At 44.8% G+C, this 114,421-nt stretch carries 117 protein-coding genes, 3 pseudogenes and 4 riboswitches (1 of these 124 cut by a window edge); of the genes and pseudogenes, 93 read left to right on the forward strand and 27 right to left on the reverse strand.

Annotated features, from left to right (window positions below):
* Positions 1-158 precede the first annotated feature (158 nt).
* Positions 159-1,157 carry an LLM class flavin-dependent oxidoreductase gene (locus B0H94_RS08720; protein ID WP_106588874.1) on the reverse strand — a complete coding sequence of 333 codons (999 nt, stop codon included), beginning with the start codon at positions 1,155-1,157 and terminating at the stop codon, positions 159-161.
* Between the two features lie 297 nt (positions 1,158-1,454).
* Here B0H94_RS08720 and B0H94_RS08725 point away from each other — a divergent pair, with 297 nt between their 5' ends.
* The 7 genes from B0H94_RS08725 (at position 1,455) to crcB (ending at position 8,070) form a co-directional block, all read left to right on the forward strand.
* On the forward strand, positions 1,455-3,146 hold the full coding sequence (locus B0H94_RS08725; protein WP_146139941.1) for a methyl-accepting chemotaxis protein: 1,692 nt from the start codon (positions 1,455-1,457) through the stop codon (positions 3,144-3,146).
* An 839-nt stretch (positions 3,147-3,985) separates the two neighbouring features.
* A riboswitch (purine riboswitch) is annotated at positions 3,986-4,083 on the forward strand.
* A 31-nt stretch (positions 4,084-4,114) separates the two neighbouring features.
* Positions 4,115-5,407: an NCS2 family permease gene (locus B0H94_RS08735; RefSeq protein WP_106589045.1), complete on the forward strand. Its 1,293-nt coding sequence runs from the start codon at positions 4,115-4,117 to the stop codon at positions 5,405-5,407.
* A gap of 112 nt (positions 5,408-5,519) precedes the next feature.
* Positions 5,520-6,167 carry an ABC transporter ATP-binding protein gene (locus B0H94_RS08740; RefSeq protein ID WP_106588877.1) on the forward strand — a complete coding sequence of 216 codons (648 nt, stop codon included), beginning with the start codon at positions 5,520-5,522 and terminating at the stop codon, positions 6,165-6,167.
* Positions 6,160-6,972: an ABC transporter permease gene (locus tag B0H94_RS08745; protein ID WP_106588878.1), complete on the forward strand. Its 813-nt coding sequence runs from the start codon at positions 6,160-6,162 to the stop codon at positions 6,970-6,972. Before B0H94_RS08740 ends, B0H94_RS08745 begins: the two co-directional genes overlap by 8 nt.
* Positions 6,969-7,277, forward strand: coding sequence for a Dabb family protein (locus tag B0H94_RS08750; protein ID WP_106588879.1), 309 nt, complete (start codon positions 6,969-6,971; stop codon positions 7,275-7,277). Before B0H94_RS08745 ends, B0H94_RS08750 begins: the two co-directional genes overlap by 4 nt.
* A gap of 17 nt (positions 7,278-7,294) precedes the next feature.
* On the forward strand, positions 7,295-7,696 hold the full coding sequence (locus tag B0H94_RS08755; RefSeq protein ID WP_181315332.1) for a fluoride efflux transporter FluC: 402 nt from the start codon (positions 7,295-7,297) through the stop codon (positions 7,694-7,696).
* Positions 7,693-8,070 (forward strand): fluoride efflux transporter CrcB, encoded by a 378-nt coding sequence (crcB, locus tag B0H94_RS08760; protein ID WP_106588881.1) that lies wholly within the window; start codon positions 7,693-7,695, stop codon positions 8,068-8,070. Before B0H94_RS08755 ends, crcB begins: the two co-directional genes overlap by 4 nt.
* Positions 8,071-8,594: 524 nt before the next feature.
* On the opposite strand, the gene mgtE is transcribed toward crcB, so the two are convergent.
* The gene (mgtE, locus tag B0H94_RS08765; protein WP_106588882.1) at positions 8,595-9,956 is read right to left on the reverse strand and encodes a magnesium transporter; all 1,362 of its coding nucleotides are present in this window, start codon (positions 9,954-9,956) and stop codon (positions 8,595-8,597) included.
* Positions 9,957-10,130: 174 nt separating this feature from the next.
* A riboswitch (M-box (ykoK) riboswitch) is annotated at positions 10,131-10,296 on the reverse strand.
* A gap of 83 nt (positions 10,297-10,379) precedes the next feature.
* Between mgtE and B0H94_RS08770 the strand changes: the two genes are divergently transcribed.
* From B0H94_RS08770 to B0H94_RS08780, 3 genes are all read left to right on the forward strand, one after another.
* Positions 10,380-10,925, forward strand: coding sequence for a TraR/DksA C4-type zinc finger protein (locus B0H94_RS08770; RefSeq protein ID WP_106588883.1), 546 nt, complete (start codon positions 10,380-10,382; stop codon positions 10,923-10,925).
* Between the two features lie 279 nt (positions 10,926-11,204).
* Positions 11,205-13,376, forward strand: a complete 2,172-nt coding sequence (locus B0H94_RS08775; RefSeq protein ID WP_106588884.1) for a methyl-accepting chemotaxis protein — start codon at positions 11,205-11,207, stop codon at positions 13,374-13,376.
* A 639-nt stretch (positions 13,377-14,015) separates the two neighbouring features.
* Positions 14,016-16,163 carry a YhgE/Pip domain-containing protein gene (locus tag B0H94_RS08780; RefSeq protein ID WP_106588885.1) on the forward strand — a complete coding sequence of 716 codons (2,148 nt, stop codon included), beginning with the start codon at positions 14,016-14,018 and terminating at the stop codon, positions 16,161-16,163.
* Between the two features lie 33 nt (positions 16,164-16,196).
* On the opposite strand, the gene B0H94_RS08785 is transcribed toward B0H94_RS08780, so the two are convergent.
* Positions 16,197-16,883: a lytic transglycosylase domain-containing protein gene (locus B0H94_RS08785; RefSeq protein WP_245893943.1), complete on the reverse strand. Its 687-nt coding sequence runs from the start codon at positions 16,881-16,883 to the stop codon at positions 16,197-16,199.
* 130 nt (positions 16,884-17,013) lie between these two features.
* Here B0H94_RS08785 and B0H94_RS08790 point away from each other — a divergent pair, with 130 nt between their 5' ends.
* The 3 genes from B0H94_RS08790 (at position 17,014) to B0H94_RS08800 (ending at position 20,381) form a co-directional block, all read left to right on the forward strand.
* On the forward strand, positions 17,014-17,460 hold the full coding sequence (locus tag B0H94_RS08790; protein ID WP_106588886.1) for an OsmC family protein: 447 nt from the start codon (positions 17,014-17,016) through the stop codon (positions 17,458-17,460).
* A 191-nt stretch (positions 17,461-17,651) separates the two neighbouring features.
* A complete protein-coding gene (locus B0H94_RS08795; protein ID WP_106588887.1) occupies positions 17,652-17,933 on the forward strand; it encodes a metal-sensitive transcriptional regulator in 282 nt (93 codons plus the stop codon).
* 15 nt (positions 17,934-17,948) lie between these two features.
* Positions 17,949-20,381, forward strand: a complete 2,433-nt coding sequence (locus tag B0H94_RS08800) for a heavy metal translocating P-type ATPase (protein WP_282432538.1) — start codon at positions 17,949-17,951, stop codon at positions 20,379-20,381.
* Between the two features lie 136 nt (positions 20,382-20,517).
* On the opposite strand, the gene B0H94_RS08805 is transcribed toward B0H94_RS08800, so the two are convergent.
* Entirely contained in the window at positions 20,518-20,703 is a 186-nt protein-coding gene (locus B0H94_RS08805) for a hypothetical protein (RefSeq protein WP_106588888.1), read from the reverse strand.
* Between the two features lie 310 nt (positions 20,704-21,013).
* Here B0H94_RS08805 and B0H94_RS08810 point away from each other — a divergent pair, with 310 nt between their 5' ends.
* The 7 genes from B0H94_RS08810 (at position 21,014) to B0H94_RS08840 (ending at position 24,157) form a co-directional block, all read left to right on the forward strand.
* The gene (locus B0H94_RS08810) at positions 21,014-21,235 is read left to right on the forward strand and encodes a hypothetical protein (protein WP_106588889.1); all 222 of its coding nucleotides are present in this window, start codon (positions 21,014-21,016) and stop codon (positions 21,233-21,235) included.
* Between the two features lie 138 nt (positions 21,236-21,373).
* Entirely contained in the window at positions 21,374-21,562 is a 189-nt protein-coding gene (locus tag B0H94_RS08815; RefSeq protein ID WP_106588890.1) for a hypothetical protein, read from the forward strand.
* Positions 21,563-21,800: 238 nt separating this feature from the next.
* On the forward strand, positions 21,801-22,106 hold the full coding sequence (locus B0H94_RS08820; RefSeq protein WP_106588891.1) for an antibiotic biosynthesis monooxygenase family protein: 306 nt from the start codon (positions 21,801-21,803) through the stop codon (positions 22,104-22,106).
* Entirely contained in the window at positions 22,106-22,447 is a 342-nt protein-coding gene (locus B0H94_RS08825) for a hypothetical protein (RefSeq protein ID WP_106588892.1), read from the forward strand. Before B0H94_RS08820 ends, B0H94_RS08825 begins: the two co-directional genes overlap by 1 nt.
* A 31-nt stretch (positions 22,448-22,478) precedes the next feature.
* Positions 22,479-23,123 (forward strand): cobalamin B12-binding domain-containing protein, encoded by a 645-nt coding sequence (locus B0H94_RS08830; protein ID WP_106588893.1) that lies wholly within the window; start codon positions 22,479-22,481, stop codon positions 23,121-23,123.
* Positions 23,110-23,916: an STAS domain-containing protein gene (locus B0H94_RS08835; RefSeq protein WP_106588894.1), complete on the forward strand. Its 807-nt coding sequence runs from the start codon at positions 23,110-23,112 to the stop codon at positions 23,914-23,916. The genes B0H94_RS08830 and B0H94_RS08835 overlap by 14 nt, the downstream gene beginning before the upstream one ends.
* Positions 23,909-24,157 carry a YusU family protein gene (locus B0H94_RS08840; RefSeq protein WP_106588895.1) on the forward strand — a complete coding sequence of 83 codons (249 nt, stop codon included), beginning with the start codon at positions 23,909-23,911 and terminating at the stop codon, positions 24,155-24,157. The genes B0H94_RS08835 and B0H94_RS08840 overlap by 8 nt, the downstream gene beginning before the upstream one ends.
* An 836-nt stretch (positions 24,158-24,993) precedes the next feature.
* On the opposite strand, the gene B0H94_RS08845 is transcribed toward B0H94_RS08840, so the two are convergent.
* Both B0H94_RS08845 and B0H94_RS08850 read right to left on the reverse strand, forming a co-directional pair.
* Entirely contained in the window at positions 24,994-25,320 is a 327-nt protein-coding gene (locus tag B0H94_RS08845; protein WP_106588896.1) for a spore coat protein, read from the reverse strand.
* Between the two features lie 13 nt (positions 25,321-25,333).
* A complete protein-coding gene (locus tag B0H94_RS08850; RefSeq protein ID WP_106588897.1) occupies positions 25,334-25,597 on the reverse strand; it encodes a spore coat protein in 264 nt (87 codons plus the stop codon).
* Positions 25,598-25,872: 275 nt separating this feature from the next.
* Here B0H94_RS08850 and B0H94_RS08855 point away from each other — a divergent pair, with 275 nt between their 5' ends.
* The 24 genes from B0H94_RS08855 to B0H94_RS08970 all read left to right on the forward strand — a co-directional run bounded on the left by B0H94_RS08855 (position 25,873) and on the right by B0H94_RS08970 (position 52,725).
* Complete coding sequence (locus B0H94_RS08855) at positions 25,873-28,263, forward strand: 3-hydroxyacyl-CoA dehydrogenase/enoyl-CoA hydratase family protein (protein WP_106588898.1); 2,391 nt, start codon at positions 25,873-25,875, stop codon at positions 28,261-28,263.
* A gap of 29 nt (positions 28,264-28,292) precedes the next feature.
* Positions 28,293-29,471, forward strand: a complete 1,179-nt coding sequence (locus B0H94_RS08860; RefSeq protein WP_106588899.1) for an acetyl-CoA C-acetyltransferase — start codon at positions 28,293-28,295, stop codon at positions 29,469-29,471.
* 27 nt (positions 29,472-29,498) lie between these two features.
* On the forward strand, positions 29,499-31,283 hold the full coding sequence (locus B0H94_RS08865; RefSeq protein WP_106588900.1) for an acyl-CoA dehydrogenase family protein: 1,785 nt from the start codon (positions 29,499-29,501) through the stop codon (positions 31,281-31,283).
* 175 nt (positions 31,284-31,458) lie between these two features.
* Entirely contained in the window at positions 31,459-31,818 is a 360-nt protein-coding gene (locus tag B0H94_RS08870) for an arsenate reductase family protein (protein WP_106588901.1), read from the forward strand.
* Between the two features lie 33 nt (positions 31,819-31,851).
* A complete protein-coding gene (gene gcvH / locus B0H94_RS08875) occupies positions 31,852-32,235 on the forward strand; it encodes a glycine cleavage system protein GcvH (RefSeq protein ID WP_106588902.1) in 384 nt (127 codons plus the stop codon).
* A 150-nt stretch (positions 32,236-32,385) separates the two neighbouring features.
* On the forward strand, positions 32,386-33,627 hold the full coding sequence (locus B0H94_RS08880; protein WP_106588903.1) for an MFS transporter: 1,242 nt from the start codon (positions 32,386-32,388) through the stop codon (positions 33,625-33,627).
* A gap of 562 nt (positions 33,628-34,189) precedes the next feature.
* A riboswitch (SAM riboswitch) is annotated at positions 34,190-34,298 on the forward strand.
* Positions 34,299-34,447: 149 nt separating this feature from the next.
* Positions 34,448-35,470 carry a methionine ABC transporter ATP-binding protein gene (locus B0H94_RS08885; RefSeq protein WP_106588904.1) on the forward strand — a complete coding sequence of 341 codons (1,023 nt, stop codon included), beginning with the start codon at positions 34,448-34,450 and terminating at the stop codon, positions 35,468-35,470.
* On the forward strand, positions 35,463-36,131 hold the full coding sequence (locus tag B0H94_RS08890) for a methionine ABC transporter permease (RefSeq protein ID WP_106588905.1): 669 nt from the start codon (positions 35,463-35,465) through the stop codon (positions 36,129-36,131). Before B0H94_RS08885 ends, B0H94_RS08890 begins: the two co-directional genes overlap by 8 nt.
* A gap of 23 nt (positions 36,132-36,154) precedes the next feature.
* Complete coding sequence (locus B0H94_RS08895) at positions 36,155-37,063, forward strand: MetQ/NlpA family ABC transporter substrate-binding protein (protein WP_106588906.1); 909 nt, start codon at positions 36,155-36,157, stop codon at positions 37,061-37,063.
* A 744-nt stretch (positions 37,064-37,807) separates the two neighbouring features.
* The gene (locus tag B0H94_RS08900; protein WP_245893944.1) at positions 37,808-38,176 is read left to right on the forward strand and encodes a carboxymuconolactone decarboxylase family protein; all 369 of its coding nucleotides are present in this window, start codon (positions 37,808-37,810) and stop codon (positions 38,174-38,176) included.
* 211 nt (positions 38,177-38,387) lie between these two features.
* A complete protein-coding gene (locus B0H94_RS15180; protein WP_181315333.1) occupies positions 38,388-38,534 on the forward strand; it encodes a YuzK family famiily protein in 147 nt (48 codons plus the stop codon).
* A 292-nt stretch (positions 38,535-38,826) separates the two neighbouring features.
* Positions 38,827-39,624, forward strand: a complete 798-nt coding sequence (gene sufC / locus B0H94_RS08910; protein WP_106588908.1) for a Fe-S cluster assembly ATPase SufC — start codon at positions 38,827-38,829, stop codon at positions 39,622-39,624.
* A gap of 22 nt (positions 39,625-39,646) precedes the next feature.
* Positions 39,647-40,954 (forward strand): Fe-S cluster assembly protein SufD, encoded by a 1,308-nt coding sequence (gene sufD / locus B0H94_RS08915; protein ID WP_106588909.1) that lies wholly within the window; start codon positions 39,647-39,649, stop codon positions 40,952-40,954.
* On the forward strand, positions 40,954-42,174 hold the full coding sequence (locus tag B0H94_RS08920) for a cysteine desulfurase (RefSeq protein ID WP_106588910.1): 1,221 nt from the start codon (positions 40,954-40,956) through the stop codon (positions 42,172-42,174). The genes sufD and B0H94_RS08920 overlap by 1 nt, the downstream gene beginning before the upstream one ends.
* On the forward strand, positions 42,161-42,631 hold the full coding sequence (gene sufU, locus B0H94_RS08925) for a Fe-S cluster assembly sulfur transfer protein SufU (protein WP_106588911.1): 471 nt from the start codon (positions 42,161-42,163) through the stop codon (positions 42,629-42,631). The genes B0H94_RS08920 and sufU overlap by 14 nt, the downstream gene beginning before the upstream one ends.
* A gap of 53 nt (positions 42,632-42,684) precedes the next feature.
* The gene (gene sufB / locus B0H94_RS08930) at positions 42,685-44,082 is read left to right on the forward strand and encodes a Fe-S cluster assembly protein SufB (RefSeq protein ID WP_106588912.1); all 1,398 of its coding nucleotides are present in this window, start codon (positions 42,685-42,687) and stop codon (positions 44,080-44,082) included.
* Positions 44,083-44,232: 150 nt separating this feature from the next.
* Positions 44,233-45,117: a DUF72 domain-containing protein gene (locus tag B0H94_RS08935; protein ID WP_106588913.1), complete on the forward strand. Its 885-nt coding sequence runs from the start codon at positions 44,233-44,235 to the stop codon at positions 45,115-45,117.
* Complete coding sequence (locus tag B0H94_RS08940; protein ID WP_106588914.1) at positions 45,117-45,941, forward strand: sulfite exporter TauE/SafE family protein; 825 nt, start codon at positions 45,117-45,119, stop codon at positions 45,939-45,941. Before B0H94_RS08935 ends, B0H94_RS08940 begins: the two co-directional genes overlap by 1 nt.
* 24 nt (positions 45,942-45,965) lie before the next feature.
* A complete protein-coding gene (locus B0H94_RS08945; protein ID WP_106588915.1) occupies positions 45,966-47,372 on the forward strand; it encodes a bifunctional metallophosphatase/5'-nucleotidase in 1,407 nt (468 codons plus the stop codon).
* A gap of 122 nt (positions 47,373-47,494) precedes the next feature.
* Positions 47,495-48,595, forward strand: a complete 1,101-nt coding sequence (locus B0H94_RS08950) for an HD-GYP domain-containing protein (RefSeq protein WP_106588916.1) — start codon at positions 47,495-47,497, stop codon at positions 48,593-48,595.
* A gap of 29 nt (positions 48,596-48,624) precedes the next feature.
* The gene (locus B0H94_RS08955; RefSeq protein ID WP_106588917.1) at positions 48,625-49,419 is read left to right on the forward strand and encodes a thymidylate synthase; all 795 of its coding nucleotides are present in this window, start codon (positions 48,625-48,627) and stop codon (positions 49,417-49,419) included.
* Positions 49,416-49,898: a dihydrofolate reductase gene (locus B0H94_RS08960; protein WP_106588918.1), complete on the forward strand. Its 483-nt coding sequence runs from the start codon at positions 49,416-49,418 to the stop codon at positions 49,896-49,898. Before B0H94_RS08955 ends, B0H94_RS08960 begins: the two co-directional genes overlap by 4 nt.
* 62 nt (positions 49,899-49,960) lie before the next feature.
* Positions 49,961-50,752 (forward strand): sporulation protein YunB, encoded by a 792-nt coding sequence (gene yunB / locus B0H94_RS08965; protein ID WP_245893945.1) that lies wholly within the window; start codon positions 49,961-49,963, stop codon positions 50,750-50,752.
* 632 nt (positions 50,753-51,384) lie between these two features.
* Positions 51,385-52,725 (forward strand): sodium-dependent transporter, encoded by a 1,341-nt coding sequence (locus B0H94_RS08970; protein ID WP_106588919.1) that lies wholly within the window; start codon positions 51,385-51,387, stop codon positions 52,723-52,725.
* A gap of 39 nt (positions 52,726-52,764) precedes the next feature.
* Here B0H94_RS08970 and B0H94_RS08975 read toward each other — a convergent pair whose 3' ends face one another.
* On the reverse strand, positions 52,765-53,709 hold the full coding sequence (locus tag B0H94_RS08975) for a M23 family metallopeptidase (RefSeq protein WP_106588920.1): 945 nt from the start codon (positions 53,707-53,709) through the stop codon (positions 52,765-52,767).
* Between the two features lie 170 nt (positions 53,710-53,879).
* Between B0H94_RS08975 and lipA the strand changes: the two genes are divergently transcribed.
* The 4 genes from lipA to B0H94_RS08995 all read left to right on the forward strand — a co-directional run bounded on the left by lipA (position 53,880) and on the right by B0H94_RS08995 (position 56,851).
* A complete protein-coding gene (gene lipA, locus B0H94_RS08980; RefSeq protein WP_106588921.1) occupies positions 53,880-54,803 on the forward strand; it encodes a lipoyl synthase in 924 nt (307 codons plus the stop codon).
* Between the two features lie 71 nt (positions 54,804-54,874).
* Positions 54,875-55,195 carry a YutD family protein gene (locus B0H94_RS08985; protein ID WP_106588922.1) on the forward strand — a complete coding sequence of 107 codons (321 nt, stop codon included), beginning with the start codon at positions 54,875-54,877 and terminating at the stop codon, positions 55,193-55,195.
* Positions 55,196-55,369: 174 nt separating this feature from the next.
* Positions 55,370-56,344 carry an arsenic resistance protein gene (locus tag B0H94_RS08990; RefSeq protein ID WP_345789040.1) on the forward strand — a complete coding sequence of 325 codons (975 nt, stop codon included), beginning with the start codon at positions 55,370-55,372 and terminating at the stop codon, positions 56,342-56,344.
* 75 nt (positions 56,345-56,419) lie between these two features.
* The gene (locus B0H94_RS08995) at positions 56,420-56,851 is read left to right on the forward strand and encodes an OsmC family protein (RefSeq protein ID WP_106588923.1); all 432 of its coding nucleotides are present in this window, start codon (positions 56,420-56,422) and stop codon (positions 56,849-56,851) included.
* Between the two features lie 650 nt (positions 56,852-57,501).
* Here B0H94_RS08995 and glpX read toward each other — a convergent pair.
* Positions 57,502-58,473 carry a class II fructose-bisphosphatase gene (glpX, locus tag B0H94_RS09000; protein WP_106588924.1) on the reverse strand — a complete coding sequence of 324 codons (972 nt, stop codon included), beginning with the start codon at positions 58,471-58,473 and terminating at the stop codon, positions 57,502-57,504.
* Positions 58,474-58,603: 130 nt separating this feature from the next.
* Here glpX and hepT point away from each other — a divergent pair, with 130 nt between their 5' ends.
* On the forward strand, positions 58,604-59,062 hold the full coding sequence (gene hepT / locus B0H94_RS09005) for a type VII toxin-antitoxin system HepT family RNase toxin (RefSeq protein WP_106588925.1): 459 nt from the start codon (positions 58,604-58,606) through the stop codon (positions 59,060-59,062).
* Positions 59,063-59,065: 3 nt separating this feature from the next.
* A complete protein-coding gene (locus B0H94_RS09010) occupies positions 59,066-59,833 on the forward strand; it encodes a TIGR01457 family HAD-type hydrolase (protein ID WP_106588926.1) in 768 nt (255 codons plus the stop codon).
* Here the strand turns inward: B0H94_RS09010 and B0H94_RS09015 are convergent.
* Positions 59,830-60,330, reverse strand: a complete 501-nt coding sequence (locus tag B0H94_RS09015) for a phosphatidylglycerophosphatase A family protein (protein ID WP_106588927.1) — start codon at positions 60,328-60,330, stop codon at positions 59,830-59,832. The genes B0H94_RS09010 and B0H94_RS09015 overlap by 4 nt on opposite strands.
* A gap of 112 nt (positions 60,331-60,442) precedes the next feature.
* On the opposite strand from B0H94_RS09015, the gene B0H94_RS09020 reads away from it, so the two are divergent.
* The 4 genes from B0H94_RS09020 to thrB all read left to right on the forward strand — a co-directional run bounded on the left by B0H94_RS09020 (position 60,443) and on the right by thrB (position 64,875).
* Positions 60,443-61,432: a protein kinase family protein gene (locus B0H94_RS09020; RefSeq protein WP_106588928.1), complete on the forward strand. Its 990-nt coding sequence runs from the start codon at positions 60,443-60,445 to the stop codon at positions 61,430-61,432.
* Positions 61,433-61,580: 148 nt separating this feature from the next.
* Positions 61,581-62,888, forward strand: a complete 1,308-nt coding sequence (locus B0H94_RS09025; RefSeq protein WP_106588929.1) for a homoserine dehydrogenase — start codon at positions 61,581-61,583, stop codon at positions 62,886-62,888.
* Positions 62,885-63,949 (forward strand): threonine synthase, encoded by a 1,065-nt coding sequence (gene thrC, locus B0H94_RS09030; protein WP_106588930.1) that lies wholly within the window; start codon positions 62,885-62,887, stop codon positions 63,947-63,949. The genes B0H94_RS09025 and thrC overlap by 4 nt, the downstream gene beginning before the upstream one ends.
* Entirely contained in the window at positions 63,946-64,875 is a 930-nt protein-coding gene (gene thrB / locus B0H94_RS09035; protein WP_106588931.1) for a homoserine kinase, read from the forward strand. Before thrC ends, thrB begins: the two co-directional genes overlap by 4 nt.
* 114 nt (positions 64,876-64,989) lie before the next feature.
* On the opposite strand, the pseudogene B0H94_RS09040 reads toward thrB, so the two are convergent.
* Positions 64,990-65,287: pseudogene (locus B0H94_RS09040) on the reverse strand (NifU family protein).
* Positions 65,288-65,381: 94 nt separating this feature from the next.
* Here B0H94_RS09040 and B0H94_RS09045 point away from each other — a divergent pair.
* Complete coding sequence (locus B0H94_RS09045) at positions 65,382-65,693, forward strand: DUF1462 family protein (RefSeq protein WP_106588933.1); 312 nt, start codon at positions 65,382-65,384, stop codon at positions 65,691-65,693.
* A gap of 30 nt (positions 65,694-65,723) precedes the next feature.
* Here B0H94_RS09045 and B0H94_RS09050 read toward each other — a convergent pair whose 3' ends face one another.
* Both B0H94_RS09050 and B0H94_RS15520 read right to left on the reverse strand, forming a co-directional pair.
* Positions 65,724-66,797: an NAD(P)/FAD-dependent oxidoreductase gene (locus tag B0H94_RS09050; protein ID WP_427909944.1), complete on the reverse strand. Its 1,074-nt coding sequence runs from the start codon at positions 66,795-66,797 to the stop codon at positions 65,724-65,726.
* Positions 66,798-67,184: 387 nt separating this feature from the next.
* A pseudogene (locus B0H94_RS15520) lies at positions 67,185-67,358 on the reverse strand (TetR/AcrR family transcriptional regulator); the annotation flags it as partial.
* Between the two features lie 193 nt (positions 67,359-67,551).
* Between B0H94_RS15520 and B0H94_RS09055 the strand changes: the two are divergent.
* From B0H94_RS09055 to B0H94_RS09075, 5 genes are all read left to right on the forward strand, one after another.
* Positions 67,552-67,788, forward strand: a complete 237-nt coding sequence (locus B0H94_RS09055) for a YuzB family protein (RefSeq protein WP_106588935.1) — start codon at positions 67,552-67,554, stop codon at positions 67,786-67,788.
* Positions 67,789-67,859: 71 nt separating this feature from the next.
* Positions 67,860-68,099 carry a hypothetical protein gene (locus B0H94_RS09060; protein ID WP_106588936.1) on the forward strand — a complete coding sequence of 80 codons (240 nt, stop codon included), beginning with the start codon at positions 67,860-67,862 and terminating at the stop codon, positions 68,097-68,099.
* A gap of 9 nt (positions 68,100-68,108) precedes the next feature.
* On the forward strand, positions 68,109-68,966 hold the full coding sequence (gene dapF / locus B0H94_RS09065; RefSeq protein WP_106588937.1) for a diaminopimelate epimerase: 858 nt from the start codon (positions 68,109-68,111) through the stop codon (positions 68,964-68,966).
* 128 nt (positions 68,967-69,094) lie between these two features.
* The gene (locus tag B0H94_RS09070; protein WP_106588938.1) at positions 69,095-69,298 is read left to right on the forward strand and encodes an aspartyl-phosphate phosphatase Spo0E family protein; all 204 of its coding nucleotides are present in this window, start codon (positions 69,095-69,097) and stop codon (positions 69,296-69,298) included.
* 77 nt (positions 69,299-69,375) lie between these two features.
* A complete protein-coding gene (locus tag B0H94_RS09075; RefSeq protein ID WP_106588939.1) occupies positions 69,376-69,726 on the forward strand; it encodes a HesB/IscA family protein in 351 nt (116 codons plus the stop codon).
* A gap of 39 nt (positions 69,727-69,765) precedes the next feature.
* Here B0H94_RS09075 and B0H94_RS09080 read toward each other — a convergent pair whose 3' ends face one another.
* Entirely contained in the window at positions 69,766-70,752 is a 987-nt protein-coding gene (locus tag B0H94_RS09080) for an NAD(P)/FAD-dependent oxidoreductase (protein ID WP_106588940.1), read from the reverse strand.
* Between the two features lie 390 nt (positions 70,753-71,142).
* On the opposite strand from B0H94_RS09080, the gene B0H94_RS09085 reads away from it, so the two are divergent.
* The 4 genes from B0H94_RS09085 (at position 71,143) to B0H94_RS09095 (ending at position 73,494) form a co-directional block, all read left to right on the forward strand.
* Positions 71,143-72,348 carry an NAD(P)/FAD-dependent oxidoreductase gene (locus B0H94_RS09085; protein WP_282432539.1) on the forward strand — a complete coding sequence of 402 codons (1,206 nt, stop codon included), beginning with the start codon at positions 71,143-71,145 and terminating at the stop codon, positions 72,346-72,348.
* A 241-nt stretch (positions 72,349-72,589) separates the two neighbouring features.
* Positions 72,590-72,742 carry a YuiA family protein gene (locus B0H94_RS15185; protein WP_181315335.1) on the forward strand — a complete coding sequence of 51 codons (153 nt, stop codon included), beginning with the start codon at positions 72,590-72,592 and terminating at the stop codon, positions 72,740-72,742.
* A 151-nt stretch (positions 72,743-72,893) separates the two neighbouring features.
* Complete coding sequence (locus B0H94_RS09090) at positions 72,894-73,217, forward strand: YuiB family protein (protein WP_106588942.1); 324 nt, start codon at positions 72,894-72,896, stop codon at positions 73,215-73,217.
* Between the two features lie 73 nt (positions 73,218-73,290).
* Positions 73,291-73,494 carry a hypothetical protein gene (locus tag B0H94_RS09095; RefSeq protein ID WP_106588943.1) on the forward strand — a complete coding sequence of 68 codons (204 nt, stop codon included), beginning with the start codon at positions 73,291-73,293 and terminating at the stop codon, positions 73,492-73,494.
* A 4-nt stretch (positions 73,495-73,498) separates the two neighbouring features.
* Here the strand turns inward: B0H94_RS09095 and B0H94_RS09100 are convergent, their stop codons facing one another.
* The gene (locus tag B0H94_RS09100) at positions 73,499-74,305 is read right to left on the reverse strand and encodes a cobalamin-binding protein (RefSeq protein ID WP_106588944.1); all 807 of its coding nucleotides are present in this window, start codon (positions 74,303-74,305) and stop codon (positions 73,499-73,501) included.
* A gap of 22 nt (positions 74,306-74,327) precedes the next feature.
* Complete coding sequence (locus B0H94_RS09105; RefSeq protein WP_106588945.1) at positions 74,328-74,807, reverse strand: divergent PAP2 family protein; 480 nt, start codon at positions 74,805-74,807, stop codon at positions 74,328-74,330.
* Between the two features lie 410 nt (positions 74,808-75,217).
* Here B0H94_RS09105 and B0H94_RS09110 point away from each other — a divergent pair, with 410 nt between their 5' ends.
* From B0H94_RS09110 to B0H94_RS09130, 5 genes are all read left to right on the forward strand, one after another.
* A complete protein-coding gene (locus B0H94_RS09110) occupies positions 75,218-75,733 on the forward strand; it encodes a TRAP transporter small permease (RefSeq protein WP_181315336.1) in 516 nt (171 codons plus the stop codon).
* Positions 75,734-75,773: 40 nt separating this feature from the next.
* Positions 75,774-77,051, forward strand: a complete 1,278-nt coding sequence (locus B0H94_RS09115; RefSeq protein WP_106588946.1) for a TRAP transporter large permease — start codon at positions 75,774-75,776, stop codon at positions 77,049-77,051.
* Between the two features lie 60 nt (positions 77,052-77,111).
* Positions 77,112-78,188 (forward strand): TRAP transporter substrate-binding protein DctP, encoded by a 1,077-nt coding sequence (gene dctP, locus B0H94_RS09120; RefSeq protein ID WP_106588947.1) that lies wholly within the window; start codon positions 77,112-77,114, stop codon positions 78,186-78,188.
* Positions 78,189-78,357: 169 nt separating this feature from the next.
* Positions 78,358-78,756, forward strand: coding sequence for a hypothetical protein (locus B0H94_RS09125; RefSeq protein WP_106588948.1), 399 nt, complete (start codon positions 78,358-78,360; stop codon positions 78,754-78,756).
* A gap of 34 nt (positions 78,757-78,790) precedes the next feature.
* Positions 78,791-79,387 carry a TetR/AcrR family transcriptional regulator gene (locus B0H94_RS09130; RefSeq protein WP_106588949.1) on the forward strand — a complete coding sequence of 199 codons (597 nt, stop codon included), beginning with the start codon at positions 78,791-78,793 and terminating at the stop codon, positions 79,385-79,387.
* Positions 79,388-79,766: 379 nt separating this feature from the next.
* Here B0H94_RS09130 and B0H94_RS09135 read toward each other — a convergent pair whose 3' ends face one another.
* Entirely contained in the window at positions 79,767-80,978 is a 1,212-nt protein-coding gene (locus B0H94_RS09135; protein WP_245893946.1) for an MFS transporter, read from the reverse strand.
* Positions 80,979-81,207: 229 nt separating this feature from the next.
* On the opposite strand from B0H94_RS09135, the gene B0H94_RS09140 reads away from it, so the two are divergent.
* Entirely contained in the window at positions 81,208-81,954 is a 747-nt protein-coding gene (locus tag B0H94_RS09140; protein ID WP_181315337.1) for a glycerophosphodiester phosphodiesterase, read from the forward strand.
* Positions 81,955-81,995: 41 nt separating this feature from the next.
* Positions 81,996-82,466 carry an S-ribosylhomocysteine lyase gene (locus tag B0H94_RS09145; protein WP_106588951.1) on the forward strand — a complete coding sequence of 157 codons (471 nt, stop codon included), beginning with the start codon at positions 81,996-81,998 and terminating at the stop codon, positions 82,464-82,466.
* A gap of 129 nt (positions 82,467-82,595) precedes the next feature.
* On the opposite strand, the gene B0H94_RS09150 is transcribed toward B0H94_RS09145, so the two are convergent.
* The gene (locus B0H94_RS09150) at positions 82,596-83,213 is read right to left on the reverse strand and encodes a cysteine hydrolase family protein (RefSeq protein WP_106588952.1); all 618 of its coding nucleotides are present in this window, start codon (positions 83,211-83,213) and stop codon (positions 82,596-82,598) included.
* 164 nt (positions 83,214-83,377) lie between these two features.
* Here B0H94_RS09150 and B0H94_RS09155 point away from each other — a divergent pair, with 164 nt between their 5' ends.
* From B0H94_RS09155 to B0H94_RS09165, 3 genes are all read left to right on the forward strand, one after another.
* Positions 83,378-83,872 (forward strand): Lrp/AsnC family transcriptional regulator, encoded by a 495-nt coding sequence (locus B0H94_RS09155; protein ID WP_106588953.1) that lies wholly within the window; start codon positions 83,378-83,380, stop codon positions 83,870-83,872.
* Positions 83,869-85,038: an aminotransferase gene (locus tag B0H94_RS09160; RefSeq protein ID WP_106588954.1), complete on the forward strand. Its 1,170-nt coding sequence runs from the start codon at positions 83,869-83,871 to the stop codon at positions 85,036-85,038. Before B0H94_RS09155 ends, B0H94_RS09160 begins: the two co-directional genes overlap by 4 nt.
* Before the next feature lie 179 nt (positions 85,039-85,217).
* On the forward strand, positions 85,218-85,562 hold the full coding sequence (locus B0H94_RS09165) for a hypothetical protein (RefSeq protein ID WP_106588955.1): 345 nt from the start codon (positions 85,218-85,220) through the stop codon (positions 85,560-85,562).
* 100 nt (positions 85,563-85,662) lie between these two features.
* On the opposite strand, the gene B0H94_RS09170 is transcribed toward B0H94_RS09165, so the two are convergent.
* Positions 85,663-87,027: a sodium-dependent transporter gene (locus tag B0H94_RS09170; protein WP_106588956.1), complete on the reverse strand. Its 1,365-nt coding sequence runs from the start codon at positions 87,025-87,027 to the stop codon at positions 85,663-85,665.
* 168 nt (positions 87,028-87,195) lie between these two features.
* Between B0H94_RS09170 and yugI the strand changes: the two genes are divergently transcribed.
* Complete coding sequence (yugI, locus tag B0H94_RS09175) at positions 87,196-87,615, forward strand: S1 domain-containing post-transcriptional regulator GSP13 (protein WP_106588957.1); 420 nt, start codon at positions 87,196-87,198, stop codon at positions 87,613-87,615.
* 239 nt (positions 87,616-87,854) lie between these two features.
* Here yugI and B0H94_RS09180 read toward each other — a convergent pair whose 3' ends face one another.
* Positions 87,855-88,085 (reverse strand): DUF378 domain-containing protein, encoded by a 231-nt coding sequence (locus B0H94_RS09180; RefSeq protein ID WP_106588958.1) that lies wholly within the window; start codon positions 88,083-88,085, stop codon positions 87,855-87,857.
* Positions 88,086-88,341: 256 nt separating this feature from the next.
* On the opposite strand from B0H94_RS09180, the gene B0H94_RS09185 reads away from it, so the two are divergent.
* A complete protein-coding gene (locus tag B0H94_RS09185; protein ID WP_106588959.1) occupies positions 88,342-89,697 on the forward strand; it encodes a glucose-6-phosphate isomerase in 1,356 nt (451 codons plus the stop codon).
* Between the two features lie 655 nt (positions 89,698-90,352).
* Positions 90,353-90,751, forward strand: a complete 399-nt coding sequence (locus B0H94_RS09190; RefSeq protein WP_106588960.1) for a YugN family protein — start codon at positions 90,353-90,355, stop codon at positions 90,749-90,751.
* On the opposite strand, the gene B0H94_RS09195 is transcribed toward B0H94_RS09190, so the two are convergent.
* Positions 90,748-91,752 (reverse strand): potassium channel family protein, encoded by a 1,005-nt coding sequence (locus B0H94_RS09195; protein ID WP_106588961.1) that lies wholly within the window; start codon positions 91,750-91,752, stop codon positions 90,748-90,750. The genes B0H94_RS09190 and B0H94_RS09195 overlap by 4 nt on opposite strands.
* A 99-nt stretch (positions 91,753-91,851) precedes the next feature.
* On the opposite strand from B0H94_RS09195, the gene B0H94_RS15190 reads away from it, so the two are divergent.
* The 3 genes from B0H94_RS15190 to B0H94_RS09205 all read left to right on the forward strand — a co-directional run bounded on the left by B0H94_RS15190 (position 91,852) and on the right by B0H94_RS09205 (position 94,508).
* Positions 91,852-92,019, forward strand: a complete 168-nt coding sequence (locus B0H94_RS15190) for a hypothetical protein (RefSeq protein ID WP_181315338.1) — start codon at positions 91,852-91,854, stop codon at positions 92,017-92,019.
* Between the two features lie 763 nt (positions 92,020-92,782).
* Entirely contained in the window at positions 92,783-93,955 is a 1,173-nt protein-coding gene (locus B0H94_RS09200) for a MalY/PatB family protein (protein WP_106588962.1), read from the forward strand.
* A 37-nt stretch (positions 93,956-93,992) separates the two neighbouring features.
* Complete coding sequence (locus B0H94_RS09205) at positions 93,993-94,508, forward strand: YwpF family protein (RefSeq protein ID WP_106588963.1); 516 nt, start codon at positions 93,993-93,995, stop codon at positions 94,506-94,508.
* Between the two features lie 82 nt (positions 94,509-94,590).
* Here the strand turns inward: B0H94_RS09205 and B0H94_RS09210 are convergent, their stop codons facing one another.
* Positions 94,591-95,235 carry a stage II sporulation protein M gene (locus B0H94_RS09210; RefSeq protein ID WP_106588964.1) on the reverse strand — a complete coding sequence of 215 codons (645 nt, stop codon included), beginning with the start codon at positions 95,233-95,235 and terminating at the stop codon, positions 94,591-94,593.
* A gap of 138 nt (positions 95,236-95,373) precedes the next feature.
* Between B0H94_RS09210 and ytkD the strand changes: the two genes are divergently transcribed.
* Positions 95,374-95,862, forward strand: a complete 489-nt coding sequence (ytkD, locus tag B0H94_RS09215; protein WP_106588965.1) for an RNA deprotection pyrophosphohydrolase — start codon at positions 95,374-95,376, stop codon at positions 95,860-95,862.
* 53 nt (positions 95,863-95,915) lie between these two features.
* Here ytkD and pckA read toward each other — a convergent pair whose 3' ends face one another.
* Positions 95,916-97,511: a phosphoenolpyruvate carboxykinase (ATP) gene (gene pckA / locus B0H94_RS09220; RefSeq protein WP_106588966.1), complete on the reverse strand. Its 1,596-nt coding sequence runs from the start codon at positions 97,509-97,511 to the stop codon at positions 95,916-95,918.
* Positions 97,512-97,932: 421 nt separating this feature from the next.
* Here pckA and B0H94_RS09225 point away from each other — a divergent pair, with 421 nt between their 5' ends.
* Together B0H94_RS09225 and metK are read left to right on the forward strand one after the other, a co-directional pair.
* Entirely contained in the window at positions 97,933-98,334 is a 402-nt protein-coding gene (locus B0H94_RS09225) for a thiol-disulfide oxidoreductase DCC family protein (RefSeq protein WP_106588967.1), read from the forward strand.
* Positions 98,335-98,375: 41 nt separating this feature from the next.
* Positions 98,376-98,490: riboswitch (SAM riboswitch) on the forward strand.
* A gap of 153 nt (positions 98,491-98,643) precedes the next feature.
* Positions 98,644-99,846, forward strand: a complete 1,203-nt coding sequence (gene metK / locus B0H94_RS09230; protein WP_106588968.1) for a methionine adenosyltransferase — start codon at positions 98,644-98,646, stop codon at positions 99,844-99,846.
* A 56-nt stretch (positions 99,847-99,902) separates the two neighbouring features.
* Here the strand turns inward: metK and B0H94_RS09235 are convergent, their stop codons facing one another.
* The gene (locus tag B0H94_RS09235) at positions 99,903-100,433 is read right to left on the reverse strand and encodes a gamma carbonic anhydrase (RefSeq protein WP_106588969.1); all 531 of its coding nucleotides are present in this window, start codon (positions 100,431-100,433) and stop codon (positions 99,903-99,905) included.
* Positions 100,434-100,524: 91 nt separating this feature from the next.
* On the opposite strand from B0H94_RS09235, the gene B0H94_RS09240 reads away from it, so the two are divergent.
* From B0H94_RS09240 to B0H94_RS09265, 6 genes are all read left to right on the forward strand, one after another.
* On the forward strand, positions 100,525-101,346 hold the full coding sequence (locus B0H94_RS09240; protein WP_106588970.1) for an alpha/beta hydrolase: 822 nt from the start codon (positions 100,525-100,527) through the stop codon (positions 101,344-101,346).
* 40 nt (positions 101,347-101,386) lie between these two features.
* Positions 101,387-102,460: a tetraprenyl-beta-curcumene synthase family protein gene (locus B0H94_RS09245; protein ID WP_106588971.1), complete on the forward strand. Its 1,074-nt coding sequence runs from the start codon at positions 101,387-101,389 to the stop codon at positions 102,458-102,460.
* Positions 102,461-102,665: 205 nt separating this feature from the next.
* Complete coding sequence (locus B0H94_RS09250; protein WP_106588972.1) at positions 102,666-103,568, forward strand: diacylglycerol kinase; 903 nt, start codon at positions 102,666-102,668, stop codon at positions 103,566-103,568.
* A gap of 265 nt (positions 103,569-103,833) precedes the next feature.
* Entirely contained in the window at positions 103,834-105,228 is a 1,395-nt protein-coding gene (rlmD, locus tag B0H94_RS09255; protein WP_106588973.1) for a 23S rRNA (uracil(1939)-C(5))-methyltransferase RlmD, read from the forward strand.
* A gap of 161 nt (positions 105,229-105,389) precedes the next feature.
* Positions 105,390-105,827: a GNAT family N-acetyltransferase gene (locus B0H94_RS09260; protein ID WP_106588974.1), complete on the forward strand. Its 438-nt coding sequence runs from the start codon at positions 105,390-105,392 to the stop codon at positions 105,825-105,827.
* A gap of 372 nt (positions 105,828-106,199) precedes the next feature.
* Positions 106,200-106,904 (forward strand): YusW family protein, encoded by a 705-nt coding sequence (locus tag B0H94_RS09265; RefSeq protein ID WP_106588975.1) that lies wholly within the window; start codon positions 106,200-106,202, stop codon positions 106,902-106,904.
* Between the two features lie 64 nt (positions 106,905-106,968).
* On the opposite strand, the gene B0H94_RS09270 is transcribed toward B0H94_RS09265, so the two are convergent.
* On the reverse strand, positions 106,969-107,715 hold the full coding sequence (locus tag B0H94_RS09270; protein ID WP_106588976.1) for a MurR/RpiR family transcriptional regulator: 747 nt from the start codon (positions 107,713-107,715) through the stop codon (positions 106,969-106,971).
* Positions 107,716-107,920: 205 nt separating this feature from the next.
* Between B0H94_RS09270 and B0H94_RS09275 the strand changes: the two genes are divergently transcribed.
* From B0H94_RS09275 to B0H94_RS15530, 4 genes and pseudogenes are all read left to right on the forward strand, one after another.
* Positions 107,921-109,501, forward strand: coding sequence for an alpha-glucoside-specific PTS transporter subunit IIBC (locus B0H94_RS09275; RefSeq protein ID WP_106588977.1), 1,581 nt, complete (start codon positions 107,921-107,923; stop codon positions 109,499-109,501).
* Positions 109,502-109,523: 22 nt separating this feature from the next.
* Entirely contained in the window at positions 109,524-110,849 is a 1,326-nt protein-coding gene (locus tag B0H94_RS09280) for a 6-phospho-alpha-glucosidase (RefSeq protein ID WP_106588978.1), read from the forward strand.
* A gap of 367 nt (positions 110,850-111,216) precedes the next feature.
* Positions 111,217-111,747 (forward strand): annotated as a pseudogene (locus B0H94_RS15525) (protoglobin domain-containing protein); the annotation flags it as partial.
* Positions 111,748-111,903: 156 nt separating this feature from the next.
* Positions 111,904-112,527 carry a methyl-accepting chemotaxis protein gene (locus tag B0H94_RS15530; RefSeq protein ID WP_427909945.1) on the forward strand — a complete coding sequence of 208 codons (624 nt, stop codon included), beginning with the start codon at positions 111,904-111,906 and terminating at the stop codon, positions 112,525-112,527.
* 44 nt (positions 112,528-112,571) lie between these two features.
* Here the strand turns inward: B0H94_RS15530 and B0H94_RS09290 are convergent, their stop codons facing one another.
* The 3 genes from B0H94_RS09290 to mnmM form a co-directional block, all read right to left on the reverse strand.
* Entirely contained in the window at positions 112,572-113,132 is a 561-nt protein-coding gene (locus B0H94_RS09290) for a beta-class carbonic anhydrase (protein ID WP_106588980.1), read from the reverse strand.
* Positions 113,133-113,211: 79 nt separating this feature from the next.
* Positions 113,212-113,886 (reverse strand): YczE/YyaS/YitT family protein, encoded by a 675-nt coding sequence (locus B0H94_RS09295; RefSeq protein WP_106588981.1) that lies wholly within the window; start codon positions 113,884-113,886, stop codon positions 113,212-113,214.
* Positions 113,887-114,170: 284 nt separating this feature from the next.
* Positions 114,171-114,421, reverse strand: partial view of a tRNA 5-(aminomethyl)-2-thiouridylate-methyltransferase MnmM gene (gene mnmM, locus B0H94_RS09300; RefSeq protein ID WP_106588982.1) — the 3' portion only. 322 nt of this gene lie beyond the right edge of the window; 251 of the gene's 573 nt are visible here — the last part of the coding sequence; the start codon falls outside the window, past its right edge; it ends in the stop codon at positions 114,171-114,173.

Consider the following 114,421-nt stretch of genomic DNA (forward strand, 5'->3'; position numbering starts at 1 on the left):
GAGAGCCCCGTTTTTTGAGAAAATTAAGCAGCAGATTGCAATTATAAATGTGCCAATCTGTGGCATATAGTGTCCACTTTATTGACAGGAGTCCATTAAGTGTAACTTGATATAGAAAGAGCCGGGATGTTGAGCGCATCCCGGCTTTTCTTATATCATTATTGATCATGTGTTAAAGCGGCGGTAATTTCAAAGGAGCGTTTCGTCGCTTCGTGGTCATAAGCTTCGGTTGAGATCATAACTTCGTTTACTTTCGTTGTTTCAATAAAGTTCTCAAGTTGTTGTTTAATACGCGCTGCGTCACCAATATAGCTGTATTTCAACATTTCCTGTACAGCCATCTTTTCGCGGTCATGCCAGATGCCTTCCATTGTTTCGACCGGCGGCTGGGTGCGAAGTGATTGATTGCGCATTAAGTTTACAAACTTTTGATAAAGTGATGTGGCCAAGTATTCTGCTTCTTCGTTCGTATCAGCAGCGAGCACATTAATTGCTGCCATGGCATAAGGTTCATCTAAATGAGCAGAAGGCTGGAAGTTTTCGTGATACACTTTTAAAGCTTCCATCATCTGTGCCGGAGCAAAGTGTGCAGCAAAAGCGAACGGTCGGCCAAGCCGTCCGGCAAGTCTTGCACTGAAGCTGCTTGAACCAAGTAGCCAGACGGGTACATTGACACCGCGACCTGGGTAAGCTTCCACCCGCTGTGGCGCGTCAGCTTCGAAGTAGTTGATAAGCTCATTCAGCATCTCTGGAAACTGTTCAGCACCCCCGCCGCTCTGCCGAAGTGCGCGGGCGGTCAGTTGATCCGTGCCTGGTGCCCGTCCGATGCCAAGGTCAATACGATCGGGGTGCAGCGTTCCTAAGGTGCCGAATTGTTCAGCAATTGTTAGTGGGGCATGATTTGGCAGCATAATGCCGCCGGCACCGATACGGATCGATGAGGTGTGCTCGGCAACGTGGTTCATTAAAACCGAAGTGGCCGCACTTGCAATACCATCCATGTTATGGTGTTCTGCCAGCCAGAAGCGCTGGTAGCCAAGAGATTCAGTATGCTGGGCAAGGTCTGTGCTTTTATTCATTGCGTCGCGCATCGTATCGTCATGGGCGACAGGGGCTAAATTCAGTACAGAAAGTGGCGTTTGATTCAATTTATTCATGAAGAGCCTCCTTCACAAGGTTGGAAATTTTCTTTTCCCGCATTCGATTGTAGAGGTTTTATCGAATGAAGCCAAAAAAACTGCTTACCTAATAAATTTTTTTATTGTTTCGAATGTTTTCCTGTGATAAAGTGCAATGGTTCATGGTGTTACATAAATTTAACAAACCTACTTTTAAAAGCAATAGTTAATGGACGCAGGCACTATGAATCACTCGTTGCGGTTTTATAAATCAACGTGGTTCGGGCGTGAATAACCGGAAAAACATCATAAGAAGGAGGATGAAAGTTGAAAAGTATGATTCGAAAGTGGGGGATCGGCACGAAGCTGAACGTTGCCGTTTTATCCCTCATCGTTTTACTAGCCCTTGTTATTGCAGTTGTTACGCAGCAGCAAGTTGTCGGAGGTGTAGAAGAGGCGGCTGGAGAAAAGGCGGAAAGCGACCTGGAGCTTGCCAATTCGATGCTTGAAAATGTGGATGGTGGCGCTTGGGAAATTGATGACGGTGAATTGTATAAGGGTGATACTTTAATTGAAGAAAACGAAGATGTTGTAGATGAGATTGGTGACACTTCAGGCAGTCTAGTAACGATTTTTCGTGAACGGGAGCCGGTTACCACAACATTACTCATTGATGGCGAGCGCGCTTTAGACGCGCCGGCTGAAGGTAGAGCGGTTGAGGTGGTTTTAGAAGAAGGCAACCGTTTGTATGGGCAGGAAGATATTCTCGGTACAGATATGCAAACGGCTCATCTGCCGCTAATGAATGAAGACGATGACATTGTCGGAATGTTGTTTGTCGGTACATCTCAAGAGTATATTAATGATACCGTCAATTCGATTATGGGTGCTGTTTTTATTGCTTTATTTGTAGGAATTGCTGTCATTGGCGGGATCATTTTTTGGATGACAAGGCGCATGGGGGCGCGCTTGAATCATATGAGTCAAGCCTTGCAGCACGCCGGCGATGGGGATTTCACAACTGAAATTGATGATCGCTCTCATGATGAGATTGGTCAGTTGGCAGGTGCATATCATAATATGAAGACCAATTTAAAGTCACTTGTGCAACAAGTTACTGAAACGTCTGATCAAGTTTCTGCAGCCTCAGAGGAATTGACCGCAAGTGCCAGCGAGACGAGCAAAGCAACAGAAGGGATTGCAACTTCCACCCAGGAACTTTCAAATACATCGGAAAAGCAGGCGGCGCAATCTCACCAAGTGAAAGAGACAACTGCGGAAATTTCAGCCGGGATGGAAAAGATCTCAACGCATATTTCATCTGTGAACACAGCTTCGATGCAGTCTGCTGATAAAGCGGAAAAAGGAGAGCAAGTTGTGGCTGAAACGGTCAAGCAAATGGATGAAATTAAACAAAAGACCGATGAAAGCTCGCAAGTTGTCCGAAGCCTTGGGGAAAAATCAACGCAAATCACGCAGGTTATCCAGTTAATTACGGATATCTCAGAACAAACGAACCTACTGGCCTTAAACGCCGCGATTGAAGCAGCTCGTGCCGGCGAGCATGGGAAAGGATTTGCTGTGGTCGCTGATGAAGTTCGTAAGCTTGCTGAGCAGTCCGGGCAGTCGGCCGAGCAGATCCATAAAATGGTTCAAGACATCCAAAAAGACATTGATGTTTCAGTGTCATCCATTTCAGCCGGGCACGAAGCGGTTGAAACAGGTAAAGCTTACGTGGATGAAGCCGGAGAAGCTTTTAACGAAATCACAGCAGCGATTCAAAATGTAAGTGAACAGGTGAATGAAGTAACCTCCTTAGTGCAACATGTAACAGGTTATTCAGATACCATGGTGACAAACGCTGAAGAAACGGCAGAAATGGTTGAGCGTTCTGCTGAATATACAGAAAACATTGCAGCCTCTGCCGAAGAACAGCATGCTACCATGGAAGAAATCACATCAGCTGCAGACACACTCGCTCAAATGGCAGAGAGCTTACAGCAGTCTGTCCGTAAATTTAAAATTTAGTTTTAGTAAAATCCGGCCAGTGTAAGGTTTCAGACTGTCGAAAAAGAACAAAACCTAAAATTCACGGACAACTTACTGCTCCGATCTTCGCGGACGAACTTATTAAGAAGATAAAATCCGAAAAATGAACGTAACCTTCACCTCAGACGGACGTTTTCCCGAGGGCTTGCCTTCAGCTAACTTGTTCGAATGGAAATCATTCGAACAAGTGGATCTTCAGGCTGCGCTTGATCCTCTGGGAGTCGCCGTCTTTCGTTTCGGTTACTTTTAAATTTTGCGGATCATCAATCATCTCCAATGTATATGGTTCGTTTTACCTTTCAAGAAACGTCATGATGAAGTTGACTCATGTAGCTATTGCTTGATCAAAATTAATTCTACCTTTTATGACTATCGAATGACGCAAAGCTAACCATCATCGGCGATGCCTTCGCACAACAACGAGTGCGAAAATTCCGCAGGCAGAAAAGCGATGCCAGCCTTCGCTTTCTTAAAAGTTTGTCTACAAGTTGACCCGGCCGCCGCCGGGTTTTATTTTTAAAATGTTCTGTGAGAGGACATTCGCTAAATGAAGCGGTAAAATAACGTAAGGATCGAAAGGAGGAAGATGATGGTCAGTTGGTTGTACCCGGTTGTGCTAATGCTACTCGCAGCGAATGCTTTTCGCTATGTGATGCCTTTACTCGACGGAGAGGACATAGCTTCCTCGCTCATTATGCTAGGCCTCTCATTTGCTGTAGCTGTATTTGTAGTCGATAGCTGGATCAGGAATAAAAAGCGAACGAAAAAAGGTTGACGCAAAACTATCATTCGTTTTATGATAATTCCGGATGATAAATACATAATTTCCTTTGATCGTTCGTATATTCTTGATAATCGGATCGAGAGTTTCTACCGGGCGCCGTAACGCCTGACTACGTGCGGTATGCTTTTTTGTAGCCGCAGGTCAAGGTGTAACGGAGGGGTTTATCGTGAAGGAATGGTTTAAGCTAGAGGAGCGGAAGACGAACGTAAAAACCGAAACGCTTGCAGGTTTTACAACGTTTTTAACGATGGTTTACATCGTCGTTGTAAATCCGGCCATTTTATCGAGTGCAGGTGTTCCATTTGATCAAGTGTTCATGGCGACAATCATATCAGCGGTCATTGGTACACTGTTGATGGCATTTTGGGCGAATTACCCAATAGCGATTGCACCAGGTATGGGGATGAACGCGTATTTTGCCAGTGTTGTTGCAACTGAAGGATTAAGCTATGAAGTGATCTTTGGCACGGTAGTGATCGCCGGTTTGATCTTTTTTGTTTTAACACTCACCCGTGTGCGAGAGCAGCTCGTCCAAGCGATCCCTGATGCCTTGAAATACGGAATTACAGGTGGCATTGGTTTATTTATTGCATTTTTAGGTTTACAAATGTCCGGTTTAGTTGTACCTGACGAAGAGACTTTCGTGACGCTTGGAGATTTGCAGGCACCTATGGTTGTGCTTACGCTGCTTGGTTTATTTGTCACTTTGTTGCTTATGGCACGCGGGGTGAAAGGAGCTTTATTTCTCGGCATGCTTGTGACAGCCGGTGTTGGTTATGCGTTTGGCATGCTTTCTTTTACCGGTGTTGTGAGTGCGCCACCGGCCTTTACACTCATGGCTGCAGACGTAGCTGGTGTATTTACACATGGCTTGTACATGGTCGTGCTTGCTTTTCTACTTGTGACTATATTTGATACGACCGGGACAACGATTGGTGTTGCTGAACAAGCCGGTTTAATGAAAGAAGGTAAGCTCGACAAGGCAAAGCCGGCGCTTGGGGCTGATGCGGCAGCTACAACCGTTGGCGGTATGCTTGGTACCAGTCCGACAACAGCTTACATTGAATCATCCGCTGGAGTTGCCTCCGGTGGCCGGAGCGGACTAACCGGTTTAGTAGCTGCGGTGCTCTTATTATTGACCGTTTTTTTCTCACCGCTTGTTTCAGCCATCGCAGACTTGCCTGCCATTACGGCTCCGGTATTAATTATCGTCGGTTCTTTAATGATGGAAGGACTTTCACGAATTGATTGGAAAACGTTTGATGAAGCATTTCCGGCATTTTTAATCATCTTAATGATGCCATTAACATCAAGTATCGCAACAGGGATTGCCGCAGGTTTTATCGCTTACCCGGCAATGAAACTTGTAAGTGGAAAAGGGAAACAAGTACCAGTGATCCTTTATGTGTTAGCACTCATCTTTGCTGTACAAATGGTATTCTTCCCGGCGCATTAAATTGAAGCGTTGGATTTCATAGTGAAAATCCGGTAAAATTAAATGGCTGATATCAATTCGCAAAAACCTGCTCAAGCAGCAGGTTTTTTATGTTGCGCTTTACGATGGAGGGATGAAGGTGTTTACGTTTGAACAAGTGCTCGTTAACGGAATTATTAAGATTGATGATGCGCAAATTGAAGCTGGGAAAATCACATGTATTACCGGCCCGAGCGGCAGCGGTAAATCGACCTTATTAAAGGTGATGAACCGACTGCGAACGCCGGACCATGGCCGTATTTATTATAAAAATCAACCGATGGAAGAAATAGATCCAATTCAGTTGCGGCGTGAAGTTGTGATGCTTGCTCAAGATCCAGTGTTATTCGGTGATACGGTACGTGAGAATGCTGAGGCTGGTCGTGCTTTTGCTGAACTTGAAGAGGCAGATGAAGGCGAAATAAAGCGTCAGCTTGAAGCGTTTAGTTTGCGTCATAGTCTGGAGCAGGAAGCCAACCGGTTGTCAGGGGGAGAGAAGCAGCGGCTTGCCCTGGCACGGATGATGTTGATGAAACCGGAAGTTTACTTGCTTGATGAGCCAACATCAGCACTTGATGAGAAGCTTGAGTTCGATATTATGGGGCAGGTCGTGTCACAAGTGCAGCGTCAAGAAGGAACGATGGTGTTTATTACGCACAATCAACAAGTGGCAGAAACATTTGCTGATACCATTTTTGATGTAACCCCTTTTACGCTTCAAGGAAGTGATATCAATGAATGATGGCATTATCGATTTAACGCTTTGGCAGCTCGCTGCAGCTTACGGATTTGTCTTAATTTTACTTGCAATTGTAAAAGTACGCCGGATTCCACGGCAGAGAGAAATTTTAATTTCAACGATTCGGATGACGCTGCAGCTCCTTCTTGTGGGCTATATCTTAATGTATGTGTTTGAAAACCCAAATCCGTTCATCACGACAGCCATTGTACTAGTCATGGTCACCTTTGCCATTTATAATATATTTAAGCGCGTCCGGGGAGAGTTGTCTAAGCGGTTAAAATGGATGGTGGCGTATTCGATGCTCGGAGGGACAATTTTCAGCCTGCTTTATTTCAATTTTATCGTGATCCAGTTCTCGCCGTGGTATGATCCACGTTATTTTATCCCGATTGCCGGAATGATTATCGGGAATTCGATGACCGGGGTTACTTTGGGCGTGCAGACGCTGCTTGATGGTATGAAAGACCAGCGTCACCGGGTGGAAGCTGCTTTAATGCTTGGTGCGACGCCGAAAGAAGCGACAAGAAAGATTGTGAACCAGTCATTTGATTCAGCGATTTTACCGACGATCAATGCGATGGTCGGTACAGGGATTGTCTTCTTACCGGGTATGATGACGGGACAAATCCTTGCAGGTGTAGACCCGGTCATTGCGATTGAATATCAAATTGCGATTTTACTTGGTGTTTCTGGGGCTGTCGCATTAACGGTGATTATGTTTGTACAAAACGCTTATAAGGTATTCTTTAATGAGGCCTCGCAGCTTAAAAACGCAGATGATGAAATAGGAGGAGATTCAAAATGATCGAACACATCGTAATTATGAAGTTTAATGAAGCAACGACACTTGAGCAAATGCAAGAAGGGGCACGCCGTTTAGAGCAGTTAAAAGATGAAATTCCAGGGATTCTTGAAATGAAAGCAGGTATTAATTTTTCTGAGCGTAGCCAAGGTTTTGAGTTTGCGTTAACATCACGTTTTGAATCCAAAGAGGCGTTAGAGGCGTACGGACCCCATCCAAAACACGAAGAAGTCGTTGAATACTTAAATTCAATCGGCTTATCAGACAAACTAGCTGTAGACTTTGAGCATATCGATCCAGTGGTATAAGGAGAACGATCCGCATTATGTTCAAAAATGTTACCGCAATTGCACTAGGTGCCGCAGCAGGAACTTTGCTGCGGTACATTTTAAACTTATGGACGCTAGAGACGGGCTATCCGCTTGGGACGTTACTTGAGAATACAATGGGAAGTTTGGTGCTTGGTGCGCTTACAGGTTACTTTTTCGTGAAAGTTCCGGCAGAATGGTTGAAGCTTGGTTTAGGTGTAGGGTTGTGCGGCGGTTTTACAACCTTTTCTACATATGCTTCAGATACATTTTATTTAGCTTTTGAACAATCAATCTCTGCTGTAATGATCTATAATGGGATCACTTTGATCGGCGGCATCAGTTGTGCGCTGCTTGGAATGATTTTAGGGCACAAGCTTGCAAGCCGCGGGCACGTAAAGCGGGGTGAGCGTGCATGAACTTAATATTGTTGCTTGTTGGTGGTGCGTTAGGTGGTGTGGCACGGTACCTTGCCGGACGCTGGATCGGAGATCGTACTTGGCATGCGCCGTTTCCGCTCCCGATGCTTCTTGTCAATTTAGCCGGCGCTTTCGGGTTAGGGTTGTTTTTAGGTGGGATGTATGAAGGTGTTCCTTTAGGTGCCTATGAAGACCCGCTATTTTTATTTGTAGTCATTGGCTTTTTCGGGGCCTTTACGACTTATTCAACATTTAGTGTGGAGTCGGTTAAGTTATTAGAAGAGAAAAAATACGGGGCGCTTGCCTCCTATGTCCTGCTTTCAATGGCAGGGTCACTTCTGTTATTTGGTATAGGGTTCGTTCTCTTACTGTAATTGCTCGGGATCTGATTGTTAAACGCTTAAATTTAAAAAACTGCTTGCAAACGACAAAGTACAAAATCTAATATTCACGAACAGCTTAATGCTCCGAACCGCGGGCTGCCCTATAAAACCGAATCATGAACGTAACCTTCACGCCAGACGGACGCTTTCCCGAGGGCTTGGCTTCAGCTAACTTTTTCGATTTAATTGCAATCGAAAAAGTGGATCTTCAGCCTGCGCTTGATCCTCTGGGAGTCGCCGTCTTTTGTTTCGGTTACTTTTCAATTTAAAGATTACAAGCATTTTCAATGTATATGGTTTGCTTGATCGTTCATGAAGCATCGTCATGAAATGGATTCATGCAGCTATTGCTTGATCAAAAAACCTCTATCATCCATGATGCAAGGCTGACGAGTACCGGCGGCGACGCCAATAAAGCAGCGTGAGCCGAAAAGCAATTTCAGCCTCTGCTTTTCTTAAAAATTTGTCTACATACACTAAAGCCTGCCCGCAATAAGCGGACAGGCTTTTTTGAATTACAAGTATTGAATGAGCGACGTAGCAATTGAGAAGTAGATCAACAAGCCGATAACATCATTTAATGTCGTGATAAACGGACCTGAAGCAATTGCCGGGTCGAGCTTAAGTTTGTTAATAATAAGCGGAAAGATTGTACCTACGACTGTGGCAATACTTAATGAAATAAAGATTGATGTTGCAACGACGACTGCAAGCATTGGATTGCCATACAAAAATGAGACAAGAATAATAAGAGCAATTGCTGAAGCGACCCCGATCATCATGCCGGTTTGAAACTCACGGAAGATCGTCTTGCCGACACCTTTTTTATCGAGGACACCTGTTGCAAGGCTCCGGACAACAACGGCCAAAGACTGCGTACCCGTATTGCCGGCTGAGTCCATAATAAGTGGAATAAAGGCTGCTAAAATCGCAATTTCTTCAAGTGTGCCTTCAAACTGTTCAATGACGCCGGCAGTAATCATGCCAAAAACCATGAGCATAACAATCCAAGGTGAGCGTTTTTTCGCGGCTTGAAATGCAGTCACATTTTCGTCTGTAGCACCGCGGGCGGCAGAAATTTCACCAATATCTTCAGTAAGCTCTTCTTGAATAACATCAATGACGTCATCGACGGTAATGATACCAACAAGCTTACGCGTTTCTGTAACGACAGGGGCTGCAAGCAAATCGTATTTTTCAATCAGCTTCGCAACTTCTTCTTGATCATCAGTAACGTTTGCTGCAATCACGCGGGTGCTCATTAAATTTTCGATAAGCTCGTCGTGTGAATTAATGATTAAATCGCGAAGGGAGAGTACCCCCACGAGCGCTTCTTCATCATTGATCACGTACAAATAATAAATGGTTTCTGCTTCCGGTCCTTCCTTCTGCAGAAAAGCCATGACATCTCTCACTGTGTCTGTTGCTTTAATGCTTAAGAACTCTTTCGTCATAAGGGCACCGGCAGTTTCATCCGGATAGCTCATAAGTTCTTCAACTTCAGAAGCCTCTTCATCGTCCATCGTTTCAAGGACTTGATCCCGCATATTCTCCGGGAGCTGACCAATAAAGTCTGCTGCATCATCGGCGTACATCTCATTTGTGATGCCGGCTAAATATTCTTCATCAAGTTCTTTTGAAATTTCAAGCTGTTGCTCGTACTCCATTTCCTGGAATATATCAGCGAATTCTTTTGGCGTTAAAAACGTATAAATCTGCTTACGGTCAGAAGCGTTAAGTGTATCAAAAATGCCGAGTTGATCAATGGCGTGCAGATCTAAAAAACTTTCGCGAAACCCTTCTTGGTCGCCGGCTCGGAGTTTTTCAATGACATCATTTGCGTATTCTTCTCTCGTGCGTTCATCGAGCTTCTTCATGTGCTCACCCCTGTTCCTTCTTGTCTTCGTTCATGACGAGCTCTTACATTAGGATACCTACAATCACACCGGCCGAAACGTGATTTCGTAAATAAAAAGCACCGCCTCTCGAATAGAGTGGCGGTGCTTGTGCGCACATCAAAACAAACATGGGCTGTAAAACCCACGTGTGACGGTACCCTCCATTCGTAGAGCTTTGACACTGTGCGGATAGGATCGAATCCAACTGCGTTAGATGCCACCTTATCTCGATGACCTCTGTTAAACCCATTGGCGTCTTTGGACATTTCTGGGCAGCAGCATATCTCCTACACAGGAGCCTCACCTAACGAAGGCGTATGAATTTTTATGAAGTACATGGCTTATCATAAAGACTAGACACGCAGGATGTCAACAACTTTTTCAAAAAAAGGATGAAAGCTCATGAATGATCAAGATCTCGCGGCGTTAAAGGAGCGCTTAGAAGCAGTTACAGCTGGTGATGAAGAAAAGGACCGGAATTTTAAAGAAGAGACAACGAGTGAATTATCTGTCGTTGATAATCATCCAGGGGACACAGGTACAGAGTTGTTTGAGCGTGAAAAAGATACAGCGCTGCATGAACACCGTAAGCTTGCAAGACAAGATGCTGAAGCGGCCCTTGCTCGTATAGAAGCAGGAACGTACGGATACTGCACGGTGTGTGGTGAAGAAATCAAAAAAGAGCGGTTATTTGCCAACCCAAGTGCAAGTGAATGTATCGAACACGCCGGGCGCGGTGAAGATTGGATGCATCGTCCGGTTGAAGAAGAGGTGCAGCGGCCGTTTTCGGCAACAGGGTTTATTGATGAAGCAGAAGATCATACGTATTTTGATGCTGAAGATACGTGGAATACTGTAGCACGCTACGGCGCCTCTGATGACGGACAGCCATGGACAAAATCGCGTGGTGAAGAAGACAGTGAGAACATGGATGGACGTTTGTTTTGAGAGTTCAACAATAATATCTGCCGGTCGGTATGTTGAAAGACATCCGGCCGGTTGTAAATTCACATACTTTATACGTGATTTTAAATACTTATTTTTACAATAAGATAAGTCTATTTAACTGTGACTAATGTTTAAAATCTACGACTATGGTTGAATGTTCAAATCGTTCAATATATAATGATTGAGTATGTATTCAATAGTTAAAATTCGACAACTTTTTACACTGCTGATAAACAATGTCATCGGTTACCTAGATCAATACTTAAAGGAGTTTTAATAGTGAAGTCAATCCAGGCACGAATTTTATGGATTTTACTGCCGATTGTGTTACTTATTTTCATTGGAACTGTAGGATATGTCATGTGGAGTACTTATGGACAAGCTGAACAGCAGGCGGAAAATTATGCTGAAGCTCAAGCCGAACGTTTTAGTGAGATGACTCTTAATGAGATCGGCAGCGGCTTGGAGCTTGCCGAAAATCTGGCATATACGTTTGAAACGGTTAGAGAAAATGAAGAAGAACCAGACCGGGAACTTTTAATTAACATCTTAGGTGATACCTTAGAGGAACACGAAGATATGCTCGGAATCTGGACGGTTTGGGAGCCTGATGCACTTGATGGAAACGATGAAGCATTTACAGATGCAGAGGGGCATAACGATGACGGCAGATTTGCACCTTACTGGAACCGCGGGGCCGAGGGGGAAGATGCTGCTTTAGAAGCCACAAATACGACTTATCAAGATCCTGAAATGGAGAACAGTGCCTGGTACTTTGAACCGTTGGAGACTGGTGAACCACAGATTATTGAGCCGACGGTTTACGAGGTGCAAGGAGAAGATATCATGCTCGTTTCTGTTACGTACCCAATTATCGTAGATGGGGAAACTCTGGGCGTGATGGGTGTCGACTTCTCGATGGATAATTTGCAGGATATGGTTGCCGATATTGAATTATATGACTCCGGTTACGGGATGCTCGTTACAAATGAAGGTATGGTGTCTGCTCATCCGGATGAGGAGGTTTTAGGGGCAGCGCTTTCGGATACGGTGGACTCGGCAGCGTGGGAAGCGGCAGTAGAAAATGGAGAATCAACATCGTTTTTAGCAGAATCAGGATTGCTTAATGCAGAGAGTTTGTACAACTTTATTCCTGTAAATGTTGAAGGGGTGAGTGATCCATGGACGTTTGCTACCGTCGTCCCTACAAATGAAATCACCCAGGAGGCAGATGAAACAGCGGTTGAAGTGGCAATCATTGCTTTTGTGCTGCTGCTCATCTTAATTGGTGCAATTATTTTACTTGCTCGTTCAATTTCCAAGCCGGTTCAAGCGGTGTCGACACAGCTAGATCAGCTGGGATCGCTTGATTTACGCCAAGGGGAGGAGAACGTTTATAACAAGTATGGGGCACGCAGTGATGAGGTTGGTGTGATGGTTCGTTCAGCAGAGCGACTTCGCCACAGCTTTACCCAGGTGCTGCGACGCATGGGTCAAACGTCAGAGCAGGTCGCTTCGTCTTCTGAAGAATTAAGTGCTGTCAGCCAGCAATCCTCAACAGCAGCAGAAGAAGTAGCAAATACGATTGAAGATATTTCAAAGCGGGCCACAGAACAATCGGATGCTACTGAGCGAGGGAGCAGTGAGATGCAGCTTCTTGGTGAGCACATTGATGAAAGTATTAGTGGTGTGCAGCAGCTTCAAGAAGCTGCCGAACGCATTACAGCTGCAAAAGATCAAGGTTCAACGGCGATTGGTCATTTAACAACAGCGGCTGCAACGAGTGATCAAGCAGCAGGAGAAGCTGAAACTGTAATGAAAGAGACGGAAGCTTATGCTGCTCAAATTTCTAAAGCAACAGATGTGATTCAAGAAATTGCTGAACAAACGAACCTTTTAGCATTGAACGCTTCTATTGAAGCGGCACGCGCAGGTGAGGCCGGCTCCGGCTTCGCGGTGGTAGCTGATGAGATTCGCAAGCTGGCAGAGCAGTCCCGGAATTCAACCGAAGAGATTAATGGAGTCGTTCAATCACTGAATACACAAATGCAGTCAGCTGTAGCTTCGATGAATGAGACGAAAGCGGCTTCTGCCGAACAGTCTGAGCAGGTGAGTGAAACGGAAGAAGCTTTCCGTGAAGTGGCAGAGGCGATTCGAGAAATGGAAGATACCGTTGGGTCGCTTGAATCTTCAAGCAGTGGCGTCATCGATAAAAAAGAAGAGATTGTCGCCTTAATGAACAAGCTTTCATCGATGGCGCAGGAAAATGCAGCCGGAACAGAAGAAGCCTCCGCCTCCATTGAAGAACAGACTGCCTCGATGGAAGAGATCGCTTCTTCTAGTGAGTCGCTTGCAACACTTGCAGAAGATATGCAGAACAGCGTGGAGCAATTCAGCTATGATGAAGAAGCTGCACGTACTGATGAAAGCACAACTGAAAAACATGAATAACCGAACAACAGCCTCGGCCGGTACCTTTTGATAGGTGCCGGCTTTTGTTTAGTGAAAAAGTACAAAAATTAAAACTCATGCACAGATTACTACTCCGAGCTCCGCGGGCTGCCCTATGAAGAGGGTGAAAACTGAATCATGAACGTAACCTTCACTTCAGACGGGCGCTTTCCCGAGGGCTTGGCTTCAGCTAACTTGTTCGATTAAAAACCAATCGAGCAAGTGGATCTTCAGCCTGCGCTTTTCCCTCTGGGAGTCGCCGTCTTTCGTTTCGGTCACTTTTCAATTTACAGATGATAATCATTTCCAGTGGATATGGTTCGATATAAAATTAATTCATATAGATATTGCTTGATCAAAAGGGTCTCTACAATTCATGACTATCAAATGACGCAAGGGTGACGAGCATCGGCGGCGACGCCTATACAGAACAACGAGTGAGAAATCCCCGACGAAAAGCAAAGTCAGCCTTTGCTTTTTTTAAGTTTGTCTATATGCTGCAGCCGGTACCTTTTGATAGGTGCCGGCTTTTTGAATAAGTAATGACACTTTGACTATTTTATTGAATTGGTCAAAACCTTGTTATATAGTGTTCTTATAACGTGACCATATTTAAATTGTAGTCAAAGAGGTGGAAGGATGCATGGGATTTTAAAAGAATGGCAGGGGATCTTTCAGCAGAAAAAGCTGCTTATCTCTCTGTTAGGGATTCTGCTCATGCCGTTATTGTACGGCGGCGTCTTACTTTGGTCCTTTTGGGATCCGTACGGGCAGGTTGATGAACTTCCAGTTGCCTTAGTAAACGATGATGAAGGTGCCGTTGTAGAGGATGAAAAGGTAAATGTAGGTGAGGAATTTGTGGATGAGGCGCTCACATCGGATGAGATTACGTTTGAAGTTGTATCGTTAAATGAAGCAGCTGCCGGGCTTGAACAATTAACGTACTATTTTTACGTACGTATCCCGCCTTCCTTCTCAGAAAACGTTACAGACATTGATCAAGAACTGCCGGAAGCGGCACAGTTAGAATATCACATTAACGAAGAAGTAAACTTTGTTTCCTCGCAGGTAGCCGAGAATGCATTAACGGAGATGGAAGAATCCTTAAATGAAGAACTAACCCGTGTGTATGTTGAAGCAGCAGATGAACGTATTAAAGATTTAAATGATGCAGTAGCCGCAATTAATGAAGCTGCCGGTGATGCGGCTGATGGAGGTCGTGAAGCTTATCAAGAAACCTCTGAATTATCTGCTGGTTTAAACCGTTTAAACGAAGGTACAGATGACCTTTATCAAGGGATGACAGAACTTCAAGAAGCGGCTTCAACAGCGGTTGATCAAGTGGAAGCAAGCGGACATGAGCAAGCGCTCGAACGTACAGGTGAGGCGTTGAGCAAGGCGCGTGATGAAATGGAAAGAATTAAAGCTGCAGAGCCTGAAACGGAGGCAGCGGCAGTTTTAGAAAATACGGCAGATAGCTTAAGTGAGGTTTCAATTGAGCTTACTGAAGGTGCAGAAATGACCGGAAGCTTGAAGCAAAACGTTAATGAAACAGTTCATGGTGTGACAGATGCCTTCGAAACAGCTGAATCAAGTGCTGCTGCGTATCGTGAAAGTTTAAGTGGAATTGAAGCAGATGAAGAACAGCCATGGTCATCTGCACTAATGGCATCGGAAGAAGCAGCAGGTGAGTTTCAAGCGCGTGCTGCAAGTGCAGAAGAGAATGCATCGGCTTGGAGTGGTGACATCACTGACCGGCTTTCAGCCGCAGAAAGCAGTATGCATGAAGCAGCAGGTGAGATTCAAGAAGTTGAAACGATGCTGCGTCAAGTAGAGGTAGCGCCTCGCGGTGAGCAAGCTGTCGATGAAGCTGAAGCGCAGCTTAAAAATGCGGAAGAAGCGCATGCAAACGCAGAAGGACTGGCAGCTGGAGTTGAAGAAGCTGTAGAAGAGCTGCATGTTGCAACAATTGAATTAACTGAAGGCGCCGGTTCAATTAGAGAAGGAACGCAGGAAGCAGCCGCGGGGAGTTCAGAGCTCGCAGCAGGGTTGGATGAGCTTTCTAAAGGGCAGAAGCAGCTGAGTGAAAATACGCAAACGTTACAAGAAACCATTCAGGACGCAAACTTAAGCGAAGCTCAGCAGTTGCAGGTTGCAGCGCCAGTAGAAGCAGCTAATCGCGGAGTATCACAGGATTTAACATATGGTGAAGGGCTTGCGCCGTATTTTATATCTATTGGACTGTATGTAGGAGCGTTGACGATGACAATCGTTTATCCATTGCGCGAGCCGGCAGGGCAAGCCAATACGTGGTTTGAACATTACAGTGGCAAGGTAGGAACAGCGCTCTTGATTAGTGTGCTGCAAACCTCGTTTTTGCTTTTGTTTATGCTTAAGGTGTTAGAGATACATGTGATGCACCTAGGTTGGTTTATCGCTATGACTTACCTCATTAGTGCATCATTTATGGGGTTAATCTTTTTTCTCGTGAGTGCACTAGATAATCCGGGGCGGTTTATTGCGATCCTTTTATTAATTGTACAACTCGGCGGTAGTTCCGGAAGTTTTCCGGTAGAGATGGTCGCCTCTCCGCTTGAAACGATACATGGGTGGCTTCCGATGACATATGCGGTGATGGGACTGCGGGCTGTGTTGTTTATGGAGGTGCCGACTCTTTTGAGCGGGAGTGCTGTCGTTTTAATCGGAATTGGGCTCGCTTCGTTTTTCATGGCGCTATGGTTTTATCGAAAAAAGGATAAAGTATGGCGTGTTGAAGGCACACATTAAGAAAAACCGGTGCCCCAAGCGGGCACCGGTTTTTTAAGGAAGTTGTTCGGCTGACACGAGCTCAGCATCTTCAGCTTCTTCACTGTAGACTTCGGCATAATGAAGGACATCTTCAACGTACCAGTCGGCTTGGTTATACACAAATAACGCTTCTTCTTCGGCGCCATCAGCCATGCCGTTCGCAGCAAGGTAGTAAGCGGCTGAATGAACCGCATCTTCGATATCAAATGGATCGGCTTTACCGTTGCCGGAAGCATCTACTCCGTAACCGCCATAAGTTGCAATGGCTTCAGGGTCGGTCTGCACATCTTCTGGAATATCTCCTTCGCCAAGATTTTCGCAGGATGGGTGGCTCCAGCCTGTCCATGTACAAGGCATAAACTGCATATGACCAACAGCCCCAGCTTCGCTCACCATGGGATCAGCATTTGAAAAAGACGTCTCAACCCGGTGGATAGCAGCGAGCATTTCCCATGGGACGTCATAAGCTTCGGCAGCTTCCGTATAAACTGGCATAAACTCGTCAGGAATCGGTTCAACAGCTGGAACTTCGGGAGTGCTCTCTTCGACCGTTGGCGATTCGGTTTGTGCAGCGATCAGCGTTAAGCTGACAGTGAAAAGTGTGATCAGCATCAAGAAAAACATAACGCCTGCCGGGACAGCCAAAGACCGGGCTGCACCGTTTTCGCTCTGCATCGTATATTTGAAAAAGTTTATCAAAAGCTTGTTCGCTCCTTTCCAATAAGATTATTCTAACCAAAAAGCGTGCGTAAAAGCAATGTTTGCAAACTGTTAATCGTAGGGAAAAATATGATGTGTACGAGTTTTTCATTTTAAGGAGGCACAAAGAATGGCGCAAAAAATGACTTTTCAAGCAAAGGGTTCGTCCCAGAACATGCAGACGACAGTGACGACCGGTAACCATCAAGTCACAATTGATGAACCACCAAACATGGGTGGGGAAGATACAGGGCCGGATCCACTAGGAAACCTGCTTGCTTCACTTGCAGGGTGTGAAAATGTAATTGCAAACATGGTGGCTAAAGAAATTGATTTTGAATTAAACGGCATTACCTTTGATGTAACTGCGGAGTTGGATCCGCGCGGTTTAATGGGACAAGCTGATGTACGCCCGTACTTTCAGAAGGCACATGTTCACGCTAAAGTTCATACATCTGAACCACAAGAGCGTATTGATGAACTGCAGCAAAAAACAGATGCCCGCTGCCCGGTTTATACAACGCTTGAAGCTGCAGGCGTTGAACTTACCCATACATGGGAGCCGGCGGAACTTTAATATCACCTAACGTATAATGTCCCTCCCTGTTTCAGCAGGGAGGGATTTTTTATTTTCAGCGAGAAGATAATACATATAACGGGCAGGGGTATAAATATTGCTCACACGTAGCACAAATGATAATATACATATACGGGGTATATGTATTGATTCGTTTATAAATCATAGAGTCATACGAAGGAGGACTTACTTTGACCGACCGGCACACCGTTCAACCGAACAAACAACAGTTATTAAATCGCTTAAAACGAATTGAGGGCCAGGTGCGCGGTGTTCATCAAATGATTGAAGATGATCGCTATTGTGTAGATGTCCTTAATCAAGTGGCCGCTGTACAGTCAGCCATGAATAAAGTTGCTGTTTCATTAACAGAAGATCATACCCGTCACTGCGTTCGGCAGGCGATTCAAGAAGGTAATGGTGAGGAATCGATTGAAGAATTAATGAATGTGATGAAAAAACTGATTGATTAGAAAGGAGGGTGGATTTTGAGCGAAAACAGTCGTGAACAAGTGCGCTTTAACGTGGAAGGAATGACGTGTGCAGCCTGCTCTTCTCGGGTGGAAAAGGTATTAAACCGTACCGATGGTGTAGAAGAAGCAAATGTGAACTTGCCCCTTGAGCAGGCCACAATCTCATATGACCCGGACGTGGTGGATGCACAAACGTTAGAAGCGCGCGTTGAAAAAGCAGGCTATGAGGTAAAAAAAGACACACAAGAATTTCAAGTGACCGGTATGACATGCGCGAGCTGTGCAAACAGGGTGGAAAAGAAGCTTAACCGTCTTCCCGGGGTGGAGTCGGCGAATGTAAACCTTGCCCTTGAAAGTGCACAAGTCACTTATAATAGTGAAGCAGTATCGATTGACAATATGAAACATGCGGTAGAAAAAGCTGGATTTGGCTTGAAAGAAAAAGAAGGTCAGCAAAGTAATGAAGCAGGTGAGGACCGAGCGGAGGAACAGCTTGGTAAGTTTTTATTTTCGGCAATTTTGTCACTCCCGCTTTTGTGGACAATGGTCACCCATTTTGAATTCACATCGTTTCTTTGGGTGCCTGAAGCTTTTATGCACCCGTGGATTCAGCTTGCGCTTGCAACGCCGATTCAGTTTATTGTTGGGTGGCAGTTTTACACCGGGGCGTATAAAGCTTTGCGTAATAAATCAGCTAACATGGATGTATTAGTTGCTATGGGGACATCAGCTGCTTATTTTTACAGTATTTATTTAGGTTATCAATGGACACAGACCGGCGGTATGCCTGAGTTATATTTTGAAGCAGCAGCGATCATTATTACTTTAGTCGTGCTCGGTAAATTGTTTGAAGCGCGGGCTAAAGGCCGGACCTCACAGGCAATTCAAAAGTTGTTAAGCTTACAGGCCAAAACAGCTAACGTTTTACGCGAAGGGGAAGTTGTTGAAGTGCCTGTGGAAGACGTTGCTCGCGGCGATCGTGTGCTGATCAAGCCTGGTGAAAAAATCCCTGTAGACGGCCGCATCGTCGAAGGAAGTTCAACTGTGGATGAATCGATGTTGACAGGTGAGAGTATGCCGGTAGATAAAATGGAAGGTGAAGAAGTTGTCGGTGCAACATTAAATCAGGCAGGTGGTTTAACAATTGAAGCAACCAAAGTAGGCGAAGAAACTGCCTTAGCCCAAATTGTTAAAACGGTGGAAGAGGCTCAAGGCTCTAAAGCTGATATTCAACGTATGGTGGATAAAGTCTCTGGGATTTTTGTTCCTGCGGTGGTGGCATTTGCTGCAGTTACGTTTATCACTTGGTATACCGTTGTCGATCCTGGGAGTGTACAAAGTGCGCTCATTCCGACAATTTCAATTTTAGTCATTGCCTGCCCGTGTGCGCTTGGGCTCGCGACCCCGACATCAATTATGGCAGGGTCCGGCCGGGCTGCGGAACTTGGTGTCTTGTACAAAGGCGGCGAATATTTAGAGCAGGCACAAGCTGTAGATACAGTCCTACTGGATAAAACCGGAACAATCACAGAAGGAGAACCGCAAGTTACGAATGTGTATGCCGTTTCTGGATGGAATGAAGCAGCGCTTTTAGAAATAACAGCGAGTGCAGAACAGCCGTCTGAACACCCGCTTGCATCAGCAATTGTGCAAGGCGCAAAAGACCAGCATTTGCGTGTGCAGCAGCCGGAAAGCTTCACTTCACTGCCGGGCCACGGAATTGAGGCGGTTGTAGAAGGGAAATCGGTACTTGTAGGTACAAAAAAGCTGCTAGAAGAACGGAGCATTTCTTTTCAAGCAGAAGAAAAAGAAAGTCTTGAAGCTGAAGGAAAAACGGCGATGCTCGTTGCAATAGATGGCGAATTTGCTGGTATGGTGGCAGTCGCTGATACGATTAAGCCAACATCCAAAGCAGCTGTTGAACGTTTGAAACAAGCAGGTATGCATGTGGTGATGATTACAGGAGATAACGCACGTACAGCTGATGCAATTGCTGAACGTGCAGGTATTAAGCATGTCCGGGCAGAGGTACTTCCGGAAGAAAAAAGTGCAGAAGTCCAGCGGTTTCAAAACTTAGGTCACCAGGTAGCGATGGTCGGAGATGGCTTAAACGATGCTCCGGCGCTCGCAGCTGCTGATATTGGGATGGCGATAGGAACTGGAACTGATATTGCCATTGAAGCAGCAGACATTACACTCATGCGTGGTGACCTTCACAGTGCAGCAGATGCTCTACTTGTTAGTCAAAAAACGATGCGTAATATAAAGCAGAACTTGTTTTTTGCGTTTCTTTACAACACCTCTGCGCTTCCGATTGCAGCAGCTGGTCTGCTCGCCCCTTGGGTAGCCGGTGCCGCTATGGCGTTTAGTTCTGTATCTGTTGTATTAAACGCCCTCCGGCTGCAGCGTTTGAAGTTTACAGGTCAAGAGAAAGGTGGGGTTTCGTGAAACGGAGATACCACTGGCTTCTAGCAGGATCTGGTTATGCAGCGGTTGTTACAGCTGTTTATTATATTGTGATTTGAAAAAAAGCCCCCGCTCTTCGGTTTGAGAGCGGGGGCTTTAGGATAGGTATAAAGACAAATTAGTCAGCCGGAAGCATTTTCACAGACCAGTGAGGGTAATTGCTCTGGACATAGTGATAAAATGTTTTTGCTTTAGATTTTGTTTCAAACGTTTCCATGAAAAGTTCAGTTTCCCCTGCGAAAACTTCAGTTTGAATCTCTTCACCGAACTTATCACAAACCAAAATCTTAAATTGCTTTTCCATTGTTTAAGCTCCTTTCATATCGATACCGTTCTTTTATAATTAAGAAATACGCCGAATATCGTCTTATTTTCTGTTTATCACAAAACCTTGTTATAAAAACATTATTTTAATAAATTTGTAACATTAAACCTTTAGGCCTAAGACAAAACTTTAGAAGAATTAGGTTACGAGGCATTCGTGCTTATGAAGCTTCACACAAGTTTTTAAGCATATTTAAAAAAAGTTTTGAGTCAGTGCAACCTATGTGTTACGATTGAAGACCGGTTTCATTAGGCGTAACCGGTTTCAAGGTAAAGAAAGGAGGATTGTTGTGGCTGGTTTCTTGGTGGATCATCACCATAAAGAAGTACACCGCACAACATTCATGAACGATCGATGCAACGTCTTGAAGCTGCCGCCGAGCGAGCGCATCACAAAGCTGAATGAAGGAGAGGTTCAAGCTTTACTTGACGCTTACGGTTATCAAAAATGTACTTGTTTTGACGGTCCTGAAATGATAGCGACGCACACACATGAACTTTTGTATGAATAGATGAGTAACCTAAAACAGCGGGGGATCTCTCCGTTGTTTTATTTTTTTATTTTCAGGGAAAAGGAATGAAACCTTTGCCAGCAACGTACGTCTAATAAATTCTATTCCATCATAAGAAAAAGTAAGGAGGTTTTACGAATGACAAACTACGCAAAGTTCTGGATTGTACTGGCGTTTAGTGCATTTATCGGTTTGTTGGCCATTGGCATCGTTCAAGCAGGGCCATATGCCATTCATGTAGCGGAAATTGCCATATTCTCTGTTATGATGTTTTCGTTTTTATATGGTTTACTGCTTTTACAACAGCCAAACCAAGAAAGTTCATAGCTCATAGATGGATAGCGTTCAGTCCGTGTTAAATGTGCAGGATGAGTAAGTGCTCGTTACTTAATGAAGTAACGGGTGCTTTTTGTTTTTTTATAGATTATAGAGCGGAGCTTATCGGCATGGTTATCAATTGTGCGGAAGGTGTAATTAATGACCAACCAAACTGTCGAATCTGCATGTCTTTTTATGTTAAAATCGCTACAATCGTCATTTATCTTCAAAAAAGTGAGGTTTTCAATTGTATATTGTAACTGCAACGGTTGTTGTTCCAAAAGAAAAAACTGAAGAAGTTATAAATATTTACCGTAATCGGTCGCGCAAAGTGGATAATGTCGACGGATTTCAAAGTTTTCAACTGCTGCAAAACGATAAAAAGCCTGAAGAGTTAACCGTGCATATGATCTGGGATTCTAAGGAAGAATATTTAACTTGGGTTCGAAGTGATCACTTTAAAGAAATTCATGACTTGGAGAAACACTATCCTGATCAAGAGCTTGCAGGCATTGTTCCAACCGTTACTCAGTATGAAGTGGTGGCTGAGTAATGTCAAAGGAACGTATTGTTGAGGAAGTTGTAGCTGGAATTTATAAAGATTATCCGTGGGTGTGGGATAAGTTCGGGGAACGCGGAAAAGAAAAAACGATTGAAGATAACTATCATCATTTAGATCACTTATATACGGCTTACAGTACCGGGGAAGCTCAAATATTTTTAGATTATACAGATTGGCTCGTCACGGTCTTAACGTCTCGAGGGGTTGGTGTAGATCTTATTGTGGATAACTTTGAGCGTTTAGAGAAGAGCATTCCAGGGCGCTTGCCACAGAAAGAAGCAGAAGCTTATTTGAATTACTTGCAGCAAGCTCGAGTGAAATTAGAAACGTAAAACAGTTGAATATAGAGAGTGGGGTGACCTCATGGAGCTGGAGCCGCGATTGTTTGCAGAGCATTTATTAGCTGGCGATGATGTAGCAGCGTTGTTATATGTACAAAAGGCGCTCGAACATTTTTCTCATACGGATGTATACGAGCATGTAATGACTCCGGCGATGTATCATGTTGGGGACCTTTGGGAGCAAAATAAAATCACTGTGGCCGAAGAGCACTTGGCCACGGGCGTTTGTGATTTTGTGCTTGCTCAAATTGATCACCGCGATCCGCCTGCAGCAGAAGCGCCACGTGTGCTTTTATGTTGTTTAGAAGGTGAAGAGCATTACCTCGGGTTAAAAATGGCAGCAAGTATCTTCCGCAGGTACGGGTGGCATGTGCGGTTTTTAGGACCGACTTTGCCACTAGAGCATGTGCTCAAAGATGCAGCTCAATTCCAGCCTCAAGTTATAGGGTTATCAGGAGCGCTTGCTTACCGCATACCGCAGTTGAAGGCGTCTGTTGAAACGCTGAAGGCGGAAACGAATGCTGATATTATCATTAGCGGTCGTACCGCTTTGATATATGACTTGGGTGCGCAGGTAGGATATGCTGCAGCAACGATCGCTTCTTTAGAGGCGCTGGAAAATTGGTTGGAAGATGGAAACGAGGGGACTGCAAATGCCACAATTTGATAAAGGGTTTCCGCTGCCATGTTTTTATATCGATAAACGGTTAACAATCACGTCAACGACTGGCACAGGTGTCGATAAATATTTACAGGCAGCGTCTTTTTTAACGCTTGTAGAAGAAGGAAGCCGTTCAAAATTACAAACGTTTTTAAGTGGCGGCGAAACAGCCGAATCACCGGTTGAAGTAAATTTATATTTAAGAAATCAAAAGTTTCAGCTTGTCGATCTATATATGAGCTGGGAAAGCGAACTGCACGGTGTTGTTGTGGTGGTGCCGAAGCAGAATGTTTATGACCAGTCAGCTTTAGTACTAGAAGGTCTCCGCGGACGGCTGCGTGACACGAATTTTCAGCTTTATGAAGAAAAAGAAAAGCTGTCGAAAATTATAGATGAAAAAAATGCGTTGTCCGCACCGTTTATTACGCTTTCTTCAAAAACAGCTCTTGTCCCACTGTTTGGTGATATAGAGGCTGAAAAGATGAAGACGATTGAAACCCATGTGCTTCAAAGAGCTTATAGCGGGGGATATGATTTAGTCTTCTTTGACTTTACAGGGGTTGGGGATATTACTGACGAAGGTTTTCAAGTGCTTGAAAACATCGTACGCAGCATGAGTTATCTCGGGCCGGAAATTGTCATTGTAGGTTTGCGCCCCGCTCACGCCCGGCAGGTTTATGAGCTGCGTCGTACGTTAAATATTCAGTTTCAACCAACACTTGAGCAGGCGTTGCACTTAGAGCGAGTTAATCGTGCGCAGGCTGTAATTCCGCAAAAGGAGGCAGATACTGATGGATGAGAAGTTGGTGGCGCAAGTCGATGGTCTTGTAGAAAAATATACAGAGCTGCTGCTTGGTGAAGCGACAGAGGAACGGAAAGAAAAGGTGCGTCTCTGGATTTTATACACTTATATCTCTAAGCAAATGCCGCCGCTCGTTAAACATTGGAATGAAAGCTATCCAGATGCAAAGGAAAATATGAAAGAGCTCGTTTACGAAATTAAAGCCTTGAACGAAGCGCATAATAATGAAGATAAGTAAAAAAAACAGCTGGCGCATGAAGATGCGCCAGCTGTTTTATGAACTGTTGACAAAGTACAAAACTTAACATTAACTCACAACTTACTGCTTCAACCGCCGCGGGCTGCCCTATTAAGAGAAGAAACCGAATCATGAACGTAACCTTCACCCCAGACGGACGCTTTCCCGAGGGCTTGGCTTCAGCTAACTTGTTCGATTTGATTTCCAATCGAACAAGTGGATCTTCAGCCTGCGCTGAATCCTCTGGGAGTCGCCGTCTTTTGTTTTGGTCACTTTTACATTTGTATATGGTTCGTTTGATCGCTCATGAAGTGTCATGATGAAATTGATTCATGTAGCTTGAGCAAAAAGCTCTCTACAATTCATGACCAGCAAATGACGCAAGGCTGACGAGCGCCGGCGGCGACGCCACCAAAAACAGCGCGAGCCGAAAATCCCGCAGGCAGTGACTTTCTGCCGAGGAAGTTGAGGCCGTGACGGGGGCTAAGAAGACACGGTGAGATCAAGCTTTAGCGTAGATCAAACCGATGTCGCACTTGTGCCCTGCGGGTGCAAGCGTCCGCCGAAAAGCGACATCAGCCTCGGCTTTTCTTGAAAGTTTGTCTACACGCTGACAGCTGGCGCTTCAATATGCGCCAGCTGTTTTTGACTGTCGATAAATTAATAAGACATGAAATTTCAGGGACATTTTGTTTCTCAAAGCTTCGAGGTTTTTACAGACAGAGGGGTTCCTCAATAGTTAGCGCTTCAACGATTTCAAGTAAGTCAAACACGTTATCTATTGTCTGCACACTCAGCTTACGTTTTTAAGCAACCTTTGTAACAAGAGATTGCTTTTAATGGGTTTGAGTAGTAGGAAGCTGTTCTTTATATCCGGAGAATTGACTGGATTCCTGTTTCAATTGATCTGGTTGGGCAGCGTCAAAGCTGTACCAGCCTTTTTTAAACATCATATTAAATAAATCACGCTGGCAGTCCTGCGATTCATTTGCGATTTGTTGAATTTCTTTATAAAACTGTGCGTGACTGGCCTCATTCATAGCAATACTGTAAGAACTTGTCATATACTTTTCTGTTGCAACGAGGTCGTTAATAAAGTCACGGTCATTCATAGCCGGTCCTGTTGGTACTTCTGTTTTCGGGTTACTAATCTTTTGTGTCATGATGATTCCACCTTTAATTCATTTGATTTGCTGAAGTAGCGTGGTGATCAAGCAGCTGCTGAAATTTATGATAATGCCGCTCATGCATGGCGCACGTATGCTGCAAAGACTGCTGAATTTCCGGGTCCTGACACTGCTCTGCAAAAAAATTAGCTTTCTTAGCTGCTAATAAATTCCACGAGAGCATATCCTTTAAGTAAAGCTCATCCTTTACTGTCAACACCTGGGGAGGTTGGGGCATAATCTGCTGATTGCCGGTTTGCTGCTGTTGTTGCACATAAACGCCTCCTTATGAAAAAAGTCAGTTATAGTATGAACAGGTTAAATGAATTTATGTAGGCATAAGAATATGAAAAATTTTCTGTAAACCATATTGCCAAACACATCAAATTACTATATGATGAGTGTAGATGATGAACAGCGATTCATTTTTATTTTTCACAAGATATGAATGATCATTCATTCGGGTTTACTTTTATTTGCTCCATTTGTAACGCATTTCGCTAGCAAAATGAGTGATTGTTCATTCAAAACAGATAGAGGAGGAAGACAATGACACGCACGATCAATAAAGTAGCGGTTCTCGGTTCGGGTGTTATGGGCTCGGGGATTGCAGCACATTTAGCAAATCTCGGGATTCCGGTTTGGCTTTTAGACATCGCGCCTAATGAGTTGAATGATGAAGAGCAAGCGAAAGGTTTAACGCTTGAAGATGAAGCTGTGCGTAACCGCTTAAGTCGTAAAGCAATTCAGCAGCTTCATAAACAAAAGCCGGCGCCGCTTGCGGTGAAAGAAAATGCGCAGTTGATCACACCGGGGAATATGACTGACCACATGAGTGTGCTGCAGGACGTTGACTGGGTGATCGAAGTTGTTGTAGAACGTTTGGATATTAAACAAAAAGTTTTTGCCGAGGTAGAAAAGCACCGGGCTGCACACACAATTGTTAGTTCAAACACTTCAGGTATTTCAATTGAAGCGATGGCAGAAGGTCGTTCTGAAGATTTTCGCCGTAACTTTCTCGGTACACACTTTTTCAACCCGCCTCGTTACTTAAAGCTGCTGGAGGTTATTCCAACAAAAGATACCGACCCGGAACTGCTTGCATTTATGAAGCGGTTTGGTGAGGAAGTGTTAGGTAAAGGTGTTGTTGAAGCAAAAGATACACCAAACTTTATCGGGAATCGGATCGGTACCTTCGGCCTGCTTAAAACGGTTGATGAAATGGTACGCCAAGGGTTCTCTGTCGGGGAGGTTGACTCTGTTACCGGTCCATTAATCGGCCGCCCGAAAAGTGCAACGTTCCGTACACTTGATGTTGTCGGTTTAGATACATTTTTGCACGTAGCTAAAAATGTATACGACCAAGTGGAAGGTACGGAAAAAGAGATTTTTGATCCGCCGGCTTTCATGAAAGATATGGGTGAAAAAGGCTGGATTGGCAGCAAGGCTGGCCAAGGCTTCTTTAAGAAAATAAAAGGTGAAAAAGGCAGCGAAATCTATGAATTAAACTATGAAACGATGGAATATGAACCGAAGAAAAAATTGAAAACGGCTTCAGTAGAACAGGCGAAACAAGCCAAATCGACTGAAAAACAGTTAAAGACGATCTGCTATGCAGATGATCAAGCAGGAGAATTCGTTTGGAATATCACGAAAGCGACACTTCTTTATGCAGCTGAAAAAGCCGAAGAAATTGCCAATGATATTGTAGCCATCGATCAAGCGATGAAGTGGGGCTTCGGCTGGGAGTTAGGCCCATTTGAAACATGGGATGCATTAGGTGTAGAAAAAGCTGTTGAAAAAATGGAGGCCGAGGGTGAAACAGTGCCGGCCTGGGTGAAGGAAATGCTTGAAAAAGGTTTTGACTCATTTTACCGCGGTTTTGATGAATATTATCACAACGGTGCATATGTTCAGCGAGATCGGAATGAAAAAGTCATTCACTTACAAGCTTTGAAAGAAAACAGCAGCAATGTCATCGCTAAAAATGCAGGCGCTTCTTTGATTGACCTTGGCGATGGTGTTGCAGGGCTTGAATTCCATTCGCAAAATAATTCAATTGGTCTTGATGTCATGCAGATGATCAACAAAGCAGTTGAAGAAGTTGATCGTAATTATAAAGGACTCGTTATCGGGAATGAAGGCAAGAACTTCTGTGTCGGTGCGAACTTAATGATGATTCTAATGGAAGCGCAGGACGGGAATTATCCGGAAGTTGACATGGTTGTCCGCCAGTTCCAAAAGGCGATGATGAACATTCGCTATTCCAATAAGCCTGTCGTTACAGCGCCGTTTAATATGACCCTTGGCGGAGGTGCGGAAATCTGTCTGCCGTCTTCAAGCATTCAAGCTGCTCATGAAACGTATATGGGGCTTGTGGAATTCGGCGTCGGCTTAATCCCAGGCGGCGGTGGGAACAAAGAGTTGTACATGAAACAGCTCGAAGGACTGCCGGAAGGTGCTGAAATTGATCTTCAGCCAATTGCGAACCAAGTATTTGAAACGATTGCTACAGCGAAAGTGGGTACTTCTGCGGCAGAGTCCGGTAAGAATGGCTTTCTAAATGAGCGAGATGCGATTGTTGCAAATGGTGATCATCTAATTGCAGCAGCGAAGCGCCGAGTGATTGAACTCTTTGAAAAAGGTTACCGTCCGCCGGTGCGCAAGCCTGTACCTGTCGTAGGCGAAACAGGTTATGCAGCGATGCAGCTAGGTGCAAAGACGATGAAGTTTGGTGGTCAAGTTAGCGATCACGACGTAAAGATCGCAGAAAAGCTTGCATTTGTTTTAGCTGGCGGGCGTGTACCAAAAGGAACAAAGGTAGATGAACAGTACTTGCTTGATTTAGAACGTGAGGCGTTTTTAAGCCTTGTTGGTGAACCGAAAACGCAACAACGGATGCAGCACATGCTCTCAAAAGGAAAGCCACTGCGTAACTAAGCTGATGAATTGAATTGGAGGGAATCGTCTTGAAGGAAGCGGTAATTGTCTCCGGTGCCAGAACGCCGGTAGGTAAAGCAAATAAAGGAACGCTCGCTGCTGAACGTGCAGATGACTTGGCAGCTTTAACAATCCGAGAAACTTTAAAGCGCGCTGGAAATTATGACCCTGCAAAAATTGAGGATGTGATTATGGGTTGTGCGATGCCGGAAGCTGAACAAGGGATGAACGTTGCCCGAAGCATCTCAGCGCTCGCTGGACTTCCAAACGACGTACCGGCGATCACGATTAACCGGTACTGCTCCTCGGGACTGCAGAGCATTGCCTACGCAGCTGAGCGGATCATGGTAGGGCATGCAACATCAATCATTGCTGGTGGTACGGAGTCAATGACAGCAATCCCGATGGGCGGCCACGTCATTGCGCCTAACCCGACCTTGGTTGATGAAGCGCCTGAGTATTACATGGGCATGGGTTATACAGCTGAACAAGTAGCGAATGAATTTGGGGTCAGCCGTGAGGATCAGGATGCTTTTGCTGCTGAAAGTCACCGGCGTGCAGCAGCGGCGATTGAGGCAGGCAAGTTTGATGATGAAATTGTGCCGGTGCCTGTAACGAAGCGTTCAGTAGGTAGCGACCATAAACTGAAAGAAAAAGAAATCACCTTTTCTATGGATGAAGGGGTGCGTGCGGAAACGACATCAGACAGTCTTGCGAAGCTGCGTCCGGCATTTCATCCGGAAGGGTCTGTGACAGCCGGTAACTCTTCACAAATGAGTGATGGTGCAGCATCTGTGTTAGTGATGGATAAAGCAGAGGCAGAGGCAGAAGGTCTACAGCCGCTGCTTAAGTTCCATTCTTTTGCTGTCGGGGGCGTCCGGCCTGAAGTCATGGGAGTTGGTCCAGTAGAAGCAATCCCGAAAGCATTGCGTCTTGCTGGTCTTGAAGTTTCAGATATTGGGTTGTTCGAGTTAAATGAAGCGTTTGCTTCGCAGTCGTTGCAAGTGATTCGTGAACTCGGGTTAGATCATGAAAAAGTTAACGTAAACGGCGGTGCGATTGCATTGGGTCATCCGCTTGGTTGTACCGGCGCCAAGTTAACATTAACACTCGCACACGAAATGAAGCGGCGTGGTGAAAAATATGGCGTTGTAACGATGTGTATCGGTGGCGGTATGGGCGCTGCCGGCGTGTTTGAACTTATATAACTTAATTTCGTACCGGGGGTATGCTAAATGGCAAACACAACAGAAACGAGCTTAAAAGGTGCCGGCTTTCTTATTGAAGAAGTAACACCAGGTCAAGTATTTACACCGGAAGATTTCACTGAAGAACATGTCATGATCGCAAAAACAACTGAAGAATTTGTTGTTAATGAGGTTGTTCCTGAAATTGAAAAAATCGAAGATCATCAATTTGATATTTCGCGCCGACTGTTAGAGCAGGCTGGTGAACTTGGTCTACTTGGTGCAGACGTTCCTGAAAAGTATGATGGACTCGGTTTGGATAAAATCAGCTCAACTTTAATTACTGAAAAATTTGCCCGCGGCGGTTCATTCTCTCTCAGTCACGGTGCTCATGTTGGTATTGGCTCGCTTCCGATTATCTTTTTCGGTAATGAAGCTCAGAAGAAGCAGTATCTGCCAGATCTTGCATCAGGTGCAAAAATTGCCGCATATGCATTAACAGAGCCAAGTTCCGGTTCTGATGCCCTTGGCGCTAAAACGAAAGCTGTTTTAAATGATGAGGGCACACATTATATTTTAAACGGCGAGAAGCAATGGATCACAAACTCCGCTTTTGCTGACGTATTCGTTGTATATGCACAGGTTGATGGCGATAAGTTCACAGCATTTATCGTTGACGCTGACTGCGAAGGTGTATCCACCGGGCCGGAAGAAAAGAAGATGGGTATTAAAGGCTCATCAACCCGTACACTCCTTCTTGAAGATGCAAAAGTTCCGAAAGAAAATCTTCTCGGAGATGTCGGGCGCGGTCATGTGATTGCTTTTAATATTTTAAATGTAGGCCGTTATAAACTTGGTGTAGGAGCAGTTGGTGCAAGTAAGCGCGGCATTCAGCTCGCAGCAGCGTATGCTAACGAGCGTAAGCAGTTTAAAACACCAATTGCAAAGTTCACTGCAATCCAGGAAAAGCTCGGGTCAATGGCTGCAGAAACGTACGCCCTTGAAAGTACGATTTACCGAACAGGCGGGTTATTTGAAGAGCAGCTCGGTAAGTTGACAGATGAAGAGCAGGAAGACGGAACTAAAGTTGCGAATGCCATTGCTGAATACGCGATTGAGTGCTCACTAAACAAGTTTTATGGTTCAGAAACGCTTGATTTTGTCGCTGATGAAGCTGTTCAAATCCACGGGGGTTACGGCTTTATGGCGGAATATGAAGTTGAGCGCATGTATCGTGATTCCCGGATTAACCGCATTTTTGAAGGTACGAATGAAGTTAACCGGATGCTCGTGCCTGGGACGATAATGAAAAAGGCGATGAAAGGTGAGCTTCCACTCTTGGAGCAGGCCCAGGGACTGCAGGAGGAGCTCATGATGATGATGCCGGAAGAACCTGGCGATGAGCCGCTCGAGCAGGAAAAATACCTTTTGCAGCATATGAAGAAAATATTCTTGATGGTTGCTGGTAACGGTGCACAAAAGTATGGGCAGGCGCTTGAAAAAGAGCAGGAGCTGCTTATGAACGTAGCTGATATTGTAAGTGATATTTACAATATGGAATCCACCATTTTGCGTACTGAAAAAGCAATGCAGAAAAATGGCGCTGATGCTGAACACATGAAGCTGCTCCTAACACAAGTTGTGTGCCAAGAAGCTGTAAACCGGATTGAAAGCCATGCGAAAGAGTCGCTCGTACACATGGAAGAAGGCGACAACCTACGGACGATGCTTTCCATTCTCCGTAAACTAACGCGCCACACGCCGATCAAATTGATTGATAAAAAGCGTGAAGTTGCCGAGCGCATCCTACAGGCTGAAGCTTACGCAGTATAATAAAGCTAACCAATTGGGGCTTTTAAGCTCCAAAATAATAAATTCCTTCTTTTGAAGGCATTCTCCTCTCTCAAGTGTAAAGAAGTCCTGCTGCGGCAAGGGCTTCTTTACGCATGTTGTTATTTTTTCACGCATAAATGCGTTATACTTGAACTGTCGAGAGGGGGTGAAGGTTGTGGCTGTTACTTTTTATTCTTACCCGCCGTGCGGCACTTGTCAGAAAGCAAAGCGGTGGTTTGAGGCAGAGGATATTTCATATGAAGAAATCCATATTGTTAAGGAGCCGCCGAGCCGCGATACGCTGCAAGAGCTTTATGAAAAGAGCGGGCTTCCACTAAAGAAGTTTTTTAACACCAGCGGGAAAAAATATCGTGAACTTGGGTTAAAAGACAAATTGCAAGAAGCGACGGAAGAAGAAAAGCTGGATTGGTTAGCTTCTGATGGTATGCTTTTAAAAAGGCCGATTGCAACAGATGGAAGCCGTGTTACAATTGGGTTTAAAGAGACAGAGTTTGAGGAAAAATGGAAATCATAATGCTGAACAATGACTTTTACGGAGGGATGTAACATGAACGTACCTGAAGGATTGAAGTATTCTGAAGAGCATGAATGGGTGAAAGAAGAAGGTGACAAGCTCCGTATCGGTATCACAGATTTTGCGCAATCTGAGCTCGGTGATATTGTATTTGTTGAGCTGCCTGAAGCAGGGGATGAAATTGAAGCAGACGAGCCGTTTGGAAGTGTAGAGTCTGTTAAAACCGTTTCCGAGCTTTATGCACCAGTGAATGGTAAAGTTGTTGAGGTGAATGAAGACCTTGAAGACAACCCTGAATACGTTAATGAATCTCCATATGAAAAGGCATGGATGATTGTCGTGGAACCATCGAATAAAGATGAATTGAATGAGCTTATGTCTGCAGCTGCTTATAAAGAGATGACTGACGACGAATAAACTTATTTTACATAAGAAGCCGGCCTTTGAAAGAGGCAGGCTTCTTTTTTGTTTTCTTTTCTAGATTTCTCTTCATTCATCTATGCACAGCGCTCATCTTCCGCTATGATATTTAGGGTGGCGAATTATCATAGGGGGAGGCACAGTGAGATGGGCGGATTTGTTCAAGGCTGGCGCATGCAGTTTCAAGGCTATAATCGAAATGTACGGCTGTTTTTACTTGCTTCGCTGCTTGCGAACATGGGAATGGGCGTTTTTATGGTCATTTACAACTACTATATTCGCGAGCTTGGGTATAGTGCGGATGTAAATGGCCGGGTTGTAGCCATGCAGGCAGCAGCCACTGCGATTGTTCTTCTTCCGGCAGGGATCGCAAGTGATAGAGTGGGACGAAAAAAGATTATTCTTTTAGGTGCGCTCTTTTTAGCTGTAAGTCTATTTCTGCGGGCTGTGCTCGTTCCTGAGTCCATGTTGTTAGCTGCTGCTTTTATGACAGGCATGTTTATGGCATTTATTCAAGTGGCGGCGATTCCATTGCTTGCGGAGAACTCAACCGAATCGCAGCGTGTTCATTTGTTTAGTTTTAATTTTGCATTAAACATGGTGGCTCACGTCCTTGGTAATGCACTAGGTGGCGGGTTAAGTGATGGGTTGGCGTGGGCGTTTTCAATTTCATCGTTAGAAAGTGTGCGGTACGCATTGCTTGCAGGCGCTGTTTTAAGCACGTGTGCCATTTTACCTGTATTAAAAATTCAAGAAACGCGTATTCAGGAAAAGCGCACACCTGGTCTTTCGTCATGGAAGGTATTATTTAGTACAAATAAAGCAGGACTTAAATTAATCTTATTGTTCGCAGTGGCTCAGCTTCTCATAGGTTTTGGATCAGGCTTAGTTATTCCTTACTTAAACTTGTATTTTACAGATCGTTTTGATATTACGCATGCAGCTGTCGGTATGATTCTCGCACTTGGTCAAGCGATGACTGCAGTGGCGTTTATGGTAGGGCCTGCTGTAGTGAACAAGGTTGGTGAAGTTAAGGCAGTTGTGATCTTACAGTTAAGTTCGCTCCCTTTTTTACTTATAACAGCTTTCACACAAAATTTGTGGCTGGCTGTCATTGCTTTTTTATTTCGCCAGGCATTGATGAACGCAGGGAATCCAATACAAATGTCTTTAATGATGCGTAAAGTAGATGATTCGATTAAAGGTTTAGCCAATTCTGTCGGTCAGATGGTGTTTCAGCTTGGGTGGGCAGTCATGGGTCCTGTTTCAACTGCGATTGTCGTTATGTATGGGGATTACTACGGCTGGGCGTTTGTATTCAGCTTAACGTGTATCCTGTACTTAACAGGATCGATTTATTTTTACCTTGTTTTCATAAAAAGAGCGTAACATATGATGCAAAACAAAAAATAAAAATGTTTCAGCGTGTAGACAAACTTTTAGATTAACGAAAGTTGACGTCGCTTTTCGGTGGACGCTTGCACCAGGCACGGCCTCAACTTCCTCGTCAGAAAGTCACTGCCTGCGGGATTTTCGGCTCGCGCTGTTCCTGGTGGCGTCACCGCCGATGCTTGTCAGCCTTGCGTTATTATGAATCAGTTTCATCATGATGATTCATGAGTGATCAAACGAACCATATACAAATGTAAAATTGACCGAAACGAAAGACGGCGACTCCCAGAGGATTAAGCGCAGGCTGAAGATCCACTTTTTCGAATGAAGACCATTCGAAAAAGTTAGCTGAAGGCAAGCCTCGGGAAAGCGTCCGTCTGAAGTGAAGTTCACGTTCATGATTCGGTTTTGTTGGGCAGCCAGCGGTTCAGAGCAGTAAGCTGCCCGTGAATGTTGGTTTTGCGCTTTATCACCAGTCTGAAATATAAAAATGTTTGACATGTCTTTAAGCGAATGCTAGTATGACGAATACCACTTAATGAAAAAACAATGATATAGACTCTTATCAAGAGAGGTGGAGGGACTGGCCCTGTGAAGCCCGGCAACCGTCAGGAAAATCTGATAGGTGCCAATTCCTGCGAAGTCGAAGCGGCTTTGGAAGATGAGAGAAAGGGATTTAAAACCTTTCTGCATCTTTTGTGCTGAAAGGTTTTTTCTTTTCAAAGCATAAAATCCTGGGTCGTCCCGGGTTTTCTTTCGGATCATTCTCCTAGTTTGCCGATAAGATCAATATACTTAGTCGAGGGGGTGAGTGGGCTTGATTCGTTTAAAGCAGCTCGAAAAAGTTTTTCAAACGAAAACACAAAATGTTGCAGCTGTACAAAATGTGGAGCTTTCTATAGAAGAAGGAGAAATCTTTGGCATTATTGGCTACAGTGGTGCAGGGAAAAGCACGCTCGTCCGTATGCTGAACATGCTTGAGCCGCCAACATCAGGTTCAGTGGAAGTGAGCGGGCAAGATTTAACGAAACTGCGCGGTCAAAAATTGCGCGAAGCCCGGCAGGACATCGGGATGATTTTTCAGCACTTTAACCTGCTTTGGTCACGAACGGTTGCAGAAAACATTGCATTTCCACTGGAGGTTGCAGGGGTTGATAAAGCCGAGCGTGAAACGAGGGTGCATGAACTAGTCGGCCTCGTTGGACTCGAAGGGCGTGAGTCTGCTTATCCTTCACAATTGAGTGGCGGACAGAAGCAGCGGGTTGGCATCGCCCGGGCGCTTGCAAACCGTCCAAAAGTGCTGCTTTGTGATGAGGCGACCTCGGCGTTAGACCCGGAAACAACCGATTCAATCCTGCAGCTGATAACAAATATTAATCAAGAGCTCGGGCTTACAGTTGTCATGATCACTCACGAAATGCATGTGATTCGTAAAGTGTGTCACAAAGTTGCGGTGATGGAAAATGGCGGGGTTGTCGAGCAGGGGCCGGTGCTTGATGTGTTTCAAAGGCCGCAGCAAGAAGTGACAAAAGGCTTTGTCAAACAAATTGCTGCACCAGATGATGAACAGGCAGAAGCTGAAGGCATAGCCCCGCCGGAGCGTGGTCAGCTTGCACGGTTAAGTTTTGTGGGTGCTAGTGCCGGTGAGCCTGTTGTATCAAGATTAATCCGTACAGTAGAAGTTGACGTCAACATCTTGCAAGGACGTCTCGCTACTACGGTGGAAGGTAGTTATGGCACAATGCTTGTGCATATTGATGGAACAGCTAAAGCCGTAGAAGAAGCGTTTCAATATCTTGAGAAAGCAGGCGTAGAAGCGGAGGTGGTCCGCGTTGATTAAAACATTATTCCCAAACGTAGATTGGATGGATATGTGGGAGGCGACAGAAGAAACCATTTATATGACAGGGGTCTCTGTTATAGCAACATTTATTTTAGGGATTCTTCTCGGTTTGATGCTTTATTTAACGTCGCGAGGTAACTTTTGGGAAAATAAAGGCTTGCATCAGCTTGTAGGAGCGTACGTCAATATTACCCGCTCTATTCCATTTATTATACTAATTATTTTATTAATTCCATTAAGTGAGTGGCTGCTTGGTACATTTCTAGGGCCGACAGCAGCTTTACTTGCCCTCATCGTAGGTGCTGCCCCGTTTTATGCTCGGTTAGTTGAGATTGGCCTGCGTGAAGTGGACCACGGCGTTGTTCAAGCAGCTGAAGCAATGGGGGCAAGTCAGCGGCAAATTATCTGGAAAGTCCTGCTTCCGGAGTCGATGCCGGCGCTTGTTTCAGGGATTACGGTAACCTCGATAGCGCTTGTCAGCTATACAGCGATGGCCGGCGTCATTGGAGCCGGCGGGCTTGGTGACTTAGCGTTTCGCGAAGGCTTTCAGCGCGGAAATCCGGATATTACAATTACTTCGACGATTCTTATTTTAATTTTAGTTTTCATTATGCAGTGGATTGGTGACTGGGTTACCAACCGTTTGGATAAACGTTAATTCTATTTAAGGGGGACAAGGATATGAAAAAATTTAAACTTGTAACAGTTGCTGCGGCTGCAGCTTTGGTAACAACAGCGTGTGGTACAGATGGTGATGCGCCTGAGGAAACTGAAGGTGCTGAAAACGGTGAGGCTGTAGAAGAAAGTGAAGAGGATGAAAGTGACGAAGATGATGAAGCGGCAGATGAAGAAGAAATCGTGATCGGAGCTTCGAGCACACCGCACGCAGAGATTTTAGAGTACGCAGAAGAGGCCCTGGAAGAAGAGGGGATCAGTCTTGAGATTGAAACCTTCAACGACTATGTGCTTCCGAATGAGGCTCTTGATTCTGGTGAATTAGATGCGAATTATTTCCAACACGTACCGTACTTTGAAAGTCAAATTGAAGATCACGGCTATGACTTTGATCATGTCGGCGGTATTCACATCGAGCCGATAGCGGTTTATAGTCAGGATTATGATTCGCTGGATGAACTGCCGGAAGGTGCTGAGATTTTAATGAGCGATTCCGTTGCTGACCATGGTCGTGTTCTCTCGATGCTTGAAGATGAAGGTTTAATTGAACTCGAAGATGGTGCGGGGATCGATGCAACAACAGACGATATTGTTGAGAACGAGCGTGACTTAGAGTTTCGTGCTGACGTAGAAGCAGGACTGCTGCCACAGGCTTACCGCAGTAACGAAGCAGAAGCTGTATTGATCAACTCGAACTATGCCATCGATCATGATTTGAATCCGGCAGAAGACGGGATTGCGATGGAATCAGCAGACTTGGATAACCCATATGCCAATATCATTGCGGTGCAAAGTGAAGACGCTGAAGACGAGAAATATCACACTTTAGTTGAAGTTCTCCGTTCAGAAGATGTGCAGGAGTTCATTCTTGATGAATTTGATGAAGCTGTCGTACCTGTCGGCGAAGATCAATAAGTAACGAAAACCGCCTTTGTTAGATCAAAGGCGGTTTTAGCTTGTAGACAAACTTTTGAAAAAGCGAAGGTTGACGTTGCTTTTCGGCGGACGCTTGTACCAGGAGGACACAAACAAGTGCGACATCGGTTTAATCTGCGCTCACGCTTGATCTCACTGTGTCTTCTTAGCCTCTTGTATTTCCTTAACTTCTTCGGCAGAGAACCAGTGAGTACGGGATTTTCGGCTCGTGCTGATCCTGCAGGCGTCGCTGCCGATGCTTGTCAGCCTTCCGTAATTTGATGGTCGTGAATTGCAGAGATGATTAGGATCAAGAAATATCTACATAAATCAATTTCATAATAAACATTATCTATTGGAAATGATTGATGATTCGTAAATGTATAAGTGACCAGAAAGAAAGACGGCGACTCCCGGAGGATCAAGCGCAGGCTGAAGATCCACTTGTTCGATTGGTTTTTAATCGAACAAGTTAGCTGAAGCCAAGCCCTCGGGAAAGCGTCCGTCTGAAGTGAAGGTTACGTTTATTATTCGGTTTTTATCTTCTTGATTAAGGCGGCCCTCGGAGCAGTAAGCTGTGCGTAATTTTAGATTGGGTACTTTATCGACAGTCTTGAACCGTCTTTGTTAGAGAAAGGGCGGTTTTTTTAGTTTTTGTACTTCTTAAATGAGGCGCATACTTTCGCTTTTCTTTTGTCACACTACGTTTAGTGAAACATTTGACTAAGAAAGGCGGCGGTAGTTGTGAGCCAGGAAGAAAGCTTTGTACATGAGATGATGCGTGAATATAAAGAAGGTGTCGGTCATTTTGAAGAGCAGATGCCAAAGTTTATGAAGGCGTATCACACTTTTACAGAACACTCATTTGAAGCAGGTGAAGTTTCAGCGAAGCAAAAACAACTAATTGCCTTGGCTTTGAGTGTGTTTGCCCAAGATGAATACTGCATGGTTTATCATACAAAAGGAGCACTGGATCACGATTGTACAGAATCAGAAATCTATGAATCATTAGCTGTCGCCGGCGCTTTCGGAGGCGGTATGGCCGTTAGTCAGGCGGCGGCTGTCGTTAAAGAAGCTGTCAATGTTTTTTCTTCTGATCAATCATCATCGTAAGCGTACAAGCAAGAATGAGCGACTGTGCGTGTGAGATACTTGCGTGCAGTCAGCGCAACATAACTCACAAGGTGAGAGCGCTAATTGTCAGAAAATATAACGCTGTGCCGCTTTTGTCAGAAAACTTCACGTGGTGTAAAGTATAAAGTGTCAAATCAATTGAAAGGATGGATTGATTATCCATAGGATTGAGACGCTTTATACAGCGGAAATGGAAAAAGCAATGCAACAGTCACACGGCATGGGGTTTGAAGAGTACAGCCAAAGCTTAACGAAGCGACTGCAAGTTGAACGCGAGCGTGAGCGGAACTATCAAATGATGAATCAAATGACTGCAGAATTGAATGCACGACCATAAGTGGAGAAAAGCCTGCTGAACAGTTCGAGGTTCAGTAGGCTTTTCTTATATCGATGCTGGTTTTAAGAATACTTTTGTGCAGAATGTTTTCAGAAATGGTTAGGTTGTGGGATAATAAAAGTTAGTGTCAGCTGTTTTGCAAGGCGAAAACTAGGCAAGCCTGCTAGCAAAGAGGTTCGCTCTTATCCTTGCAGTCACTTTGAATTTGTTTTAAAATAATAATGAGAATAAATTGAGAATGAAGCTCGTGAAGCTTCTTCCTTTAATTATGGATAAAATGGAGGTTATATGTATGGCAGGTTCAACTTTGAAGATTGAAAACCTATATGTTGAAATTGAAGGCACAGAAATTATTAAGGGTTTCAGCCTTGAAATTAATAGCGGTGAAATTCACGCAATTATGGGTCCTAATGGTACAGGTAAGTCCACACTTGCTTCTGCGATTATGGGACACCCGAAATATGAAATCACGGCTGGTACAGTTCATCTTGATGGCGAAGATGTACTTGAAATGGAAGTTGATGAGCGTGCACGTGCAGGGATGTTCCTCGCAATGCAGTATCCTTCAGAAATCAGCGGTGTAACCAATGCTGACTTCATGCGTTCAGCAATTAATGCTGGCCGTGAAGAAGGCGATGAAATCTCGCTTATGAAATTTATCCGTAAAATGGAAAGCCAGATGGACACGCTTGAAATGGATCCAGCCTTCTCCCAGCGTTACTTGAACGAAGGTTTCTCCGGCGGTGAGAAGAAGCGTAACGAAATTTTACAGCTGATGATGATGGAACCGAAGATTGCCATTCTTGATGAAGTCGATTCAGGCCTTGATATCGACGCGTTGAAAGTTGTGTCAAATGGTATTAACGATCTACGCGGTGAAAACTTTGGTTGTTTAATCATCACCCACTATCAACGTCTGCTCGACTATATTACACCAGACCATGTCCACGTGATGATGCAGGGTCGTATCGTGAAATCCGGCGACGCACAGCTTGCACAACGTCTTGAGAATGAAGGTTACGACTGGATTAAAGAAGAACTCGGCATTGAAGATGAGCGTGTCGGACAAGAAGCTAATCAAGAAGCGTAAGCGTGAGGGAGGAGGTACGACTATGTCAGTAGAAACGAAACCAACGTTTGATCAAAACGAGCTAAAAGCTTTTGCAGAGCGCCGCGGCGAGCCGGATTGGCTTGTAAACCGGCGCTTGGAGGCAGCGGCGCAAGTGGATGAGCTCGCCCTGCCGAAGCCGGATAAAACAAACATTAAAAAGTGGGATTTCACATCCTTTAACTTTGAAGCTCCGAAAGCTGAGCGAGTGACCGCGATTAGTGAGCTGAATGACGATATTCGTGTGCTGATCGATGAGAATGTAGAGGAACAGAACTTGATTGTACAGCAGGATGGTCAGCCTTCTTACGTGCAGGTGAGCGACCGCCTCCGTGAGCAGGGAGTTATTTTCACGGATATTGAGACTGCAGTACGTGAGCACAGTGACCTCGTAGAAAAGTACTTTATGGGACCTGCAATGGGCAAAGACAACCATAAGCTTACTGCTTTAAATACAGCTGTGATGAATGGCGGCGTGTTTGTCTATGTTCCGAAAAATACGGAAGTAGAAGCGCCACTGCAAACCTTGAACTGGCAGAAAGATGAAAACGTCGGCTTAGTGAACCATGTTATTGTGGTAGCAGAAGCGAACAGCCGCGTAACATTCTTGGAAAACTACGTTTCCTTCTCAAAAGAAGCTTCTGTATCCAACCTTATTTCCGAAGTGTACGTTGGCGATGGCGCTCACGTTTCTTTTGGTGCAGTTGATAACTTTGAAGAAGGTATGACAACGTATGTGAATCGCCGCGGCCATGTTGCTAAAGACGCGAAGCTTGAATGGGCGCTAGGCCAGATGAACGACGGTAACACTGTATCTGAAAACATGACGTATTTGATGGGCGATGGCTCCTATGCGGATACAAAGACGGTTTCAATCGGCCGTAATCAACAGACGCAGAATTTCACGACAGATATTGTTCATTATGGTAAGCACTCTGAAGGTTATATCTTAAAGCATGGTGTTATGAAGGACCGGGCAACATCGATCTTTAACGGTATTACAAAGATCGAAAAAGCGGCGACAAAAGCTCATGGCGAACAGACAGAACGCGTCTTGATGCTTAGTGACAAATCCCGTGGAGATGCGAACCCGATTTTGTTAATCGATGAAGATGATGTAACAGCCGGCCACGCAGCCTCTGTCGGTAAAATTGATCCGATGCAGATGTATTATATGATGAGCCGTGGCATTCCGCGTCATGAAGCGGAGCGTCTTATCATTCACGGGTTCCTTGCACCGGTTGTCGGTGAACTTCCAGTACAGTCTGTGAAAGACCGTATGGGTGAAGTCATCGAAAGGAAAGTTTATTAATGAACAACGAAATCAAGTCGTTGTTCCCTGTGCTTGATCAAGAGGTGAACGGGCAGCCGCTCGTTTACCTTGACAGCGCAGCAACATCGCAAAAACCTTTGCCAGTCATTGAAGCGGTAAATGATTATTACCGCCGATACAACTCCAATGTTCACCGCGGCGTGCACACGCTCGGTTCGTGGGCAACTGACGGCTATGAAGGTGCAAGGGAAAAGGTGAAAAACTTTATCGGAGCTAAAAGTACAGAGCAGATCATTTTTACTCGCGGTACCACAACAGCGATCAATACAATTGCGCAAAGTTACGGCCGCGCCAACTTGAGTGAAGATGATGAGATTGTGCTAACACCGATGGAGCACCATTCGAATATTATTCCATGGCAGCAGGTTGCTAAAGCAACCGGTGCCCGGTTGAAATATATCCCGCTTGAAGAAGACGGGACTGTGACGCTTGAAAATGTCCGAGAGACGATGAGCGAGCGCACTAAGATCGTAGCTATGATGCATGTTTCCAATGTTCTCGGTTTGATTAACCCAGTAAAAGAAGTGACAGAAATCGCCCATGAATACGGTGCTGTAACTGTCATTGATGGGGCCCAGAGTACGCCGCATATGCCGGTCGATGTTAGAGATCTGAACTGTGATTTCTTTGCATTTTCAGCGCATAAAATGTGTGGCCCAACAGGTGTAGGTGTACTTTACGGGAAGAAGAAGCATTTGAAAAATATGGAGCCGTTCGAATTCGGCGGGGAAATGATCGATTTTGTTGATTTATATGATGCAACATGGAAAGATCTCCCGTGGAAATTCGAAGGAGGAACTCCGATTATCGCTGGTGCGATCGGTTTGGGTGCCGCGATTGATTTCATTGAGGATATTGGCCTTGAAAATATTATGGCCCATGAAGAAAAGCTGGCTTCATATGCGCTTGAGCGGCTGCAGGAAGTCGACGGCTTAACAATATACGGCCCTGAAAAACGTGCAGGTCTTGTCACGTTTAACAGTGAAGATGTCCATCCGCATGATGTTGCGACCGTACTTGATGCAGAAGGCATTGCGGTGCGTGCCGGACACCACTGCGCGCAGCCGTTGATGAAATGGCTTAATGTAACTGCAACCGCCCGGGCAAGCTTTTACTTGTACAACACAGAAGAAGATGTAGATGCACTTGTAAACGGCTTGAATAAGACAAAGGAGTATTTTGGTGATGTCTTTGCATAGCGACCTGGATACACTTTACCGCCAAGTGATTATGGATCATTACAAGAATCCGCGCAACCGTGGTGACGTTGATGGTGAAACAGTTACCGTCAATATGAATAATCCGACGTGCGGTGATCGGATTCAACTGCAAATGAGCGTAGAAAATGATAAAATTGAAGAAGCCAAGTTTGTTGGGGAAGGTTGCTCGATTAGCTTAGCATCCGCTTCGATGATGACTGAGATCGTGAGAGGGCGTCCAGTCGAAGAAGCGGTCGAAATTGCTGAGATCTTCTCTAACATGATGCAGGGTGCCGATTACGAAGATGAGAAGTACGATCTTGGTGATGTCGAAGCACTTCAAGGTGTAACAAAGTTTCCGGCCCGCATCAAGTGTGCAACACTAGCTTGGAAAGCGATGGAACAGGGACTGGGTGCTGACAACTCGGACGGTGAGGACGAGGACGACGACGATTAATCTACTGTAAATGTAGATGCTGCACGGACACCCATTTTGAAGGAGGTTTTCACATGGCGAAAGAAATGCCAGACATTGAAGAATATCAATACGGTTTTTCTGACCGTGACGTTTCAATTTACCGCTCGGAGCGCGGCTTGACAGAAGGTGTCGTCCGCGAGATCTCCGAGATGAAAGAAGAGCCGGAGTGGATGCTAGAATTCCGTCTCAGCTCGTTGGAGAAGTTTTATAGTATGCCGATGCCACAGTGGGGCGGCGACTTAAGCGGTTTGGATTTTGACGATATCACGTATTACGTGAAGCCGTCTGAGCGCTCGGAAACTTCATGGGATGAAGTGCCGGAAGAGATCAAAAACACATTTGATAAGCTTGGTATTCCGGAAGCGGAGCAAAAGTATCTTGCTGGTGTATCTGCACAATATGAGTCTGAAGTTGTTTATCACAATATGCAGGAAGACTTGGAAAAGCAGGGCATCGTCTTTAAAGATACAGATACAGCGTTGAAAGAAAATGAAGATCTTTTCCGTGAATACTTCGGTACAGTCATTCCACCATCGGATAACAAATTTGCTGCTCTTAACTCTGCTGTATGGTCCGGTGGCTCATTCGTCTACGTGCCAAAAGGTGTAAAAACAGATACGCCGCTGCAAGCTTATTTCCGGATTAACTCGGAAAACATGGGTCAGTTTGAGCGTACACTGATCGTTGCAGATGAAGGAAGTTCTGTGCATTATGTAGAAGGTTGTACTGCACCTGTATATGGTACAGATTCACTTCACAGTGCTGTCGTAGAAATCATTACGAAAAAAGATGCCTACACCCGTTATACAACGATTCAGAACTGGGCACCTAACATTTACAACTTGGTTACGAAGCGTTCCGTTGCTCATGAAAATGCAACCGTAGAGTGGGTTGACGGTAACATTGGCTCGAAAGTAACAATGAAATATCCGGCGATTATTATGAAAGGTGAAGGTGCAAAAGGAAATATCCTTTCCATCGCAATTGCTGGGAAAGGTCAGCATCAGGACGCTGGAGCAAAGGCTTATCACTTGGCGCCAAACTGTTCCTCGACGATTGTATCTAAGTCGATTTCCAAACAGGGTGGTAAAGTAAGCTACCGTGGAATTTCTCACTTCGGCCGTAAGTCTGACGGTTCGAAATCCAAGATTGAGTGTGACACGCTCATTATGGACCAAGAATCCACATCGGACACGATTCCGTACAATGAAATTTTAAATAACAACATTACGCTTGAGCACGAAGCAACGGTTTCTAAAGTTTCCGAAGAGCAGCTTTTCTACTTGATGAGCCGCGGCATTTCTGAATTAGAAGCGACTGAAATGATCGTTATGGGCTTTATTGAGCCGTTTACAAAAGAACTGCCAATGGAATATGCAGTGGAAATGAACCGCTTGATCCGTTTCGAAATGGAAGGTTCTATCGGTTAATTTCCTACCGGTTCGTGTCATAAAGCTAGGCGTAGAGGCTGTCCTGTCGTATCCGGGACAGCCTTCTTTTTCAATAACCGGCTGTAATTATACGATGCAGCAGCCGGCTTTTTCTTGTTTTGTTATACATAGGGAAAGAAGGCGAGAATCATGATTTATACTGGACTCACAAGCTGGACAGACCATCCTGATCTTTATACTTCTACAACAAGAAAAGGTGAAGAGCTAGCCGCTTATGCAGCACATTTCCCGATTGTGGAGATGGATACCTCATTTTATGCTGTGCCTAATGAAGCAAAAGCATATAAATGGTTGCAGGCAGCACCGGATAGCTTTCAGTTTGTGATTAAAGCTTATCAAGGTATGACTGGTCACCAACGTGGCGAGAGCCCTTATGCTTCAAAAGAAGAGATGTTTGCTGCTTTTCGTGAAGGCATCAAGCCGTTTGAAGTACAAGGTAGGTTAGCGATGGTCCTTTGCCAGTTTCCCCCTTGGTTTGACTGCCGGCAGGAACATGTCGATGTACTCCGGCGCGTTCGAACTGAACTTTCCGGTCTTCCGGCTGCGCTAGAGTTCCGCCACCAAAGTTGGTTTAAGTCTAAGTACTATGATCGTACTTTAAGTTTTATGGAAGCAGAAAACTGGATTCATACGGTTTGTGATGAACCACAGGTAGGTGAAGGTTCAGTGCCATCTGTTGTTGAAGTCACCCATGATGAGAAATCGCTTATTCGGCTGCATGGTCGTAATTCACAAGGGTGGCGGCAGGCAAAAACAGGACCGGATGATGAATCTTGGCGTAAAGTTCGGTATTTATATGATTATTCTGCTGAAGAATTAAAAGAATGGGTAGAGGCGGCTCGCCGTCTAGAAAAAGCCACACAACAAGTCTATGTCATTTTTAATAATAATTCCGGAGGTCATGCTGCAAAGAACGCGCAAACATTTTTAGAACTTGCAGGTATCACTTATGAAGGGCTTGCCCCGAAACAGTTAAACTTGTTTGATGACGGGCGTACAGAAGGTGGACATTAATGGTTTGGGTGCTGCTTTTCGTTGTTGGGATCACTGCTGGTGCTATCGGTAGTTTAATGGGGCTTGGTGGCGGTATTATTATTGTACCCGCCTTATTAATGATTGGGGAATATACAAGCTGGCTGCAAGGAATCACACCGCAAAACGCTGTCGGAACTTCTCTGTTGATTATGGTAGCTACAGGGCTAGCATCGACCCTTGCGTATGTGAAACAGCGGACTGTTGATCTGCAGGCAGGAGCAATTTTTTTCGGGGGGAGCGGTCCGGGTGCGCTCGTTGGCGTATGGCTGAACCAAGGCTTGGATGCGGATGCGTTTTTCGTATACTTTGGTATTTTTGTCGTTTTCGTTTCATTTATTTTAATGGTCCGGCATCGGCTAAAACCGCTGCCGCTAAAAACCGACGGAATTCAACGTACATATATTAACGATAATGGTAAAGAGACTGCATATGGGTTTTCAATTCTTCCAGCCGTCAGCATCTCATTTATTGTCGGTATGGTGTCTGGCTTATTTGGGATCGGCGGGGGAACATTGATGGTGCCTGCAATGATTTTGTTGTTTGGTTTTCCTCCGCATTTTGCTGTGGCTACGTCAATGTTTATGATTTTACTTTCTGCACTTATCAGCTCCGGTGCTCACGCTTTACTTGGAAATGTAGAATGGCTTTATGCGGTTGTACTCATTCCGGCAGCTTGGTTTGGCGCGAAACTAGGTGCAGCTTTTAATCAACGTTTATCAAGTGAACGCCTCGTCTTTGTTTTTCGGTTATTTTTAATCATTATCGGCCTGCGTCTTATTTGGCAGGGAGTGACTGGCGGTTAATGGTATAAGAAAGGATGGCTGTCTTTGAAGGAAAAAACTTTAACAATTTATCATCTCAACGATTTACACAGCAACCTGACCCAATGGCCTGCCATCGTATCGTACTTGAAAAAAGAGCAGGCGCGTCACGCTGAACGAAGTACGTCGGCATTATATGTTGATATTGGGGACCACGCTGATAAAGTGCACCCGTTAACTGAAGGAACAAAAGGTACAGCCAACACGAAGTTGTTAAATGCCTCACCGATCCACCATGCAACGATTGGAAATAATGAAGGCATTACATTTTCAAGAGCGGATTTAAATAAGCTTTACGACGATGCAGCATTTACAATTGTACTAGCTAACTTATTTACGCTTGAAGGCGAACGTCCGGCATGGGCAGTGCCATATGATGTTGTTGAGCTTGAGGATGGTTTTAAAATTGGCATTACCGGTTTAACGGCACCATTTTACCCAATGTATGATAAGCTCGGCTGGCAGGTGGAAGACCCGGAAGTGTCTTTAGCTGAAATTTTGCCTGAGCTTAAAGCGCAATCCGATCTTGTAGTCGTGTTGTCACACCTTGGATATCCAAAAGATGAAAAGCTGGCAGCTTCATTTGAAGGGCTGGACCTCATTTTAGGTGCTCATACGCACCATTTGTTTAAAGAAGCTGTGGAAGTTAATGGGACGACAATTGGGCAGGCCGGCAAGCACGGTTATTACATTGGGCAGATGCAAATCACTTATGACCCGAAAACGAAAGCACTGCAGCATAAAGAAGGCTGGGCTGTTTCTTTGCATCAACATGAAACAGATGAAGATACCGCTGAACTTATGACATGTATTGAAACAGAAGCAGAGCGTGCGTTGAATCAGCCACTGATTGAGTTGGCAAAGCCGTTACAAATAGATTGGAATCAGTCTTCGCCGTTTGGCCGCGAATTGGCAGAAGCGGTGCGGAGCTGGTGTGGTACCGATATTGCTATGGTAAATGCCGGTCTGCTTTTAGATCATTTAGATGCAGGTACTGTGACTGCAGGTGATTTACATGAGATTTGTCCGCATCCAGTAAACCCATGCACATTAACGGTCACTGGTGCTGTTTTAAAAGAAACATTGCAAGCTGCCTGTACGTCGCGAATGATTAACCTTGAAGTACAAGGGTTTGGGTTTCGCGGTCATAAGTTAGGATTTATGGAAACAGCTGGTCTGGATTACACGTTAAAGACAAGAGAAGACGGATCATATCATATCAAAGATATTAAAATTCACGATGCCCCATTAAATGCAAAAGCTGAGTACCGGCTGGCGACAGTGGATATGTTCACCTTCGGCTATTTATATCCTGGTCTTGCCCAAGCTGCTGCAAAAGAATATTTTATGCCTGAGATGCTCCGTGATGTCCTTGCTGCCCACCTTCAAGAACTGTCGTCGCTAAACGGATAAAAAGGCAAATGCAAGATGTGTAAATAAATGGTTTGCTCCTGCGAATAAAGTTTTTTACACTTGAGCTGAATATTTGTCAAATTTAGCGTAGGTTGCTTCGTGCAGAGAAAGAGGGATAGGACATGAAACTGCTCCCGGCAGCGCAAGTAAAGCCGAATGAGGTACTTGCCCAGCCGATCTACAGTGATAACGGCCAAGTACTTCTACAGGCTGGGGTGACGTTGACAGAACGCTTATTGTCGCGTCTTAACAATAAAGGCATCACATATATTTATGTGGAAGATAAACGAACCGAGGATATTGAAGTTACATCGCCACTCAATCCACAAACTCGGGTAGAGGCGATGCAGACGATTAAAGAGCAGTTTCAAGTAGCAGCAGAAGTGCCGAATAAAAATCCGATGTTTAACCGTGATGTTTCACCGGCATGGAATCAAGCTTTCGGTAATGTGGTAGAAAAGGTGATGGAGGACTTACAAAATAGCGAAGAGGCGCTCTCGTTATTATCTGACGCTTTTGCTTATGACTCCTACATCTTCACGCACTCTTTGAATGTAACGATGTATACACTGCGCCTTGCTATGGCGCATGGTTATAATCGTCAAGAATTAAGGGCAATCGGGATGGGGGCGATCCTCCATGATATTGGAAAGATGCAGCTTAAGCCTGAAGTGCTGCACAAAACTGGCAAGCTTGATGACCATGAGTTTGAACATATTAAAAAGCACCCTGAAATGGGTTTTCTAATGTTGAAAGATCAACCGAACATTTCGCTGCTTACCGCTCATTGTGCTTATCAGCATCATGAGCGCTTAAATGGTTCCGGGTATCCGCGCGGGATCGCTGAAGAAGCCATTCATCCGTACGCAAAAATATTAGCAGTTGCAGACGTATTTGATGCGGTAACTTCAAACCGTGTTTATCGTAAAGCTATGCTTCCTCATGAAGGAATGGAGATTCTTTATGCCGGGGTGGGAGAGCTATTTGATGACCGACTTGTTGACACATTCAGCCGGATCATTGCGTTGTATCCAAACGGAATGATGGTCACACTAACAGATGGCCGCGAAGCAGTGGTCGTCAGTCAAAATGGTGAAATGACCTCAAGACCGAACGTTCGTGTACTTACGGATGAAGCAAGCCGGAGCCTCGATACGCCCTATGACCTGAATCTACTTGAGAATCCGAGCATTCTCATTCAAGCATCAGCGCCGGTAGGTTAACACCGGCCGAAAAAACGGAGGCTTCCATTATGGAACAATATTTAACGTTGTGTGAGAAAGTGCTTCAAGAAGGAACACAAAAATCAGACCGGACAGGGACAGGCACCATAAGTCTGTTTGGTTATCAGTTCAGGCATGATTTGTCTGAAGGTTTTCCGCTTTTAACGACGAAAAAAGTATTTACCCGCGGCATTATTCATGAATTACTTTGGTTTCTAGCTGGAGATACAAACATTCATTATTTAACGGACAGAAATGTGCACATTTGGGATGCGTGGGCGGATGAGCACGGGGAGCTCGGGCCTGTTTATGGAAAGCAGTGGCGTAGCTGGGAAGGAGCAGATGGTCAAACTGTGGACCAGCTTGCAGATGTTATTGAGGCAATCCGTCATAATCCGGATTCACGCCGGCTCGTTGTAAGTGCTTGGAACGCCGCAGAAATTGAAGATATGGCACTGGCCCCGTGTCACTGCCTATTTCAATTTTACGTATCCAACGGACGTCTTTCCTGCCAGCTTTATCAGCGGAGCGCAGATTTATTTCTCGGCGTGCCGTTTAATATTGCCTCATACGCTCTCTTAACGCATATGGTTGCACATGTTACCGGCTATAAACCAGGTGAGTTTATTCATACGTTTGGTGATGTTCATATTTATAACAATCATGTTGAACAAGTAAAAACCCAACTGCAGCGTTCGCCTCATGTGCTGCCAACTGTACACTTGAATCCGGATGTAGACAACTTATTTTCTTTTCAGCATGAGGACATCTCAATTCAAGGCTATGACCCTCATCCGGCAATTAAAGGAGAGGTATCGGTATGATTGCCTTGATTGCAGCCATGGATGAAAACCGTGTGATTGGATATAACGGTGAAATGCCGTGGCACCTGCCGAATGATTTAAAGTTTTTTAAGCAGATGACTGAAGGCTATCCGGTCGTCATGGGCCGGAAAACGTTTGAATCGATTGGTCGCCCGCTGCCAAAACGAACAAATGTCATTTTAACGCGTGATCCATCTTTTCAAGCTCCTGAAGAATGTCAGGTATTTCATGATGCTGATGAGGTTGTAAAGAGTTATCATGACGTCTTCATTATCGGCGGTGCCGAAATTTATAATCAATTTTTATCACATGCCGATACACTTTACATCACAGAAATTGAGGCCTCTTTTATAGGTGACACGTATTTTCCTGCCTGGGATGAATCCAAGTGGGAGACGGTATGGGAAGAGACTGGCGATGTTGATGAGAAAAACCGTTATGCTCATCGGTTTTTATGTAAACGGCGAAAAGCTGAATAGCAGTGGTGACAACCCCCTTTGACGCATACGTATGTAATGTGCGTAAAAGGGGGTTGATCATTTTGAAAGGTTTGAAAACGCCGAAAAAACCCCGGGGGCCGCTGCCATTACGTTATGTCATGATTTGGTCTGTATTAATTTTTACAGTTTTGACACTGCATGGCTTATGGCTTGTGGATCAAGGTATTCGGCCGACGCTTGTCGCTATAGCGGAAACGGAAACGCAAAAAATTGCAACTCAGGCGATTAATGATGCGATTTCAAAAAAAGTTGTCGAGAGTACGGATATGGAAGACTTAGTTGAAGTTGACACCAATGACGATGGCGTCATTACATCGATTGAATTTAACTCCCGTATTTATAACCGTGTTCTGAGTGAGTCTGTGCTGCGTGTTCAGAAGTATTTAAAGTTGATGGAAGAAGGCCGGGTAGATGAGCTCGAACTACCGGATGGGATCAGGCTTGAAATTGAAGATGCTGACTATACAGAAGAAGGTATTATTCACATGATCCCGTTAGGTCAGGCGACAAATAATGCACTGCTTGCCCACCTTGGACCTAAAATCCCGGTCCGTTTTTCTGTCATTGGTGATGTAGAAGCAGAAATGCTTGAAGAGATCGAAGAAACGGGAATTAACAACACTTATATTCGAGTCTCAGTACTGCTGAAGGTCGATGTTGAAGTGATTATCCCGTTTGCAACAGAAACTTCTGTTGTAGAGACGGCTGTACCGGCCGGGATGGTGTTTGTTCCTGGGGAAGTTCCGGACTTTTACAATCATGGTGACGGTAGTGGAATGCCTGCGCCGGCAATCATTCAGGAAGAAGATTTAAATGATGCTTTAGAAGAATGAGAAAGGGTTCTTTACAGCTTGTAGAAAAAATCTTGTAAAGATTAACTGCGGCTGACTATGCATTTCTGTGGACGCTTGCTTCGGTTAGGTATGCAACCTCGCCGGCAAAACACCTGCTGGCGGGCGTACTCGTTTTTAGCAGGCGTTCCCCTTAATGCTTGTCAGCTTTTCCTCGTTAAAAGTTGTTCATAGTCCATGACCGGAGGGAGCTGGAATAAGGTTGTTTCGAAAGCTTTGATGCAGGAGTAAATACAACAAAAAAGATAACCCTTCAAAAAACTAGGTGGCTGATCCCCCATTGCAATGAGGGTGTCCGTTTTGAAGAGGCGAAAGTGTTCGCCGGTAGCAAAACAGGTCCGACGAAATCAAGCTTTAGGAACAGATGAAGTCGCTGTCTAACTTGGCCACTCGTATGTAGCTTTGGTCGATAACCACTAACTATTCAGATTATTGAAATTTTTTGACATGTACGTAGTTGCCCATTATAATAAGTCTAGACACTGTAAAGCTGTGATATTTGAGTGTAAGTCGATGTTAATTTTCAAATAATTCGAAGTTATTTTTCTATATGTAAAACGTAGACTTACATAAGCACAGTAACGGTGCAAAATATATGAAAGGGGTTGTGTGCAATGAATGGTCGCGAACAGTTTGCGACGAAACTCGGCTTTATACTGGCGGCTGTCGGTTCAGCTGTTGGCTTAGGGAACATTTGGCGTTTCTCTTACGTAGCCGGTGAAAGTGGCGGCGGCGCTTTTTTATTAATTTATATTGCCTGTATCTTTTTAATCGGACTGCCAGTACTTCTTGCTGAGTTTACGATTGGCCGTCGCGGGCAGACAGATGCAGTGGCAGCTTTTACATCCAAGGCGCCTAAAACGCTCTGGCCGCTCGGCGGTATTTTAGGGGTGTTATCCTCATTTTTAATCTTATCCTTTTACGGCGTTATTGCAGGTTGGGTGCTGTACTTTTTCTACAGTTACTTAACAGGCGCTGCAGCCAGTGTACCGGAAGGTGGATTTGAATCCTTCTTCACTGATTTTGTAGGATCAACCGCCGGTCCAATTTTCTGGCAGTTTCTGTTTATGGCTGTTGTTATCGGGATTGTTTACTTTGGTGTTAAGAAAGGTATTGAGCTGTCCAACCGGATTTTCATGCCGTTATTAGCGGTGATTTTAATTGTCCTTGCTGTTTACAGCTTAACACTTGATGGTGCAGCAGAAGGTCTTGCCTTCTTATTCTCACCGGACTGGGCTGCCTTTAGCGATCCAGGCGTATATGTGTCAGCGATTGGTCAGGCATTCTTTACCTTATCGCTTGGTATGGCTGCAATGATCACGTACAGCAGCTACCTGCCTAAGACGACACGTCTGCCAAGTGCTGCAGGTAATGTGGTCTTATTGGACACATTGTTTGCAATCATCGCAGGTATTGTTATCTTTCCTGCGGTATACACATTTGCTGTTGAACCGGACGCAGGGCCGGGGCTCATCTTTATTATTCTGCCTGAAGTCTTTAACATGCTCGGCAGCGGCGGAATGTTCTTTGCGATTTTATTCTTCTTCCTTGTAGCTGTAGCTGCCCTATCATCAGCAATTTCGCTACTAGAAGTTAGTGTTGCTTTTGCGATGCGTAAGTTTAGCTGGAGCCGTAAGCAGGCTGCGCTGACAGTAGGGACGCTCGTTACCCTCTTAGGTGTACCATCTGCATTAAGTCAAGGTGGACCGCTTGGAGATTTCTTAATTGCTGGTCAGCCGTTTTTAGACTTTGTCGACATGGTTACAGATGAATATACGCTGGCTCTTGGCGGATTAATTATCGCTCTCTTTGTCGGCTGGGGTTGGAAGCAGGAAGAAGCTTTAAACGAAGCAGGTCTTTCCGGCTCACCAATCGGCTCGATCTGGATTTGGTTCCTCCGGATTGTTGCACCACTGGGCATTGCGCTTGTGATTTTGGCTAACATCTTCTCGTAAAGAAAAACCGCTGTACATGGCGATATGTGCAGCGGTTTTTTACTTTTCGTCCCACATTTTTAAATGGAAATATGGATTTAATGCCCATTCTGTATGGCCGTTATCCCGGTACATGCCGTAATGAAGATGAGGTGGAAAGCGCCCGCTCGTTCCTTCAGGGCCGTATCCAGAGCTTCCGACATAACCAAGAACTTCACCGGGCTCAACAAGATCGCCTGCCTCCAAATCCTCGGTAAACTGACTTAAATGTGCAAAGTAGTGATACGTATTTGATAAGTCACGAATTCCGACCCGCCAACCGCCAAACCGGTTCCAGCCGATTAATTCAATTCTTCCGTAAGTTGTTGCCTGCACGGGTGTACCGTAATCAGCAAATATATCAACCCCTTCATGGGCACGACGCCCGCCCCATCCGCGTGAAGCTCCCCAGTTATTATGGTACGTATAATGAGACTTGGGTGGTAATGGGAAGGCGCGCTCTCTTAAGTCCTGGTCGGTGTATGCTTTTAAAAGAGCAGCGTGCCCGCTGATTAAACGGACAGCTTGATCTCGGTTGTAATGCTCCCACAGCCCGATTTGTATGTCTTGATCTGTTACGCCATAAGAAGCCAGATGTTCTGCGAAAGTAAATAAAACATCAAATTCCTCCTCGCGGTCCGCATGGCCACTGTCATTTCCGTCCTTTCCTTTACCTTGGAAAAAGTTGATCCGGTCAGGGTCTGTATCATCGAGTGCCGGATTTAATGCTCCGCTCCATTCTTCTGCAGAATAAGCTATTGCAAGCTCATGATCGTCAAGAGGTTCTCCACGTCCGGCGCGTATGCCGTGTTCATAAGCATCAGCAGCTGCAAGCCAGTACCATGGGACATTTGTTACTGCAGCAATTTCTTCATAAGGCGGTCCCTCATTTTCTGCCAGAGTAAAGCCGGTTTGCAAAAGGAAACAGCTAAGTAAAATTGCAGTAAAAATATATTTTAAGCTCATCAGTTGCACCTCCATCATTATATTTATTGTGAGCAAAAGCTGGTGAATTATGATGAAGCTCGAGCTTTGATGCCGGGGGCAAGACGTGTTAAAGTATAGGAAGGTTCTCTCAAAGTTTTGATGGAAGACGGACATATTCATTGGAATTTACTTAATGGAGTGATTTATACATGGCAAAAAAAGAAGAACACGTTCGTAAGCCGGAATGGCTGAAAATTAAGCTGAACACGAACGAATCTTATACCGGCTTGAAGAAAATGATGCGCGAAAAGAAGTTAAACACAGTGTGTGAAGAAGCACGCTGCCCGAATATTCATGAGTGCTGGGCTGTACGTAAAACTGCAACATTCATGATTTTAGGAGATGTATGTACACGCGCCTGCCGCTTTTGTGCGGTGAAAACCGGCCTTCCAAATGAATTGGATTGGGGCGAGCCGGAACGAGTTGGTGAATCTGTCGAAGAAATGGGCTTAAAGCACGTCGTTATTACAGCTGTTGCCCGCGATGATTTGAAAGACGGCGGCTCAGAAGTTTTTGCTGAAACGATTCGTGCGGTCCGCCGTAAAAACCCTTTCTGTACCATTGAAGTACTTCCTTCCGATATGATGGGCTATGAAGAGAATTTAAAAACGTTAATGGAAGCTCGTCCGAACATTATGAACCACAACATCGAGACGGTACGGCGCTTGACACCGCGCGTTCGTGCAAAAGCTACCTATGATCGTTCGCTTGCATTTTTGAAGTACGCTAAAGAACTTCATCCTGACATTCCAACGAAGTCAAGTATCATGGTCGGTCTTGGGGAAACAAAGGAAGAAATTATTGAAGCGATGGATGATTTGCGGGCGAATGATGTGAATATTTTAACGATCGGTCAGTATTTGCAGCCTACGAAAAAACATTTAAGTGTTGATCGTTATTATCACCCGGATGAATTCCGTGAGCTTCAGCAAATTGCTATGGAAAAAGGCTTTGACCATTGTCAATCCGGGCCGCTCGTACGTTCTTCTTATCATGCCGACGAACAAGTGGACGAAGCACAAGTGATGAAAGAAGCGCGTAAATATCAGCAGGCTGAGTCAACAGAATCTTAATATTACACTTGCTTGATCGAGCGGGCCGCCTCAAGGCGGTCCGTTTTTTCTAGAAGGAGGGAAGGGAAAAATTGTTTACTGTACAGAATCAACAATTTGAACTGATTGAGGATTATCGTGAAGGTTGGGATGAAACAGCATTTCAAGAACGGTACAGCGAAGTTTTAAATAAATATGATTATGTCGTTGGAGATTGGGGGCATGAGCAGCTTCGATTAAGAGGTTTTTTTCGCGACGATCATAAAAAAGCGACTTTTGATACTAAAGCGAGTGCAATTTATGATTACATTATTGAGTACTGTAACTTCGGCTGTGCTTATTTTGTAGTGAAAAATCTTGGTGCTGTAGAAAACGAAACAAAAGATGAAGAAACAGCTGATGAAACATTATAAAATCAACATGCACGCATAACTTACTTCAAGGAACAAAATATATAAGTCAATTGAAAAGATCTGTAGTTTCTACAGGTCTTTTTATACGTAAGGGGGTATGTTGACAATCAGCATTTCCTGTTGTATATTTAATATACCCCTTAGGGTATAAAGGGTTTGAAAGAGATGATATTTATGTTGAAAAGAATTTATATCATGCCGCAAGATCATTTACTATTTGCGGTACCGACCGTCCTAATTTTCAGCTTACTTTTTGGGTTGTACGTTGATACTTCGGCTTTGAGTGTGACGGTAACGGGTGCGGTCATTGTGATGATTTTTGCTACAATGGTCGGTCTAAAAATGAATGAATTAACGAAGCTGAACGCTTACAAAAAACTACTTACCACTGCTATGCTTGTAAATTTCATTTGGGTACCGTTTGTAGCAACAATCATCGGTTTTACCGTTTTACGGGATGAACCGCACCTATTTGCCGGCCTTGCTTTGGTTGCACTGTTACCGACAAGCGGTATGACCATTGCCTGGACAGGTTTACAAAAAGGAAATGTACCAGCGGGGATTAAGCTTACAGTGTTTGGCTTGGTTGCAGGTGCTTTGCTGACACCTTGGTATTTACTGCTGATGGTAGGTGAATATGTCCCTATTAACATTGGGGAGATTTTACAAACGATTTTTCTTGTTGTAGCAATTCCCCTTATTCTCGGTCAGGTTGTTACAAAACTTTTGCAGCGGCGCTTTTCAGCTCAAGAGTTCCAAAAGAAAGTGAAGCCGGCATTTGCACCGCTCAGTATTTGGGGCCTTTTGTATATCGTGTTTGTTAGTACGAGTGCCCGGGCGGAAATGCTTGTGAATAACCTTAGTTTGCTGGCTGTTGCAGCTATTGCCATTCTTCTTTTTTTTGCAGCGAACTTCGTTTTTGCCACATGGGTGGCGGCTCGGTTTTTTAAACGGGAAGACGGCATTGCGCTTGTGAATGGTACGGTACTGCGCAACTTATCGATTGCTGTAGGGATTGCTGCAGCTTCATTTGATGCAGAAGCTGCACTCTTAGTGACGCTGGCCTTTATGGTTCAATACCAGAGTATAACTTACTATGCCAAAATTGCAGGGAGGCGTTGGTTCCGCCCAAAAGAACTCGAAGCATAGATGGAATGAGCTATCCACAGAAGGTTAACTTCTGTTGATAAATATTATTTTAATTAAAGAAAGGTAGATGTTTGTATGATGAAATTTAACGTAAAAGGTCAATCAGAAGGTTTGAAATTAACAGCAACGGCAGGAGACCATGAACTAGTTCTAGATGAAGGCAGTCAAATGGGTGGTAAAAATGAAGGCCCAAACCCACTTCAGACGTCTTTAGCCGCGCTTGCATCTTGTGAGAATGTAACTGCGAATATGGTAGCCAAAGAAATGGGCTTTGATCTGCAATCCATTCACTTTGATGTTGAAGGAGAGTTTAACCCGAAAGGCTTTATGGGCCAAGAAGGAGTGCGTCCTTATTTCCAAACAGTTACCGTCAATGCAGTTGTTGAAACGAGTGAATCTGAAGAACGGTTGAAAGAACTTCAAGAGAAAGTGGAAGCCCGCTGCCCGGTTTATACAATGATGAAAGCCGCTGACGTAACGATGCAGGATACGTGGACAAAGAAATAACACTTCAAAACCCGCGGCTGCGATAGCCGCGGGTTTCACATTGTAGACCAGCTTTTGAAAAAGCTAAGGCTGACATCGCTTTTCGGCGGACGCTTGCACCCGGAGGGCACAAGGGCGACATCGGTTTGATCTGCGCTAACGCTTGATCGCACCGTGTCTTCTTAGCCCCCGGCACGCCCTCAACTTCCTCGGCAGACAACCGCTGCCTGCGGGTTTTTCGGCTCGCGCTCTTTCTGGTGGCGTCGCCGCCGATGCTCGTCAGTCTTGCGTCATTTGCTGGTCATAAATTGTAGAGGTCCTTTTGATTAAGCGATAGCTAGATGAATTAATTTCATCATGATGCTTCATGAACGATCAAACGAACCATACACAAAAGACAAATGTAAAAGTGACCGAAACGAAAGACGGCGACTCCCAGAGGGACAAGTGCAGGCTGAAGATCCACTTGTTCGATTGGTTTTTAATCGAACAAGTTAGCTGAAGCCAAGCCCTCGGGAAAGCGTCCGTCTGGCGTGAAGGTCACGTTCATGATTCGGTTTTGTTGCGCAGCCTGCGGTTCGGAGCAGTAAGCTGTGCGTAAATGTTAGGGTTTGTACTTCGTTGACAGTATGTAACCCGCGGCTGCGATAGCCGCGGGTTTTTCAACATGATTAGTTATCCATTAACAAGTGTGGTTTATGTTCTAGATGGTGGTTGGCTTGAATAAAGCGTACGGTCCGTGTTTTTGCACGCATAACGATTGTATCTGTCTCGGCAAGGTGTCCGCCTAAAAATTTGACGCCTTTTAATAATTCACCAGAAGATACGCCGGTCGCGGCAAAAATCGCATCATCACCACGAACGAGGTCATTCAGCTGCAGGGCTTGCGAAGGATCTTCAATCCCCATTTCATAGCAGCGGTTTGTTTCTTCCTCTGTAAGTGGTGCGAGCCGCGCCTGCATGTCACCACCGAGCGCTTTTATTGCCGCAGCTGTAATAACTCCTTCTGGGGCGCCGCCGGTTCCTGCGAAGATATCTATATCATTGGATGGAAGTGCCGTTGCGATTGCCGCAGCAACATCGCCATCGCCAAATAGTTTAACGCGGGCGCCTTTTTGGCGAACCCGCTCAATTAAATCACTGTGCCGATCGCGCTCTTGGATGATGACCGTTACATCCCGCACACGTTTGTCCATCATTTTCGCTGTTATATCAATGGTTTTTTCAATGGGGTCGTCGATGCGGACTAAACCAGCCGCTTCAGGACCGACAACAATCTTTTCCATATACATGTCAGGGGCATGTAAAAGTGTGCCACGGTCAGCGACTGCAATAATGGACATGGCATTAGGATAGCCTTTGGCAACAATGCTTGTCCCTTCTAAAGGGTCTACGGCGATATCAACTTCAGGACCCTTGCCGTCTCCAACATTCTCACCAATATAAAGCATAGGTGCTTCGTCTTTTTCCCCTTCACCAATCACAACGGTTCCTTGACAATGAATTGAGTCAAACATTTTCCGCATAGCTGTCGTTGCAGCATCATCGGCTTCATTTTTTTCCCCGCGTCCGAGCCATTGGGCACTAGAGATAGCGGCAGCTTCTGTTACGCGGGCGATTTCGAGTGCTAATTCACGATCCAACGAGCATCCTCCTCCATTTTCAATTTAACCTCCTATATTATGATACAAAATGAGTTGGTTGGAAAGAGGAATCTGCAGAAGGGTAACTATGGTACAATGGAAAAAAACGAGCTGCAAAGAGGTGAAGACGATGTACTTTGTGGACCGAGAAGTGATTGAAACGACATTGGAACATACAGTGTCAATTACTGAAGCATGTGGACAAATTGAAAATGTAAGCGAAATGAAAGAAGCATTGGCGCTAGAAAGAGCTGTACATATTGCGATTGAGTGCATCATTGATGTTGGGAATCAAATGATTGATGGCTTTATTATGCGTGACCCAGGAAGTTATGAGGATATCGTAGAAATTTTGCGGGACGAGGCAGTTGTTTCTTCAGAGGAAGCGGCGCAGCTAACAGCACTTGTCAGGTGGCGGAAAGCGCTTGTACATCATTATACGTCCGTTGATCATAACCAGTTGAAAGACGTTGTAACGACGAATGAAAAAGCATTACGGGCATTTCCAGAGCGGGTGCGCAGCTATCTCGAGCATGAATTGGGTCCAGTATCTGCTTTTCTGCCAAAAGACAAAGAAAGCAGGGGTTAACTAATGGAACAGTATGCAGCATATATATTTGATCTAGACGGGACGGTTTACCGTGGGACTGAACCCATTCACGCAGCGATTTATTTAATTAATGAACTGCAGGCGCGCGGCATTCCGTGCGGTTTTGTAACGAACAATTCAACAAAAACGCCGGAAGCGGTCGCAGAAAAATTAAACGGCTTTGGTCTAGATGTGCGTCCATCACAAATTATGACGAGCAGCTTAGCTTCTGCAGCTTATGTACAGGAACATGGAATTCAACGTGTGCATTTAATAGGTGAGGAAGGTTTAAAAGAAGCGTTAACTGCAAAAGGTCTGGAAATAACGGGTACTCAACCAGAAGCTGTGATTTGTGGGATGGACCGTGGCATCACTTATGAAAAGATTCAGCAGGCAGCGCGGGCCGTTGATGAAGGTTCCTTATTTGTAGCTACAAATACTGATCGGGCGCTGCCGGCTGAAGACGGTTTAAAACCGGGTAATGGTGCACTTGTAAGCACAGTGGCGGTTGCAAGCAATCAAAAGCCGGTGGTAATTGGTAAACCGGAGCCTTCGATCATGCATGCAGCGTTGAATGCATTTGCGTTTGAAGCTGATGCAACACTAATGGTTGGGGATAATTACGACACAGATATTTTAGCCGGTATGCGTGCCGGCTTGGACACGCTGCTCGTCTATTCTGGCGTGAGTACCCGCGATGAAGTGTCTCTTAAGCCGGAGCAGCCAACGTATGAGCTTTCAGATTTAAGTCATTGGCAATTAAAATCTTAATCTCTTGAAGAACCATAATCATGTGCGATCCGGCTTGAAGCAGCCGCTGCAATTGCGCCGGTAATGTCATCTAGAAAGGTGTGGCATTGCTTGGCGCTTTTTTCATTTAACGTTTGCAAAATGCCTGGTTTCACCTTGTCGAGATAACCGTAGTTCGTCAAACCGATGGATCCGTAAATATTTACAATCGCAAGTGCAATGATTTCATCGACCCCGTATAAGCCTTCATCTTTGTCTACAATCGGCTGAAGCTCCTCAATCATATCCCCATTTTCAGCAATTAAATCCAGCTGAATCCCTGTTAAAACAGCGTGCTGCACTTCGCGTTTATGGAGGACGCGTTGAACGCTGTGACGGCACGTTTCCATTGATAAGTCTTGAATATATGACTGCTGTAGGTCATAGACAAGCTGGCTAATATCATCAATATTCACCCCGCGTTTTTGCATCCATGTATAAGCGGCTTCGGCAAGCGGTGTGTTTTGTTCCTCTGCCATTAAGGCTCCTCCTTTTGTCGTAATGACATTGTGTCTTAGTGTATGCAGGTTTGTCCCAGCTATGCTCATGCATATAGATGAAAGATACAACTGTTATCAATGAGGTGAGCTTATGTTATTAAGCGATGTGTTGACGGCTTACGGTATTGAAGCAGACAACGTTTATATGATCCAAGAAGATCTTGTGCTTGAACGGTCCGGGGAGTTTTATCTTTTACGGAAAGCGCCTGAATCACAAGAGATGCGTGAGGCACAAGTTATGGCAGCTAAAGGTGCAGAACGAGCGGGGGTTTTAAATGTTGCTCAGCTGCAGACGACGATAGCCGGGGCAGATGCTGCGTGGGTTGATGGGAGATACAGCTGGATGTTTAAGTTTCCGGAGCAAAGCTTCCGAAACGCTCATGTCCCTTTATCTGAAGCCTCGGATCTGGCAAAAGTTCATGAGAACGGCAGGTTGAACATGAGCGAACACTTAAGTGTTGGATGGCGGCAATGGCCTGTCTATTGGCTGCATCGTCTTCAGCAGCTTGAGCGCTGGTATCAACAAATACAGTCTCAGCCGGGATCAAGCGCGCTTGATCAGCAGTTTATGCAGACTTTTCCTTATTATCTGGGCCGGACAGAAACCGCAGTGCAGTTAATTGATGAGTGTATGAAGCAGTCCCCGGATCAGGCGTTTAATTTAACTTTGACTCATAAATCCTACACAATAGACACGTGGCGAATGGTTGATACAATTCGCCCTCCAGCAAAACTTCCGGCTGATTTTATTTTCGATCATCGTACGAGGGATATCGGCGAGCGGTTACGCTCATGCTGTCGAACTGATACGGTCAAAGAAGGGTTGAATTTTTTGTATTCATATCACAAACAATTGCCACTTACTTCAGTAGAGGGTGCCGCAGTAACGGCGAGGCTCTTATTTCCGCTTCAATTTTTTGAAGTGGTTGAAGATTTTTATGAAAATGAAACGGCTGAAGCAGATGAATTTTATAGGCAAGAGCTGCAGGCGTTATGGTTGGATGAACAAAGTTATATGCGTAGTTTATCTGAAATAACAAAAGCATTAGCGCCACACCTGCGCGGAAGCTGGTTTGTATGAGTTGCGCGAATTTTTCTTGAAACCTTGTAAATTCAGCTGAAAGACTCTATAATGTCCATTATAAAGAGACTTTTGTTTACTCCAGGTAAACATAAAGAAAAAAAGCAAGCAGCCGGTGTGAGCGAAACGGCTGAAGGAGTGGAGTATCATGGCAGAAAGCATCCGTTTAGGCATATTAGGGCTTGGCACCGTCGGAACCGGTGTCGTTCAGCTGGTTAATGAACATCAAAGTGAGCTGCAGCACCAAACAGGGTCTAATGTAGAGGTGACCCGGGTGCTTGTCAGTGATATAAATAAAGAGCGAGGCGCAGAGCTTGAAGGCGTAACGCTCACTGAAAGTTATGAAGAGGTCGTAACTGCAGATGATGTAGATATCGTGATTGAAGTGATGGGCGGAATTGATCATACATTGGAAGTTATGAAAGAAGCGTTTAAAAACGGTAAGCACGTAGTAACTGCGAATAAAGATTTGTTGGCGCTGCATGGCACAGAATTGCACGAAGCTGCTGCAGCGAATGACTGTGATTTATATTACGAAGCAAGTGTGGCCGGTGGTATCCCGATTTTGAGTGGTTTAAAAAGCGGTCTCTCCTCTGATCGGATTACGAAAATGATGGGCATTGTAAACGGTACGACAAACTTTATTTTAAGTAAGATGAAAGATGAAGGACGTACGTACGAAGACGTTTTAAAAGAAGCACAGGATCTTGGGTTTGCAGAGAGTGATCCAGCGGCAGATGTTGACGGTCTTGATGCTGCTCGTAAAATGGCGATTTTAGGCACACTTGGCTTCTCAATGAATATTGATTTGGAGGATGTTGATACAGCTGGCATCCGTAACGTTACGCTCGAAGATATGACGTATGCAGACCGCCTGGGCTATACGTTGAAATTGATCGGACTAGCTGAGCGGGGAGCAGATGGGGTGCATATCTCAGTCGAACCGTTGTTTGTCCCTGCGGATCATCCGCTTGCTGCTGTGAAGAACGAATATAATGCGGTTTATGTGCACGGTGAAGCAGTGGGAGAAACGATGTTTTACGGACCTGGCGCTGGTTCGCTTCCGACAGCAACGGCCGTCGTCTCTGATCTCATTACCGTTATCAAAAATGTACGTCTTGGGGTTTCTGGGCATGATAACGTTGCAGCGCAGCATCAAAAACAGTTAAAGCCAAAAAGTGCGATTACATCGAAGTATTATCTTCGGCTGCATGTCGCTGATGAAACGGGCGTTTTCGAATCGATCACCCAAAAGTTTGCTGAAGAAGGTATCAGTTTCGAGAAAATTCTCCAAGTACCTGTTGAAGCGAACGGTAACGGCAAAGCAGAGATTGTGCTTATTACACATGAGACAAACGGTGCGGCTTATGAAGCCCTTTGTCAGGAGCTTAATAACCTAGCATCGGTTAAAGAATTAAAGAGCAATTACCGGGTTGAAGGAGGACAAACCGCATGAGTCAATGGCAAGGATTGTTAAAAACTTACACAAACGAACTTCCTGTAGGTGAAAATACACCGCGGTTATCCTTAAATGAAGGTAATACACCCTTAATCCCGCTTGAACGTTTGTCTGAAGAGCTTGGTGTGGAGGTGCACGTTAAAACAGAAGGTACAAACCCGACAGGATCTTTCAAAGACCGGGGGATGGTTATGGCGGTAGCTAAAGCAGTTGAAGAGGGTTCAGAAGCGATTATTTGTGCTTCTACAGGTAATACTTCCGCTGCAGCTGCAGCTTATGGCGCCCGTGCCGGTCTTCGTACAATCGTTGTCATTCCAGAAGGTAAAATCGCACTCGGTAAGCTTGCCCAAGCTGTCATGTACGGCGCAGAAGTGTTTGAGATCGAAGGGAACTTTGATGAGGCGCTTGAAATGGTACGAGAGATTAGTGAAACTGAGCCGGTAACGCTCGTAAACTCCGTGAACCCTTACAGGATTGAAGGGCAGAAAACCGCAGCCTTTGAAATTTGCGATGCCCTTGGTGATGCACCAGATGTACTTTCGATTCCCGTAGGTAATGCAGGGAACATTTCTGCTTATTGGAAAGGGTTTGAAGAATACAGCGAGAAATACGGAACACAGCTTCCGCAAATGCGTGGATTTGAAGCTGAAGGAGCAGCGGCAATTGTCCAAAATCAAGTGATTGAATCACCAGAAACAGTTGCGACGGCTATCCGTATCGGTAATCCTGCAAGCTGGGGAATGGCTGTAGATGCAGCAAAACGCTCGGGTGGTGCGATTGATTACGTAACCGACGATGAAATTTTAGAAGCTTACCGGGAGCTCGCAACGAAAGAAGGCGTGTTTGCCGAACCAGCGTCCTGCGCTTCTATTGCCGGCTTGAAAAAACAGGTGGCAAGCGGGCTCATACCAAAAGGGTCAAAAGTGGCAGCTGTACTTACCGGTAATGGTTTGAAGGATCCTAGCACGGCGATTGATGCTGTTGAACTGAAACCTAAACGCATTCCAAATGAAAAAGAACGCTTACTGCAGGAATTAAAAGGAGGCGTGCAGCTATGAAGGCTCAAGCATTAAGAATTAGTGTCCCGGCCAGCTCTGCAAATCTTGGACCAGGTTTTGATTCCATTGGACTCGCGGTCGATCGTTATTTAACGCTTGACGTCACACAGGCAGCGGAGTGGTCGTTTACAACCTCCTCACCGGTGCTTGAAGGTGTACCTGAAGGAAAAAATAATGTCATTTTCGAAATTGCAGCACACATCGCAAAAAAAATGAATCGCGATTTACCTCCATGCCACGTGCATATGTCAAGTGATATCCCGCTTGCTCGCGGGCTTGGAAGCAGTGCAGCTGCTACCATCGCGGCGATTGAATTAGCAGATCAACTTATGGGTACTGAACTCTCACAAGATGATAAAATGCGCTTTGCAAGTCTTTGGGAAGGTCACCCTGATAATGTTGGACCGTGCTTGTTCGGCGGTTTAATTGTCGGTACGCATTCACCGGATGCAACGGACATCGTCCATCTAGGTGTACCGGATGTGGAGATGGTCATGCTCGTTCCAGATGAGCGTTTAATGACAAAAGAAGCGCGCGGCATCCTACCGCGTCAGCTTGAATATCACCAAGCGATTAAAGGCAGCTCGATCAGTAATGTCCTCGTCGCCGCAATTATGAGTGGCGACTGGGAGTTAGCCGGACGCATGATGCGCCGTGACGTTTTTCATCATCCATACCGGGCAGAACTGCTGCCTGGGTTGACAGAGATGCTGAAAGGCATGAATGAATACGGCGCTTACGGTGCGGCGTTAAGCGGTGCTGGCCCAACGGTGCTCTGCTTTGTTCCTAAAGGTGAAGGTGAGCGCATCCGCGAAGCCCTTGCAGCAGATTATCCGCATTTTGATGTACAGCTTGCCCAACCGGCTCCGCGAGGCGTCCAAGTATACACCTTTAAGGAGTCCGAGCAGGTAAACGCAGCCTTATAATAGTATTGGAGCTCTCTGTTATAAATGCAGAGGGCTCCAACTTTTAGTAAAATGCCTTATAACGAAAAAAAGATCTGCCTCGCGCGGAGACAGACCCAAGAGTGACGCATATCATTAAAATACTTGTTCGATTTCTACAACACCAGGGACTTCTTCAATCAAGGCACGCTCGATGCCTGCTTTCAAAGTGATGGTGGATGATGGGCAAGAGCCGCAAGCCCCCATCAAACGGACTTTTACGATACCGTCTTCGATATCAACAAGTTCAACGTCCCCGCCGTCGCGCAGCAAGAACGGGCGTAGTTTATCTAGAACTTCCTGGACCTGGGCGGACATGTCAGTTGCTTCTGTCATGAGTAAACCTCCCCTTTCTTTATTCTCCATTATAATAGCTATAAGAGAAAAAATCTATCCGTTACCGGATATTCTTATTTTAAAAGATAACCGAACACCTCTGCAAATATACAGCTTGTGAAGTAAAATGAAAATGTAGGGAGGTATAGGATATGTCGCATATTGCATTGAAAGTTTACGGGGCAGAAAGAAAGTGTCCGAGCTGTCTGCACGTTCCTTCAGCACCGGAAACAAAAGCTTGGCTTGAAGCAGCATTAACACGAAGCTTTCCGAAACTGCCGCTTGTTTTTCATTATATTGATATTGAGGATCCACCATTAGAAGAAGAAGCGATGAGCACCCGCATTCTTGAAGGTGAATGGTTGTATCCTCTTGTCACAGTGCAGGGTGAGGTTGTCTCCGAAGGTGACCCCCGTTTGAAAGTGCTTCGGCAAAAAATTAAAGAAGCGGCTGAATGCTTGTAAAAAGCTGCAGCCGCTTCTTTGGATTGATTTTTAGACACCAGAGTGATATTTATACATCCAGAGGACGCCACTCTTGAGTAAGCGCGCAACGCGCCCTGTCACCGCTGCTTTTTCTCCCATCATACCGAAGCCATGCTTTTTACCGAGTGAGCCGAGCACACCTTTAAGCTTCATTTTTGGCATTTCGTCAGGAAGTTCTTCATGATTCCACTGCTTTTTTAAAATGGTAACGATCTGTTCACCTTGGGATTCTGCAAGTTGAGCACTTGGTGCATGCGGTAGACTTGCGCAATCACCAACCACAAAAATATCTTCGTTATGTTGCAGGTGGTGGTGTTTTGTTAAGATAATCCGGCCGGAGTCGTCTTCTTCCGCGTTCAAATTCTGGACAATTTGGTTCGGTTGAATCCCAGCCGTCCAAATCGTTGCGTCTGATGGGAACCATTGATCGTGATTGTACAAGCCGTCTGCTTCAACCTTGGTAATGTTGGAGTTGCTAACAACATCCACATCATTTTTCTCAAACCAGTTATGCACATAGTTGCTCAAGCGTTTCGGAAACATTGGAAGTATGGTGTCGCCCCGGTCGAATAAGTGAATGGTTAAATCTGTGCGGCTTTCACGAAGCTCACTTGCAAGCTCTACGCCGGAAAGGCCTGCACCGACAATAGACACGTGTGAGTGCGGTGGCAGGTTGTTTAATGCTTCACATGTACGACGCGTTTTTTCCATACTTTGAATGCTGTATGTATGTTCTTCAGCACCAGGTACCCCGTGATACTTATCCACAGAACCAAGGCCGATCACGAGCTTATCAAAAGATAACGGTTCTTTATTATCAAAATGAATTTGCTGGTTTTCTTCATCAATTGAAGTCACGTTACCGAAGTAGTAGTGGAGCTGTTCATGCTCTGGAAATGGGACGCGCACTTCCTGGTCTGATTCTGTACCTGCAGCAAGCGCATAGTATTCTGTTTTTAAGCAATGGTAAGGGAGTCTATCAACAAGGTAAATTTCCACATCATCCGGCAGGTCTTTAGGCAGTAATTCCTGCATAATTTTCATACCGCCATAGCCGCCGCCTAAAATAACTAAACGTTGCATAAATGGATAACTCCTTCTCTCCGAAATTGAATACAAACTGTGGTGAAGCAGTGGATAAAGGGCTTGATATACTTCTTCGCGGCCCGTATGCTTCGCTGAAGCGAGAATGTAATGAAATTGGCTGTTTACAATATGCGTATAGGATTGAAGCTCATTATCTGAAAGTTGCGGACATAATTGCCGCAACAGCTGCTGCCAGCGCTCAAATAATGCCGGTTCGTGTAAAGCGGCCTCAAGCCACATTTTACGGTAAAAGGCCGGCTGTTCCGAAAATGCATGAAGCAAATGATAAATATCGGCAGTTAATGCAGCTGCCGGATCTTTTGCATCTAATACCTCAGCATGTTCTGGGATGAAGGCGATCTCTTGCCGGGCAATTTCAGTCAGCAGATCCTCTTTTGAAGGGAAATGGGTGAAAAACGTTCCTTTAGCTACTCCGGCTTGGATTGTAATTTCTTGAACGGTCGTTTCATCAAAGCCCCGGGCTAAAAAAAGAGCAGATGCCGTATGTAAAATTCGCTCCTTTGTCGCCGTACGTTTATTTGTTGGTTTAACGTTCATTGTTTCTCGATCGCTCCAATCGCCAGCAGATCCATTCAACTTTACTGACTGCGGTCAATTTTATTATACCCGCCGAATCGTGTTGTGACAACATAAAACGAAAACGTTTGCACAAGTTTTATACTTGTCATAAATCGCTTGAGCCGGTAATATAGAGACGCAATTAGAAGTTTATAAAGGAGAGGTGACCGCGTTGTTTCCAATTATTGAATTCTGTATGACGAATTTAGCCGGCGGCACCCACCCCGTGTTAGAAGCATTGGAGAAAGACCCAGGTGTTGATGTTGTTGAGTATGGGTGCCTCGGCAACTGCGGTCAATGTGCAGCTTCTGCCTATGCGCTTGTAAACGGGGAAGTTGTAACCGGAGAAACAAATGATGAACTGCTTGCCAATATATACGAGTTTATTGAAGAAAACGAAATGTTTTAAGCTGCAGGGAGCTGTCTGTTACAGGCAGCTCCCTGTGTATAAGTGATTTTGCAAGGGGAGGGATAAGCTAAATGGATGTTATTCCATTTCAACACACCTGGCCGTACGAACGGGTGATGGAGGACATATATTTTGATACGTGCCCAAAGTGTGGAAGAGAACAAGTGCTAACTCATTTAAAGCCGCACTCGTTAAAAGCGGCTTTTGAAGGGGTGAAAACCTCCTTAAATCTACCGTGCTGCCATGCAACGTTAACGATCCTTCATGCGGATGATGATTATCTTTGGACAAATGAGCCGTTACGAAAGTGAGGAAGTAAAATGCAGTTTACAAAATTACACGGCCTTGGCAACAGCTATATTTTTGTTGATTTATTTTCAGAATCGCTCGAGAACAAAAGTTTGTCGGAGCTTGCTGTGGCAGTAGCTAACCCGGACACCGGCATTGGCTCAGACGGTTTAATTTTAGTTGGACCTTCAGAAGCGGCAGATGTACGGATGCGGATTTTTAATGCTGATGGGTCAGAAGCTATGAATTGTGGCAATGGTGTTCGTGCCAGTGCAAAGCTCGCGTATGAGAAAAAACGGGTGCTCGAAACGTCGTTTACAGTTGAGACCAACGGCGGCATCGTAACAGCGTTTGTGCATCCGGATGAACAAGGCATGGTGCACGAGGTTACTGTGGATATGGGCAAGCCGAAGCTGAATCGCCAGGAAATCCCGTTAACAGCCGGCGGGCCAGCAGATGAACAGCACGTCAATAAAAGCGTACAGACATCTCCTGTAGATGAACCATTTACAGCTGTCGGGATGGGGAATCCGCACGCCGTCATTTTTGTTGATGATATTGCACAAGCCCCGGTCGTTGAGGACGGCCCTAAGCTTGAGTGCGCCTCATTTTTCCCGGACAGGGTGAATGTTGAATATATTGAGATGATTACACCGCAAGAAATGAACTTTAAAGTGTGGGAACGTGGATCTGGTGTGACACAAGCTTGCGGGACAGGGGCATGTGCAGCAGTTGTTGCCGCTGTGTTGAATAAGCAGGCTTCGTTTGATGAAGAAGTAACTGTACACTTGCCTGGTGGGGATCTGCATATTCGTTGGAACGAAATGGACAGGCATGTATGGATGCGCGGCCCGGCCGAGCTCATTTGTACAGGAGCGTATTATTTGTAAAGTATCATCGGTGGATTAAAATGGAAAGTGTCGTTTGAAGTCAACGGTTAATTCATGTAAAATTAAAATATAAAGATCATATATCAAAGAGAAAAAAGGTTAACGTTTATGGAAAGGGGCATGCGCACATGAATTCTCGGCGGGAAACTGACAGCGAACGCCTGCTCGAGGAGTTCCGAAACAAAATGATGAAGGCTGCCGCCGCGCACGGGTTTCATCATCCGGAAGTGATCTATTACAGCCAGATGGTAGACCTTCAACATAATAACTTGTTAGAAGAGAAAAAGTCAGACAGAAAATGCCCTATGTTCCAAGCAGATTGTATGGCTTGATTATATTGAGGCAGGCAAATTACACTATAACTGAACGGGACAAAGATTCCGTTTAATCTCGATCAGGAGGTATGAAAATGATTAATATCAGCGAAGCAGCGGCAAGAGCGATTCAGCAAATGCGTGAAGATGAGTCTGCGGATATGAAGCTCCGGATCGGTGTAAAAGGTGGCGGCTGCACAGGACTTTCTTATGGGATGGGCTTTGATAATGAAGTGACAGAAGAGGATCAAGAGCTTGAGATTCATGGTCTTCCTATCGTAGTGGATAAAGAAAGTGCTGGTGTGCTTGAAGGTGTGGAAATTGACTACAAAGAAAATATGATGGGCGGCGGGTTTACGATTGAAAACCCAAACGCGGTTGCAACCTGCGGGTGCGGCACATCATTTAAAACAGCAACAAGAGCCGGAACGCCGGAAGATTGTTAAAAAACGGGGCTGTCCTTTTGGGGCAGCCCCGTTTTTGCGTTAAAACATGTGTGAACTGTGGCCCGGCTGCACTTTTGCATCAGGGTCAATGTAAGCTTTGGCGTTGTTAACAGCAGTTGGACCTTCGCCAAAACCTGTAGCAATCAGTTTAACTTTCCCGTCATAAGTTGTAACGTCGCCTGCAGCATAAATGCCCGGGATGTTCGTTTCCATTCGGGTGTTTACTTGAATCGAATTACGTTCAATATCTAATCCCCATTCTTTAATCGGTCCAAGAGAAGTCATGAAACCATAATTGACGATCAGCTCATCAACATCGACGGCTTTGGTGGCTTCACCTTTACTTTCTTTAATAATGACTTGCTCAATCGTGTTGCCGCTGCCTTTCAAGTCGTTGATTTCATACGGCGTAAGAATGTTGATATTTGAATTGCGCATTTCTTCGACACTGTGCTCATGTGCACGGAACTTATCACGCCGGTGCATAACTGTCACATCTGCATGGTCTTTCAGCATATTTGCCCAATCAACAGCAGAGTCACCGCCGCCACAGATTAAGACGTTTTTGCCGTGAAACTGTTCCAAGTCTTTAATGAAATAGTGGAGGTTTCCTTCTTCATATGCGTCAGCACCTTCAAGGGAAAGCCTTTTCGGTTGAAACGCTCCGACCCCAGCGGTAATAATAATCGTGCGCGTATAATGAACTTCTTGATTCGTTGTGATCTTAAATGTCTCATCTTCTAAGCGTTCCACATCTTGAACGGTCTGCTCGAGAGCGACCTCTGGCTCAAAAGGTTCCATTTGCTCGACGAGTTGATCGACCAACTCTTGAGCTTTTACTTTCGGAAAGCCAGCAACATCATAAATATACTTTTCAGGGTATAGTGCAGCAAGCTGGCCGCCGAGCTGCGGCATGCTTTCAATAATTTTCACACTCGCTTGACGCATACCTCCGTAAAATGCAGTAAAAAGCCCTGTTGGGCCGCCGCCAATAATTGTAATATCTGTCACTTGTTCATTGCTCATAACAATGTGCCTCCTCTATCATCATCAAATCACTTTTCGTCATCCCTATCAATTATAAGAAATCCGAACCGTGAATAAAAGCGTCGTGCCTAAAAAAGTCGACTGTAAACCCTTTCAAGTTACAACGTCGGAACTGAACCCATGTCGAAATCAGAAAAAAGGTTGAAATTTACGCTGAAAAAAATTAAGATATATTATGTGATTTGTGACCATTTAACGACATTCATCTGTTGTAATTCAGCGAAGCAAACGAAATATGAACGTCCGCAGCAATTGCGAGCGTCGTGTTCTTTTTATTTTGGACCATTACGTGAAATCAATCACATGTGACTATGGGTGAGGATGCAGGGCTAAGGTGAAGAAATTTTCAAAGAAATAGGTGGGATCAACGTGGAACGTAAACCAAATGTTGTCATTTTAGGGGCCGGCTACGGCGGTATGGTTACGGCTTTGAACTTGCAGAAAGAACTTGGTGCAAACATGGCCAATGTGACATTGGTCAATAAGCACGATTATCATTACCAAACGACATGGCTGCACGAACCAGCTGCCGGTACACTAGAACCGGAAAAAACGCGTATGAAGATAAGTGAAATTCTTGATTCAAACAAAATTACGCTCGTACAAGATACGGTTGAGCAAGTGCATCGTGAAGCTAAGAAAGTCGAGACGACAAGCGGTCAGGAACTTCCATATGATTATCTGGTTGTAGCGCTTGGCTCGGAATCTGAAACGTTCGGTGTCCCTGGCGTTTATGAGCATGCTTATCATAAATGGACAGTCGATGGCGTGCGCGAAACAAAAGAGCACATCGAGTATCAATTTGCGAAGTACAACAATGATGAAACTATGCAGGGCAAAGACTTAAACTTTGTGGTGGCAGGTGCCGGATTTACAGGAATCGAGTTTATTGGCGAATTGACAGAGCGTGTCCCAGAGCTTTGTGAAACTTATGATGTGCCGCGCGAGAGAGTAAAAATGTTTGTTATTGAAGCTGCGCCATCGGCACTTCCAGGCTTTGATCCAGAGCTTGTCGAATATGCGATGAATCTGCTTGAAAACCGCGGTGTTGAGTTTAAGATTAATATGCCGATTAGTGAAGTAAACGAGTCTGGTGTTATCTTAAAAGACGGCACAGAAATTGATGCATGCACGGTTGTTTGGGCAACCGGGGTGCGCGGCAACCCAGTCATTGAAAAGTCCGGGTTTGATGCAATGCGTGGTCGCGTTAAGGTCGAAGAAGACTTGCGTGCGCCAGAACATGAGGATGTCTTCATTCTTGGTGACTGCTCATTAATTATTAACGAAGAAACAGAACGCCCGTACCCGCCAACGGCTCAAATTGCAATGCAGCAAGGTGTGACTTGTGCGAAAAACATTAAAGCTTTAATTCAAGGCGGAGAGCTAGAATCTTTCCAGCCTGAAATTAAAGGTACAGTTGCTTCACTTGGCGGAAAAGAAGCGATCGGTGTCGTTGGCAACAAGAAACTTTATGGTAACTCTGCAAACTTTATGAAGAAGATGATCGATAACCGTTACCTTTGGATTCTTGGCGGGGCTCGTCTTGTCTTAAGAAAAGGTAAATCTCCATTCTAAATATTGCAGCTGGCGCCGGGGCCGAGTTCAACTCCCCCGGCGTTTTCTTATGTAATGAGATTGTAGGCTCTTTGTATGAAAAATAGACTGAATCAATGAAAATGGTGAAAGAAGAAGGAGCATAAAGTTTATGTTTCCGCTTTCATGCTGGGTGAGCGTCGATTATGCTGCTTTTATCCTTTGCTTATCTCTGGTATATTATCAGAAAATTCAATGATTATTTTAAAGGAGTTGAGCCGAGATGAGACAAAGGAAAGTGAAGAGTTTTAATCAGTCAGCGTGTTCTTACTGCGGGGGACATGGTTATCTACAGTTACCGCTAGAAGGTGCAGAGACATGTCCAAGTTGTTCCGGGGGAGGATTTGCGGAACGTTCGAAGGCTAAAAAAGCATGAGTTATTACAATGCCAGGGCTGATCAATCATGCCCTGGTTTTTTTGTGTTCGTACGGTTTGTTTGAAGATTACGTGACGCAACCGCTCTAGTATATTGACGCAGAGGTCTCCCTTCTGTACACTAGCATTGATACGGAGGTGAAGGGGTTATATGTTGACCAGTCTACCCCAGTTGATATTATCAATGATCTTGTTTTTAATCTTATTTTTCGGTATTGGATTTTTATTAAATATGATTTTGCGTTCGACATGGATAACGGCTTTCATTTATCCGCTACTCGTTCTTTGGATTGTAGATAGTTTAGGTTTGCTTTCTTACTTCACAGCACCTGCGGCTTCGTTTCAAACACTTGGGCAAGATTTGGCCGGCTTGCAGCTTGCAGATGTTTTAATATTAACGTGTGGATTAATCGGTGCTGTATTGGCGGGTATCGTGATCCGGATGCTTCGTGTTCGTGGTTATCAAATGTTTTAAACATGGTAACGTCTTTTCTGCTTACGTATAAATTCATGAGTGTGAGGTAAAGCTGTTTTCGAGGTGATAAGCTTTGAAAGCAGGACGTCGAACTGTATTTACATTTTTATTTACAATTGCAATATTCAGCACTTGGTACAGTTTAACAGGTGTTGGTCTCGTGGAAGTTTATGAAGGAATAAGTGACACAGATGAAACCCCAGTAAAAGAAGCAGTTTCAAAAGAATCCGGGTTGAGTGAAAAAGAGCAGGAAGCCATAGAAGTTATGATCCCCTGACGCTTTATAAGCGCAGGGGATCTTTTTCGTCATTAGGTGGGAAAGTTTCAGGGTGCAGCAGTGCAGCAAGTTTTTTCAAACCTAGCAGAAGGCGTGGGGAAGGTCGACAGTAAAGGGGCTCTTCTAAAATGTGGATACGATTATTCGTTACTGCTTTTGCTTTTTCAGCATTTTCACGCTTTGTAACAACTTTTGGTTGTACCCGTTTAGTTTCAACACCGACCCACGCTAGACAAATGTGATCAGGATCGCGGGCGAGGACGTCTTCCCACGTTGTTTGAATGCTTGCTTGCTCTTGATCTTCAAAAATATTTTTTCCCCCGGCAAGCCGGCTAATGTAACTTAACCAGTTTGTAGCCCCGGGAGTGAAAATTGGTTTAGGCCACCATTCCCAGTAAAGCCGGTTTTTTGCTACATTTGCTCCAATCATACGGTAATGCTCAATAAAAGTTTGAAAGCGTTCGGCTTGTTTTTGAGCGGTTTCTTTGCGGTTTAGTTTTTCGCCTAGTTGAAGCATATCATTGGCAATGTCATCTAGACTTTGAGGGTTTAGGGTAATAAACGGAAGGTCTCGTTTTATAAGTTCTTCAATGTTTTTTTCCATACCCGGTACACTTAGTGAAGCGATAATTAAATCAGGTTGAAGTGACTCAACTGCATCCATATCAATCGACAAATCAGGACCAAGACGTGGAAGGTTTTGTACGCTTTCAGGCCAGTCGGAAAAGTCATCGATACCGACAAGTTCTCTTTCAGCCCCAAGGTAAGCAACCATTTCTGTATTGCTCGGGCATAATGAAATAATGCGCATCAACGGCCTCCTTTACATTCGGCTATACGATAAACAACGAATGGCTTGCCCATGCCAGTAAAATGCCGAGCAATGCACCAAAGAATACTTCAATCGGCTGATGACCGAGCAGTTCTTCCAGTTCCTCGCGTTTTTCACGCTCTTTTTTATGCTGCCACGTTCGTACATCGTCGACAAGCTTGTTAAAGTCATCGACGAGCTGGTTAATCACAGTTGCATGGTACCCTGCATGCCGGCGTACACCGGTCGCATCAAACATGACGATGACGGCAAAAACACAAGCGATGGCAAACATATTGGAACTGAATCCGGATTCAAGGCCAATTGCTGTAGCTAAAGCTGCAACAGCTGCGGAATGTGAACTCGGCATCCCACCGGTGCTTGTCATTAAAGTTAAATCAAGTTTACGAGTGGCGACGAAAACGATGGGAATCTTTGCAAATTGAGCGATAAAGATTGAACTCAGAGCAATAATAAGCGGAAAATTATATAAAATCTCCATGACGAAAACGCCCTTTCGGAAAAGTCGAGAATTTATTATATCATACTGCAGGGCTTCAATCCTTCCCTCTTTTACATTTCGTTTCATTTAAAACGTTAACTTATACCTTATGATTTGCAATTTCACCATCATAAGTTTTATGATGTTTTCAATCAAATCGTACAATTAATTCATAATATTGAATTAATAAAAGAATTTTCAAGTAATTCAGAGGAAAGTGGTGCTTTTATTAGTTCATTTCATTTTCTATCTTTAAGAAGCCGGCTGAACGGAGGAGATGGTAGATATTCAAGCTATAGCGGTAAATGTCGGATTTGTGAACCTGCACAAAATTTTAGTAAACTAAATTTAACCCGCGGAAAACATATAGTAAATCCGTCCCATCGTAGATAAGAAGGAGGAAAAAGCGGTTGAACCCCATAAAAAAATTAGACTACGGGCTTATGAAAGCCGAAGAATTCATTTTAAGTTTCGCAATAATCGCAATTTTCGTTTTAGTTACCGGCAATGCGCTGAGCCGGCGGTTTTTAGGGACGAGCTGGCCGTTTTCCTCGGAGCTCGCTGAGGCGTTTGTATACTTAGCAACTTTCATGGGGATCAGCTACGCTGCGCGCAAAGGTAGACATATTCGGATGTCAGCTTTTTTTGATATTGCACCATATAAGGTTAAAAAGGCATTATCAATTATTATTCCGTTCGTAACAGCGCTGGTATTGTTTGCACTTGCTTACTATTCACTAGGTTACCTTGAGCAGACGACCAACCGGGTGACAACCGCATTACGATTGCCGTATTACATTATTCTACTGCCTGTACCGGTAGGTTTAACGCTTGGTGGTCTCCAGTTTTTAAGAAATATGTGGATCAATATTATTGAAAAAGAGATTTATATCGGTACAGAAATGAAAGAAAGTGATCGCGAATGAAAAACGACCAACGATTTTGTAATGAAAGAGGCTGCCATCTATGATAACAACAATGTTTATCGTAATGATCTTATGTTTAGCGCTCGGCTTTCCGATGATGATCCCGCTCATTCTTGGACCAATGCTGATGGTCATTTTCTTTTTACCACAAGACCCTATGTTTTTGGCTCAGCAGATGGTAGGAGGGATTTCTTCCGATGTATTAATGGCTGTTCCACTGTTTATTTTTGCAGCAGATATTATGACCGCAGGAAGGACTTCACAGCGACTGCTCGATTTTATTGGAGCTTTTGTCGGCCATCTGCGCGGAGGGTATGCAATTACGACAGCAGCTGCTTGTACGATGTTTGGCGCCATTTCCGGTTCGACACAGGCGACTGTTGTTGCCATTGGTAAGCCAATGAGAGAGCGTCTGCGTAATATCGGCTATAAAGATTCAAGTGCTATTGCTTTAATCATTAACGCAAGCGATATTGCGTTATTAATTCCGCCGAGCATCGGGATGATTATTTATGCGTTAATGACCAATACCTCAGTAGGAGATCTATTTATTGCCGGGGTGGGGCCGGGGCTTTTAATCTTTTTATTTTTTGCTGCTTATGCGGTGATTCATGCAAAGATCTTTAACATTCCACTTGCTGAAAAAGCGTTGTGGCGCGACCGGATGGTGACGACGTGGCGGGCTCTACTTCCGCTCGGCTTTCCGATCATCATTGTTGGCGGGATTTACAGCGGCTATTTCACACCGATGGAAGCAGCCGGCGTCTCGGTTTTGTACGCAATGATCCTTGAAGTGGTGGTATACAGAGCAGTCTCTTTAAAAGAGATCCCTGGCATCAGTTTATCAACCGGACTGGTTACTTCCGCTGTATTTATTCTCGTCGCCGGCGGTCAGGCGTTTGCCTGGGTAGCTAGTATTTCCGGGCTTCCTGGAATGATCGAAGAAACATTTCTAGGCAATGATCCAAGTGCATTGTATGTGTTAATCATTGTCGCTATTTTCTTCTTTATCGGTTGTATGTTTGTTGATCCGATTGTTGTGATTTTAATTTTAACACCGATTTTCTTTCCAGCCGCCGAAGCCGCAGGTGTAGACCCAGTCCACCTCGGTGTGGTAATCACCTTCCAGGCGGCGCTAGGCTCTGCGACACCGCCTTTTGGTGTGGACATCTTTACAGCAAGTGCAGCTTTTAATAAATCATATATTGATGTGATACGCGGTACACCGCCGTATATCGTTATGCTGGTTGTCGTTGCTGTACTTGTTATTGTCTTTGAAGAGATTTCACTCTTTTACCGATACTTGCCGTTTTTGTAACGGTTGTAGGGTAGAAGTTTGAAAGATAAATGAAAGAAAAAATTAAGGGGGAGTCTGACAATGGAAAATTTGAAACGCCGATTGATGTTGCCGGGATTTGCACTCGTTGCCGGCGCGGCACTGACAGCTTGTGGTGGTGACGAAGAAGCAGGAGGAGACAACGGCGGAGATGGACCGGAGTACGAATGGGATTTTATCACAGAAGAAACGCCGGGGCAGGTACAGTATGAGTATGCCCAAGAATATGCAGATTTGTTGAACGAAAAGTCTGATGGGCGAATTGAAGTTGATGTGTTCGAATTTGGTGGGCTCGGTTCTGAAGTAGACCAGCTTGAACAACTCCAAGCCGGTGGTGTTGAGCTTGGGATCGTCTCTCCTGGATTTGTAAGTACGCTCGTTGAAGAGGCTCAAATCTTCTCGCTCCACTATTTACTGCCGGATGATCAAGAGCAAACCCAGGAAATTTTAAACGAGAGTGAAGCGGTTAACGAAATGCTCGCGGAAAAATACGTAGAGCAGGGCCTGCAGCCACTTTCTTTCTGGACAGAAGGTGCGATGCAGTGGACAGGGAGCAGTCAGCTCCGTTCATCTGAAGATTTCGAAGGGTTTTTAATGCGGACACAGGAATCCCCATTAATGATTGAATCTTACGGAGCTTATGGTGCAGATGCCACACCGTTAAGCTGGGAAGAGCTTTACGGCGGCTTGCAGCAGGGACAAGTCGATGGTCAGGAAAATCCAATCTTCTTTATTGAAGATGCATCTTTCCACGAAGTACAGGATCATATGACAATTTCAAACCATAACAGCTACGTTGCTGTAACTACTATGAACCAGAATATTTACGAAGAACTGCCTGAAGACATTCAAGAAATTGTTCATGAAACGACAGAAGAAATGCGCGATATTGGTTTTGATCTGCAGGATGAGTTGAATGAAGAGCGTTTGGAAATGATTGAAGAAGACGAAGAAAACCCAACGGAAGTTTACGAGCTAACAGATGAAGAGATTGAAGAGTTTCAAGATCTGGCACGTCCAGTGCGCGACTTCTTCCGTGAAGAAGAAGGAGAAGAGGCAGCAGAGATTCTTGATCAGCTTGAAGAGGATATTGCAGAAGTGACGGGAGAAGAAGAGTAAGGATCATTCGATGATAGTTAAAATGATAAGCTGAAAAAATGTCACCCGCTCTGTATATATGCAGGGCGGGTGCTTTTGTAATGAATGTTCGGAAAAGCGTCAATTGATGGCCCATTAAGCTTGTGACATAATACAAAAAGTGAAGTGTATCAACGAAGGAGATGATGATATGGATCGTACCCGTATGTTGTTAAAAGCCTCGGTTATCTTTGCGGCTGTCGGGGTAATTATGGGCTCGCATATGGCGGGAGCCGGCTCACCGTCTTTATCGCCCATTCATGCCCATATTCTTGTTGTAGGGTGGCTTTCTTTATTTGCATTCGGCATTTTTTACCGTGTGTTTACAATTTCTAAAACTTCGAAGCTTGCAAATGTACAGACTTGGACTGCAGTCTTTGGTTCGATAGGTTTAACCTTAGGTATGTATTTACATTACTTTGAGCCAGGCCCTATACCGGATCTTGTTTATTTGTTGTTTTATATCATTGGCGGAACAATATTAGCGGTAAGTTTCTTTATCTTTGCGTTTATTGTGTTTATGTTCCAAGAAGAAGTCACGGAGAATTAAGTTAGACGCAGGTGGATGATAGGAGGGGGTGCTGATGATGGATCATGAAAGCCGGCGGCACTCTGTGCTTCGGGCGGGGCGCCATTGTTTTACAGTTTACGGATATCAAAAAACAACAATGGAAGCTGTAGCTAAAGCAGCAGGTGTCGGTAAAGGCAGCGTTTATCTTGAGTATCCGAGCAAGGAAACGTTGTTCACCAGCATTTTACAACAAGTTGTTGAAGAAATGAATGAGGCAGCAGAGCGGCAGATTCAACAGAACTGTTCGCCGGAAACGAACTTACAGCGCGTACTGCACGAGCTTCTACGTTTTAAAGCAGAGCAACAGCTGCTACTGCGACTTGCAGAAGAAGCGAAACACTCAAAGAGTGCTAAGGCTGAAGAAGGTCTCGCTTTTGTAGAAAATCAAATAGTAACTTTTGTACAGGCGCGAATTGAGCGTCTTATTGAACGTGGGATTATTAAACAAGTTGACCCGGAAATGACTTCATTTGTGATGTATAAGCTGTATACAGCCCTTGTTTCTGATTGGGAAATGCGTCGTGAGCCGTTATCTACAGAGGCCGTAGCTGAAGCCTTTCAGCTTTATATGCTCGAAGGGTTGCTAAAACCTGAAGAACATCATGGTTAATAAGTTTGAAGGGGCTGTCCCATAAGATATGATTTAAAAGATAGGCATGGGAAATATACCCGCTTTCACCCATGGCACAAGTGCGACATCGACTCAACCTGCACTTACGCTTGATTTCGCCGTGTCTGCTTTGCCGCCGGGCAACGCTTCAGTTTCATCATGAACAAAACCCGCTCATTGCGGGATCTTCAGCAGTCTCTTCAGCGCAGGCTGGAGAGACTGCTGAAGCCAAGCCCTCGGGAAAGCGTCCGTCTGGCGCGAAGGTTAAGTTCGTGTTTCGGGCAGCCCGTGGTTTGGAGCAGTAAGCTGTGCGTGAATCTTAGGTTCTGTACCTTGTCGACAGTTTGAAGCCAGAAGGTTTTTCCTTCTGGCTTCAAATTTATGAATGGGCTTTAGCTTCTCTTTCTGGACCGGCAGCTGCGCTTTTCATATGGCGGCGGTAAAGAGTTCCCCCGAGAAGAAAGGCGCTGCCTGCAAACATGAATCCGCCTATAATAAAGACAAACGGTATCCCGTACATACCGGCAATTGTACCACCGGTTACAGGGCCGATCACATTACCGAGAAACCGAAAGCTTTGGTTGTACCCAAGAACTTCCCCCTGCATCGTAACTGGACAGACTTGGCGGATGTAAGCTGTTGTACAAGGGATTAATCCTCCGATGGCAAGCCCGAATAAAAAGCGGAGCGCAATGAGCTGCCATAAATTAGAAACAAAAGCTTGTGGAATGAAAAATAGTGCTGCAAGAAGCAACAGTAAAAATAGAATCTTTTCGTGCCCGATCCGATCGCCAACCTGCCCCCATTTTTTTGTAGCAATAAGGTTCCCGAGTCCGGTAATAGAAAAAGCAAGCCCGGAGAGAAACGCAATATTTTCTGCGGTATGAAGGTCAGTAACATAAAGCGCTAAAAGCGGCTGGACACTAAAATTCGCAGCTTGAATAACGAGTGCGACCACCATAACAATTAAAAGTACAGGGTGGGTCACAATGTGCCGTAAGACTTCTTTACTTGTATACGTTTGACGTTCTTCGCCTTCTTCATAGTGAATAAATTCTTTGACGCCAAAAGTCACAAGCAGTGAAGCAAGGGCAATAACGCTTGCTGTTAAAACGAAGGTAAGTTGGAAGCCTGCCGTATCGGCGACAATGCCGCCTAGGAGTGGCCCCATCAAGCCACCACCTACGGTACCTGTCTGCAAGGTGCCGAGGGTGTTACCTGCTGTTTCTTTTTTACTTTGGGCCGAGACTAAAGCGATTGCAGTCGGGATAAAGCCTGTAACAACTCCCATGAACAACCGCAGCATAAACAGGCCGAAAATCGACTCTACAAACCCCATAAGAAATATACTTAAAGCAATGCCGAAACCACAAATGACTAAAATCGATTTCCGGCCAAAGCGGTCACCAACTTTTCCCCATAATGGGCCGACAAAGAATGCCACAAGAAACGTGATACCGAAAATATAACCGGACCAGCGCTGCACATAAGCATCTGAATAGTTTCCGAACGTCTCAATATACAAACTTAAAAAAGGAAGTACCATTGTGGCGCTAGCAGCTACAAAGAAGTTAGCAAACCACATGATCATTAAGTTTCGTTTTTCTAAATCAATAAAAGATCACCCTTTAGTTATTCCAAAAACGACTTATTATTTCGTTTCGCTAAATATTATACCGTATTTTCGATTTTATGAAAAGCTGCTTGTACACAGTAGGGAGCAGTGAAATAAAAACTTCAAAACTTTTTGAAGTTGCCAGCTTGGATGTAGATCAGGCAGAATGATGGGTAGAGACTCTTGTGACGGAAGGGGTGATGTGATGCAGAGCATTCATATCCGCCCGCTCTTAATTGCCCATCGCGGCACAGGAGAGCGCGTAACAGAAAATACGATGGAAGCTTTTGAAGAGGCGATCGCTCATGGTGCAGATTCAATAGAGACAGATGTTCGAAAAACAGCTGATGAACAGCTGATCTGTTTTCATAATCGAAAATGGAAGCGGCGCCCGGTTCATTTGTTAACTTATCAAGAGCTGGCCGATGAAACATCAATGTTCGGCTGGAAACCACCAAGGTTAAGCGAAGTATTGGAGGAATTTCACGGTCGTGTACATTTAAATTTAGAGTTAAAAGGACGTGGCTTAGAGACTGATGTAGCCGAGCAGGTAAAAAGGACAGGGATGCAGGACCATGTGCTTGTATCAAGCTTTCATGAACGGAGCCTGCGTCATTTAAAGCAAACTGTGCCGGACATTCCTACCGGCTTAATTATCGGGCGCAGCTTGTATCAAAATAAGTTTCAACTGCAGAATTATATTCAGGATGTTTTTCCGGAGCGCCGCTTGAAACGGATTGGCGCGGATGTTGTCTGCCCGCACTACCGGTTGCTCCGCATGAAGTTTGTCCAGCGAATGAATGCCCTTGAGATTCCCGTGCATGTCTGGACCGTAAACGATTTGTATCGCATGAAAAAGCTAGCGAAAAAAGGCGTTGACGGCATCATTACCGATCGAGTGGCTGATGCGGTTGATATGTTTGATGAATGGAGCGTTGAAGGTATAGAATAGGTATAAGGGAATTCCCTTGAAATGAAAAAGGAGGTAGTATGATGCCACAAGTCGAAAGTTTTGAACTTGATCATACAATTGTTAAAGCGCCGTACGTCCGCCACGGTGGTTTTCACAAAGTAGGAAGCGATGGAATCGTCAACAAATTTGATATCCGTTTCGGTCAACCTAATAAACAAGCGATGCAGCCAGCAACGATTCATACGCTTGAACACCTGCTCGCATTAAATGTCCGCCGGTTCTCAGAGGCATATGATCATTTTGAAATCATTGACCTTTCACCGATGGGCTGCCAAACCGGCTTTTATTTAATCGTAAGCGGTGAGGCAAAAGTCGAAGAGGTCATTGATATGTTAATTAAAACAATGGATTACGCTGAAAATTATGAAGAAGTTCCGGCTGCAACGGAAAAAGAATGCGGTCAGGCGAAACTGCATGATCTTGAAGGTGCGAAAAAGTGGATGTCTTATTGGAAGAACCACGGCAAAGAGACATTGCAGGAAGTATTTTAAAGACAAATTATGTACAAACAAAAAGACACCGCAACATATGCGGTGTCTTTTTGTGTATACAAACGATGCTTTTTTTAAGCAATTTTGGTTGGAGCACGCACTGATAGTCGTTTTCCTGTAATTAGAAGCCTACTCTTTAACAGAATCATAATAACTGCGGGCTTCCTCGATGACTTCGTTTAAGTCAAGTTCCTCGGTACGGCGGGTATCGGCTTTTAAAGCTTTTTCCATCTGCCGCATCGCTTCAGCGTTGTCTTCGTGTCGGTTTGAAGCTGAAGCATCTTCAGGCACAATGAGCCGGTAACCACGCATATAAGCATCATTCGCTGTGAATTGTACGCACATGTTACCGGCAACGCCTGCAATGATTAATGTTTTCACATCCAGGTGCGCGAGTAAAATTTCAAGCGGGGTGGCAAAAAAACCAGAGAACTGAGGTTTTAATATAAAGTAATCATCTTCATCAGGCTTAAGTGCCTCTGCTACCGGCCGTCCCCGAACGTCAGTCCGAAGACAGCGATCAACCGTTTGGCGGAAGTCACTCTGCCATTGACCATAGTTGTCATTTACATAAATGACTGGAATCCTTTCAGCTTTGACGCGCTTTTTTAAATCTGCAGCTTTCTTTGCACTTGCTGCTGCATGTGGAAATAGCTTTTCCCCGTCAGGAAACTCCATATCGTTAATATAATCGATTAACAAAAAGGCAACAGTTGTCTGCTCTTGCGGGTGCTTGCTCGAGCGCATATTTCATTCCTCCAGTGATCGGCATCAATCATATGTTTTAAAGGCGTTTGAAATTTTGAAAGAATTTTTAGACGGTCCTCAACGTTCTTCAAGAATATGATAACATAGATGACATGCTGGCATACGCTGAGCTTAGACACCTGAGAATGGAAAGGGGCAGACTCATGGATGCGAAATCCCTGGAGGTTCTCCGTATTTTGGAGAATAACGGGCGTACAGATATTCCTACGATTGCTAAAATGGTTAACCTTGGAGAGGACGCTGTATCAGCGATTATCCGTCAACTTGAAACAGATAATATTATTTTAAATTACCAAGCGGTGGTGGATTGGAGTAAGGCACGAGAATCCGAAGGTGTAACCGCTATGATTGATGTGAAAGTTACGCCGCAGCGCGGTGTCGGATTTGATGAAGTAGCAGAACGGATTTACCGCTTTCCTGAGGTGCAGGCGCTTTACTTAATGAGCGGTGCTTATGATTTAGCTGTTGTGATTGAAGGTGAAACGATGTCAGAAATTGCAGCTTTTGTTTCTGAGAAGCTGTCCACTTTGGATGAAGTTCTATCAACCACAACGCATTTTCAGCTTAAAACGTATAAACATGATGGTGTTGTATTTGCAGAGCCGAAAACTGATTCAAGGAACGTGGTGTCACCATGACTGTCAAACAAACCTCCCGGCTGTCTAAAGCTGTAGAAAGCATTCAGCCTTCCGGAATCCGTCGTTTCTTTGATATGGCTTCGACGATGGATGATGTCGTTTCGCTCGGGGTGGGAGAGCCGGATTTTTCTACGCCGTGGAATGTTTGTGAGGCAAGCATTGCATCTTTAGAGCGGGGGCACACATCTTACACCGCGAATGCCGGACTGCCGGAGCTGCGCCGGGAAATCGCAAATTATATGGACGATCGCTTTAATGCACCCTATGATTCAGAAACTGAAGTGTTAGTAACTGTTGGTGCAAGTGAAGCACTTGATGCAGCAACGCGCGCCATTGTTGACCCAGGGGATGAAGTGATTATTGTGGAGCCGACGTTTGTAAGTTATGCGCCGGTTGTAACTTTAGCTGGTGGTGTTCCTGTTCCTCTTGCGGTGCAGAAAGAGGATGAATTTAAATTGACGCCGGAAGCACTTGAAGCTGCGATTACAACGCGGACAAAAGCTGTAATGATTTGTTTTCCGAATAATCCGACGGGGGCAGTGATGACCGAAAGCGAGCTGCAGAAAATTGCGAGTGTAATCGAGCGTCATGACCTGCTCGTGCTCTCTGATGAGATTTATGCAGAGCTTACTTACGATGGAGAGCATACAGCGTTTTCGAATCTGTCAAAGATGCGGGAGCGAACCGTCATTATTTCAGGTTTTTCAAAAGCATTTGCGATGACAGGCTGGCGGCTAGGATTTGTATGCGGCCCTGAAGATATCGTGGGTGCGATGCTGAAAATTCATCAGTATGCGATGATGTGCGCACCAACACCTGCACAACACGGCGCGCTTGAGGCTTTAAGAAACGGTCGTGAAACATTGGAACGAATGATTGAAAGTTATCAGCAGCGACGTAACTTTATCGTTCAGTCTTTTCGTGAACTTGGCTTAGACTGTCACCAGCCTGGCGGTGCTTTTTATGCATTTCCTAATGTGGCAAGCAGTGGGTTGAACGGGGAAGCATTTGCAGAAAAACTGCTATTGGAAGAACAAGTCGCCGTTGTGCCGGGAAATGTTTTTGGTGGTGGTGGAGAAGCCCATGTCCGCTGCTCATATGCGACCTCACTTGAATCGATTAAAGTCGCGATCGACCGGATGGACCGTTTAATGCAGAAAATATAGAGTAAGCTAAGCCCGATGAACAAATCGGGCTTTTTAAAATGAAGATTCATGGTTGAATATGGATTTTTAGTGAAAAAGGAGGGAAGTGTATCGATCCAAATGCGAAAGCGGATGGTGTAGCGTTAAATAGACATTATGATCCCCAGGAGAAAAAAACAAGGTTCAATCAAAGAAAAGCGGTGATTTCAGGAGGGGTTGTACTACTTATCTTCTTAGCAGCAACTGCATGTTACATCTTTGCCGATGCAGAACCAAGTAACCTAACTGACTTTGAAGGTGAAAGTGAGAACTGGCATGTCCACTTCAGCTATGGTCATGGAGATGCTCAAAATACATCCAGTAATGAAATGCCTTATACTATAACGTTGTCTTACACTGGCGATGCGGATATTGAACCTGAACAGCTGGTATATCTGCCAGATCATTATGGAAGTGAAGAGACTTTGGAATTAAGTAAAGAAGAAACAGTAAGCACAGGTGTTGCTCGGGAGCCGTTGCTTAGAGGGCATGGATGTATCTTATGACGTGTATTGGATAGAAAAGGGCGAAAATAAAGAGGAACGCATTGAACTAAAAGATACGTAAAAAGCATCTGCCCGCGGTATGTGGGGCAGATGCTTTTTGTTATATCGTCGGTTCAACCCCCGGCAGGAAGCCGAGAATGTATAAAAACACAATAACAATAACCGCTGGTGTCACAAATCGAATCGTGAACAGCCAGGTTAGGAAAAAGCCGCGACTGAGCCGGCTGCTCCGCAAGAGTTCTTCCTCAAGAACGTCTTTATTAATTTTCCACGGTACAAACAGTGCAATCAACAAAGCACCAAGTGGAAGTAGGATATTACTTACTAAAAAGTCCATGTTATCAAAAAAGATGTTACCAAAGACTGTGAAATCTCCCAGTATGCCAAAAGATAGTGCAGATGGAATCCCCATAATGTAAACGAGGAGTCCGGAAATCCAAGTTACACGCTTACGTTTATTTAAGTCGTTTTTGGCAAATGGCGCGACAAGAATTTCAAGTAGTGAAAACGCAGATGTTAACGTTGCAAACAATAACAATGCTAAAAACAGCGTGAAGAAAAAGCCGCCAAAGGCCATCTCGTTAAATACTGCCGGTAAAACGATAAAGATGAGCGGTGGGCCTTCTTCAGGTGACATGCCGAGCGAGAAAACCGCTGGAAATATAGCAAGTCCGCTTAGCAAGGCGATAAACAAACTCAGGCCAATAATAGAGCCTGCCGAGCGTGTTAAGCTTGTGTCTTTTGGTACGTAAGAGCTGTAAGTTACCATGATGGAAACACCAAGACTTAATGCAAAAAACGCTTGTCCAAGTGCGAATAGCAGCGTCTCTCCGGTAACTTCAGAAAAGTCAGGCTGTAAAAAGAAGCGTACACCTTCCATTGCCCCATCAAGTGTTAAAGAACGTGCGACAATGACTAAGAATAAAATAAACAGGGCCGGCATGAGAAGTTTGCTCGCTCGTTCGATACCGCCTCGAATCCCGGCGCGTACGACGAAGATGGTGATAAGGATAAAGACAAAGTGAGCGATGCCAACTTCCCATGGGTTAGCAGTGATCTGACCGAATAATGCGCCAAAATCACCATCAGGAGCTTGCAATTGTCCTGTAATACTTCGGAAAAAGTACGTTACGATCCAACCGCCTACAACGGCGTAAAAAGACAAAAGTAAAAATGAAGCAACAATACCGAGGGCACCTACAAGAAACCACGGTGTTCCAGGTGCAATCGCTTTATAGGATTGAATGGCGTCTTTGTTTGTGTGCCGCCCGAGTATAAATTCTGCGAGCATTAAAGATGCTCCAAGCGTTAGGGTTAATAAAATAAATATGAAAAAGAAAGCACCGCCGCCGTTCGTCCCGGCTACATACGGAAGCTTCCATACAGCGCCCAGCCCGATGGCTGAACCTGCCGCGGCTAAAATAAAACCGAGCCGCGATGCCCATTGTTCTCTTCGTTGACTCATACAATTCTCTCCTCGTCTAAAATTCTTAAAATTCCAATCACATAGCATACGGCACCCTTGTATAAGTGTCAACCAAGAATGGAAAGGAAAGTTGGCTGAAGCATGTTTGCGCATTTAGTGAAAATGTGTTATATTACTTAGGCTAATAATTATTTAGGAGATGTTTGGATGGCAGTAACACAGTTTGAAGTTGGAAGCATTGTTGAAGGTAAAGTAACCGGCGTGAAGCCATTTGGTGCCTTTGTAGCACTTGATAACGACACGCAGGGACTTGTGCATATTTCTGAGGTAGCGCATGGTTACGTTAAAGATATCCACGACGAACTTTCGGTTGGCGACGAAGTGAAAGTAAAAGTTAAGTCAATCGAAGAAGGTTCTGGCAAGATTTCCTTGTCAATTCGTGCAACACAAGAAGCGCCACAAAAAGAAGAACGTCGTTCCAACAACCGCCCGCAGCAAAACAACAGCGGCGGTGGCAATAAAAAGGAACAAAACCAAGGATTCAACACCCTTGAAGACAAGTTGAAAGACTGGTTGAAGCAGTCCAACGAAATTCAAGCTGACTTGAACAAGCGCGCGCGCAAATAATTTATTTCTTAAGCCGTACCGTCACTGCACGGGCGGCTTTTTTAGTATGAGAAAAAATGTTAAATATTACACCTGTGTGGACGGTAAGTATAAATTGTTTATTTAATGTTATGAATGTCGCATTTATAAATCGCTATCAACAAATAAGGTTCAGATACAGGTGTGGTTTTGAATCAAAAACTTGTTCGCATAATGCAGCAGCCGCATTCGCGGCTGCCTGCTGTAAGTTTCTATACGGTTTAAGAACGCTGTGGTTCAGGTTCTTTTTCGATCTCATGGTCGGTAGAAACGAGCAGTGAAATACAGTACAACCCTGCAAGCCCGATGATTGCGTAAATGACACGAGAGAAGGCAGCAGCTTGACCGCCGAATATTGAAGCGACTAAGTCAAAACCGAAAAAGCCGACAAGTCCCCAGTTTACAGCTCCAATGATAATTAATACGAGTGCAGTTTTCTGTAATCCGTTCATCGTTTTCACCTCCTTTACGTTTGCACCATGTTGTTGATCACGATGAACGTACATGCATAGCCTGTGTTACGAAGGTGAAAATATGTACGAAAAGCAACTGACAAAGTAAGGCAAAGCAGGTTTTTTGGATACTTATAATTATCACGTATAAGAAAGGGTTTACATCGTGCTAAGTGCTTGATTTTCTTCTTCAGCTTTTTTAGACTTTTCTACAGGCAGTGTACGATAACTTGTACATACAATAAGGAGGCCGATCATGGCAGAACGATTGCAGTTTGATGGAACGTATGCAGAGAAGTGGGTTTCAAAAGAAGAGCTGGAGCGCCTGCAGCCGGCAGTTAGCGAAGCACATAAGCAGCTTCATGAGCGTACTGGCGCAGGCAATGATTTTCTTGGGTGGCTAGATCTGCCGGATATTACAAGCGGTGAAGAGTACCAACGAGTAAAAGATGCAGCAGCTGCAATTCGCGATACAGCTGATGTACTGCTTGTTGTAGGTATTGGTGGTTCTTATTTAGGAGCACGGGCGGCGATTGAGGCTTTGACGCATCAATTTCGTAACCAGCTTCCAAAAGAGAAGCGTGTAGGACCGGAAATTTATTTTGTCGGTCATCATATGAGCCAAGCTTATATGAACGATTTGTTCGACTTGCTTGAAGGTAAAGATGTAGCTGTGAATGTCATTTCAAAATCAGGTACAACGACTGAGCCGGCCATTGCGTTTCGTGTGCTTAGGCAGTGGATGGAAGAAAAGTATGGAAACCGTGAGGCAGCAAAGCGGATTTATGCAACAACGGATAAAGAAAAAGGTGCTTTAAAAACACTTGCCGATGAGCAAGGGTATGACACCTTTATCGTACCTGACGATGTTGGCGGTCGCTATTCTGTATTAACCCCCGTTGGTTTACTGCCGATCGCGGCAGCAGGTCTTAATATTGATGCAATGATGCAAGGCGCTGATGAAGCGCGTACTGCGCTGGCGGCAGATGACTTGAATGAAAACGCGGCTTACCGTTATGCAGCAACGCGCTTTGCACTTTATCAAAAAGGTAAAGACATTGAAGCGCTTGTCAATTATGAGCCGGGTCTTCATTATGTTTCAGAATGGTGGAAGCAGTTATTCGGTGAAAGTGAAGGTAAAGATGGGAAGGGTTTGTTCCCAGCGTCTTTAAACTTTACAACAGACCTGCACTCGATGGGTCAGTACGTTCAAGAAGGGCGACGTCATCTATTTGAAACGGTCATTCAAGTTAAGGCACATGGAGAACCGCTTGCAGTACCGGAGACTAAGGATAACCTTGACCAGTTGAACGAGCTGGCTGGTGAGCCGGTATCTATGGTGAATCAAAAAGCGTTTGAAGGTACGCTGCTCGCTCATATGGACGGGGATGTGCCTAACTTATTAATTCAACTTGAGGAATTGGATGAAGCTGCATTCGGCTATCTTGTTTACTTTTTTGAAACGGCCTGTGCGATCAGTGGTTATCTGCTTGGAGTGAATCCGTTTGATCAGCCGGGTGTTGAAGCTTATAAAAAGAATATGTACGCGCTGCTTGGTAAAGCTGGGTTTGAAGAGCGACGTACAGCACTTGAAACCCGTCTACGCCCTTAAAGTATAGCGTGTGCCGTCCGCAAATGCAGGCGGTTCAATCTGTTGACAAAATATAATAGCCTAAATTTGCGCACAGCTTACTGCTCCGAGTTCCGCGGGTTTCAGGTTGCCGTATTAAGAGGATAAAAACCGAATCGTGAACGTGACTTTCACTTCAGACGGACGCTTTCCCGAGGGCTTGGCTTCAACTAACTTGTTCGAATTGATTTCCATTCGAACAAGTGGATCTTCAGCCTGCGCTTGATCCTCTGGGAGTCGCCGTCTGTCGTTTCGGTCACTTTTACATTTACGGATCATCAATCATTTTAATGGATATTGTTCGTTATGAAATTGATTCATGTAGTTATTCATTGATCAAAAGGATCTCTACAATTCATGGTCATCAAATGACGTAAGGCTGACAAGCATCGGCGGCGACGCCTACGGGAACAGTGCGAGCCGAAAATCCCGCAGGCAGTGATCTTCTGCCGAGGAAGTTGAGGCCGTATCCGAGGCAAGTGTCCGCCGAAAAACGACGTCTGCCATAGTTCATCTTAACAATTTGTCTACACGCTGTGCCGTCCGCAAATGTGGGCGGTTTTTTCGTTATAAGTGTGATCCAGATTGTATATGACACACGCTTCAGGTCAAACTAACCTGCAAGGAGGCGATGCATGTGGAGACTTTAGATAGCCGTTTGGCTGGACGGCGTCTGCCGCTCAAAGACATAGAAGAGACGAGTAAGCGCTATGACTTCCGTCTTGGCGGGGGGTGGGAGTACGACCATGGATATTTAGATCATAAGCTTGATACAAGTGATGGTGTGTATTACTTTCTAAGAGTTCCGCTCACCCCGGTTGATGGAACCATGGAAGATGCAAAAACGCTTGTTGAGCTGGGCACGCCGTTTGTGCTTGCTCACGCATATGAAGACGGCATCGATGAAGAAGCAGATCACTCAAATGCGCTTGTGAATCAATTCAGCGCGCCGGAAGACGAAGATGCCGAAGTTCCGGAAGAGATGAAAACAGCTGGAGAAAAGAAGCTCCAAGCTTTAGCAGCGGCTATACATTAATTCGTTAACATAATTAATTCATCGCTGCTCTGGATGGTCATTTCTGGGTCCGGATTTAAGTAATGATCTTCGCTTCGTTTAATACCAATGGGTAAGCTTCCTTTTGTTTGTGCTTCGAGCAGACACTCATAAAAGGTGCGCCCGATATGAGCTTCAGGTGCCGGTTCTGTTCGGAGCCGGTGTTCTTTTTTTTCATTCACAAGCGCTGCAAAAAGTGAGGCAGCGCCATGCATATACGTACTTGCAGCAAGCATTAAGCTTGTCATCTGAGTTGAATTGACGATTTCATCAGCACCGGCACGTTCTGCATGGGTCATATGTTCATTCGTTAATAGTTCAACAGCAGTATAAACGTCAGGATTCTGGTTTTTAACCGCAAGTAGTATTAGCATCGTGCGGGCGTCTGCTTCTTCTTCTTCACCATTCGTACCTCCGGCAGTCAGTAATACAGTTTTAGCTTCTGCTGTATTTGCTTGTTCTAATGTTTTTGACGAGCTTGGAGCCCCTTTAACAAAGTCCACCTGCCGTGCATTAGGATATGGGTTTTCTGTTAAACCGCTGTCTAGAATAACGATGGGAGTTTCCGGGTGAACGTGCTTTAAGTGGCTGATGACCCGGAGGGCTCGTTCGTTCCAACCGATGACAATGATATGGTCTTCATGATTTACAGAGCGACGCCCTTGCTGCCAAGATGTTTTTTCTGCCATGAATGTAGAAGCAAGGCTTGTAACAAACAATGTAACCACACCGAACCCTACAAAGATGAGCCCGGCAGTTAAGGCACGTGTGGTGAAATGCTGCGGCACGATATCTCCATATCCGACCGTCGAGGCAGTAATAACCGCCCACCATAGAGCATCCAAGTATGTATCAAATGTGTAAGGCTCAAGCATATAGGCGATGAAAGCTGTACTACTTAAAATGATTCCCAAAATGAAAAATAAGCGGAGTATAAAAGGACTTTTCGCAAATACCGGGAATGGGGATACAGGCAGTCGCATCTGGCATAACTCCTTTCAATAATTTTAGTTTGTACGGCCGCTTGTTCGTTTATACAGGCTTTGATACACTTAAACAGCGAAAGTGGGGCGTTAAATCCAATGATGCAGGCAGTTTTTTTCGGGATTGCTATGTTTATAGGCTGGCTTTTTCTCGACTGGACGAAAGACCGGGAGTTAACAAAGCAGGGAGTATATGAAGCACTAATTGCAGCGTTAATTGGTGCGATAGGCTGGATGTTGTTTGACTTGTTTCTGCCAGCGCAGTAACGTCCGGCTGAACCGGTCACCAAGAAGTGGTGACCGGTCAGGCTGTAGACAAAGTACAAAACTTAATATTAACTCACAACTTACTGCTTCAACCGCCGCTGGCTGCCTTATTAAGAGAAAAAACCGAATCATGAACGTAACCTTCACCTCAGACGGACGCTTTCCCGAGGGCTTGGCTTCAGCTAACTTGTTCGATTTGATTGCCAATCGAACAAGTGGATCTTCAGACTGCGCTTGATCCTCTGGGAGTCGCCGTCTTTTGTTTCGGTTACTTGTTAGTTAACGATCATGAAGGATTTCCATTGTATATGGTTCGCTTGATCGCTCATGAAGTGTCATTATGAAATTGGTTCATGTAGCTTGATCAAAAAGCTCTCTACAATTCATGACCTGCAAATGACGCAAGGCTGACGAGCGCCGGCGGCGACGCCACCAGGAACAGCGCGAGCCGAAAATTCCGCAGGCAGTGACTTTCTGCCGAGGAAGTTGGGGCCGTGACGGGGGCTAAGAAGACACGGTGAGATCAAGCTTTAGCGTAGATCAAACCGATGTCGCACTTGTGCCCTGCGGGTGCAAGCGTCCGCCGAAAAGCGACATCAGCCTCCGCTTGTCTTGAAAGTTTGTCTACACGCTCAACCGGTCACCAAAAAGTGGTGGCCGGTTTTTTACGTACCCGGGCTCTTTCCAGAAACGAAAACTTTCAGTAAAATGAGAAAAGAGTGCAACTTAGAATTACTGATGCGGAAAGTTGGAGGGGATTGAAATGACAAAAGAAGCTTTTAACGAACGTTGGAATACAAACTCAATGAAATGGGATATGCTCGAAGAACGATACAATAATCCAGACTTATGGCCAATGTGGGTGGCAGATATGGATTTTCAAGCCCCGCAGCCTGTACTTGAGGCAATGCGTGAAGTTCTTGATCACGGAATTTTTGGTTACCATGTTCGACCGAAGTCCTTGTACAAAGCGGTTCAGGGTTGGTTGTCCCGGCGTTTTAGCTGGGAGGTGAATACAGATCAAATGGTATTCACCCCAGGTGTTGTACCATCAATTAGTCATCTCATTCAAACATTTACAGAAGAAGGCGATGGCGTCATTATACAGACGCCGGTGTATTATCCGTTTTTTCCACTCGTGCGAAATCATAACCGGCACTTAATTCAAAACCCGCTCGTTGAAACAGAAAGCGGCTATGAGATAAATTTCACGGAACTAGAATCACAAATGAAGGAAGGCGCGCGAATGATTGTCCTCTGCAGCCCGCACAACCCTGTAGGACGGGTATGGACGAAAGCAGAACTTGAAGAAGTTGCGCGTTTGGCTGAAGTATACAACGTATTTGTCGTATCTGATGAAATTCATGCAGATTTAATCTTTCAAGGGGAGCATGTGCCGTTTGTACATGCTGCAAAAGGGTATCAAGTAGAGACAGCAACATGCCTAGCACCGAGTAAAACCTTTAATATTGCATCGCTCCAGCTGTCTTATGTCGTATTTGAAAACTCAAGTCTGCAGCGCCGGTTTGAAAATCAATTGAAAACGAATTTTGTCGGGATTGATAATCCGCTGGCAAGTGCAGCATGTGAAGCAGCTTACAATGAAGGTGAGCAGTGGCTTGAAGACTTGATTGCTTATTTAAAAGGCAATATTGCGTATTTAAAAGCACAAGTTGCTGAAAACATGCCTGAAATCAAGGTATTTGAGCCGGAAGGAACGTATCTTGTGTGGATGGACTTCCGCGGTCTCGGGTTGTACGGTGAAGATTTACAGACATGGCTACGTGAAGAAGCAGGCTTAGCTTTGAACGACGGCCATATGTTCGGAGAAGCAGGAAATGGTTTTGCACGCATGAACATAGCTTGTCCGCGCAGTCATATTGAAAAGGGCGTTCAGCTGCTTCAGCACGCATATGAACAAAAAGCTGTGAAGTAAAAGCATCGGTAGGCTTCATACATTGAAGGGGGATCCTATGAAAACATTTCGTTTAAAAGGTTTGCAGCTTGTTTTTCCAGGGGAGGAGTCACCAGAGCAGCAGCCAGTGCCGTTTCAAGACGGGCTGGTTATCAACCGGGAAGAAGGAGATCAGATGTGGCTTGTAGATGCTCGCCTTCCTGAAGCCGGAGATGACGTACAGGCGATGTTTGATGAGATGCAAGAGACAGGGGAGCGGTTTGTGATGGATGTGACAATTACAGATGAGAGTAATGATCCGGCAACGATGGTCGGCAGCGTCCGGGAAACACTTCCATTGTCAGAAGGCTTTAGTGTACTGTTTGATGCATACATGGCTTTACAGCAGGAAGAAGTATTTAACTACATTTTAGAAAGTCTAGTTGAGGACGGTTATTCTGGTAAAGAACTTATTGAGGAGTTTAAAAACCGGAAAGCTGATCAAGGAGCATGGTCGGAGCAGGTCGCAAAAACGTTATATGAAGAGGCGGCCAAAGAAGATGCAAGCATTCCGACACAGGATGAAGGCAAGTAGTGTTAAAAGATTTGTAAATCATCGTCCGCCCTCCACTTTAATACATGGACGGGCGGAGCTTTAAAGTCAGAAGTACTTGCCGTTAAGATAAAAACAACGGTGTGACAAACCCTTCAATGACGGCAGCGATCACAATTAATGGAACAACGATGAGCGCATAACTGCGAAATGTTTGTCCAATGATGCGGCCAAGCGGGATGTTTCCTCGGTTTGGAGAAAATAACTTGAGTATGACACTGTAACTAAGGAAAATCCCGATCGCGCTTGCTAAAATCAAGCCTGCCATCTCTACAATGCCGTGGGGTACGATCCCTTGCATAAATAAAGGCCACGGGTTTTCACCGTTTAAGTTTACAAAGGCAAGCAGGATACTGACCGTTGAAGCAGTGACCACCGGACTAAGTGCAGGAAGCACAAGCATGGGGATGAAACCAAACAGTATAACGAATAACGAAACACGAAGGTTGTTTAATAAAATAATCCAAAATAAAGAGGTGTGGTCAATTGTGCCGCTCCCTCCACCATCTCCTTCAAAGCCGCCATCAATACCTAGTTCAGAGAAATGGGCGTCAAGCTCGGCCATAGCCCCTTGTGTCAGACCGGGGTTTAACGTAAGCAGCCAATAAGCGCCGATTGCTGTTAGAAGTGTAATGATTGCCACAATAAGAAATGGCAGAAAATAATCTCGCTTAAAGTAGTGCCATTCGTTTTTGTATAAATGTTTCATTGCTTACCCTCTTTTCCTATCAAGGTATGATGCTGTAACATAACCCCTACCCGAGAAGGTTAAGGGATAAACTATTGTCATTCAATCATCAACAAGCAATTTGCACCGTAAACAAGACTTGCAAAGGGAAGGTTAATCATGAACGTACATACATTTAAAGATTATTATGCAAACCAGGTCAGACTCAGTTTTATGCGTGATCCGTTTTCAGCCGTTCCCGGGCATGTCTGGGTCATCTGTCGTTATCAAGGCCGGTGGTTGTTAACGGTTCATCCGCGGCGTGGTTTGGAGTTTCCCGGCGGTAAGGTAGAACGTAATGAACCAGCTGAAGCAGCAGCTGTAAGGGAAGTGTGGGAAGAGACCGGAGGTAAGGTAGCTGAATTGCTCTATATCGGTCAGTATGAAGTGCGAGGTAGAGCGGATACTGTTGTGAAAAATGTTTACTTTGCAGAAGTTGATGTTTTAGTAGAAAAAAACGATTATATGGAAACCGAAGGACCGCTTCTCTTAGATGAACTCCCTAAAGTTTTACAAAAACAAAAAAATTACAGCTTCATTATGAAGGATGAAGTATTACCATTGTCACTGAAAGAGATTCGTAAGCGACAGCAAAAAAAGCGAAAATAATCCCCCTGCGGCCGGCATGAAGATTTCTAACCGGTGCAGGGGGCTTTCGTTATTTAAAACTGTGAAGTCGCGCATGTTTTAGGGCCTGCGTTGCGGATATTTTCAGCAACATCTAAAAACTTAGCAAAGTTTTCATTGAACTTGGACGCAAGCGCTAACGCTTTCTCGTTGTAGGCGTCAGGGTCCTGCCACGTGCGTTTTGGTTGCAGCACCTCATCAGGAACACCTGGGCAGTTTAAAGGGATGTGCAAGCCGAAGATTGGATCGGTCATCGTTTCTGAAGACTGAAGCTCTCCCTGCAGCGCAGCTTGGATCATCGCCCTGGTGTAGCTTAGTTTAATACGGCTGCCTTCACCGTAGGAACCACCGGACCAGCCGGTGTTCACAAGATAGACTTCAGCGTTGTGGATATCAATTTTTTCACCGAGCATTTCAGCGTAAACAGATGGTGGTTTTGGCAGGAACGGAGAACCAAAGCAGGTGGAGAATGTAGCTTCCGGCTCAGTAATACCACGCTCTGTTCCTGCAAGCTTGCTCGTATAACCGCTTAAGAAGTGATACATTGCTTGTTCTTTTGTTAAGCGGCTGATCGGAGGTAGCACCCCAAACGCATCTGCTGTTAAAAAGATGATTGTGCTCGGATGACCGGCCCGGCTTGGCAGTAGAGCATTCGGGATGTGGTCAATCGGGTAGGCGGCCCGGGTATTCTCGGTAAAGGTTTTATCATCGTAATGCGGTTCGCGGGTTTCGTCATCGAGCACGACGTTTTCAAGAACAGCCCCAAAACGGATAGCATTAAAAATTTCCGGTTCCTTATCTTTTGAAAGGTCGACGCACTTGGCGTAGCATCCCCCTTCAATGTTGAACACGCCATTGTTTGACCAACCGTGCTCATCATCGCCGATTAATTCCCGCTTAGGATCAGCAGAAAGGGTTGTTTTCCCAGTGCCCGAGAGGCCAAAGAACAAAGCGACGTCCCCTTCTTGGCCGATGTTTGCCGAGCAGTGCATCGGCAGCACATTCTGTTCCGGAAGCAGGTAGTTCATCACCGAGAAAATCGACTTTTTCATTTCACCGGCGTATTCTGTGCCGCCGATCAATACAATTTTTTCTTCAAAAGAAACCATAATGAATGTTTCTGAACGCGTACCATCAACAGCTGGATCAGCTTGAAATCCAGGTGCGTACACAACAGTGAAATCCGCTTGTTCGGATGGTGATGGTTCATCCGGGCGAATGAACAGTTGACGGGCAAATAAATTGTGCCAAGCATATTCGTTAACGACATGCAATGTAAGGGATGTTGAAGGATCTGCGCCTGCATAACCGTGTCGAGCGAACAGTTGATCTTTTTCACCAAGGTATTTAAGCACTTTATCATACAGCGCTAAAAAGACATCACGTTCAACAGGTTGGTTAACTGCGCCCCAGTCAACTTTATGTTCCGAAACATTTTCACGGACAATATATTTATCTTTAGGCGAACGGCCGGTGTAGGCACCGGTGTTCACACTGAGCGCACCTGTTTCGGATAAGGCTCCTTCGTTTCGTTGCAAAGATTGCTCTACAAGGGTTGCAGCTGGCAGATCCCAGCTCACGTTCGTTTTTCCTAAGGTTGTGGCCAAATCGTCAACACATGTCTTAGCCATAGGCGCAAAATCCTTTCCGTCCAAATAGTTATAATTAATGTGATTGATTTTGAAAATAGTATAACACATTTCTTTTTTAAGTCTATACTAATTTATGATTTTTCTTTCATTTGGGTGAATAAAATTTGTAACTCCGTGTTCTGCAGAGGAAGTTGAAGGGGTGTAAAGGGCTAAGAAGACACGGTGAGATCAAATGGCAGCTCAGTTCAAACTGATGTCGCACTTGTTCCCTCCGGGTGTGAGCGTCTGTTTAAAAGTAACGTCAACCCTTGCTTTTTCAAAGGTTTGTCTACAAGCTGGAGGAACTTTTGGTGCTTAAGTTTATTCTATTGTAGCGCTGACATTAAACGAACGTGGTTCAAGTTATAGAGAAACGGGAAAAAATAATTAGAAAAGACAAACGAGAAAAGAAGGGTGGTATATGAAGTTATACGTATTTTATGATGGTGCTTGTCCGCTTTGTGTGAATGCTAAAGCAGCGTTAAATCGATTGGATGTAACAGACTGTCTTGTATGGCATTCAATTCGAGATCCGAGGGTTTATGAGGTGTTTCATTTTTTGAATCAAATCGATGCAGAAGGGGCAATTCATGCACTCGAAGATGATGAATACGTGTACCGCGGCTTTGCAGCAGTCAGGCGGATGCTTAAGGTGATGCCTTTAACAAAGCCGGCCGGCTGGCTATTCGCTCTTCCGGGTATGGAGCGGCCGGGGGATGTGGTGTACCGCTGGATTGCAGCCCGTCGCCCAGTGAAAACGGACGAGGCAATATGTCATGACGGCTTGTGTCAAGTAAGTGCAAAGAAGGAGCGGATTCGTTGACACGCAAGTGAAACTTCGTTATGATAATCGCGAAACGGATACTCTTATCCCGAGCTGGCGGAGGGACAGGCCCGACGAAGCCCGGCAACCATCCTCAATGAACAATGAGGAAAGGTGCTAACCTGGCAAGGCGCATAGCGTCTTGGAAGATAAGAGGCGAAAAAGGTGAACGGACCAAGACCCCTTTTCCCTCATTTCATGATGGAGAAGGGGTTTTTTACATGAATCGCCGCAAAGGTGGCATTGTGCGAAAGTGCAGCCGCTGGGAATGAGTGTCGCCGTTTTCAAGCAGATAAAGGAGGATTTCGCATGGAGACTACCGGACGTAGGTTATTCACGTCTGAATCTGTTACTGAAGGTCACCCGGATAAAATATGTGACCAGATTTCAGATGCCATTCTTGACGAGATGTTAAAAGAAGATCCGAATGCACGCGTAGCTTGTGAAACTGTAGTGAATACAGGACTTATACTTGTGACTGGGGAAATTACGACATCTACTTATGTTGATATCCCACGCGTTGCCCGTGACACTGTTGCAAACATTGGCTACACTCGGGCGAAGTACGGCTTTGATGCACAAACTTGTTCAGTGCTTACATCGATTGATGAGCAGTCCGCAGATATTGCACAAGGCGTAGATCAGGCACTTGAAGCACGTGAAGGTCAAATGACCGAAGAAGAAATTGAAGCGATTGGTGCTGGTGACCAAGGTTTGATGTTTGGTTATGCAACAAACGAAACGGATGAGCTAATGCCGATGCCGGCAGCGCTGTCGCACAAATTATCGCGACGTTTAACTGAAGTTCGCAAAGATGGTACACTTCCGTATTTACGCCCGGATGGAAAAACTCAGGTAAGCGTAGAGTATGGCGATCATGGTGAGGTGCTGCGTGTGGATACAATCGTCATTTCCACACAACATGCCGAAGAAGTTACGTTAGAAGAGATTGATAAAGATTTAAAAGAACATGTTATTCAAGCTGTAGTGCCGGAGCATTTGCTTGATGAAAATACGAATTACTTCATTAACCCGACAGGGCGGTTTGTCATTGGCGGGCCGCAAGGAGATGCCGGATTAACCGGGCGTAAAATCATCGTCGATACGTATGGCGGTATTGCACGTCACGGCGGGGGTGCCTTTTCCGGGAAGGATCCTACAAAGGTGGACCGCTCGGCTTCCTATGCCGCACGTTATGTAGCGAAAAATATTGTAGCTGCCGGCCTTGCTGACAAATGTGAAGTACAGTTTGCTTATGCGATCGGGGTAGCGCAGCCTGTGTCTATTGCGGTGGACACTTTCGGTACTGGGAAAGTAAGCGAAGCGGATTTAGTACAACTGATTCGTGATCACTTTGATCTGCGGCCAGCCGGCATTATAAAAATGCTCGACTTGCGCCGGCCGATTTATAAGCAGACAGCAGCTTATGGTCATTTTGGACGGCGCGATGTTGATCTGCCGTGGGAAGCTGTTGATAAGGCGGATACACTGCAAGCTGAAGCTCGTGTATAACAAGAAAAACTCGTTATGATGCATTTGCATCATAACGAGTTTTTTGTAACGAAAAGCTAATCATCTTTTGTGAGGCCGCGGGTGATCTCACGGTACGCCTCACCTTTGTCGATATAAGATTGACGGATGCGGGCCATCTCTGCTTGATCCTCGTCAGTTAATTCCCGCACAACTTTGGCCGGACGCCCCATCACAAGGGTGTTTGGCGGTACGGATTTCCCCGGTGGAAGCAGGCTGCCGGCACCTACAAATGCACCTTCACCAACTTCTACATCATCCATGACCATCGCACCCATTCCGATCAGTGCCCCGGCGCGGATTTTTGCGCTGTGTAGTAAAACTTGGTGGCCGACTGTCACATCATCTTCAAGAATGAGCGGCATATCCGGGCTTTGGTGCAGCATTGATTGATCCTGCACGTTCACACGGTCACCAATCACGGTCGGCGCAACGTCACCACGGATGACGGTATTAAACCAAATGCTTGAAGATTTGCCGATCTTGACATCCCCGGTAATCGTGACATAATCAGCAATATAGGCACTTTCATCAATTTTCGGCATGACGCCTTTATACGGATAAATCATCAGTTCACACCCTTTATATAGTATACGCTGTCATTTTCAGTTTAGCAGAGCATATCTTGTCGCTACAAATTTATGAAAGCGGGGGAGTCTCGTGAAAACATGGGAAACAATTGGTGCACCAAGGGGCGTGGTTGTGCTCGTCCACGGCATGGGCGAACATCACGGCCGCTATGAATGGTTGATTGAAAAGTTTAATAGCGATGGGTACCACGTCGTCACCGGTGATTTACCTGGATTCGGTCGTACGCGCGGGAAACGCGGGCATATCGATCGTTTTTCTGAATATACAGAGACGATTTATGAATGGTTCAAAGCAGCAGCTTCCTATGAACTTCCGGTGGTATTGTTTGGGCACAGCATGGGCGGACTTGCGGTAATCCGTGCCGTAACTGAAAAATACATGAATGTTGCAGCAATTGTGTTGTCTTCGCCGTGCTTTGCTTTATACGAACCGCCGAAGCGTCCGCTAGCTCTTATGGGGAAAATGATGCATCGCGTGACACCGTCTTTTACCGTGAACAGTGGTTTGAGTGTTAATGTGCTCACACGGGATGAAAATGTGCGTCGTGCGTTTTTGAAAGATGAACTGCGCGTTTCAGCAGTTAGCATTCGCTGGTTCCGTGAGCTGGAGCGGGCGATGCGGATGAGTTTTGAAGATGTTCGTTTTGTCCCGGACGTCCCTTTTTTGTTGATGCAGGCAGGTGAAGATTATGTTGTAGACCGGCGGGCGGCTCACGGCTTCTTTAATCATTTGTACATTCGTGATCGTTCATTCAAAGAGTTTCCAGATTTATATCATGAACTTTTCAATGAACCAGAACGTGAAGAAGTTTATCATTTTATGCAGTCGTTTTTAGCAAGCCGGTTAAATACTGTTGAAGCCAAATGGGTGGCGGCGTCCGAAAAGACGTGATAAAGTGGCGGTTGTGAGGCTGAAATGAGGAGTGAACGTTGTGGGAGTACCGACGCGGTCCTGGACCGTTTTATACCGAATGTATCGTCAAATCATTCCAATGGTACATAAAGAACTAAAGGTTTGGCGTGAACATGCAAAAACCATACCGAATGATACGTTTCGTGAGCAGGCGCTGCTCGGGGTTTATGAGAAATCATTTCATTGTGAAGGCGGCGGTGCTTACGCTATGCTTTCAAACCGAAACCAGGCAGCTGCTGTGAAATTTATTGTTGCTTATCAAACGATTTGTGACTACCTTGATAACCTGTGTGATAAAAGCGATGCACAAGACCCTGATGACTTCCGGGCTATGCACGAAGCACTCCAGCAGGCGCTTGATCCTGAAGCAGAGCGGACCGATTATTACCGGTATCGAGAAGAAAAGGATGATAATGGTTATTTACATGCCCTTGTGGATGCCTGCCGTGAAGCAGCCCAAGCCATGCCGGGCTTTTCATCTGCACAGCCTGCGATGGAGGAGCTTTCTGCTTACTACCGGGATTTGCAAGTGTACAAGCATGTGAAAGAAGAGGACCGGCTGCCGCTTTTAAAAGCATGGTTTGAACGGCATGAGCCGTTTCTCCCGAGCATGTACTGGTTTGAATTTGCAGCTGCAACAGGTTCAACGATGGGGTTGTACAGTTTAGCCGGTTATGCAGCTGGTGATGAAATATCTGAAGAGACAGCCCAGCAAGTGAAAAACGGATACTTTCCGTGGGTGCAAGGGCTGCACATTTTACTTGATTATTTTATCGACCAGGAAGAAGATCGCCAGGACGGGGAGCTTAACTTCTGCTTTTATTATGAAAGTGAAGATGAAATGGTGGCACGTTTCCGGTTTTTTAAAGCCCAGGCAGAAGCAAGTTTGCGTGAGCTGCCTCATCCCGCATTTCATGAACGTTTGAACCACGGTATGATGGCACTTTATTTAGCGGATGAGAAAGTACAGACGCAAAAAGATGTAAAACAAACCGCAAAACGCTTTTTAAAGCTCGGCGGTGCGCCGACGCTGTTTTTCTATTTAAACAGCTGGGTGTTCCGTCGAAAAACAAAACGGGACCCTGCATCGTAAAGGGTGATTTGAGACCGCGTCTCCACACAAATGGAGGCGCGTAACTTTTGTCAGGATCTGTTCGCAAAAGTAATGTCAACATCGAACGTTAGGATCGCTTTCATCTTCAACTGTGTTGATATGTTGAATTGGTCAATCTTGGATTTCAAAGCACCATGATGTACAATGAATAAAAATGTGAAAAATGGAAAGTCAGGAGCTTGCTATGAAACAAGCGCGCGTAATTTATAATCCAACAGCTGGACGTGAAGCCGCTAAAAAACAGCTGCCATATATTTTGGACCGGCTTGAACAGGCAGGTTACATCGCGTCTGCTCACATGACAAAGCGGGAAGGCTGTGCTCGCACAGCTGCATTGAAGGCAGGAGAAGCAGGGTACGATGTCGTGGTTGCCGCCGGCGGTGATGGTACAATTTTTGAAGTAGTTAATGGTTTAGCGCCGTTAAAAGAACGACCTCGTCTAGGTATTATACCAATGGGGACAACCAATGATTTAGCTCGGGCGTTAGGTTTAAAAAAACATTCGCTTGAAGAAATGTGCGATGTGTTAACTGAAGGTCATACAACGCCTGTCGACATTGGGCAGGTAGGAGAACAGTATTTTATAAACATTGCAGCCGGCGGCAGTTTAACTGAACTTACGTATGACACACCAAGCCGGCTGAAAACAATGCTCGGGCATCTGGCGTACTATGCTAAAGGTGTGGAAAAACTGCGGTCGCTCAAGCCGCAGCATGTGGAAATCGAGTATGACGGGAAGTACTTTGAAGGCGATGTAATGATGTTTTTGATTGCGAATACAAATTCTATCGGTGGTTTTGAGAAGCTGTGCCCGAATGCTTCTTATAACGATGGCATGTTTGATATGATCATTGTGAAAAAAATGTCGCTGCCTGAATTTGTCCGGGTTGGCACTCAGGCGCTGCAGGGTGAGCATATTTATCATGAAAAAGTGAAATATGTTCAGGCAAATCGGGTAAAGATTGCAGTAAGCGGGGATATGGAGTTGAACCTGGATGGGGAGTACGGTGGTATGCTGCCGGCAGAGTTTGTGAATTTGCATCAACATTTTGAGATGCTCGCGCCAAAAGATAACAGCGAAACATAAAAGAAACGTGCATATCGGGGCACGTTTCTTTCCAGCTTATTAATATTTTGTTGCCGCTACAGTATAAATGGCCCAAACACCGGTAAGTACAGAGATGACTGCAGTAAGGATCATCATAAATTCCATCATCGCTAAACCGCCCCCTTCATTGATCGCTAAACGTAGATAGTTCTACTTAAAAGAATACCGTGCCGAAGCGCCGTCGTCAAATACGGTCGGTGCTGTAACATAATTGTCAAAAAGATATAGGAAAGGGCGGTTGGTTATGGCAGCCAAGAAAGCGGATGAGGCGAACACGCCTGTACAGAAAAACCAATACGTGAATGTAAGAATTGAAGACTTAACACATGAAGGGGCAGGGGTTGCCAAAGTACAAGGTTACACATTATTTGTGCCGTACGCGCTGCCAGGTGAAAATGTCCAGGTAAAGGTAACAAAAACGAAGAAAAATTTCGGGTTTGCCCGTTTAATTGAAGTAACTTCAGAAAGCAGGCATCGTGTTGAGCCGCCATGCCCTATCTACAAACGTTGTGGTGGATGCCAGCTGCAACATATGAGTTATGAAGGTCAGCTTCATGCCAAGCAAAAGCAAGTTCAGGATGCTATGAAAAAAATCGCCGGCTTTGAAGAAATTAACGTGCACCCAACCCTCGGGATGACAAGTCCATGGCGCTATCGGAACAAAGCGCAAGTGCCTGTAGGAGAAAGCTCTGACGGGCTCATTGCCGGGTTTTATCAAAAAGGAACGCACGATATTATTGATATGGACAGCTGCATCATACAAGCTGCTCCAAATGATGAGGCAGTACAAATCACAAAAAATATTCTCGATGAACACGGGATTTCAGCTTATGATGAAACGACAGGTCGCGGGCTCATTCGGCACGTTGTAGCTCGTTATGCAGCAACGACAGAACAGTTAATGATTGTTCTTGTTTTAAATGGTAAAGAGCTCCCGCGTGAGGAGAAAATTTTAAATGCTATGGAAGACCGGATTCCAGGCCTTGCATCCATTGTACAAAATGTAAACACAGCCAAAACAAATGTCGTTTTTGGTGACCAGACAACGGTGCTTTGGGGGGAGCCGTACATTTATGATGAAATTAACGGGGTGCAATTTGCCATCTCGGCGCGCTCGTTTTATCAAGTCAACCCGATGCAGACAGAAGTGCTTTACAAGGAAGCATTGCACGCGGCCCAGCTTACAGGCACAGAAACCGTGATTGATGCTTACTGCGGGATTGGCACCATCTCTCTATTCTTAGCTGAAAAAGCGGCCCACGTATACGGAGTTGATGTAGTTGATCCTGCCATTGCTGATGCGACACGAAACGCTAAGCTGAACGGTTTAACCAATGTGGACTTTGCTGTAGGTGAGGCGGAAAATGTGATGCCGTTTTGGCATGCAGCCCTCGGGATTCAACCGGATGTCATTGTTGTAGACCCACCGCGTAAAGGTTGTGACGAAAAATTACTGGATGCGATGGTGAAAATGCAGCCGAAGCGCATCGTGTATGTATCTTGCAACCCGGCGACACTTGCCCGTGATATGGCTCGGTTAGCTGAAGCGGGCTATAAACCGAAAGATGTACAGCCGGTTGATATGTTCCCGCAAACTGTGCACGTCGAATCGGTTGTAGCCTTGGAGAAGACGGTGTAACAACTTCAATTAATAAGAAGCTGAGTTTCCAGTCGTGGTGATGGCAGAACACGGCTGGTTTCAGCTTTATCATGTTTCATATCATGAGACTTGCCCTCGTTGTTATGATTTAAAAATATTATCGTTGTTCACAGGATCAACTATCGATAGGGAGTGTTCGTATGAGTCATTCAAAAGTTGAAATAACTGAATTAACAGAAAAAGAACAATGGTTAGAAGCCTTTCCGATAATGAATCAGCTGCGCACCGATTTGACGCAAAAAACATATCTGGAGCTGCTTAAAAAAATGAGGAAAGATGGATATACCTTATATGCGCTATATGAAGATGACCGGATGGTATCCTTAGCTGGTTTGAGCTTTAAAGTAAACTTTTACAATAAACGTCATGTTTTTGTTTACGACCTGGTGACAGATTCAGCATACCGCTCGAAGGGATATGGAGAGAAATTATTAAATCATCTACATGAGTGGGCGAAAGAAAACGGTGCTGAATATATTGCGTTAGAATCCGGGATACAAAGAACAGATGCTCACCGCCTTTATGAAGAAAAATTCGATTATGATAAATGGTGTTATTCATTTAGAAAAAAGTTGTGATTACACATCAGGCGGTATAGAAAGAACAAAAATTAAAGCTCATGCACTTAGTTAAGCTGTTACCTTGAGAGACCCGTTTATAGCTGAATTTTCGCTGCTGCTCTTTCCAGTACTTATTTGCCGAGGGGGGTGAGAATGTACCCGCGGCAGGCGTTCCCTAAATCGCGCAGTCAAAACTGTTTTTCTGTACGCTGTGAACCCTTAGGATAAGGGTTCTTTTTTATATTCACTGCAGTTTTCAAATTGACGTCAGAAATGTATCACAAATTGATCGTTTAGACTTAATTGGAATGAAAGTACAAATTGCCCAGGTTGAAATTTCACTAATTGAGGAATCCACCTAATAGATTTCAAAGGGAGGCAGAATTCGACATGAAAAAATATGTAGTAGGACTAACATTAGCAACAGTATTAGCAGCTTGTGGTGATGGTGACACGGATGTAGATAATGGTGATGGTGAACCGGTGGATGACGCTAGCACCGATGAAGAGATGGATGACAACGGTATGGACGATGACGACGATGATGATTTAGATATGGATGACGACGATGACGATGACGACATGGACATGGACGACGACGATGACGACGATGATGAAGACGATGATGAAGACATGGACGACGATGAAGACATGGATGATAATGATGATGAGTATCTCTCCATGGACGAAGTTGATGAGTTCGAACTTGAAATTGAATTGAATGATGGTACAGAGTATGAATATGAATTTGAAAATGACGGCGACTATGAGGTAGAAATCGAAAATGATGAAGAAGAAGAAATGGAAGGCGACGAAGCCCGCGAAGAAATTGAAGAGATGTTTGAAGAAGTAGATTTCTCTTCTGATCGTGATGAGCAGGATATTGAAGACGATGTTCTTGAATTCCTTGATATCGATGCTGATGATGTAGACGAGTTTGAACTTGAAATTGAATACGCTGAAGGCGAAGACGTCGATTACGAAGATGAAAATGACAACGGCGGATTTGATGACGACGATGACGACGATGATGATGCATTTGACGATGACGACGATGATGACGACGATGATGACGATGATGACGACGATTTGTAAATGAATAAAAAAGGCTGTGGTGTTGATACACCGCAGCCTTTTTATGTTTTTTAAAGAATTAAGATCAGACGTTTAAGTATTCTGCAAAATGCCGAATCAATGTCTCAATAGCGATATGAAACGGAATGAAAGAGGCCAGGCCAGCGCCTTTTTCAGTCGCTGTTGGGGAGCTTGTGACATAAATTGCTGCAGGGGAAAGTTGAGCTAGTTTATTGTTTTTTAAATTTGTAATGGAAATAAATTCGATCCCTTTTGCATTCAGTTTTCTGGCTTGCGGTAAAAGCGCTGGTGTGTCTCCTGACAAGGATACAATGATGATGATGTCTTCGTCAGACATTGAAGGAAACATTGTTTCAAATTCAACTTGATCATGGATAATGGTGACAAAAGTATTGACTACTGCAAAGAGTCGCTGGGCTTCTGTTGCGCAGGTTAACTGGGCTGTTCCGCTGCCGTATATAAAAATGCGGCGGGCGGAGACAAGTTTGTTACTCAATAACTCAAAATTTGTGTCTGCCAAGTTTTTCATCGTTGCTTCGATATCGTTTGTGAGGATTTCAGTATGGCGGCTTTCTTGCTCAGCCGGCTGGCTCTCCCATTTTAAGAATACTTTAAATTCGCTATAACCGGCAAAGTTAAGTTTTTTCGTGAGCCGATGGACGGAAGAGCGAGATGTATGACATGCTTCAGCCAACTGATTGATACTCATCTGACTGCTGGTTGCTTTATGATTTAATACATATTTTAAAATGTGAAGATCATTTTCATTAAATTCATCGTAGTGTTCATTCATGAGTTCTTCAAGACGCATTGTGATACAGCTCCTTCGATGATCGATCATGCACAATTAGTATACCATGTCCTTTGGGAAAATTCCCGTAGAGTGAAACAATATCCAGCTTTTTGCACGGATGTCCTTGTTCACCAAAAACGATTGTATCCGCTTTCTTAAACTTCTAAAATGAAATCGTTAACAACACGAATGAAACTAAGATTTTAAAGGTGGTGGACATCTAATGAATGCGATTCGGCGGTTCGGGAGTGCAATGATTGTCCCTGTTTTATTGTTCCCGTTTTTCGGTATTATTGTAGGTTTAGCAACACTATTTAAAAATGAACAAATTATGGGGGCTTTAGCTGATCCCGATCATATTTGGTATCAAATTTGGTCATTGATTGAAGACACGGGCTGGACGGTATTTACGCATATGGAGCTCGTCTTTGTGATAGGTCTCCCTATATCGTTAGCAAAGAAAGCTTCAGGACGAGCTGTTTTATCAGCTGTAATGGCTTACTTAATGTTTAACACGTTTATCAGTTCGATTATAGAGTTGTGGGCTCCGGCTTTTAATATTGACCCAACTGATGAAACAGGAATGACAGAAATTGCCGGTATTGAAACGTTAGATACAAATATTTTAGGTGCCATCGTCATTTCAGGAATCACCATTTGGCTTCATAACAAGTATTACGATAAGAAACTTCCGGATGCATTAGGCATTTTCCAAGGTGGTCCTTTTGTTGTCATGCTGTCGTTTTTCGTCATGCTTCCACTTGCATTCTTAACTGCGTGGATTTGGCCGATGGTTCAAGATGGTATAGCTTCACTACAAGGATTTATGATCGCCTCAGGGTCATTAGGGGTGTGGCTTTTCCACTTCTTAGAACGGATTCTAATTCCAACAGGTCTGCATCACTTTATTTATACACCTTTCCAGTTTGGTCCGGCTGTTGTAAATGACGGGATCACTGCAGCCTGGGTGAACAACTTAAGTGAATTTTCCACATCAAGCGAACCGCTTGCAGAACAGTGGAATGGCGGAGGATTTCTACTGCAAGGTAACATTAAAATGTTTGGGTCCATCGGGATTGCCTTAGCCATGTATACCACTGCAAAAGCAGCGAAGAAAAAACAAGTTGGCGCGCTTCTGCTTGCAGCTACACTTACGGCCGTAGTTGCCGGTATCACAGAACCGCTTGAATTTACATTCTTGTTTATCGCACCACTGTTGTTTGCACTTCACGCTTTTCTCGGTGCAACAATGGTTACGATTCAAAACGCGTTTGGGTTGGTTGGTAACCAAGGTGGCGGTTTAATTGAGATCGCTACAACGAACTGGATTCCGCTTGCAGGAAACCATTGGGAAGTCTATCTAGCTCAAATTGTGATTGGTTTGATCTTTACAGTGATTTATTTCTACTTGTTCCGTTTCTTAATTTTGAAGTTTGATATTGCACTGCCGGGACGAGAAAAGGACGACGAGGGCGAAACGAAGCTTTATACAAAAGAAGATTACAAAGCACAAAAAGGCAGCGGTACAAGCGCAGCTGCAACATATGACAATGAATATGATCAAAAAGCAGCGGCTATCCTTGAAGGTCTTGGTGGTACAGACAACATTGCTGATATTACAAACTGTGCGACGCGGCTACGTGTGACAGTTGTTGATCCGGAGCAGGTTGCTGATGACCAGTACTTTAAAGATAACAGCGGCGCACACGGTTTGGTTAAAAGTAACGAAAGTATTCAAGTCATTGTAGGTTTATCGGTACCGCAAGTGCGTGATTCAATTGAATCCTTTATGAATGAAGATTAATAATTAAGAGGAGGATGTTTTTATGAAACAATTTACAATTACAATTGCCGGCGGTGGAAGTACTTTCACCCCGGGAATTGTCCTCATGCTGCTAGATAATCAAGAGAAGTTTCCGATTAAGGAAATCAAGTTTTATGATAATGATGAAGCCCGTCAAGCAACGATCGCCGGGGCAACGGAGGTTATTTTGCAGGAGAAAGCACCAAACATTAAACTCACTGCAACGACGGACCCAGAAACGGCTTTCTCTAACACAGACTTCGTTATGGCTCACATCCGTACGGGTAAGTATGCCATGCGAGAGCAAGATGAGAAAATTCCTTTAAAGCATGGTGTTGTAGGCCAGGAAACGTGTGGGCCGGGTGGTATTGCATACGGCATGCGCTCGATTGGCGATGTGCTTGAACTTGTTGATTACATGGATAAATACTCGCCTGATGCATGGTTTTTGAATTATTCTAATCCGGCAGCGATTGTTGCTGAAGCGACACGGAAATTGCGTCCGCATTCGAACATCTTAAACATTTGTGATATGCCGATTGGAATTGAAGAATTAATGGCTGATGCCATTGGTCTTTCTTCACGCAAAGAGATGGAAGTTGACTACTTCGGTTTAAATCATTTCGGCTGGTGGACAGGTATTCGTGATAAAGCTGGAAATGACTTACTACCACAAATTCGTGAGCATGTATCAAAATACGGCTATGTTACAGATAATGAGTCTCTGCAGCATTCAGATGCAAGCTGGAACAGTACATTTGCAAAAGCAAAAGATGTACAAGCGCTTGATCCAGAAACGGTGCCAAACACGTATTTGAAATATTACTTCTATCCGGATCACGAAGTTGCGAAGTCAGATGCAAGCTATACCCGGGCGAACGAAGTGATGGATGGCCGCGAAAAGTTTATCTTTGGGGAATGCCAAAAAATCATCGATAGTCAAACAGCAAAAGATTCAGAGCTTCATATTGATGAGCACGCGTCTTACATTGTTGATTTGGCAAGGGCAATCGCATATAACACGAAAGAGCGGATGCTTTTAATCGTTGAAAATAATGGTGCGATCAGCAACTTTGATGCGACTGCGATGGTTGAAGTGCCTTGTATCGTTGGAAGCAAAGGTCCTGAACCACTTACGCAAGGAGAAATTCCGCGTTTTCATAAAGGATTGATGGAGCAGCAGGTGACGGTTGAGAAGCTCGTCGTTGAAGCGTTTGAATATGGTTCATATCAAAAACTTTGGCAGGCATTAACGGTTTCAAAAATTGTTCCAAGCGCCAAAGTCGCTAAAGACATTCTTGACGACTTACTAGAAGTGAATAAGCCTTACTGGCCTGAATTGACGTAATCGTCTTGCTTTAGTGCGTTAACGATCGGTATGAAAAAGGGTTTGGTCATCGAAAAAGATGATCGAACCCTTTTTGTTTCTGCAATTAAACCACAATGCGCTAAATGAATCTTTTACATAAGAACATTACTTCTAATATGATTATCCATACCTTTATTTAGGTATAAAGAATCATGTTTAAAGTTGGTGTCAGGAGTTCAGCGGGATTTTTTGCTGTGGGGAGGTCGTGTAAAATAAATAACTGTACTTACTAAAGCATTTAATGTATTTTAAAAGATTGCCGATACAATATGTAAATCAGCTCATATAGGAGATAAGTACGATCTTAAACATAATTTAATATTTTTAGAAAAAGAGGAGAGCCTACATGCAATTATTCCGCAGAAAAGAACGAACCGAAGAAGCACAATGGTCGCAGCCGCATCAAGAGCCAAAAATTGATGTTCCAAAAGAGACGGCTTTACAGCTAGACATGATTCATTTTACACACGAGGATGCTCGCCGACTGCAGCGGCTTCAGCCCATTGTTGAAAAGCATATTACGTCAATTGTAGATGCGTTTTATCAAAATCTAGATAAGCATAGCGGACTTGAAAAGATTATCGATACCCACAGTTCAAAAGATCGTTTAAAAAAGACGCTGCGCCGTCATCTTGTAGAAATGTTTTCCGGTGAAATTGATGAAGCTTTTTTAGAACAGCGGATGACAATTGCAGTTCGTCATGTTCGGATCGGTCTTGAACCTAAATGGTACTTGGCATCATTTCAAGATTTACAGCAGTCGTTATTTCAAATGATTCGAGACGAAGTACAGGATACAAGTGAAGTGTTTGATCTCATTCAATCGGCTGGAAAAATTATCGGATTTGAACAACAGCTTGTATTAGAAGCTTACAATGGAGAGCATGAACGTATCCGGCAAGATGACGAAGCAGAAAAAGCAGCGTTAATCGAACAAATTTCAGAAGCTTCAAGTCAACTTAGTGCAATTTCCGAAGAAACGAACGCAAAAACAAAGAATGTAGACGCAAAAGCGCAGGCTGCACGGTCTCACATGCAAAACAGTGCTGAACGTTGTGGTGAAGTTGAACAAATTGCTAAACAGGGAGCAGCGAGTCTGCAGTGCCAGGATGAGTCGGCAAAAACTTTGCTAGATGAAGTTGAAACCATCCAAAGTGAAGTAACTTCTTTACATCAATCTGCAAAGCAAATACGTGAAGTAATTACAATTGTGGAAGAAATCGCTGAGCAAACGAATTTGCTGGCACTGAATGCCTCAATTGAAGCGGCGCGTGCTGGTGAAGCAGGTAAAGGATTTGCGATTGTCGCTCAAGAAGTGCGCAAGCTGTCTGAACAGACGAAAGACTCGGTAGAGCGGGTCAGTTCGCTTGTGAAAACGACAGGTGATCAAACGTCACGTGTGTCTGAAGGTATCAATCATGTAAAAGTACAAGTGAAAGAAAGTTCACAAGGTTTAAGCGAAACGAATCGCGCTTTCCATCAAATTGGTTCATCAAGTGAAAGTGCTCGGTCTGTAAGTGAGGAAGTTGAAGTAGAAATTAATGACCTTTCTTATTATCTTCAAGAAATCGATCAAGCAATGGAAGTACTTGCAAAAGAATCGGAAAGTTTGAGTGCTTCGCTTGACGAAGTGAGTGAAAGAAGTGCCACCGCTTAAAAAAATGAAAGAACCGGCCCTCATGTTTCGAGGACCGGTTCTTTTTACGTTTCTTCTGTTACCACATCAACAGCCCCTGTTTCAGGGTGGATAACTAAGCCGTGAACGGCTGTGTCGTCTGGAAGGAGCGGATGCGTTCGGAGGAGTTGTACGCTGTCGCTTACATTCTCCTCTACGGTTGTAAAGCCGTTCAACCATGCGCCTGCTTGCGCTTCGCTTTCGAACGTATCGGCGATTTGTGCTGCTGTTGAGCTGCGGGATTTTGCTTTTTCCACAATGTTACTGCCTTCCATACCAATCATGCCGCAGCCATGATGACCGATCACATAAACTTCTTCAGCCTCAAGCTCATACAGGGCGACTAAAATACTGCGTACGATGCTATCTTCCAAAGAGGTAACAACTGCACCGGCATTTTTTACAACTTTCGCATCACCATTTTGTAAACCGAGTGCTTTTGGCAGAAGTTCAATGAGCCGTGCATCCATGCATGTTAAGATGACAGCTTTTTTATTAGGAAGCTTTGAAGTTAGATATGGCTCGTAAGCCTTTGTTTCGACGAAGTGCCGGTTATGCTCGAGCATGGCTTGTAGTTGCTTTGACATACGTGTACCCCTCTCATGAATAAAATTTTCATTGACTTTTATTTTACTAAAGAGGGAGCATTGTTGCTAGTCCACCGATTTAATTGACGGTTTCTGGTGTATATTCACTACCAGCTTCTACAGTTTCAGCATTGGCAATGGCCTGTTCATGAAATTCCGGAAAAATGAAGACGAGTTTTTCATGCCAAAACTGAATCACCGGCCCTAGTAATACTGTGATGACTAATGTACCCCAACCGACAGGGCCACCGACGAGCAAGCCAGCAGTGGCGGCTCCAGCGGCTACAATTGTCTGTGAAATGCCAAGGCCGATATTAAACCGCTCGCTGACCGCGAGAAACAGCTGGTCTACAGGTGCGCGTGGGAACATCGGCAGGATATAAAGCGCGACACCGAGTCCGATAGCAAGCAGGCCGCCTGAAAACATACCAAGCTGCATGTAAAACGGGGCAGCGGCCATGTTCAAGCCACCAAAAACAACCTCAAGCCAAAAATCATAAACAAAACTTTCTAAAACTAACGGAATTAACGCCGCTACTTCTGGACGGGCTCCCATAAGGCGAGCGTTCACAAAAATAAAGATAAATTGAAACAGTCCATACCAAAAGCCTGCAGTTAGTGCGACGTTTTCAGATAAGCCTACAAATAAAGCGGACCAAAACCCGGTTCCAAGCGTTGAATAAATTACTAATGCAACCCCGAAAAAGTTGATCATCATTCCTAGACTGTAAACAAGTATACGAGAAAAAAGCATGAACACTCACCTCCTAATGAGATATATATTGTTGAATTAAATTCATGAATCTTGAGCGCTTCTTACGATGCCTTAGAAATTCTAATACGTTCTCATACCTTTTGACAACACGTTTTGTACAAAAAATTTTGTATAGTGTAAAGTCGGAAAATTCGTGGAACATAAAAAAACAGCCCAGCTTGAAAAGCAGGCTGTTCGTGTATGATTAATCCCTTTTTTGTAATGTAGGGTCATTATGTTTGAAAGATGGCGCTTTGCTGAACGATTCAAACAAGCTTTTTGCTTCAGCGTTTTTGTAAGGCGAGTAAAAACGGTGGATTGTTCCGTTGATTAATATAACCGTAGCGGGCGACGTGTACTTCTTCTTGATGTAGGTTTTCCACGTAGTTGAGTAGTTCATCACGCTCCAATGCCCCTTCTGGATGGCCGTGATACACAACAATTAAAATTAAAGTTTCTTTTTTTGTATGAGCAAGCAGCTGCTTTAAGGCGGCAATGGTAGAGTCACTGCTTGTCACAATCGATTTGTCACTAC

Origin of the sequence: Salsuginibacillus halophilus (assembly GCF_003014715.1) — a bacterium.
GTDB lineage: Bacteria > Bacillota > Bacilli > Bacillales > Marinococcaceae > Salsuginibacillus > Salsuginibacillus halophilus.

What these genes read in the sequence shown, in the direction of transcription:
- B0H94_RS08720 (WP_106588874.1), bottom strand. Translation starts at nt 1,157, where the DNA reads ATGAATAAATTGAATCAAACGCCACTTTCTGTACTGAATTTAGCCCCT.
- B0H94_RS08725 (WP_146139941.1), top strand. Translation starts at nt 1,455, where the DNA reads ATGATTCGAAAGTGGGGGATCGGCACGAAGCTGAACGTTGCCGTTTTA.
- B0H94_RS08740 (WP_106588877.1), top strand. Translation starts at nt 5,520, where the DNA reads ATGAAGGTGTTTACGTTTGAACAAGTGCTCGTTAACGGAATTATTAAG.
- B0H94_RS08745 (WP_106588878.1), top strand. Translation starts at nt 6,160, where the DNA reads ATGAATGATGGCATTATCGATTTAACGCTTTGGCAGCTCGCTGCAGCT.
- B0H94_RS08750 (WP_106588879.1), top strand. Translation starts at nt 6,969, where the DNA reads ATGATCGAACACATCGTAATTATGAAGTTTAATGAAGCAACGACACTT.
- B0H94_RS08755 (WP_181315332.1), top strand. Translation starts at nt 7,295, where the DNA reads ATGTTCAAAAATGTTACCGCAATTGCACTAGGTGCCGCAGCAGGAACT.
- crcB (WP_106588881.1), top strand. Translation starts at nt 7,693, where the DNA reads ATGAACTTAATATTGTTGCTTGTTGGTGGTGCGTTAGGTGGTGTGGCA.
- mgtE (WP_106588882.1), bottom strand. Translation starts at nt 9,956, where the DNA reads ATGAAGAAGCTCGATGAACGCACGAGAGAAGAATACGCAAATGATGTC.
- B0H94_RS08770 (WP_106588883.1), top strand. Translation starts at nt 10,380, where the DNA reads ATGAATGATCAAGATCTCGCGGCGTTAAAGGAGCGCTTAGAAGCAGTT.
- B0H94_RS08780 (WP_106588885.1), top strand. Translation starts at nt 14,016, where the DNA reads ATGCATGGGATTTTAAAAGAATGGCAGGGGATCTTTCAGCAGAAAAAG.
- B0H94_RS08790 (WP_106588886.1), top strand. Translation starts at nt 17,014, where the DNA reads ATGGCGCAAAAAATGACTTTTCAAGCAAAGGGTTCGTCCCAGAACATG.
- B0H94_RS08805 (WP_106588888.1), bottom strand. Translation starts at nt 20,703, where the DNA reads ATGGAAAAGCAATTTAAGATTTTGGTTTGTGATAAGTTCGGTGAAGAG.
- B0H94_RS08815 (WP_106588890.1), top strand. Translation starts at nt 21,374, where the DNA reads ATGACAAACTACGCAAAGTTCTGGATTGTACTGGCGTTTAGTGCATTT.
- B0H94_RS08825 (WP_106588892.1), top strand. Translation starts at nt 22,106, where the DNA reads ATGTCAAAGGAACGTATTGTTGAGGAAGTTGTAGCTGGAATTTATAAA.
- B0H94_RS08830 (WP_106588893.1), top strand. Translation starts at nt 22,479, where the DNA reads ATGGAGCTGGAGCCGCGATTGTTTGCAGAGCATTTATTAGCTGGCGAT.
- B0H94_RS08835 (WP_106588894.1), top strand. Translation starts at nt 23,110, where the DNA reads ATGCCACAATTTGATAAAGGGTTTCCGCTGCCATGTTTTTATATCGAT.
- B0H94_RS08840 (WP_106588895.1), top strand. Translation starts at nt 23,909, where the DNA reads ATGGATGAGAAGTTGGTGGCGCAAGTCGATGGTCTTGTAGAAAAATAT.
- B0H94_RS08845 (WP_106588896.1), bottom strand. Translation starts at nt 25,320, where the DNA reads ATGACACAAAAGATTAGTAACCCGAAAACAGAAGTACCAACAGGACCG.
- B0H94_RS08855 (WP_106588898.1), top strand. Translation starts at nt 25,873, where the DNA reads ATGACACGCACGATCAATAAAGTAGCGGTTCTCGGTTCGGGTGTTATG.
- B0H94_RS08865 (WP_106588900.1), top strand. Translation starts at nt 29,499, where the DNA reads ATGGCAAACACAACAGAAACGAGCTTAAAAGGTGCCGGCTTTCTTATT.
- gcvH (WP_106588902.1), top strand. Translation starts at nt 31,852, where the DNA reads ATGAACGTACCTGAAGGATTGAAGTATTCTGAAGAGCATGAATGGGTG.
- B0H94_RS08880 (WP_106588903.1), top strand. Translation starts at nt 32,386, where the DNA reads ATGGGCGGATTTGTTCAAGGCTGGCGCATGCAGTTTCAAGGCTATAAT.
- B0H94_RS08895 (WP_106588906.1), top strand. Translation starts at nt 36,155, where the DNA reads ATGAAAAAATTTAAACTTGTAACAGTTGCTGCGGCTGCAGCTTTGGTA.
- B0H94_RS15180 (WP_181315333.1), top strand. Translation starts at nt 38,388, where the DNA reads ATGGAAAAAGCAATGCAACAGTCACACGGCATGGGGTTTGAAGAGTAC.
- sufC (WP_106588908.1), top strand. Translation starts at nt 38,827, where the DNA reads ATGGCAGGTTCAACTTTGAAGATTGAAAACCTATATGTTGAAATTGAA.
- sufD (WP_106588909.1), top strand. Translation starts at nt 39,647, where the DNA reads ATGTCAGTAGAAACGAAACCAACGTTTGATCAAAACGAGCTAAAAGCT.
- B0H94_RS08920 (WP_106588910.1), top strand. Translation starts at nt 40,954, where the DNA reads ATGAACAACGAAATCAAGTCGTTGTTCCCTGTGCTTGATCAAGAGGTG.
- sufU (WP_106588911.1), top strand. Translation starts at nt 42,161, where the DNA reads ATGTCTTTGCATAGCGACCTGGATACACTTTACCGCCAAGTGATTATG.
- sufB (WP_106588912.1), top strand. Translation starts at nt 42,685, where the DNA reads ATGGCGAAAGAAATGCCAGACATTGAAGAATATCAATACGGTTTTTCT.
- B0H94_RS08935 (WP_106588913.1), top strand. Translation starts at nt 44,233, where the DNA reads ATGATTTATACTGGACTCACAAGCTGGACAGACCATCCTGATCTTTAT.
- B0H94_RS08940 (WP_106588914.1), top strand. Translation starts at nt 45,117, where the DNA reads ATGGTTTGGGTGCTGCTTTTCGTTGTTGGGATCACTGCTGGTGCTATC.
- B0H94_RS08950 (WP_106588916.1), top strand. Translation starts at nt 47,495, where the DNA reads ATGAAACTGCTCCCGGCAGCGCAAGTAAAGCCGAATGAGGTACTTGCC.
- B0H94_RS08955 (WP_106588917.1), top strand. Translation starts at nt 48,625, where the DNA reads ATGGAACAATATTTAACGTTGTGTGAGAAAGTGCTTCAAGAAGGAACA.
- B0H94_RS08960 (WP_106588918.1), top strand. Translation starts at nt 49,416, where the DNA reads ATGATTGCCTTGATTGCAGCCATGGATGAAAACCGTGTGATTGGATAT.
- B0H94_RS08970 (WP_106588919.1), top strand. Translation starts at nt 51,385, where the DNA reads ATGAATGGTCGCGAACAGTTTGCGACGAAACTCGGCTTTATACTGGCG.
- B0H94_RS08975 (WP_106588920.1), bottom strand. Translation starts at nt 53,709, where the DNA reads ATGAGCTTAAAATATATTTTTACTGCAATTTTACTTAGCTGTTTCCTT.
- lipA (WP_106588921.1), top strand. Translation starts at nt 53,880, where the DNA reads ATGGCAAAAAAAGAAGAACACGTTCGTAAGCCGGAATGGCTGAAAATT.
- B0H94_RS08990 (WP_345789040.1), top strand. Translation starts at nt 55,370, where the DNA reads ATGTTGAAAAGAATTTATATCATGCCGCAAGATCATTTACTATTTGCG.
- B0H94_RS08995 (WP_106588923.1), top strand. Translation starts at nt 56,420, where the DNA reads ATGATGAAATTTAACGTAAAAGGTCAATCAGAAGGTTTGAAATTAACA.
- hepT (WP_106588925.1), top strand. Translation starts at nt 58,604, where the DNA reads ATGTACTTTGTGGACCGAGAAGTGATTGAAACGACATTGGAACATACA.
- B0H94_RS09010 (WP_106588926.1), top strand. Translation starts at nt 59,066, where the DNA reads ATGGAACAGTATGCAGCATATATATTTGATCTAGACGGGACGGTTTAC.
- B0H94_RS09015 (WP_106588927.1), bottom strand. Translation starts at nt 60,330, where the DNA reads ATGGCAGAGGAACAAAACACACCGCTTGCCGAAGCCGCTTATACATGG.
- B0H94_RS09020 (WP_106588928.1), top strand. Translation starts at nt 60,443, where the DNA reads ATGTTATTAAGCGATGTGTTGACGGCTTACGGTATTGAAGCAGACAAC.
- B0H94_RS09025 (WP_106588929.1), top strand. Translation starts at nt 61,581, where the DNA reads ATGGCAGAAAGCATCCGTTTAGGCATATTAGGGCTTGGCACCGTCGGA.
- thrC (WP_106588930.1), top strand. Translation starts at nt 62,885, where the DNA reads ATGAGTCAATGGCAAGGATTGTTAAAAACTTACACAAACGAACTTCCT.
- thrB (WP_106588931.1), top strand. Translation starts at nt 63,946, where the DNA reads ATGAAGGCTCAAGCATTAAGAATTAGTGTCCCGGCCAGCTCTGCAAAT.
- B0H94_RS09045 (WP_106588933.1), top strand. Translation starts at nt 65,382, where the DNA reads ATGTCGCATATTGCATTGAAAGTTTACGGGGCAGAAAGAAAGTGTCCG.
- B0H94_RS09050 (WP_427909944.1), bottom strand. Translation starts at nt 66,797, where the DNA reads ATGCAACGTTTAGTTATTTTAGGCGGCGGCTATGGCGGTATGAAAATT.
- B0H94_RS09060 (WP_106588936.1), top strand. Translation starts at nt 67,860, where the DNA reads ATGGATGTTATTCCATTTCAACACACCTGGCCGTACGAACGGGTGATG.
- dapF (WP_106588937.1), top strand. Translation starts at nt 68,109, where the DNA reads ATGCAGTTTACAAAATTACACGGCCTTGGCAACAGCTATATTTTTGTT.
- B0H94_RS09070 (WP_106588938.1), top strand. Translation starts at nt 69,095, where the DNA reads ATGAATTCTCGGCGGGAAACTGACAGCGAACGCCTGCTCGAGGAGTTC.
- B0H94_RS09075 (WP_106588939.1), top strand. Translation starts at nt 69,376, where the DNA reads ATGATTAATATCAGCGAAGCAGCGGCAAGAGCGATTCAGCAAATGCGT.
- B0H94_RS09080 (WP_106588940.1), bottom strand. Translation starts at nt 70,752, where the DNA reads ATGAGCAATGAACAAGTGACAGATATTACAATTATTGGCGGCGGCCCA.
- B0H94_RS15185 (WP_181315335.1), top strand. Translation starts at nt 72,590, where the DNA reads ATGAGACAAAGGAAAGTGAAGAGTTTTAATCAGTCAGCGTGTTCTTAC.
- B0H94_RS09090 (WP_106588942.1), top strand. Translation starts at nt 72,894, where the DNA reads ATGTTGACCAGTCTACCCCAGTTGATATTATCAATGATCTTGTTTTTA.
- B0H94_RS09100 (WP_106588944.1), bottom strand. Translation starts at nt 74,305, where the DNA reads ATGCGCATTATTTCATTATGCCCGAGCAATACAGAAATGGTTGCTTAC.
- B0H94_RS09105 (WP_106588945.1), bottom strand. Translation starts at nt 74,807, where the DNA reads ATGGAGATTTTATATAATTTTCCGCTTATTATTGCTCTGAGTTCAATC.
- B0H94_RS09115 (WP_106588946.1), top strand. Translation starts at nt 75,774, where the DNA reads ATGATAACAACAATGTTTATCGTAATGATCTTATGTTTAGCGCTCGGC.
- dctP (WP_106588947.1), top strand. Translation starts at nt 77,112, where the DNA reads ATGGAAAATTTGAAACGCCGATTGATGTTGCCGGGATTTGCACTCGTT.
- B0H94_RS09125 (WP_106588948.1), top strand. Translation starts at nt 78,358, where the DNA reads ATGGATCGTACCCGTATGTTGTTAAAAGCCTCGGTTATCTTTGCGGCT.
- B0H94_RS09130 (WP_106588949.1), top strand. Translation starts at nt 78,791, where the DNA reads ATGATGGATCATGAAAGCCGGCGGCACTCTGTGCTTCGGGCGGGGCGC.
- B0H94_RS09135 (WP_245893946.1), bottom strand. Translation starts at nt 80,978, where the DNA reads ATGATCATGTGGTTTGCTAACTTCTTTGTAGCTGCTAGCGCCACAATG.
- B0H94_RS09140 (WP_181315337.1), top strand. Translation starts at nt 81,208, where the DNA reads ATGCAGAGCATTCATATCCGCCCGCTCTTAATTGCCCATCGCGGCACA.
- B0H94_RS09145 (WP_106588951.1), top strand. Translation starts at nt 81,996, where the DNA reads ATGCCACAAGTCGAAAGTTTTGAACTTGATCATACAATTGTTAAAGCG.
- B0H94_RS09150 (WP_106588952.1), bottom strand. Translation starts at nt 83,213, where the DNA reads ATGCGCTCGAGCAAGCACCCGCAAGAGCAGACAACTGTTGCCTTTTTG.
- B0H94_RS09155 (WP_106588953.1), top strand. Translation starts at nt 83,378, where the DNA reads ATGGATGCGAAATCCCTGGAGGTTCTCCGTATTTTGGAGAATAACGGG.
- B0H94_RS09160 (WP_106588954.1), top strand. Translation starts at nt 83,869, where the DNA reads ATGACTGTCAAACAAACCTCCCGGCTGTCTAAAGCTGTAGAAAGCATT.
- B0H94_RS09170 (WP_106588956.1), bottom strand. Translation starts at nt 87,027, where the DNA reads ATGAGTCAACGAAGAGAACAATGGGCATCGCGGCTCGGTTTTATTTTA.
- yugI (WP_106588957.1), top strand. Translation starts at nt 87,196, where the DNA reads ATGGCAGTAACACAGTTTGAAGTTGGAAGCATTGTTGAAGGTAAAGTA.
- B0H94_RS09180 (WP_106588958.1), bottom strand. Translation starts at nt 88,085, where the DNA reads ATGAACGGATTACAGAAAACTGCACTCGTATTAATTATCATTGGAGCT.
- B0H94_RS09185 (WP_106588959.1), top strand. Translation starts at nt 88,342, where the DNA reads ATGGCAGAACGATTGCAGTTTGATGGAACGTATGCAGAGAAGTGGGTT.
- B0H94_RS09195 (WP_106588961.1), bottom strand. Translation starts at nt 91,752, where the DNA reads ATGCGACTGCCTGTATCCCCATTCCCGGTATTTGCGAAAAGTCCTTTT.
- B0H94_RS15190 (WP_181315338.1), top strand. Translation starts at nt 91,852, where the DNA reads ATGATGCAGGCAGTTTTTTTCGGGATTGCTATGTTTATAGGCTGGCTT.
- B0H94_RS09200 (WP_106588962.1), top strand. Translation starts at nt 92,783, where the DNA reads ATGACAAAAGAAGCTTTTAACGAACGTTGGAATACAAACTCAATGAAA.
- B0H94_RS09205 (WP_106588963.1), top strand. Translation starts at nt 93,993, where the DNA reads ATGAAAACATTTCGTTTAAAAGGTTTGCAGCTTGTTTTTCCAGGGGAG.
- B0H94_RS09210 (WP_106588964.1), bottom strand. Translation starts at nt 95,235, where the DNA reads ATGAAACATTTATACAAAAACGAATGGCACTACTTTAAGCGAGATTAT.
- ytkD (WP_106588965.1), top strand. Translation starts at nt 95,374, where the DNA reads ATGAACGTACATACATTTAAAGATTATTATGCAAACCAGGTCAGACTC.
- pckA (WP_106588966.1), bottom strand. Translation starts at nt 97,511, where the DNA reads ATGGCTAAGACATGTGTTGACGATTTGGCCACAACCTTAGGAAAAACG.
- B0H94_RS09225 (WP_106588967.1), top strand. Translation starts at nt 97,933, where the DNA reads ATGAAGTTATACGTATTTTATGATGGTGCTTGTCCGCTTTGTGTGAAT.
- metK (WP_106588968.1), top strand. Translation starts at nt 98,644, where the DNA reads ATGGAGACTACCGGACGTAGGTTATTCACGTCTGAATCTGTTACTGAA.
- B0H94_RS09235 (WP_106588969.1), bottom strand. Translation starts at nt 100,433, where the DNA reads ATGATTTATCCGTATAAAGGCGTCATGCCGAAAATTGATGAAAGTGCC.
- B0H94_RS09250 (WP_106588972.1), top strand. Translation starts at nt 102,666, where the DNA reads ATGAAACAAGCGCGCGTAATTTATAATCCAACAGCTGGACGTGAAGCC.
- rlmD (WP_106588973.1), top strand. Translation starts at nt 103,834, where the DNA reads ATGGCAGCCAAGAAAGCGGATGAGGCGAACACGCCTGTACAGAAAAAC.
- B0H94_RS09260 (WP_106588974.1), top strand. Translation starts at nt 105,390, where the DNA reads ATGAGTCATTCAAAAGTTGAAATAACTGAATTAACAGAAAAAGAACAA.
- B0H94_RS09265 (WP_106588975.1), top strand. Translation starts at nt 106,200, where the DNA reads ATGAAAAAATATGTAGTAGGACTAACATTAGCAACAGTATTAGCAGCT.
- B0H94_RS09270 (WP_106588976.1), bottom strand. Translation starts at nt 107,715, where the DNA reads ATGCGTCTTGAAGAACTCATGAATGAACACTACGATGAATTTAATGAA.
- B0H94_RS09275 (WP_106588977.1), top strand. Translation starts at nt 107,921, where the DNA reads ATGAATGCGATTCGGCGGTTCGGGAGTGCAATGATTGTCCCTGTTTTA.
- B0H94_RS09280 (WP_106588978.1), top strand. Translation starts at nt 109,524, where the DNA reads ATGAAACAATTTACAATTACAATTGCCGGCGGTGGAAGTACTTTCACC.
- B0H94_RS15530 (WP_427909945.1), top strand. Translation starts at nt 111,904, where the DNA reads ATGCAAAACAGTGCTGAACGTTGTGGTGAAGTTGAACAAATTGCTAAA.
- B0H94_RS09290 (WP_106588980.1), bottom strand. Translation starts at nt 113,132, where the DNA reads ATGTCAAAGCAACTACAAGCCATGCTCGAGCATAACCGGCACTTCGTC.
- B0H94_RS09295 (WP_106588981.1), bottom strand. Translation starts at nt 113,886, where the DNA reads ATGCTTTTTTCTCGTATACTTGTTTACAGTCTAGGAATGATGATCAAC.